Origin of the sequence: Microbacterium horticulturae, assembly GCF_029094505.1 — a bacterium.
Taxonomy (GTDB): Bacteria; Actinomycetota; Actinomycetes; order Actinomycetales; family Microbacteriaceae; genus Microbacterium; species Microbacterium horticulturae.
In genome coordinates this window covers 3,367,596-3,479,834 of record NZ_CP119108.1, presented here as the reverse complement: position 1 = coordinate 3,479,834, position 112,239 = coordinate 3,367,596, and the positions used below count along the sequence as shown (strand labels likewise).

Annotated in this window: 108 protein-coding genes (1 of these 108 cut by a window edge); 69 read left to right on the top strand and 39 right to left on the bottom strand. The window is 68.4% G+C overall.

Annotation, left to right across the window (positions count from 1 at the left end; all coding sequences use genetic code 11):
• Positions 1-33: 33 nt before the first annotated feature.
• From PU630_RS16505 to PU630_RS16495, 3 genes are all read left to right on the top strand, one after another.
• Positions 34-915 carry an NmrA family NAD(P)-binding protein gene (locus tag PU630_RS16505; protein WP_275278146.1) on the top strand — a complete coding sequence of 294 codons (882 nt, stop codon included), beginning with the start codon at positions 34-36 and terminating at the stop codon, positions 913-915.
• 178 nt (positions 916-1,093) lie between these two features.
• Positions 1,094-4,321, top strand: coding sequence for an ExeM/NucH family extracellular endonuclease (locus PU630_RS16500; protein WP_275278145.1), 3,228 nt, complete (start codon positions 1,094-1,096; stop codon positions 4,319-4,321).
• Positions 4,322-4,646: 325 nt separating this feature from the next.
• On the top strand, positions 4,647-4,940 hold the full coding sequence (locus PU630_RS16495) for a hypothetical protein (protein WP_275278144.1): 294 nt from the start codon (positions 4,647-4,649) through the stop codon (positions 4,938-4,940).
• A 74-nt stretch (positions 4,941-5,014) separates the two neighbouring features.
• Here PU630_RS16495 and PU630_RS16490 read toward each other — a convergent pair whose 3' ends face one another.
• Positions 5,015-5,368 carry a DUF2695 domain-containing protein gene (locus PU630_RS16490; protein ID WP_275278143.1) on the bottom strand — a complete coding sequence of 118 codons (354 nt, stop codon included), beginning with the start codon at positions 5,366-5,368 and terminating at the stop codon, positions 5,015-5,017.
• A 119-nt stretch (positions 5,369-5,487) separates the two neighbouring features.
• Positions 5,488-6,375, bottom strand: a complete 888-nt coding sequence (locus tag PU630_RS16485) for an NAD(P)/FAD-dependent oxidoreductase (protein WP_275278142.1) — start codon at positions 6,373-6,375, stop codon at positions 5,488-5,490.
• 70 nt (positions 6,376-6,445) lie between these two features.
• Here PU630_RS16485 and PU630_RS16480 point away from each other — a divergent pair, with 70 nt between their 5' ends.
• Complete coding sequence (locus PU630_RS16480; RefSeq protein ID WP_275278141.1) at positions 6,446-7,021, top strand: helix-turn-helix domain-containing protein; 576 nt, start codon at positions 6,446-6,448, stop codon at positions 7,019-7,021.
• Positions 7,022-7,077: 56 nt separating this feature from the next.
• On the opposite strand, the gene speB is transcribed toward PU630_RS16480, so the two are convergent.
• Genes speB through PU630_RS16460 form a run of 4 tightly spaced genes read right to left on the bottom strand, consistent with a single transcriptional unit; the run spans position 7,078 to position 12,629 of the window.
• The gene (gene speB, locus PU630_RS16475; protein WP_275278140.1) at positions 7,078-8,025 is read right to left on the bottom strand and encodes an agmatinase; all 948 of its coding nucleotides are present in this window, start codon (positions 8,023-8,025) and stop codon (positions 7,078-7,080) included.
• The gene (locus tag PU630_RS16470; RefSeq protein ID WP_275278139.1) at positions 8,018-9,622 is read right to left on the bottom strand and encodes a thiamine pyrophosphate-binding protein; all 1,605 of its coding nucleotides are present in this window, start codon (positions 9,620-9,622) and stop codon (positions 8,018-8,020) included. Before PU630_RS16470 ends, speB begins: the two co-directional genes overlap by 8 nt.
• A complete protein-coding gene (locus tag PU630_RS16465) occupies positions 9,619-11,289 on the bottom strand; it encodes an amidohydrolase (RefSeq protein WP_275278138.1) in 1,671 nt (556 codons plus the stop codon). The genes PU630_RS16470 and PU630_RS16465 overlap by 4 nt, the downstream gene beginning before the upstream one ends.
• Positions 11,289-12,629 (bottom strand): MFS transporter, encoded by a 1,341-nt coding sequence (locus PU630_RS16460; protein WP_275278137.1) that lies wholly within the window; start codon positions 12,627-12,629, stop codon positions 11,289-11,291. Before PU630_RS16460 ends, PU630_RS16465 begins: the two co-directional genes overlap by 1 nt.
• A 213-nt stretch (positions 12,630-12,842) precedes the next feature.
• Here PU630_RS16460 and PU630_RS16455 point away from each other — a divergent pair, with 213 nt between their 5' ends.
• Complete coding sequence (locus PU630_RS16455) at positions 12,843-13,736, top strand: Lrp/AsnC family transcriptional regulator (protein ID WP_275278136.1); 894 nt, start codon at positions 12,843-12,845, stop codon at positions 13,734-13,736.
• 52 nt (positions 13,737-13,788) lie between these two features.
• Here the strand turns inward: PU630_RS16455 and PU630_RS16450 are convergent, their stop codons facing one another.
• From PU630_RS16450 to PU630_RS16430, 5 genes are all read right to left on the bottom strand, one after another.
• Entirely contained in the window at positions 13,789-14,673 is an 885-nt protein-coding gene (locus PU630_RS16450) for a carbohydrate ABC transporter permease (protein ID WP_275278135.1), read from the bottom strand.
• Complete coding sequence (locus PU630_RS16445) at positions 14,670-15,662, bottom strand: carbohydrate ABC transporter permease (RefSeq protein ID WP_428981967.1); 993 nt, start codon at positions 15,660-15,662, stop codon at positions 14,670-14,672. The genes PU630_RS16450 and PU630_RS16445 overlap by 4 nt, the downstream gene beginning before the upstream one ends.
• Before the next feature lie 3 nt (positions 15,663-15,665).
• Positions 15,666-17,021, bottom strand: a complete 1,356-nt coding sequence (locus tag PU630_RS16440; RefSeq protein ID WP_275278134.1) for an extracellular solute-binding protein — start codon at positions 17,019-17,021, stop codon at positions 15,666-15,668.
• Between the two features lie 285 nt (positions 17,022-17,306).
• The gene (locus tag PU630_RS16435) at positions 17,307-19,178 is read right to left on the bottom strand and encodes a hypothetical protein (RefSeq protein ID WP_275278133.1); all 1,872 of its coding nucleotides are present in this window, start codon (positions 19,176-19,178) and stop codon (positions 17,307-17,309) included.
• Positions 19,179-19,440: 262 nt separating this feature from the next.
• Positions 19,441-19,812, bottom strand: coding sequence for a PH domain-containing protein (locus tag PU630_RS16430; RefSeq protein ID WP_275278132.1), 372 nt, complete (start codon positions 19,810-19,812; stop codon positions 19,441-19,443).
• Positions 19,813-20,446: 634 nt separating this feature from the next.
• Between PU630_RS16430 and PU630_RS16425 the strand changes: the two genes are divergently transcribed.
• Entirely contained in the window at positions 20,447-21,172 is a 726-nt protein-coding gene (locus PU630_RS16425; protein WP_275278131.1) for a nuclease-related domain-containing protein, read from the top strand.
• Here the strand turns inward: PU630_RS16425 and PU630_RS16420 are convergent.
• From PU630_RS16420 to PU630_RS16390, 7 genes are all read right to left on the bottom strand, one after another.
• Complete coding sequence (locus PU630_RS16420; protein ID WP_275278130.1) at positions 21,169-21,597, bottom strand: (deoxy)nucleoside triphosphate pyrophosphohydrolase; 429 nt, start codon at positions 21,595-21,597, stop codon at positions 21,169-21,171. The two genes, PU630_RS16425 and PU630_RS16420, sit on opposite strands and share 4 nt — an antisense overlap.
• Positions 21,581-22,240, bottom strand: coding sequence for a hypothetical protein (locus tag PU630_RS16415; RefSeq protein WP_275278129.1), 660 nt, complete (start codon positions 22,238-22,240; stop codon positions 21,581-21,583). Before PU630_RS16415 ends, PU630_RS16420 begins: the two co-directional genes overlap by 17 nt.
• A gap of 104 nt (positions 22,241-22,344) precedes the next feature.
• On the bottom strand, positions 22,345-22,680 hold the full coding sequence (locus tag PU630_RS16410; RefSeq protein ID WP_275278128.1) for a hypothetical protein: 336 nt from the start codon (positions 22,678-22,680) through the stop codon (positions 22,345-22,347).
• A gap of 3 nt (positions 22,681-22,683) precedes the next feature.
• Positions 22,684-23,136, bottom strand: coding sequence for a prevent-host-death protein (locus tag PU630_RS16405; RefSeq protein ID WP_275278127.1), 453 nt, complete (start codon positions 23,134-23,136; stop codon positions 22,684-22,686).
• A 215-nt stretch (positions 23,137-23,351) separates the two neighbouring features.
• Positions 23,352-23,564: a hypothetical protein gene (locus tag PU630_RS16400; RefSeq protein WP_275278126.1), complete on the bottom strand. Its 213-nt coding sequence runs from the start codon at positions 23,562-23,564 to the stop codon at positions 23,352-23,354.
• On the bottom strand, positions 23,565-23,744 hold the full coding sequence (locus PU630_RS16395; RefSeq protein WP_275278125.1) for a hypothetical protein: 180 nt from the start codon (positions 23,742-23,744) through the stop codon (positions 23,565-23,567).
• Positions 23,745-23,781: 37 nt separating this feature from the next.
• Entirely contained in the window at positions 23,782-24,753 is a 972-nt protein-coding gene (locus tag PU630_RS16390; protein ID WP_275278124.1) for a LacI family DNA-binding transcriptional regulator, read from the bottom strand.
• A gap of 157 nt (positions 24,754-24,910) precedes the next feature.
• Between PU630_RS16390 and PU630_RS16385 the strand changes: the two genes are divergently transcribed.
• From PU630_RS16385 to PU630_RS16360, 6 genes are all read left to right on the top strand, one after another.
• The gene (locus PU630_RS16385) at positions 24,911-26,419 is read left to right on the top strand and encodes a mannitol dehydrogenase family protein (protein ID WP_275278123.1); all 1,509 of its coding nucleotides are present in this window, start codon (positions 24,911-24,913) and stop codon (positions 26,417-26,419) included.
• 32 nt (positions 26,420-26,451) lie between these two features.
• Positions 26,452-27,456, top strand: coding sequence for an L-idonate 5-dehydrogenase (locus PU630_RS16380; protein WP_275280128.1), 1,005 nt, complete (start codon positions 26,452-26,454; stop codon positions 27,454-27,456).
• Positions 27,457-27,506: 50 nt separating this feature from the next.
• On the top strand, positions 27,507-28,904 hold the full coding sequence (locus PU630_RS16375; RefSeq protein WP_275278122.1) for an MFS transporter: 1,398 nt from the start codon (positions 27,507-27,509) through the stop codon (positions 28,902-28,904).
• A 64-nt stretch (positions 28,905-28,968) separates the two neighbouring features.
• Positions 28,969-30,210, top strand: coding sequence for a D-mannonate dehydratase ManD (manD, locus tag PU630_RS16370; RefSeq protein ID WP_275278121.1), 1,242 nt, complete (start codon positions 28,969-28,971; stop codon positions 30,208-30,210).
• Entirely contained in the window at positions 30,200-30,844 is a 645-nt protein-coding gene (locus tag PU630_RS16365; protein ID WP_275278120.1) for a bifunctional 4-hydroxy-2-oxoglutarate aldolase/2-dehydro-3-deoxy-phosphogluconate aldolase, read from the top strand. Before manD ends, PU630_RS16365 begins: the two co-directional genes overlap by 11 nt.
• Entirely contained in the window at positions 30,844-31,788 is a 945-nt protein-coding gene (locus PU630_RS16360; protein WP_275278119.1) for a sugar kinase, read from the top strand. Before PU630_RS16365 ends, PU630_RS16360 begins: the two co-directional genes overlap by 1 nt.
• A 12-nt stretch (positions 31,789-31,800) precedes the next feature.
• On the opposite strand, the gene PU630_RS16355 is transcribed toward PU630_RS16360, so the two are convergent.
• The 5 genes from PU630_RS16355 to PU630_RS16335 form a co-directional block, all read right to left on the bottom strand.
• Positions 31,801-32,619 carry a hypothetical protein gene (locus PU630_RS16355; RefSeq protein WP_275278118.1) on the bottom strand — a complete coding sequence of 273 codons (819 nt, stop codon included), beginning with the start codon at positions 32,617-32,619 and terminating at the stop codon, positions 31,801-31,803.
• Between the two features lie 106 nt (positions 32,620-32,725).
• A complete protein-coding gene (locus PU630_RS16350) occupies positions 32,726-32,938 on the bottom strand; it encodes a hypothetical protein (RefSeq protein WP_275278117.1) in 213 nt (70 codons plus the stop codon).
• 40 nt (positions 32,939-32,978) lie between these two features.
• The gene (locus PU630_RS16345; RefSeq protein ID WP_275278116.1) at positions 32,979-34,271 is read right to left on the bottom strand and encodes an MFS transporter; all 1,293 of its coding nucleotides are present in this window, start codon (positions 34,269-34,271) and stop codon (positions 32,979-32,981) included.
• Positions 34,264-35,283: a LysR family transcriptional regulator gene (locus tag PU630_RS16340; RefSeq protein WP_275278115.1), complete on the bottom strand. Its 1,020-nt coding sequence runs from the start codon at positions 35,281-35,283 to the stop codon at positions 34,264-34,266. The genes PU630_RS16345 and PU630_RS16340 overlap by 8 nt, the downstream gene beginning before the upstream one ends.
• Positions 35,284-35,381: 98 nt before the next feature.
• Positions 35,382-36,710, bottom strand: a complete 1,329-nt coding sequence (locus PU630_RS16335; RefSeq protein ID WP_275280127.1) for a CapA family protein — start codon at positions 36,708-36,710, stop codon at positions 35,382-35,384.
• 431 nt (positions 36,711-37,141) lie between these two features.
• Here PU630_RS16335 and PU630_RS16330 point away from each other — a divergent pair, with 431 nt between their 5' ends.
• The 6 genes from PU630_RS16330 to rraA are packed head-to-tail and all read left to right on the top strand — an operon-like array spanning position 37,142 to position 44,123.
• On the top strand, positions 37,142-38,212 hold the full coding sequence (locus PU630_RS16330; protein WP_275280126.1) for an ABC transporter substrate-binding protein: 1,071 nt from the start codon (positions 37,142-37,144) through the stop codon (positions 38,210-38,212).
• A gap of 33 nt (positions 38,213-38,245) precedes the next feature.
• Positions 38,246-40,000, top strand: a complete 1,755-nt coding sequence (locus tag PU630_RS16325) for an ABC transporter permease (RefSeq protein ID WP_275278114.1) — start codon at positions 38,246-38,248, stop codon at positions 39,998-40,000.
• The gene (locus PU630_RS16320) at positions 39,997-41,187 is read left to right on the top strand and encodes an ABC transporter ATP-binding protein (RefSeq protein ID WP_275278113.1); all 1,191 of its coding nucleotides are present in this window, start codon (positions 39,997-39,999) and stop codon (positions 41,185-41,187) included. Before PU630_RS16325 ends, PU630_RS16320 begins: the two co-directional genes overlap by 4 nt.
• A gap of 40 nt (positions 41,188-41,227) precedes the next feature.
• Positions 41,228-41,944 (top strand): SDR family NAD(P)-dependent oxidoreductase, encoded by a 717-nt coding sequence (locus PU630_RS16315; protein ID WP_275278112.1) that lies wholly within the window; start codon positions 41,228-41,230, stop codon positions 41,942-41,944.
• Between the two features lie 17 nt (positions 41,945-41,961).
• Entirely contained in the window at positions 41,962-43,641 is a 1,680-nt protein-coding gene (locus PU630_RS16310) for a thiamine pyrophosphate-binding protein (protein WP_275278111.1), read from the top strand.
• Positions 43,638-44,123: a ribonuclease E activity regulator RraA gene (gene rraA / locus PU630_RS16305; protein ID WP_275278110.1), complete on the top strand. Its 486-nt coding sequence runs from the start codon at positions 43,638-43,640 to the stop codon at positions 44,121-44,123. The genes PU630_RS16310 and rraA overlap by 4 nt, the downstream gene beginning before the upstream one ends.
• A 31-nt stretch (positions 44,124-44,154) precedes the next feature.
• On the opposite strand, the gene PU630_RS16300 is transcribed toward rraA, so the two are convergent.
• The 3 genes from PU630_RS16300 to PU630_RS16290 form a co-directional block, all read right to left on the bottom strand.
• Entirely contained in the window at positions 44,155-45,177 is a 1,023-nt protein-coding gene (locus PU630_RS16300) for an ADP-ribosylglycohydrolase family protein (RefSeq protein WP_275278109.1), read from the bottom strand.
• A 330-nt stretch (positions 45,178-45,507) separates the two neighbouring features.
• Positions 45,508-47,574, bottom strand: coding sequence for a heavy metal translocating P-type ATPase (locus tag PU630_RS16295; RefSeq protein ID WP_275278108.1), 2,067 nt, complete (start codon positions 47,572-47,574; stop codon positions 45,508-45,510).
• Positions 47,575-47,587: 13 nt separating this feature from the next.
• Complete coding sequence (locus tag PU630_RS16290) at positions 47,588-47,821, bottom strand: heavy-metal-associated domain-containing protein (RefSeq protein ID WP_275278107.1); 234 nt, start codon at positions 47,819-47,821, stop codon at positions 47,588-47,590.
• A 235-nt stretch (positions 47,822-48,056) separates the two neighbouring features.
• Here PU630_RS16290 and PU630_RS16285 point away from each other — a divergent pair, with 235 nt between their 5' ends.
• From PU630_RS16285 to PU630_RS16250, 8 genes are all read left to right on the top strand, one after another.
• Positions 48,057-48,824: a Crp/Fnr family transcriptional regulator gene (locus PU630_RS16285; RefSeq protein WP_275278106.1), complete on the top strand. Its 768-nt coding sequence runs from the start codon at positions 48,057-48,059 to the stop codon at positions 48,822-48,824.
• 75 nt (positions 48,825-48,899) lie between these two features.
• Positions 48,900-50,345 (top strand): threonine/serine exporter family protein, encoded by a 1,446-nt coding sequence (locus tag PU630_RS16280; protein WP_275278105.1) that lies wholly within the window; start codon positions 48,900-48,902, stop codon positions 50,343-50,345.
• Positions 50,346-50,571: 226 nt separating this feature from the next.
• Entirely contained in the window at positions 50,572-51,780 is a 1,209-nt protein-coding gene (locus PU630_RS16275; protein WP_275278104.1) for an ROK family transcriptional regulator, read from the top strand.
• Positions 51,777-52,721, top strand: a complete 945-nt coding sequence (locus PU630_RS16270) for a carbohydrate ABC transporter permease (protein ID WP_275278103.1) — start codon at positions 51,777-51,779, stop codon at positions 52,719-52,721. Before PU630_RS16275 ends, PU630_RS16270 begins: the two co-directional genes overlap by 4 nt.
• Positions 52,714-53,544, top strand: a complete 831-nt coding sequence (locus tag PU630_RS16265; RefSeq protein WP_275278102.1) for a carbohydrate ABC transporter permease — start codon at positions 52,714-52,716, stop codon at positions 53,542-53,544. The genes PU630_RS16270 and PU630_RS16265 overlap by 8 nt, the downstream gene beginning before the upstream one ends.
• Positions 53,545-53,584: 40 nt before the next feature.
• Complete coding sequence (locus tag PU630_RS16260) at positions 53,585-54,832, top strand: ABC transporter substrate-binding protein (RefSeq protein WP_275278101.1); 1,248 nt, start codon at positions 53,585-53,587, stop codon at positions 54,830-54,832.
• A gap of 63 nt (positions 54,833-54,895) precedes the next feature.
• On the top strand, positions 54,896-56,041 hold the full coding sequence (locus PU630_RS16255; RefSeq protein WP_275278100.1) for a glycoside hydrolase family 15 protein: 1,146 nt from the start codon (positions 54,896-54,898) through the stop codon (positions 56,039-56,041).
• Entirely contained in the window at positions 56,038-58,275 is a 2,238-nt protein-coding gene (locus PU630_RS16250; RefSeq protein ID WP_275278099.1) for a glycoside hydrolase family 31 protein, read from the top strand. The genes PU630_RS16255 and PU630_RS16250 overlap by 4 nt, the downstream gene beginning before the upstream one ends.
• A gap of 1 nt (position 58,276) precedes the next feature.
• On the opposite strand, the gene PU630_RS16245 is transcribed toward PU630_RS16250, so the two are convergent.
• The gene (locus PU630_RS16245; protein ID WP_275278098.1) at positions 58,277-58,738 is read right to left on the bottom strand and encodes a CinA family protein; all 462 of its coding nucleotides are present in this window, start codon (positions 58,736-58,738) and stop codon (positions 58,277-58,279) included.
• Positions 58,739-58,915: 177 nt separating this feature from the next.
• On the opposite strand from PU630_RS16245, the gene PU630_RS16240 reads away from it, so the two are divergent.
• From PU630_RS16240 to PU630_RS16220, 5 genes are all read left to right on the top strand, one after another.
• Positions 58,916-59,893: a nucleoside hydrolase gene (locus PU630_RS16240; protein ID WP_275278097.1), complete on the top strand. Its 978-nt coding sequence runs from the start codon at positions 58,916-58,918 to the stop codon at positions 59,891-59,893.
• Between the two features lie 349 nt (positions 59,894-60,242).
• Positions 60,243-61,421 carry a sugar ABC transporter substrate-binding protein gene (locus PU630_RS16235; protein WP_275278096.1) on the top strand — a complete coding sequence of 393 codons (1,179 nt, stop codon included), beginning with the start codon at positions 60,243-60,245 and terminating at the stop codon, positions 61,419-61,421.
• Between the two features lie 7 nt (positions 61,422-61,428).
• Positions 61,429-63,102, top strand: a complete 1,674-nt coding sequence (locus PU630_RS16230) for a sugar ABC transporter ATP-binding protein (RefSeq protein WP_275278095.1) — start codon at positions 61,429-61,431, stop codon at positions 63,100-63,102.
• 4 nt (positions 63,103-63,106) lie between these two features.
• The gene (locus PU630_RS16225; protein WP_275278094.1) at positions 63,107-64,159 is read left to right on the top strand and encodes an ABC transporter permease; all 1,053 of its coding nucleotides are present in this window, start codon (positions 63,107-63,109) and stop codon (positions 64,157-64,159) included.
• Positions 64,160-64,352: 193 nt separating this feature from the next.
• The gene (locus PU630_RS16220) at positions 64,353-64,766 is read left to right on the top strand and encodes a hypothetical protein (protein ID WP_275278093.1); all 414 of its coding nucleotides are present in this window, start codon (positions 64,353-64,355) and stop codon (positions 64,764-64,766) included.
• A gap of 84 nt (positions 64,767-64,850) precedes the next feature.
• Here the strand turns inward: PU630_RS16220 and PU630_RS16215 are convergent, their stop codons facing one another.
• Entirely contained in the window at positions 64,851-65,954 is a 1,104-nt protein-coding gene (locus tag PU630_RS16215) for an alcohol dehydrogenase catalytic domain-containing protein (protein ID WP_275278092.1), read from the bottom strand.
• 81 nt (positions 65,955-66,035) lie between these two features.
• On the opposite strand from PU630_RS16215, the gene PU630_RS16210 reads away from it, so the two are divergent.
• Positions 66,036-66,380: a DUF2200 domain-containing protein gene (locus tag PU630_RS16210; protein WP_275278091.1), complete on the top strand. Its 345-nt coding sequence runs from the start codon at positions 66,036-66,038 to the stop codon at positions 66,378-66,380.
• 8 nt (positions 66,381-66,388) lie between these two features.
• On the opposite strand, the gene PU630_RS16205 is transcribed toward PU630_RS16210, so the two are convergent.
• A complete protein-coding gene (locus PU630_RS16205) occupies positions 66,389-67,270 on the bottom strand; it encodes an SDR family oxidoreductase (protein WP_275278090.1) in 882 nt (293 codons plus the stop codon).
• A 90-nt stretch (positions 67,271-67,360) separates the two neighbouring features.
• On the opposite strand from PU630_RS16205, the gene PU630_RS16200 reads away from it, so the two are divergent.
• Positions 67,361-67,942, top strand: a complete 582-nt coding sequence (locus PU630_RS16200) for a TetR/AcrR family transcriptional regulator (protein ID WP_275278089.1) — start codon at positions 67,361-67,363, stop codon at positions 67,940-67,942.
• A 31-nt stretch (positions 67,943-67,973) separates the two neighbouring features.
• Here the strand turns inward: PU630_RS16200 and PU630_RS16195 are convergent, their stop codons facing one another.
• A complete protein-coding gene (locus tag PU630_RS16195; RefSeq protein ID WP_275278088.1) occupies positions 67,974-68,666 on the bottom strand; it encodes a YceI family protein in 693 nt (230 codons plus the stop codon).
• A 108-nt stretch (positions 68,667-68,774) separates the two neighbouring features.
• Here PU630_RS16195 and PU630_RS16190 point away from each other — a divergent pair, with 108 nt between their 5' ends.
• The 7 genes from PU630_RS16190 to PU630_RS16160 all read left to right on the top strand — a co-directional run bounded on the left by PU630_RS16190 (position 68,775) and on the right by PU630_RS16160 (position 75,420).
• Positions 68,775-69,560: a DeoR/GlpR family DNA-binding transcription regulator gene (locus PU630_RS16190; protein ID WP_275278087.1), complete on the top strand. Its 786-nt coding sequence runs from the start codon at positions 68,775-68,777 to the stop codon at positions 69,558-69,560.
• Entirely contained in the window at positions 69,557-70,495 is a 939-nt protein-coding gene (locus PU630_RS16185; RefSeq protein ID WP_275278086.1) for a 1-phosphofructokinase family hexose kinase, read from the top strand. Before PU630_RS16190 ends, PU630_RS16185 begins: the two co-directional genes overlap by 4 nt.
• Before the next feature lie 29 nt (positions 70,496-70,524).
• Positions 70,525-72,552, top strand: coding sequence for a PTS fructose transporter subunit IIABC (locus PU630_RS16180; protein ID WP_275278085.1), 2,028 nt, complete (start codon positions 70,525-70,527; stop codon positions 72,550-72,552).
• Between the two features lie 233 nt (positions 72,553-72,785).
• Entirely contained in the window at positions 72,786-73,352 is a 567-nt protein-coding gene (locus PU630_RS16175) for a hypothetical protein (RefSeq protein WP_275278084.1), read from the top strand.
• Positions 73,349-73,870, top strand: coding sequence for an RNA polymerase sigma factor (locus tag PU630_RS16170; RefSeq protein WP_275278083.1), 522 nt, complete (start codon positions 73,349-73,351; stop codon positions 73,868-73,870). Before PU630_RS16175 ends, PU630_RS16170 begins: the two co-directional genes overlap by 4 nt.
• Before the next feature lie 67 nt (positions 73,871-73,937).
• Entirely contained in the window at positions 73,938-74,330 is a 393-nt protein-coding gene (locus PU630_RS16165) for an OsmC family protein (RefSeq protein WP_275278082.1), read from the top strand.
• Positions 74,331-74,382: 52 nt separating this feature from the next.
• A complete protein-coding gene (locus tag PU630_RS16160; RefSeq protein ID WP_275278081.1) occupies positions 74,383-75,420 on the top strand; it encodes a pirin family protein in 1,038 nt (345 codons plus the stop codon).
• Here the strand turns inward: PU630_RS16160 and PU630_RS16155 are convergent.
• Positions 75,414-76,301, bottom strand: coding sequence for a MurR/RpiR family transcriptional regulator (locus PU630_RS16155; protein ID WP_275278080.1), 888 nt, complete (start codon positions 76,299-76,301; stop codon positions 75,414-75,416). The two genes, PU630_RS16160 and PU630_RS16155, sit on opposite strands and share 7 nt — an antisense overlap.
• 114 nt (positions 76,302-76,415) lie before the next feature.
• On the opposite strand from PU630_RS16155, the gene PU630_RS16150 reads away from it, so the two are divergent.
• From PU630_RS16150 to PU630_RS16125, 6 genes are read left to right on the top strand one after another with little or no spacing between them, the layout of a single operon-like run.
• Positions 76,416-77,591: a C45 family autoproteolytic acyltransferase/hydrolase gene (locus PU630_RS16150; RefSeq protein ID WP_275278079.1), complete on the top strand. Its 1,176-nt coding sequence runs from the start codon at positions 76,416-76,418 to the stop codon at positions 77,589-77,591.
• Between the two features lie 28 nt (positions 77,592-77,619).
• A complete protein-coding gene (locus PU630_RS16145; RefSeq protein ID WP_275278078.1) occupies positions 77,620-79,269 on the top strand; it encodes an ABC transporter substrate-binding protein in 1,650 nt (549 codons plus the stop codon).
• Positions 79,270-79,271: 2 nt separating this feature from the next.
• Positions 79,272-80,222: an ABC transporter permease gene (locus tag PU630_RS16140; protein WP_275278077.1), complete on the top strand. Its 951-nt coding sequence runs from the start codon at positions 79,272-79,274 to the stop codon at positions 80,220-80,222.
• Complete coding sequence (locus PU630_RS16135; protein ID WP_275278076.1) at positions 80,219-81,070, top strand: ABC transporter permease; 852 nt, start codon at positions 80,219-80,221, stop codon at positions 81,068-81,070. Before PU630_RS16140 ends, PU630_RS16135 begins: the two co-directional genes overlap by 4 nt.
• 4 nt (positions 81,071-81,074) lie before the next feature.
• Positions 81,075-81,866, top strand: coding sequence for an ABC transporter ATP-binding protein (locus PU630_RS16130; RefSeq protein WP_275278075.1), 792 nt, complete (start codon positions 81,075-81,077; stop codon positions 81,864-81,866).
• A complete protein-coding gene (locus PU630_RS16125; RefSeq protein WP_275278074.1) occupies positions 81,863-82,711 on the top strand; it encodes an ABC transporter ATP-binding protein in 849 nt (282 codons plus the stop codon). Before PU630_RS16130 ends, PU630_RS16125 begins: the two co-directional genes overlap by 4 nt.
• Before the next feature lie 110 nt (positions 82,712-82,821).
• On the opposite strand, the gene PU630_RS16120 is transcribed toward PU630_RS16125, so the two are convergent.
• Genes PU630_RS16120 through PU630_RS16105 form a run of 4 tightly spaced genes read right to left on the bottom strand, consistent with a single transcriptional unit; the run spans position 82,822 to position 86,155 of the window.
• The gene (locus PU630_RS16120) at positions 82,822-84,006 is read right to left on the bottom strand and encodes an FAD-dependent oxidoreductase (RefSeq protein WP_275278073.1); all 1,185 of its coding nucleotides are present in this window, start codon (positions 84,004-84,006) and stop codon (positions 82,822-82,824) included.
• 47 nt (positions 84,007-84,053) lie between these two features.
• Positions 84,054-84,452, bottom strand: a complete 399-nt coding sequence (locus PU630_RS16115; protein ID WP_275278072.1) for a phage holin family protein — start codon at positions 84,450-84,452, stop codon at positions 84,054-84,056.
• Between the two features lie 48 nt (positions 84,453-84,500).
• A complete protein-coding gene (locus tag PU630_RS16110; protein WP_275278071.1) occupies positions 84,501-85,109 on the bottom strand; it encodes a hypothetical protein in 609 nt (202 codons plus the stop codon).
• Positions 85,106-86,155: an OmpA family protein gene (locus PU630_RS16105; RefSeq protein ID WP_275278070.1), complete on the bottom strand. Its 1,050-nt coding sequence runs from the start codon at positions 86,153-86,155 to the stop codon at positions 85,106-85,108. Before PU630_RS16105 ends, PU630_RS16110 begins: the two co-directional genes overlap by 4 nt.
• Positions 86,156-86,302: 147 nt before the next feature.
• Here PU630_RS16105 and PU630_RS16100 point away from each other — a divergent pair, with 147 nt between their 5' ends.
• From PU630_RS16100 to efeB, 10 genes are all read left to right on the top strand, one after another.
• Entirely contained in the window at positions 86,303-87,409 is a 1,107-nt protein-coding gene (locus tag PU630_RS16100; protein ID WP_275278069.1) for a histidinol-phosphate transaminase, read from the top strand.
• A 4-nt stretch (positions 87,410-87,413) separates the two neighbouring features.
• Positions 87,414-88,562: a thiamine pyrophosphate-dependent dehydrogenase E1 component subunit alpha gene (locus PU630_RS16095; RefSeq protein WP_275278068.1), complete on the top strand. Its 1,149-nt coding sequence runs from the start codon at positions 87,414-87,416 to the stop codon at positions 88,560-88,562.
• Complete coding sequence (locus tag PU630_RS16090) at positions 88,559-89,560, top strand: alpha-ketoacid dehydrogenase subunit beta (RefSeq protein WP_275278067.1); 1,002 nt, start codon at positions 88,559-88,561, stop codon at positions 89,558-89,560. Before PU630_RS16095 ends, PU630_RS16090 begins: the two co-directional genes overlap by 4 nt.
• A 139-nt stretch (positions 89,561-89,699) precedes the next feature.
• Positions 89,700-91,067, top strand: a complete 1,368-nt coding sequence (locus tag PU630_RS16085) for a dihydrolipoamide acetyltransferase family protein (protein WP_275278066.1) — start codon at positions 89,700-89,702, stop codon at positions 91,065-91,067.
• Positions 91,068-91,370: 303 nt separating this feature from the next.
• Entirely contained in the window at positions 91,371-92,330 is a 960-nt protein-coding gene (locus tag PU630_RS16080) for a metal ABC transporter solute-binding protein, Zn/Mn family (protein ID WP_343075847.1), read from the top strand.
• 134 nt (positions 92,331-92,464) lie between these two features.
• Positions 92,465-93,286 (top strand): metal ABC transporter ATP-binding protein, encoded by an 822-nt coding sequence (locus PU630_RS16075; RefSeq protein WP_275278065.1) that lies wholly within the window; start codon positions 92,465-92,467, stop codon positions 93,284-93,286.
• The gene (locus tag PU630_RS16070; RefSeq protein WP_275278064.1) at positions 93,283-94,146 is read left to right on the top strand and encodes a metal ABC transporter permease; all 864 of its coding nucleotides are present in this window, start codon (positions 93,283-93,285) and stop codon (positions 94,144-94,146) included. The genes PU630_RS16075 and PU630_RS16070 overlap by 4 nt, the downstream gene beginning before the upstream one ends.
• Positions 94,147-94,253: 107 nt before the next feature.
• Positions 94,254-95,825 carry an iron uptake transporter permease EfeU gene (gene efeU, locus PU630_RS16065; protein ID WP_275278063.1) on the top strand — a complete coding sequence of 524 codons (1,572 nt, stop codon included), beginning with the start codon at positions 94,254-94,256 and terminating at the stop codon, positions 95,823-95,825.
• Positions 95,812-97,038 (top strand): iron uptake system protein EfeO, encoded by a 1,227-nt coding sequence (efeO, locus tag PU630_RS16060; protein WP_275278062.1) that lies wholly within the window; start codon positions 95,812-95,814, stop codon positions 97,036-97,038. The genes efeU and efeO overlap by 14 nt, the downstream gene beginning before the upstream one ends.
• On the top strand, positions 97,035-98,339 hold the full coding sequence (gene efeB, locus PU630_RS16055; RefSeq protein ID WP_275278061.1) for an iron uptake transporter deferrochelatase/peroxidase subunit: 1,305 nt from the start codon (positions 97,035-97,037) through the stop codon (positions 98,337-98,339). Before efeO ends, efeB begins: the two co-directional genes overlap by 4 nt.
• Positions 98,340-98,392: 53 nt before the next feature.
• Here efeB and PU630_RS16050 read toward each other — a convergent pair whose 3' ends face one another.
• A complete protein-coding gene (locus tag PU630_RS16050; RefSeq protein WP_275280124.1) occupies positions 98,393-99,862 on the bottom strand; it encodes a phytoene desaturase family protein in 1,470 nt (489 codons plus the stop codon).
• 2 nt (positions 99,863-99,864) lie between these two features.
• Positions 99,865-100,368, bottom strand: coding sequence for an SRPBCC family protein (locus PU630_RS16045; RefSeq protein ID WP_275278060.1), 504 nt, complete (start codon positions 100,366-100,368; stop codon positions 99,865-99,867).
• Between the two features lie 160 nt (positions 100,369-100,528).
• Here PU630_RS16045 and PU630_RS16040 point away from each other — a divergent pair, with 160 nt between their 5' ends.
• From PU630_RS16040 to PU630_RS16025, 4 genes are all read left to right on the top strand, one after another.
• The gene (locus PU630_RS16040; protein ID WP_275278059.1) at positions 100,529-100,966 is read left to right on the top strand and encodes a Fur family transcriptional regulator; all 438 of its coding nucleotides are present in this window, start codon (positions 100,529-100,531) and stop codon (positions 100,964-100,966) included.
• Between the two features lie 139 nt (positions 100,967-101,105).
• Entirely contained in the window at positions 101,106-101,999 is an 894-nt protein-coding gene (locus PU630_RS16035) for a permease (protein ID WP_428982013.1), read from the top strand.
• Positions 101,989-102,870 (top strand): TIGR03943 family putative permease subunit, encoded by an 882-nt coding sequence (locus PU630_RS16030; RefSeq protein WP_275278057.1) that lies wholly within the window; start codon positions 101,989-101,991, stop codon positions 102,868-102,870. Before PU630_RS16035 ends, PU630_RS16030 begins: the two co-directional genes overlap by 11 nt.
• Positions 102,860-104,338 carry a hypothetical protein gene (locus PU630_RS16025; protein ID WP_275278056.1) on the top strand — a complete coding sequence of 493 codons (1,479 nt, stop codon included), beginning with the start codon at positions 102,860-102,862 and terminating at the stop codon, positions 104,336-104,338. The genes PU630_RS16030 and PU630_RS16025 overlap by 11 nt, the downstream gene beginning before the upstream one ends.
• Positions 104,339-104,344: 6 nt before the next feature.
• On the opposite strand, the gene PU630_RS16020 is transcribed toward PU630_RS16025, so the two are convergent.
• Positions 104,345-105,064 (bottom strand): glutamine amidotransferase-related protein, encoded by a 720-nt coding sequence (locus tag PU630_RS16020; protein ID WP_275278055.1) that lies wholly within the window; start codon positions 105,062-105,064, stop codon positions 104,345-104,347.
• Between the two features lie 93 nt (positions 105,065-105,157).
• On the opposite strand from PU630_RS16020, the gene PU630_RS16015 reads away from it, so the two are divergent.
• From PU630_RS16015 to PU630_RS16005, 3 genes are all read left to right on the top strand, one after another.
• A complete protein-coding gene (locus tag PU630_RS16015; RefSeq protein ID WP_275280123.1) occupies positions 105,158-105,883 on the top strand; it encodes a DNA-3-methyladenine glycosylase in 726 nt (241 codons plus the stop codon).
• 133 nt (positions 105,884-106,016) lie between these two features.
• Entirely contained in the window at positions 106,017-106,325 is a 309-nt protein-coding gene (locus PU630_RS16010; RefSeq protein WP_275278054.1) for a transposase, read from the top strand.
• The gene (locus PU630_RS16005; RefSeq protein WP_275278053.1) at positions 106,322-107,167 is read left to right on the top strand and encodes an IS3 family transposase; all 846 of its coding nucleotides are present in this window, start codon (positions 106,322-106,324) and stop codon (positions 107,165-107,167) included. The genes PU630_RS16010 and PU630_RS16005 overlap by 4 nt, the downstream gene beginning before the upstream one ends.
• A 115-nt stretch (positions 107,168-107,282) precedes the next feature.
• On the opposite strand, the gene PU630_RS16000 is transcribed toward PU630_RS16005, so the two are convergent.
• Positions 107,283-108,119, bottom strand: coding sequence for a helix-turn-helix transcriptional regulator (locus tag PU630_RS16000; RefSeq protein ID WP_275278052.1), 837 nt, complete (start codon positions 108,117-108,119; stop codon positions 107,283-107,285).
• Positions 108,120-108,221: 102 nt separating this feature from the next.
• Between PU630_RS16000 and PU630_RS15995 the strand changes: the two genes are divergently transcribed.
• From PU630_RS15995 to PU630_RS15970, 6 genes are all read left to right on the top strand, one after another.
• Positions 108,222-108,983, top strand: a complete 762-nt coding sequence (locus tag PU630_RS15995) for an SDR family oxidoreductase (RefSeq protein WP_275278051.1) — start codon at positions 108,222-108,224, stop codon at positions 108,981-108,983.
• 464 nt (positions 108,984-109,447) lie between these two features.
• Positions 109,448-109,684 carry a 50S ribosomal protein L28 gene (gene rpmB, locus PU630_RS15990; protein ID WP_005051771.1) on the top strand — a complete coding sequence of 79 codons (237 nt, stop codon included), beginning with the start codon at positions 109,448-109,450 and terminating at the stop codon, positions 109,682-109,684.
• Entirely contained in the window at positions 109,684-109,854 is a 171-nt protein-coding gene (gene rpmG / locus PU630_RS15985; RefSeq protein WP_029145259.1) for a 50S ribosomal protein L33, read from the top strand. Before rpmB ends, rpmG begins: the two co-directional genes overlap by 1 nt.
• A 4-nt stretch (positions 109,855-109,858) precedes the next feature.
• A complete protein-coding gene (rpsN, locus tag PU630_RS15980; RefSeq protein ID WP_275278050.1) occupies positions 109,859-110,164 on the top strand; it encodes a 30S ribosomal protein S14 in 306 nt (101 codons plus the stop codon).
• A gap of 513 nt (positions 110,165-110,677) precedes the next feature.
• Positions 110,678-110,965, top strand: coding sequence for an HU family DNA-binding protein (locus PU630_RS15975; RefSeq protein ID WP_275278049.1), 288 nt, complete (start codon positions 110,678-110,680; stop codon positions 110,963-110,965).
• Positions 110,966-111,143: 178 nt separating this feature from the next.
• Positions 111,144-112,239, top strand: partial view of a bifunctional copper resistance protein CopD/cytochrome c oxidase assembly protein gene (locus tag PU630_RS15970; protein WP_428982012.1) — the 5' portion only. The gene runs 896 nt beyond the window's last position; the window shows 1,096 of its 1,992 coding nt (coding positions 1-1,096); the start codon lies at positions 111,144-111,146; the stop codon falls past the right edge of the window.

The following is a 112,239-nucleotide window of genomic DNA, read 5'->3' as shown; positions in this document are numbered from 1 at the left end:
GAAGCGGAATTCCGGTTCATCTTGAGGAGAAGCATGATCGTTGTCACCACACCCACGGGCCAGATCGGCAGCCGACTCGTCCGACTGCTGCTCGATCGCGGAGAAGAGGTGCGCGTCATCGTTCGCGATGCGTCGCGCCTTGCCGCCGGGGTTCGTCGGCAGGTCGAGGTCATCGAGGGCTCGCACAACGACCCCGAAGTGCTCGACCGTGCGCTCCACGGCGCCGACGCGCTGTTCTTCGTGGTGCCGCCGAACCCGAATGCCCCCAGCGCGCTGGAGCATTACCTCGACTTTGGTCGCGCCGGGGCGGCGGCCGTCGCCCGGCACGGAGTCGGCCATGTCGTCGGCGTCAGCACCGCGGGTCACGGGTGGAGCAAGCCCGCGGGCACGTTGTCGGCGGCGTTTGCGATGGATGCCGAGCTTGCGGCATCCGGCTCCGCCTATCGAGCGCTGTCAATGCCCTTCTATATGGACAACCTGCTGGGCCAGGTCGGCGCCATCCAGCACGGGGTGCTCTCGCTCACCTGCGCGCCCGAGCAGCCGCTCGCGTCGATCGCCACCCGCGACATCGCTGCTGCAGCCGCCGACCTGCTCGTCGACCTCTCATGGAAGGGTCAGGCCAACGTGCCCTTGTTCGGCCCTGACATCACCACACCCGACGAGATGGCCGAGATCATCGGCGACGAGGTGGGCCGACCGGTCGTGTATCAGCAGATGGCGATGACCGACCTCGCACAGATGATGCAGGCACAAGGGGCGAGCGAGCAGGCGGTGCGAGACGTCACCGAGATGTTCGCGGCGCAGGATGACGGCATCAACGATGAGGACTGGCCGAAGGCGCAGCTCGCTCCCACCGATTTCCGCACGTGGTGCCGTGAGGTTCTTGCGCCGGCGATGCGGGATGCCGCTGCCTGACGCCCCGTGCAGCCTCGGCGAACGCGGGTGAACACTGCGTGCACGCCCGGCGACGACTCCGCGCGAGGGGTGGTGTGTGTCCGAGGCCCGTGCCAAGGTGGGTGAATCGCGCGCTCATCGCCACGTCTCAGCGCGCCGCAGTGTCTCAAGACTGGTTCCTCACAAGGGAGTGTCGGGAATGAATCGCATCGCCACCGCCGCCGTCTGTCTGATCACGGCCGCCGCCACGACCCTCGCCCTGGCCGCCCCGGCCACGGCCGATACCGGCGGCACGAACGTCGTGATCAGTGAGGTCTACGGAGGTGGCGGCAACTCCGGAGCCACCTACACGAACGACTTCATCGAGCTGTACAACCCGACCGACGCGGCGATCAGTCTCGAGGGATGGAGCGTGCAGTACGCCTCGGCCACGGGCACGAGCTGGACGCCGACGAAGCTGAGCGGCAGCATCCCGAGCAAGGGTCACTACCTCGTGCAAGAGGCCAAAGGTGTGGGCGGCACCGACGCGTTGCCGGCGCCCGACGCGACCGGGACCCTGGCGATGTCAGGCACGCAGGGCAAGGTCGCACTGGTTTCGTCGAGCACAGCCCTGACGTGCGGCGCTACCTGCGCAGGCACCGACGCGGTGGTGGATTTCGTGGGCTTCGGTGGCGCGAACGACTTCGAGGGCGATGCTCCGGCGCCGGGCCTTTCGAACGCAACCGCCGATGCGCGAAGCAACGGCGTCGACAGTGACGAGAACGCCACCGATTTCACCAAGGGCGCACCCGCTCCGCAGAACAGCGGTGGCAGCATCCCGACCATCGCGATCACCGACCCCGGCACCCAGCACGCCACGGTTGACGAGGCTTTCTCGCTGACCCTCGAGCAGACGGGCGGAGCCGATCCGGTGACGTGGACGGCCGACGGCCTGCCGTCCGGTCTCACCATCGCCGCGGCCACGGGTGTGATCTCGGGCGCGCCGACGCAGGCGGGCAGCGCCCCGGTGACTGTGACGGTGACCGATGCGAACGACGCCAGCGCGAGGGCATCGTTCACCATCGACGTGGTCGGCCCCACGCCCACGGTGGAGATCGCCGACATCCAGGGGACCGACACCGACACCTCGCCCTACAACAAGCAGCCCGTCACCACCACGGGCGTCGTGACCGCGGCGTACCCGACCGGCGGTTTCAACGGCTTCTACCTGCAGACCGGCGGGACGGGCGGGACGAAGGACGCCACGCCCGGTGCTTCTGACGCGGTCTTCGTCTATGGCTCGCGGTCGGCGGCGCAGGTGCAGATCGGCGACAGCGTCACCGTGACAGGCGAAGTGCAGGAGTATGAGGGCACGACCGAGATCACCTCGCCGACCGTCACCGCGCTCGACGACGCGCTGCCTGCCGTCGCGCCCGCAGCGCTGCCGTGGGACCAGCTCGACACCGCGGCTGAGCGCGAGGCGCACGAGGGTGAGCTGCTCGCGCCGCAAGGCGACTACACCGTGTCTGACAACTACGACACCAACTACTACGGCTCATTCGTGCTCGCCGCCGGCACCACCCCGCTCGTTCAGCCCACCGATGCGGGCACCGCGGGCAGTGATGCGGCCAAGGCCGCGGCCGCCGACAACGCCCGCCGCGCCATCACGCTCGACGACGGCTCGACGTGGAACTACGCCGTGTACAGCACGCACACCGGCGACCCGGTGCCGTGGCTCACGACCGAGAACCACCCGAGCGTGGGGTCGGCCGTCACCTTCACGGGCGGGGTGATTCTCGAGTACCGGTTCGACACCTGGAACTTCCAGCCCACGCACCAGGTCACCGATGCGGGAACGGACGTCGCGACGTTCTCTGACCGACGCGCGCTCAACGAGCATCCGGCCGACGTGGGCAGCGGCATCCGGCTCGCGACTTTCAACGTCGAGAACTACTTCGCCCTCACCGGCGAAGACTACGTGGCGCAGGGACTGGGCACCTGCACCTGGTACACCGACCGCGAGGGCAACAGGATCGGCGACGACCGCTGCTCTGACGCAGACGGCAACTCCGGCCCGCGCGGCGCTGCGACCGCCGAGAGCTTCGCGCGCCAGCAGGCCAAGATCGTGACGGGCATCACCCGGCTCGACGCGAGCATCGTCTCGCTGGAAGAGATCGAGAACTCCGCCAAGTTCGGTCAGGATCGGGATGCCGCGCTGGCGGGCCTCGTTGACGCGTTGAACGCCGCCGCGGGATCGAGCGTTTGGGCGTACGTGCCTTCGCCCGACGCGTCGGCGCTGCCGGCACTCGCTCAGCAGGACGTGATTCGCACTGCGATCATCTACAAGCCGGCCGACGTCACCCCACTGGGCGCCTCGCAGGTGCTCGCCGACAAGTCGGAGGCGGGCCAGTCGTTCTCGATCGCGCGCGAGCCGCTGGCGCAAGCGTTCGCCAAGAAGGGGCTGGGCGCCGACGACTCGTTCGTGGTCATCGCGAACCACTTCAAGTCGAAGGGCGCCGACGCCGACGGACTCTTCAACGACTGCCCCAACGGCGGCGACGCCGAGAACACCGACCCGGCGTACGACCAGGGCGCGTTCAACTGCACGCGCGTGCACGAGGCGCAAGACCTCGCAGCGTTCGCCGATGAGGCGGCGGCGAAGGCGGGTACCGACAAGGTGTTCCTGCTCGGCGACTTCAACGCATACACGCATGAAGACCCGATGGAGGCGCTCTACGACGCCGGCTACACCGACCTGGGCAGCGCGTTCGACCCGACCGAGGCCACCTACTCCTACAACAGCCTGGCCGGCTCGCTCGACCACGTGCTGGCCAACGCGGCCGCTCTCAAGATGGTGACCGGCGCCGACGTGTGGCAGATCAACGCGCAGGAATCGGTCGCGTACGCGTACAGCCGCTACAACTACAACGTGCGGCAGCTGTTCGACGCGTCCGACCCGTTCGCGGCCTCCGACCATGACCCCGTCGTGGTCGGGCTGACCCTGCCCGGGCGCGCCGACTGGAGCGCATCGACCGTCTATGACAAGGGCGATCGCGTGATGTACGACGGGTCGGAGTGGCGGGCCCTGTGGCACACCAAGGGCCAGAAGCCCGGCGACCCGTGGGGTGCGTGGGAGCAGATCGTCACCGGGCCCGATGGAGCCGCCGTCTGGACGCCGTCGCGCATCTTCCACGCGGGCGACACCGTGACCTTTGATGGTCGCACGTGGGAGGCGCTCTACTACACGCGCAACCAAAAGCCGGGCGACGTCTGGGGTCCGTGGCAGGAGATGGCCACGGCCTCTGACGGCACCGCACTGTGGACGCCGTCGCGGGCCTTCCATGCCGGCGACGTCGTGGAGTACCAGGGGTCGAGGTTCGAGGCGCGCTGGTACACCCGCAACGAGGCCCCCGGCGCCCTCTGGGGCCCGTGGGTCAAGGTGGGTTGAGCCCACCCCCTCCCCGCGAGGTCGTACGCGTTTCCGCGAGGTCGCACCTGGTTTCGCGAGGTCGTACCTAGTCCCCAGTGCGAGGGCCGGAGGCTGGAGACGACGGCCGGTCGTGCGCGTTCGTCGGCTACGGACGTGCACACGGTAGGGGATTCGTGCCGACCCGCCGCGCGGCGGCATCCCGCCCCGGCATGTCGTGGAGAATCCCCGACGCTGTGCATGCGGATGGGATGGATGCCGCGGCCCGACGGGTTCCGCGGCGCGACCCGTCTTCGTGAGACCGCTCGGTCGGTGGATGCGAGCTCCCCGCGGCATCCTGGTACATGTGAAGATTCTGCGCAGCGGCACCTGGACCGACGCCGACGGCACCAGCCGCTCGGTCGACATCACCGGAATGCCCTACGACTACTGGTACGAGCTCGCGGCGCTGGAGGGCACGCTCGAGAAGGGGCAGATGCCCACGCTCTTCTTCGGCGCCGACCGGCTGCTCTACTACGTGCGTCTTGAGGGCGCAGGTACCAAGAAACCGAAGCCCGACTCCATCGCCTTTTCGACGCTCGCCGCGGCCGTCGAACACGCCGAGAAGATTGTCGCGGGGGTCATTCGCTGGGACGAATGAACTGGTTCGGCTCGGTCAGCGCACCTCCCGCGAATCGTGCAGCGGATGGTTGCACCATTCACTCTGCGGAGAACTCACCACCACCCGTCGCCGCGTCGGCGACGGTGCCAGAGACCGCACGGCTGGGTGGACCCTCGCCGCACGCCGGGGCACGGCGTGACAGTGTCGGACTTGGCGAGGTATACGTTCATGAGAATCTCGCAGTCGCAGCATCCACCTCCCTCGTGCATCCGCCGCTCAAGCCCGGTCGCCCGCGGCGCCACCGCGTCGCGATAGGCGCTCGCGAAGCGCAGGGTGCCGTCGCACTGCGCGTCGTGCAACACGCGGTCGAGGTAGCACGGGAGGCACTCGCGATCGTGCGGGGCGGTGAGAGCTGCGGCGAACTCGTGGACAATCGATTCTGCTTCAAAGAGGCTGTTCTGCTCCATGAACAGAGTATCGAACATACCTCCGACATCACCGGTCCCCTCATCCCGCGTCTGAGTCGGCCCGCGACACGGAGCGACGAGTGGATGCCGCGGCCCACCCCGCCCGCACAGCCTGCCGTCTATAGCAGCTCGCCCACCAGACCGTACCCGGCGGTGGCGCCGGCGGCCACGGAAGCCGCGACGCTGAGCATCGGGTTGACCACATTGCCCGCGGCCCAGAGCCCCGGAACGCTCGTTCGGCCCATCGCGTCGACGCCGACCCAGGTGCCTCCGAACGCTTCCACCCGTTCCGCGTCGAGGGCGACGAGCACCTCATCACGCGGCGTCACGCGCGGGGCGACGAAGATCGCGTCGAACTCGATGCGCTCCCCGTCGACGAATTCGGCCCCCGCGACACCGTCGTCGGTCGTGAGCACCCGGCCGAGGCGACGGTCGTCGAGCCCCACGCCGAGCTCCGACAGCTGCGAGGATTCGATGGGTGCGTGCCCATTCGAGAGCACCGTGACGCTGCCGCTCAATCGCCGCAGCATCCTGACCTGATGCAGTGAGTCCGCGGTCTCGGCGAGCACGGCGATACGCGAATCGCGCTGCTCCCACCCGTCGCAGAACGGGCAGTGGTGTACTCCGCGCCCCCAGCGTTCGGCGAGACCCGGCACATCGGGCAGCTCGTCGCGCGCACCGCTGGTCACGAGCAAGCGCCGGGCTCGCAGCATCCCACCACCTTCCGTCGTGATCGCGAAGACGTCGCCCTCGCGTGAGGCGGCGGATGCCGCACCCCGCTGCACCTCGACGTCGTATCGGGCCAGCTCTCGGCGCCCGTCGGCGAGCAAGTCGAGAGGTGAAGTGTGGTCGCGACCCAGCACTCCGTGCATGTGGCCGGCGAATCGATTGCGCGGTGCGTCGTTGTCGAGCACCAGCACCGAGAAGTGCAGACGCCCAAGTTGGAGGGCAGCGCTGAGTCCGGCACTGCCGCCGCCGAGAATGATCACGTCGTGAATATCCGTCATGACGGTACTCTGCGGCGCCGGCGTCGGTACAAGCAACTATCCTTGCTGAAACAGCAAAGGAGAGCGGGCCATGACGGCGATCGATGTGTCGGGAATGATCGATGCGGTCGGCGCGCGGCTGCGCGCTTTGCGCATGCGCCACGACTTCACGCTCACGGAGCTGTCAGAGCGCACCGGCATCTCGGTGAGCACTCTCTCGCGGCTCGAAGCGGGCGAGAGGCGCGCCAGTCTCGATCTGCTCTTGCCGATCGCGACGGTGTTCGACGTGGGTCTCGATGCGCTCGTCGGCGTTGAGACCAGCCGCGATCCGCGCGTGCACGGCACTCCGATCACCCGGCACGGACGCACCTGGGTCGCTCTGTCACGGCACGGTGACGGCCCGACTGCCTTCAAGGTGACGGTGCCGGCAGCGCCTGCGAAGCACCGTGTCGAGCAGCGCGTGCACGCCGGGTTCGACTGGTTCTTCGTGCTCTCGGGACGGGTGCGCCTCGCGCTCGGCGACGACGAGCACATCATCGAGGCGGGTGAGGCGGTCGAGTTCGACACGCTCATCCCGCACGGAACCGCCTCCGCCGGGTCCGGCCCCGCTGAGATCCTGCACCTCATGTCGCGCGACGGCGAGCGGGTGCACCTCCGCGACGTGTGAGGGGCGGATGTCGCGGCCTGACGCATCTCCGGCGCCGGCCCGCGGCATCCACTCCTCTATCGAGAAACCTGCGTGGCCAGCAGCGACATCAGCTCGTACATCACGTGGCTTGCGGCGATGCCGGTGACCTGCGCGTGGTCGTACGCCGGGGCGACCTCGACCACGTCCGCGCCCACGACGTTCAGGTCGCTCAGGGCCCGGAGCATCCGCAGCAGCTCACGGCTGGTCATCCCGCCGGCCTCGGGGGTGCCGGTCCCGGGCGCATGGGCCGGGTCGAGCACGTCGATGTCGATCGAGACGTACACCGGCTTGTCGCCGAGCCGACCCCGCATCCGGTCGATGGCCGCAGCGACCCCGGCCTCTTCGATGTACTCGCTCGAGACGATCGAGAAGCCGAGGCGCTCGTCGTCGAGCAGGTCCTGCTTCGAGTAGAGCGGTCCGCGCGTGCCGACATGGCAGCTCGCGGTGAGGTCGATGAGCCCCTCCTCCGACGCCCGCCGGAACGGTGTGCCGTGCGTCACGGGCGCGCCGAAGTAGGTGTCCCACGTGTCAAGATGTGCGTCGAAGTGAAGCACGGCGACCGGCCCGTGCCGCTTGGCGGCCGAGCGCAGGAGCGGCAACGCGATGGTGTGGTCGCCGCCGATTGTGATGACCCGCTGCGCCCGCTCGTGCAGGGCGTCCACGGCACGCTCGACCTCCTCGACGGCCTCGGTGATGTTGAACGGATTCACCGGGATGTCGCCGGCATCGACGATCTGCGCCAGCGCGAACGGCGATACGTCCTGCGCGGGGTTGTACGGACGCAGCAGCCGCGACGACTCGCGCACGTGCGATGGGCCGAAGCGCGCGCCCGGACGGTAGCTGACACCGCTGTCGAACGGCACACCGACGACCGCGATGTCGGCCGACGGCACGTCTTCGATGCGGGGCAGCCGGGCGAACGTCGCGATGCCCGCGTAGCGGGGGCTCGCCGACGCGTCGACCGGGCCGATCGGTTCACTCATGATGGATCTCCTCCTGTCGGATATGCACAAGCTGCACGCCCCCGGCCGCGACGGCGGCCTGAACGGCCCCGACGACATCGCCCGCGGCACTCACCGCTGTGCCGGTCGCGCCGAACGCGTTCGCGAGCGCCGGCCAGTCGGGCTGCACGAGATCGACACCGATGGGGTGGATGCCGCGGTCCACTTCGTTCTGCTTGATCTCGGCGTAGCCCCCGTTGTCAACACACACCACCGTGAGATCCAGCTGCTGCTCGACGGCGGTGATGAACTCGTTCAGACAGAACATGAGCGCTCCGTCTCCGATCACCGTGACGACCGGGCGCGACGGATCGGCGATGCGCGCGCCGATGGCCGCAGGCAGCCCGTAGCCGAGCGTCGCGTAGGTCGGGGTGTACAGCAGCGTGTGCGGCACGGCCGCCTGCAGCTGATTGGCAACGGCCATGTAGACGATCTGCGATGAGTCGCCCGCGACGATCGCATTGGCCGGCAGCGCGTCGACGATCCGCTCGCCGAGGGCCGTGGTGTCAGGCAGCGCGTCGGTGATCTCGGCGGCGATCTGTGCGCGCACCTCCGCGAGGGCGGGCGCGGGCCGTGCGTCGCGCGGCAGTGCCGCCACCAGTCGGCCGACCACGGCCGCGGAATCCCCCCGAATCGCCACAGCCGCGGCGAGGTTCTTCTGCAGCTGCTCGGATGCGACATCCACCCGGATCACATCCCCGTGCGGGTGGAGCGCGGACGCCCACAGCTCGGCCTCGCCCAGCTTGGAGCCGATGACGATGAGCAGATCGGATGACTCTGCCACAGCACGGGCGGACGCCAGGCGCAGATTCGATCCGAGCGAGAGCGGGTGGCGCTCATCGACGGTGCCCTTGCCGTTCAGCGTCGTGATCACCGGGGCTCCCAGCCGCGCCGCGAGCGCAGTGACTTCGTAGCTCGCGCCGGTCGCGCCGCCACCGGCGATGATCACGGGATGGTCGGCGGTCGCGGCCAGTGACGCCGCGTGTGCGATCAGCGCGGCGTCGCCGGCAGCGGGTTCGCCCGCGGGTCGCGCCTCCCGGTCGCTCTCCGGCACCTCGGCCGGGGCCTCGAGAACGTCGAGCGGGATCTCGATGTGCACCGGACGCGGGCGTCCCGTGCGGAACAGCTCGAACGCGTCGTGCACGGCCTGCACGGCCTCGGCGGCAGAAGCCACGCGGCGCGACCAGAGCGCCACAGCGCCGGCCATGGCCGTGGCATCCTTCGTCTCATGTAGTGTGCCGCGATCGGTGAACTCGTCGCCTGTCGCCGGTCCCGGCGACAGCACGATCATCGGGCGCGACTCGCAGTAGGCGGTGCCGACGGCACTCATGGCGTTCTGCAGCCCGGGCCCGGAGGTGGTGATGACGACACCGGGCAGTCCCGTCTGCTGTGCCCACCCGTCGGCCGCGTAGCCGGCGCCCTGCTCGTGGCGGGTCGTGACTGCCCGAATGCCGAGGGAGACCAGCGGTCGATACAGCTCGAGGTTGTGCGTGCCGGGAATGCCGAAGATCGTGGTGATGCCGTACGCGCGCAACGTCTGCAGCACGGCGCGTCCGGCGGTGTCGTCGAATTCGGTCATGATCCTTCGTACCGCCGTTCGCCGCCGACCCAGGTCTGCAGCACCCGGATGGCCGCGATCTCGTCGCCGGGCACCGTCACCGGGTCGTCGGAGAGCACGGCGAAGTCGGCGCACTTACCGACCGCGAGTGAGCCGAGGTCGCGCTCGCGCCCGAGTGAGACGGCACCCTCGTAGGTGTGCGCGCGAAGCGCTGCCTCGGCCGAGATGCGCAGCGAGGCCGGACCGAGCTTGTGCCCCCGGCGGGTCACGCGGGTCACCGCGGTCTGGATCGCCTCGAGCGGGATCGGTTCGGCGACAGGCGCGTCCGACGACAGCGTGATCGGCACGCCCGCCGCCGCGAATTCGCCAAGCGGGTTGAAGCGCTCGCCCGGGGTGCCGATGGCCTCTTCGACGCCCTCGCCCCAGTTGTAGTAGTGCTGGGTCTGGTTGACGGGGCGGATGCCGGCGGCCGCCATCCGCGTGATCTGCTCGGGTGTCGGCAACCCGCAGTGCTCGATGCGGTGTCGCGCGTCGTCGTCCGGCCGGTCGACCAACGCCTGCTCGATCGCCGACACCACCATCTCGATCGCGGTCGGCGACTGCGCGTGCGTGGCGGTCTGCAGTCCCGCGGCGTGCGCCTTGCGAATGAGCTCGGTGTACTCGGCGGGCTCGTGGTAGAGCTGCCCCGTGCGGCAGGGATCCCCGACGTACCCGTCGGGGAAGTACGCGGTCCACCCTCCGAGCGTGCCATCGGCGTAGAGCTTGATGCCGGCGAAGCTCAGGTACGCGTTGCCGAACTGGCCGACCAGGCCCATCTCAAGGGCCTCGTCGAGCAGGTGCGAGAGCAGGTACATCGACACGCGCAGCGGCAGCCCGTCCTTCTCAGCCAGCCGCAGGTACATGTCGAATTCGCGGCGGGTGACCTGACAGTCGCCGAGCGCCGTAACGCCGCCCGCGAGAAAGCGGCGGGTCGCGGCATCCAACTGTCGAAGATGCTCGGCCGGCTCGTCGGCGAGATGGAAATTCGGGCCGTGATGCCCGATCTTCACCCCGTGCACTCCGGTGAGGATGTTGCAGGCAGCATCCGACAGCTCGCCGGTCAGCTCGCCGTCGGTGTCGCGGAAGAACTCCCCGCCCTCGGGGTTGAGGGTGTCGCGGTCGACGCCGTTGATCTCGAGCGTGTGCGAGTTCACGACCCCGCCGTGCCCCGACGCGTTCATGAGGTACACCTCGCGATCGGTGGCCACCTCATCGAGTTCGAAGCGGGTGGGATGCCGCTTCTCGGCGAGGTTGCGCTGCTCGTAGCCGTACCCGCGCACGGGGCGATCGGCGGGCAGTTCGGCCGCAGCCGCCTTCAGGAGGGCGACGATCTCGGGGATCGACCCGGCCTTCTCGGGGCCGCAGTCGACCCAGGTCATCATCTGGCCGTACATGAGCGGATGGCTGTGCGGGTCGATGAAGCCGGGTACGACCACCGCGTCGCCGAGATCGACCTCTTCAGCGTCGAGCCGGCGAGCGGATGCGGCATCCCGGCACTCCTCGACGGTGCCGACGGTGAGGATCCGGCCCGCGTCGATGAGCATCGCGCTCGCCGTCGACACGGCATCGTCGACCGTGCGGATCAGCCGTGCCGTGATGATGCGCGGCGTCCGCTGGGCGGGGGTGTCGAAGGGGACCAGGGCGCGCATCAGCGGCGTCCTCGAACGGTGCGGGCGGTTGTCGTGTCGGTGCGGGGGATGAACGTGTCGGTCACCGGTGCCTCGTCGGAGTGCTGCGGGGCGAACTTCGTGCAGAAGATCGCGAGGATGGCCATCGCGGTGAACAGTGCGATCACCGACCAGATGCTGCCGGTCCAGGCGACCAGCTGGGTGGCGAACCACGGTGAGAACCCGGCCCAGATCGCGGCGCCGACACCGTACGCGAGCGCGACGGAGGTGTAGCGGGCCTGCGGACGGAACATCTGCGTGAGGATCGTCGCCAGCGGCGCGTAGGTGGCGCTCATTGTGACGCGGATCAGCGATGCGAACAAGAAGATGAGTGGCTCGATGCGCCCGGGCATCACCAGCAGGAACGGGGCGAACACGAGCACCGAGGTCACCAGGCCGAGGTACATGACGGTCTTTCGGCCCCACTTGTCGCCCAGCCATGCAACGGGCAGGGTGACCAGGAACTCCACGAAGGATGCGATGGTCATGGCATCCAGGATCACGCTCTCATTGAGCTTGATGGGCTCACCCACGGCGTATGCCGTCGCGAAGGTGGTGGCCAGGTAGTAGCCGCCGGTCGAGATGGGCAGCAGGCCGATGCCGAGCAGGATCGGCTTCCAGTTCACGCGCAGTGCGAAGGCCAGGGGCATCGACTGCTTACGGCCTTCGACCTTTTTCTCGAAGACCTCGGTTTCTTCTACCCGATACCGCACCCAGATACCGACAGCGATCAGCACGATCGACAGGAGGAACGGGATGCGCCACCCGCCGTTCATGATGAAGTCGTCGCCGAAGCGCGACATGATCGCGAAAATGCCCGAGGCCAGCAGTGCGCCCGCTGGGTTGCCCAGCTGGGTGAAGCCGCCGTAGAAGGTCTTATGCTTCTCGGGCGCGCTTTCGACGCTCATGAGCGCCGCTCCGCCCCACTCGCCGCCGACGGCCAGCCCCTGTACGGCACGCAGGGTGACCAGCAGGATCGGCGCCCAGATACCGATCGATCCGTAGGTGGGCAGCACGCCGACGAGCACTGTTGCCGTACCCATGGCGAGCAGGGTGATCACCAGTGAGAGGCGTCGGCCGAGCTTGTCGCCGATGTGCCCGAACAGGATGCCGCCGAAGGGGCGGACGATGAACGCGACCGCGAACGTGGCGAAGGCCGACGCGGTCTCGGCGACAGGGTCGGAGCTGGGGAAGAACAGTGGGCCGAGGACGAGTGCGGCGGCGGTCGCATAGACGTAGAAGTCGTACCACTCGATTGTGGTGCCGACGAACGCGGCGATGCCGGCTCGGCGTGCGCGGGTATGGACGGAAGGCGTGGACATGACCGCTCCTTTGCGGGGTGCTGGGTTGCGTTGGATGCTAGACCCGCATGCCGGGGCCGGTCCAGTGAACAACTCCAGCAGAGTAGCCTTCTAGCTGTTGTTCTGTACCGTCCTGCTCGCAGTCTGAGTACTCTGTGTTCTATAGACGTCGTTGCGCCGATGTTCTGTACGGTCGAGCGCGCATGTGCGGGAATCTCTCCCAAGGAGCGTGAGATGGACTTCGACACCGAGCTGATCCGGGCGTTGCAGGTGGACGGCCGGGCAAGCATCCAAGAGCTCGCCGCTGTCATGCGGCGGCCCCGGGCCGCGGTGTCGACGCGGCTCTCAGCGCTGTTGCGCGACGGCACTGTGCGCGTGGTCGCGGCAGTCGACCCCGGTTTTCTCGGGCAACATGTTCTCGCTCATGTTTCGATCCGTGCGGACGGCGAGGTGGAGGCTATCGCCGAGCGGCTGCGGGCGTTCGAGCAGACCGTGCTCGTCTCGGGCATCGGGGGCATCTACGACCTCATCGCCGAGGTGCGCGTCGGCTCGATGGCGCGGCTGCGGGCCATGACCGCGCTGATTCGTGACATCCCGGGTGTGGCCGAGGTCAATACGCTCATCTACGAGTCAGTCATCAAGGGGTTCTTCATGTCGCACTTTCGCGGTGAGATCACCCTCGATCACACCGACCGGGCGCTCATCGAAGAGCTCCAGCGCGATGGCCGTCGCAGCTACCGGGCGCTCGGCGAGCTCGTCCGCCTGTCTCCGTCGGCCGTGGCCACCCGCGTGCAGCGCCTGATCGATGCGGGGGTCATCCGGATCAGTGCTGTCGAGGCCCGTGGAGCCGCGCGCCGCCAGCTGTCCCTCGGCATTGGGCTGACCCTCTCTGACGACGAGGCGGCCGTCGCGGCTTTGGAAGCCTGGCCGTGCGTCGATTTCGCGGCCCGCACGGTGGGCAGGTTCGATGTGGTCGCGACCCTCGTCGAGCCGACCGCGGGTGACCTGTTCGCCGATCTGGAGCGCCTGCGCGCTCTGCCCGGCGTCGCCGCGACCGAGTCGTGGTTCCACCTGCGTGTGCTGAAGGAGGACTACGCGCGCAGCCTCACACGCATGGCCGTGACGTAGGGGAGCGGTTGCCCGCGCCCGCCCCGAAGCGCGCACACCGCCCCGCGCGCCCTCACCCCTTCATAGCCCCCGTCATAGCGAACGATCCGCCGATGCCCCGCGACACGAGCACGTACAGCACGATGACCGGCACCGAGTACAAGATCGAGAACGCGGCAAGCTGCCCGTACGCGATGGCTCCGTACTGTCCGAAGAACGAGTAGATGCTCACCGCGGCTGGTTGCTTGGCCGGGTCGAGTAGCAGGATGAACGGGACGAAGAAGTTGCCCCACGCCTGGATGAACACGAAGATGAACACCACGCTCAGCCCGGGGCGCATGAGCGGCACGACCACGCGTCCCAGCGCCGACATGGCCGAGGCCCCGTCGATCCAGGCGGCCTCCTCGAGGCTGATGGGCACCGAGTCCATGAAGTTCTTCGTCATCCAGATGGCCATCGGCAGCGATGTCGCGGCCATGAAGAAGATCACGCCGGCCATCGAGTCGAGCAGATTCACCTGCACGAACAGGCTGTAGACCGGCACCATGATCGCGGTGATCGGCAGGCACGTGCCGAACAGGATCGTGTACAAGTACGGCTTGTTGTACCGCGCCTGGTAGCGCGACAGCGGATATGCCGCCAGCACCGCGACCACCACGGTGACGACGGCGGCGCCGGTCGACAGCAGCAGGCTGTTCCACAGCGGCACGAGTGTCAGGTCGGGCTTCAGTACGGCGCTGAAGTTCGACAGCGTGAACGTCTTCGGCAGCTGCGTCTCGAAGCCCGCGTGCGCATCGACCGAGGCCAGCAGCACCCACGCGAGCGGCAGCAGAAAGCACAGTGCGACGATCGCGAGCACCCCGTTCGCGTAGACCTGCGAGACGATTCGGCGCGGCGAGGCGACACTCCGCGGGGCGCGGGGCGCGGCATCCACTCTCGACGGAACGGTCGTGGTCATGACGCCGCCTCCCGTTCGGGGGCGGGATGCCGCGGCCTGGGCCCCTCGGCGGGCTTCGGCGTGGGGCGTTCGCGCAGCAGCGCGACGTAGAAGATCGAGAACACGGCGCCGATGACGATCATCACGGCGGCGATCGCGGTGCCGTAGCCGATGTCGCCGAACTGGAACGCCTCGCGGTAGGCGAGCACCGGGAGGGTGCTGGAGTCGTCGCCCGGTCCGCCGGCGGTCATCACCCAGATGAGCGTGAAGGCGGCGAGCGTCTGCAGCGTGATGAGCATGAGGTTCGTCGACACCGAGGTGCGAATCATCGGCAGCGTCACCAGAAAGAACCGCTGGCTGCCGCTCGCCCCGTCGATCATTGCGGCCTCGGTGATCTCGGGCGGCACGTCGTTGAGCGCCGCCTGGTAGATCATCATCGAGAAGGCGGTGCCGCGCCAGATGTTGGCGAGGATGATCGCGAGCATCGGGTAGCTGTAGAGCCAGTTCGGCCCGGTCAGTCCGAGGCCGGCGAGGATCTGGTTGAGCGTGCCGTCCTTCGAGAAGTAGGCATAACAGATGAACCCGGCGACGATCTCGGGCAGCACCCACGCCGCGACCACCAGGGTGCTGGTGATGGCGCTGACCACGCGATTCGCGCGCAGCTGCAGCACGGCGATCCACATGCCCAGCACGTTCTGACCGACGATGGCCGAGGCGACCACGAACACCACGGTCAGCAGAAGCGACTTCGGGAACGTCGGGTCGGTGAACAGCCGCACGAAGTTGTCGAGCCCGACGAAGTCGGGCGACAGCGCGCCGGGGCCGGTCAGCGCCGCGTTCGTCAGTGAGCCGTAGAACGCCCAGATGACGGGTCCGGCGAGAAACGCGAGCAGCAGCAGCACGCTGGGCAGCAGCGGCAGCGCGCGCAACAGTGACCGCATGCGTCGGCGGCTGTCGCCGGGGCCGCGCCCGCGGCTGGTGAGGGCCGCGGGCGCGATCTCGGTGGTCACGTTCTACTTCGCGATCGTCTTGTCGGCTCCGACGATCTGCTTCACCGCGGCGTCGTAATCGGCCGCGGCCTGCTGCGGCGTCTTCTTGCCCGTGATCACGTCACCGGTGGCCTCTTGCGCGGCCGACGAGATCTTCGGATACACGCCGTTGGCCGGCCGGTAGTGGCTGAACTCGAGCACGTCCGAGACCTCCTTCATGAAGGGGTTCGCCTTCAGGTAGGAGGGGTCGGATGCCACATCCTTGCGGACCGCGATCTTCGCGTTCGTGGTGTCGTACCAGAGCGCGTTCTCGCGGTTCAGGGCCGTGGTCATGAACTCGAATGCGAGGTCGGCGTTCTTCGTCTTCGCGCTCATCGCCAGCGTCCAGCCGCCCGACATGCTCACGCCGCCGGGCGCCTGCCCGTTCTGGGTCGGGAACGGGGTCGCGCCGACCTTCTCGGCGTAGTCGGCCCACGGGTACGGTCCACCGTCCTCCCAGAACGACGGCGCGTACGAACCCTCGACGGTGCCGCCCACCTTGTCTTTCGGGAAGAGGTCGCCGACGACGGTCTTCCAGACGTTCGCGTCGAGCGCCTCGGCGGGAGTGACCGCGTACTTCTTCTCGTACAGCGTCTGCAGGAACTTCAGCGAGTCGACGAAGCCCTGCGATCCGACGATCCACTTGCCCGAATCGGCGTCGTAGAGGCCCTGGCCGTCGCCCGTTCCGTAGAGCAGCTCGTAGAAGCTCTGCATCACGGTGCCCTCGCCGGTTCCGGTGCCGGCGTACATCGTGAAGGGCACCACGTCGGGCTCGGCCGCCTTGATCTTGGCCGCGGCATCCAAAATGTCCTGCCAGGTCTTCGGCGCCCAGGGAACGGAGATTCCCGCGGCCTTGAGCACCGGCTTGCTGTACCAGATGACCCTGGTGTCGGCGCCGAGCGGAATCGCGTAGTGGCCGCCGTCGTCGCCCTGGCCGGCGGCCTTGGCGCTGTCGATGTACTGCGACCAGTCGCTCCACGAAGAGAGGTGATCGTCGAGCTTGTAGAGGTAGCCGGCTTCGATATCGCCCTTCACCCGGAACGTGTCTTCGTAGAACACGTCGGGCGCCGTCGATGCCGCGCGCAGCGAGAGCGCGAGCTTGGTGCTGTAGTCGGTGTCGTCGGCGGTGATCGGCTGCAGGTCGACCGTCACGTTCTTGTGCTTGGCCTCGAACTCTGTCTTCACCTTCTTCATGAGTGTGTCCATGACGGTGAACGAGTCGGACTTCTCGTAGGTGATCTTCAGCGTCTTGGCGCCATCGTTGCTCGAGCCGCCCCCCGAGCATGCGCCCAGCACCAGCGCCGCCGATGCGGCGACCATCGCGATCGAGGCGATGCGCATGCCGCGCCTTCCGCGGACCCGTCGTGCATTCTGTGCCCTCATCGTGCCCCCCTTATGTGGTGCGCAGGCGATCAGACCGTCGACGGTTTGTCGCGGGTCCGCGCCGGCGCGTAACCCTTGATGCGGCTCAGCATAGGGCGCGGAGCAGACATTGTGGGGGAGGGCGCGTGGAGGGGTGGATGCCGCGGGCCGTTGCGTGCGCTCGGCGCCGGGCACCGGCATCCACCCCCGACGCTGTGCACCGGAGTCGTCGCTCAGTCGCTCAGATGTCAGCGCGCCGGCGCGTCATTCGACGTCGACGTCGTCGTCCTCCGGGCCGTTCAGCATCATCATCGCGGTGGTCACACCGTGTGCGATCGTGAGGCGCAGCGCATCCGCGACGACCACTCGCCCGTTGACGAAGTCGAGCAGCCCGAGCTCACGCGCGGGCTGCAGAATCGCCCGTGCGTCGCTTCGCGAGGCGGACGGCGCGTCGGGCTCGTACGTACCGGTGACATCGATGCCGGCGACGACAAGCTGGATCGCGGCGTCGACGTCCTCGAGGTCGGTCGCTGAAGGCCGGTTCTCGACCGGGTAGAGCAGCAGCCGTGCCAAGAACAGCGCCGCGACCATCTCCGCCAGCTGCGGCGGAGGCGCGTCGGCCGATCTCCACTCGGCGGCGGCGTCGCCCGGCACCACGCGTGAGCGCTTGATCTCGATGAGCCCGGCGTTGCCCAGGGCTGACCACCAGGCGACCAGCGCGGGCACCTCGAGCATCGACGTGACGCGACGGACATCTGCCGCCGGATCATCGATGGGAAGCGCCGGCTCAGAGGCCGCATCGGACGAATGCGGCGAAGCGCTGCCCGCCACCGGCACGCCCAAGAGCTCGCCGAGATGCGCGATATCGGTGAGCTGCACTCCGCCGGACGGCGCGATCGGCCTGCTGCGGCCGATCCAGTCCAGCAGGTCACTGACCGCGGAGACGAGGCGCAGACGGACGAGCGCATCGAAGCGAACGTCGGCGTCGACGGCGGCTCCGGCATCCATCGCCGCCGCGACGATGCCGCCCATCCCGGCGTTCTCGAACCGCAGTTCCTGAATCGTGGCGAACAGGTCGTCCCACTCTTCGGTCTCCGCCGCGTCCATCTGGAACAGCGTGTACTCGCCGAGGGCGATGTAGACCTCTTCGGGCAGATCCCAGTCCGCGATCTCGTCGATGAACGCCACGACGCCGTCGACGTCGAGGGGGTCGTGGCCAGCCTGTCGGATGAGGGCGAACACCGTTCGTAGCATCCGGACGCCCTCGCCCGTGCTGGGGATGTCCGTCTCGGGCTGGACGTCGAGCCAATCGCCGAACGTGCGGATGACGGCGCGCTCCGCGCGTGACAACGTGGGCGGTTGCGGCCGGTCTGCGGCCTCGGTTGGTGATGAGGAGGATGGATGCTGCGGCATCCCGCTCTCGTCCGTTTCGGGCGCCGCGGCTGCAGGTTCGGGCGCCGCGGCGTCGGGTCCCAGAGCGTCGACGATGACCTCGTCGATCGATGCGTGGTGGCGCGCCGCACGGCCGGCGAGCACGGTCGCCACGAGCAGCATGACCCCGCCGAAGATCGCTTGCCCACCGTGGCGGATCGTGAGGCTGTGCAACGCGTCGAACGCGCGGCCCTTACGGGCGAGGGCGAGGATGTCGGTGGCTGCCGCGCGGGCCGGCTTCGTCCATTTGGGCACGCGGACGGTGCCCGCGTCGCCCGCGCCGAGCCAGGTGTCGAGCAAGCCGAGGCCGGTGCCGATCACGTCGGCGGCGGCCGGCAGGCCATCGTGTGCGTCGGGTCCGATCTCGCTCAGCGCGGCCTCGGCGGCTGTGGTGTCATCGGCGGCGAGGGCGCGGGTGAACCGGGCCAGCCGGCGCAGCGCGGCCTCGCGCTGCGTGCCCACCGGCGTGAACAGCGTCAGGTTGTGCTGCTCGACGGCGCGATCGAGCGCCGCCTGCAGCCCATCCGTGCCGAGGTCGTCGAGATCGATGCCGCTCGGGTCGTCGAGGTCGATGCCGTCCGCGGCCAAGAGCGGCTTGAGCTGCGCGAGCACCTCTGCGGCCGTGCCCGGGGCGTGCACGATGCCCATGCGTTCCATCTCGGCACGCACCTTGGGGTCGGCGAACGGGTCGTACGGCGAGGTCATGCCCACCAGCGTAGGCGAGGCCCGGCGCAGCAGCGTGGCCCGAGGCCTGGTGGGGCCGGGCATCGTTGACAACGTGCGTGGGCAGCTTCAGCCGAATCCAACCCACCCTGTGCACACCGTAGGGAATCGCGCGCGGCACACCGATGGGGGGCGGCGCCGCCCGGCGTGGCGGCGAGAATCCCCGACCGTGTGCACAGGGCGATGGCGCAGGGGCACCGGGTTGATGATGTCTTCCCGCGGCGGGCGGGGCGCGGCTAGTGGCTCAGTGCGCCTGCAGCACTGCCCACGCGATCAGGCTGTCGATACGGCGCACGTCCGCGCCCTTCGTGAGCTTGATCTTTATGTGTCCGGCCCGCGTCCAGAGCTCGATCTCGGAGTTCCAATCGAGCTTGCCCGCGTTCTCCGATGACCACATATTGATGGCGCTGTACGGCAGCGAGTAGATCTCGACCTTCTTGCCCGTGAGACCCTGTGCGTCGCGCACGATCAATCGTTTGGTGGTGAACGTGGCCGAGTCGCGAAACGTCTTGAAAGAGGCGATCGCCTCTTCGCCGGCAACGAGCAGCGGTTGAACGTCCTTCGGGACCGGAATCTCCTGTTGAAGAGTCCACGTCATCAATGCGGCGGCCTCCATGCTTCCCCTTTCGTCGAGTCGTCGTGAGCTAGATTGACATCGTCAGATGAGAATGCTCTCATGTGACGATAGCGAACCCGTTCAGTTTGTCGATCTGCGGACTGCACGACTCCTGAGCCATGTCCAGCCAAGGAAGGGATGCCTCTTTGCTCCGCACGACGATCGAGATTGATTACGCGGGCGTTTTCGCTGAGGCGATGGGCACCGCCGCCGGTGTCGTATGGACGACGCTCGTCCATAATCCTGCGCTCGCGGGGCTCATGCTGTTGATCTTGGTGGCCGGGGCCTATCTTCGGGTCGCCCCACGTCGGCGACGTTCGCGGTCGCGCCGGTGAACACACCAGCTGGAGGGGTGTCTGCGCGGAGGATCGTGCTCCGATACCCCGGGCGATGCAGAGTCTGCGGCGCAGTCTTGGCTGTGGGGCAGGCTGCTATCTGGGAATCGTCAGTCCGCACGGTTCGATGCGTCCGCTGCATCGTTCTCTCCGACTCCACCACCGCTGCGCAGACAGACGTCGCCACTCCCTCGAGAACGATCGATACAGCCGGGGCGACGGGTGCAACCAGCGGATTGAGTCTCCGGTTGCGGGCCCCTGCTTCTGCCGTCATTGCAGAGACGCTTCGATTACAGACGATGGTCCCCGGTCGATCGCGTGTGGCACGACTCTTCGGCATCTCGCCCCTTGGCCCAGAGAGTCGGCCATGGTACCTCGGGGCTCTCGGCGAACGTGAAGTGGCCCGCTTGCTTGATCAATTGGGGGCCGACTGGCATGCAATCCACTCGGTGCCCGTCGGCACCTCTGGGAGCGACATCGACCATGTTCTCGTCGGGCCCGGCGGCGTCTACACCGTCAACTCCAAGTTCCACGACGGAGCGCGAGTGTGGGTGGCCGGCCGCAGCCTGCTTGTCAACGGGCAGCGGAAGGATCATCTCCGAAACGCGGCGTTCGAGGCACGTCGCGCCTCCAAGCTGATCACTCGGGCCGCCGGAAGCCCCGTCCATGTCAGCGCGATCATAGCGATTGTCGGAGCTCGCAGCCTCACGATCCGTGCGCAGCCGGCTGAGGTGGCGGTTCTCTCGTCGGTGCGCATGGTGCGATGGTTGAAACAACGGCCCGCGGTACTCAATGAAGAGGAAGTGCGTCACATCGCCGGCACCGTGATGCGATCGTCTACCTGGGGAAGCCAAAGTGCCCCGGACGCCGATCTCTCCGCATTTGCAACCCTTCGGGATGCGGTTGTCGCGGCCAAGCGAAGACGAGTGCTGTGGGCAGTGGGTGTCGTGCTCAGCCCCTTCGTCGTGATGACGGTGACGTTCATTGGCAGTGTGCTCGTCCCTATGGGCGCGCACCTCAATTAGTCGGTGTCGTCGGCCACGTCGCTGAACGCGCGGCGGGTACTGGCGACGAGTTGCTCCACAATCGGCACATCCGCCGGCGCCCACTGCAACGTGCCGAGGTCGGTGCGCGGCATCCATCGCAGTTCCGAATGCTCGGTCGGGGTGAGTCGACCCTCGACGATGCCACAGAAGTAGACCGCGAGCGCGATGTGTCGAGAACCGTAGTCATGCTCGACGCGGCCGACCGGCGTGCCGACGGTGACGTCGACGCCGAGCTCTTCGCGGATCTCGCGCACGAGCGCCTCCTCGGGGCTCTCGCCGGGCTCGATCTTGCCGCCGGGGAATTCCCAGAGCCCCGCCTGCGAGCGTCCGGGTCCGCGCTGCGCGGCGAGCACGCGATCGCCGTCGACGATGGCGGCGCCGACCACTTCAAGCACGCGACTCATTGGGCGGCGAACTCCATCGTGATGCGTGCAGCATCCAACAGTTCCGCGTGACGAAGGTCGCAGACGGTGCACGATTCGGCGTACGCATGCAGCACACGCGCGCGGAAGATCGGCTGGTGCAGGCGCGTCTGCACGACGCGATCGGCATATCGGCGCTGCGCGTTCGTATAGGTCTCGGGTCACCCAGCACGGCGAGGCCTTCGTCGAGGGGGAAGCGAACGACACGCGCCACGGGGTCGTTCTCGGCGATACGGATGGGGTAGTGCGGCAGGTAGTAGCCCTCGCGCACGGCGCGGAAGTAGACGATGGGATGCTGATTCTCGAACGCCCGGATCAGCTTGACGCTGTCGCCGCCGTCGCTCGCGCGGTGGTGGTAGGTGATCCAGCCGTCGTCGCTTTCGTAGTCCTCGTATCGGTTCTTCTCCCATCCCGACATGATCGACAACGTCGAGGAGAAATCGGCAGGGTTCCGGATGCCGCGGCCGGTGTCGAGCAGCGGGATCCGCTCGCCGCGAAACTCGTACGAGAGCAGCTGTGCTCGAGGAATCTCATACCCGCCGCGCCCGATGAAGATGTCATCGAGCCAGCGGAAGACGTCTTCGCGGATCGCCGCTTCTTCGCCCGCACTGCGCATTCGTGCCACGGTTCGATCTTGACACTGCGCTCACCCGTTCGTTGATCGAGCGAAGCGCGTCGAAACGACACCGCCCGGCGTGCGCGGTGCTCTGCTTCACATGCCGGCCGGAGCTACTTGGTTTCGTTCGGATGATGGGTGTGCACCTGCTCGATGTTGACGACGCGATCTACGACGAAGTACCAGATTCTTGCACCGCCGGAGAGCTCATATTGCCAACGCTCGTGGGTCTCACCGCCGCGACGGATTGTGCCGAGTGCGCCCCGTAGTGGGTGTGCGGTGGGGGTGGAGGCAAGTGGGTGCTGAGTGAGGTAATCCCATGCGTCGGCGAGGGTATTTCGCTGCGTTGCTTTGAGATCGCGCCACCCGAGTTCGGCCTCGCGCGTTGCCAAGACGACCTGGTATTCGGTGCTCTTGACCGGGCGCTCCGCCCGCGTCATGCGTGACATCGGTCAGGGTCGCTCGACCTGGATAGGAATCTCGAGCCATGTCACGTCAACGGGCCCGAGACCTGCGGCGAGTGCGCGGGCGGTCGATCGCCACGATGTCATCTCGGCCGCCGCAAGATGAGCCTCCCCGGTGGCGAACGATGCGCGCGCGGCTTGTACAAGATCGCCCGCGCACTGCTGCCTGTCAGCCGGTGGCAGCGCCAGCATCCAATCGAATCGGTCAGCGAGCCGATCGGCAAGAGTTCCCTCGTCGCCCAATGTGGCCGCGATCAGTTGCGCGGCGAAGTCCAAGAGCGAATCGCGTGCATCGGCCTCGGCGCGCGTCATCAGTACAAGCGCCTCACCATCGCGCCGCGTGACTTCTACCGGTGCTTGCTCTGCCGCTTCGAAGACGGGAGCCGGTTGGCGCGATAGTTCAGACGATTGGAAAGACCGACGGGGGAGTGTCGCTGTCATGGTCTCAATGTATTCAGAAATAGTTCTGAAGTCAATGGACGCTGCGCTGTACCGTTCTGGATCGTCGCGCGCTCGCTGGTGACGAGCAGCGCGTGCGGTGCGATCGTACACGTATTGGTGCCGAGGCAGCGCCTCGCGCCGACCGCGGATCGGCCGTAACGACTTCATCCCGTCACCGAACCGCTCGCCGCCGGTCGTGGCGGCTCGGCGTTGCTTCAGCCATGCGGGCTCAGATCGATGCGCATCCACTCCACGTCGGCGTCGCGCTCGCCGATGTAACGCAGCAGGTCTTCCTGCCGCGGCTGCCCCATCACCAGCCGATGCGCGCCGACGGTGCGCTGCAGCCGCTCGAGCTGCGCCGACTCGCTGCTCAACGGCTGCGCCGGTACGTACCGCTCGATGACGGCGCCGGCGAGCCGCGTGAACACTCAGAAGGGAGTGATGTCGGACGCCCCATCCGCCCGCTTCGCGACGGCCGCGTCGAACATCGCGGCTTGAAGGCATGGTTTGACGATACCTAGATGATTTCGATTAGCGCCGCGGGAGAAGCGGTCAAGGCCGCCCAGCCTAGGTAACGACGAGGAGGTCGTGCATGCGGCGGCGGCCATGGATGCATTGTGTTGGGGCGGTTGGGGCGGGGCTCCGTCAGCCCCGGACGCGCGGCGGGGGAGCGGTCGACCCGCGCACGATGAGTTGCGAGTCGAGGGTCGTCACGGTCGGCGGCTCGGCGCCCGACAGTGCTTGCAGCAGAAGGTCGACGGCCAGGCTCCCGCATCGCTCGATCGGCATGCGGACGGTGGTGAGGCCGGGGTTCACTGCCGAAGACATCTCGATGTCGTCGATGCCGACGATGCTGACGTCGTCGGGGCAGGCGCGGCCCATCTCGGCCATTCCGGCCTCAAGCCCCAGCGCGACGAGGTCGTTGTATGCGACCACGGCGGTGGCACCACTGGCGACGGCCGTCGCCGATGCGGCGCGTCCTCCTTGAATCGACGCGGCCTGATGGCTGAGCCGTGTCAACCGCATGCCGAACTGCGCGCAGGCGGTCTCGACGGTCGCGGAGCGTCGGATGTCGGCCCACGACCCCTCGGGGCCGGCCGCATAGGCGAGGTGCTCGTGCCCGAGAGCCGCGAGGTATTCGACTGCCTGGCGTGGTCCGCGGTCGGTGTCCATGACGACGCAAGGCAGGCCGGGTACGTCGCGGTTCACCCCGATGCTCGCGGTGTCGCCGACCAGGAGGCGGACTTCGTCGTCGGGCAGCCTCGGTGAGCAGAGCAGCATGCCATCGAGCTCACTCGCGCGCTGGATCTGCTCCCGCTCGCGGTGTGGGTCTTCGTCGGTGTCGTACAGAACCGTGCGGTGCCTGCCGTGCCAGGCCTGCGCATGGATGGATTTGAGGAGCGTCGCGTAGACAGGGTTCGCGACGTCGGGGATCACGATGCCGATGGTGCGCGTGGCCGTCGGCGGCTGTGTCGCCTGGTACCCGACCTCATTCGCCGCGTGCAGAACGCGCTCGAGCGTGCCGGCGGCGAGCCGGCCCGGTTCGCCGAACGCCCGGGATGCCGTCGCGACAGAGACCCCGGCGCGGCGTGCCACCTCGGTGAGTGTCGCTGACATGGCCGGTCCGTTCGTTGGGGAAGACGCTTCCATCATTGCGTATCTTGGCGTCATGAAAGAGCTTGACAAGAGTTGTACAACACATTCATAATTCTTGCATGGCAGTCATCGGCGATGCGACATCCCCCGAACACGGCGTGTGCGAGAAGGTGCACGCATGAGTGCGCTGCAGCTCACCCGAGCGGCGGATCTGCCCATCGCCATGCCCGGTACAGCACCGCGCGCCGGCATTCTGCACCTGGGCCTCGGCAGCTTCCACCGTGCGCACCAGGCCGTGTACACCGCAGCCGCTGTTGCAGCAGGTGGGGGCGACTGGGGCATCGTCGGTGTCGCGTCGCGCTCGCGCTCGATCGTCGATGCAATGAACGACCAGGACATGCTGTACTCCGTGGCTACGATCTCGCCCGAGGGGATGTCACTGACGCTGCCCGGCGTGCACACCGACGCCTTCGTCGGTGCCGACGACCCCGAGCGCGTCGTCGCGGCGATCGCCGACCCGACCATCCGCGTCGTGACGCTCACCGTCACGGAGAATGGGTACAGCTTCTCACCGGTGACCGGGGGCCTCGATCTCGATGCGCCCGAGATCCGCGCCGATCTCCACGACCGCGGCGCGCACTCGACAATCGGACAGCTCGCGAGGGGCCTGCAGCAACGCGCGGCCCTAGGAGGCGCTCCGCTGACGATCCTCAGCTGCGACAACCTCACCGCGAACGGGCGCCACACGCGCCAGCTCGTGGAGCAGTTCCTTCACGCCCTGCCCTCCGCTCAGGCCGAAGGCGCGCTCGCACTGCTCGAAGGCGCGGTCACGTTCCCGTCGAGCATGGTCGATCGCATCGTGCCCGCCACGACGTCGCGACTGCGTGACGACGTGAGCGCACTGCTCGGCGTTCACGATGCGGTGCCGGTTCCGGCCGAACCGTTCTCGATGTGGGCGATTGAGGATGACTTCGCGGCCGGCCGTCCGGACTGGGATGCGGGCGGTGCCGTGTTCACCGCGCACGTCGACCAGTACGAGCAACTCAAGGTGCGGCTTCTCAACGGCACACACTCGTTGATCGCCTACGTTGGGGCATTGAGCGGCGAGCAGACGATCGCCGCCTCGGTGGCTGTGCCGCAGATCGAGCGTGCCGCCTGGACGATCCTTGATGACGAGTACGGCCCGTCTGTCGAGGTGCCGCCTGCCGTCGACATCGAGGAGTACAAGCGTCAGCTCTTTCTGCGCTGGGGCAACTCCGCCCTCGCCCATCGCACGAGCCAGGTCGGCACCGACGGATCGGTGAAGCTGCGCCAGCGCATCCCGGAACCGGCGCTTCTCGCACTGGAACAGGGCCGCATGTCCCACATGATCGCGCTTACGGTCGCCGCCTACCTCTCGTGCATCGCGCCGCTGCCGGGATTCGACCCCGGATCGATCGCGCAGGAGATGAAGGATGTCGCACGGCCGCGCCTGGCGGAGCTTGCGGAGCGTACGCATCATGGGGCGGGTCTCGCCGCAGCAGTGATCGGTGATCTGCAGCTCTTCGGCCCCCGGCTGGCCGAGCACCCGCTGTTCAGCTCGCGAGTAGGAGAACTCATCGATGTGATCGCGCGACACGGCGTGTCCGCCGCGGTCGAGGAGAGCATCGCGTCATCTCGCGGCGCCGGTGCGAGGGCGCTGTCATGACCGTCGGCGCACCCATGACGAGAGGAGCAATGATGAAGGCGCTCGCCATCCACGGCAAGGAAGACATCCGCTGGGAGGAGGAGGAGCTCCCCGAGCCCGGTCCGGGCGAGATTCGGCTGCGGGTCAAGTACGTGGGCATCTGCGGTTCGGATCTGCACTACTACTTCCACGGCGCAAACGGCGAATACGCCGTGCGCGAGCCGCTCACGCCTGGGCATGAGCTCTCGGCCGTCATCGACCTCGACCCGTCAGGACGCTGGGACGCGGGCACGCGTGTGACGGTGCATCCGGCTCGCTATGGCGCCCCTGTCCCGGGCCTGGAAGACCGGCCGCATCTGCTGCCCGGCGGCGACTACCTCGGCAGCGCCGCCACGATGCCGCATCGTCAGGGAGGGGCATCCGAGTACCTCATCGTCTCTGAGAGCATGGTTCGGACCCTTCCCGACGGCCTGCCGCTGCGGCGTGCAGCACTGGCGGAGCCTCTCGCCGTCGCCCTGCACGCCGTCTCACTTGCCGGCGGTGTTGCCGGAAAGCGCGTTCTCGTCATCGGAGCAGGCCCGATCGGGCTGCTTGTGGTCGCCGCAGCGCGGCACGCCGGCGCGACCTCGATCGCCGCCAGTGATGTGCGGCCCGAGCCTCTCGAGCGTGCGCAGCGCCTTGGTGCCGCGGAGACCGTGCTCGTGGGGCGCGACGATATCCCCGCGGAGTCGTATGACGTCGTCTTCGAGTGCTCCGCGGTCCCCGTGTCCGTGACCACGGCCGTGAGCGCTGTGCGCCGCGCGGGGACCATCGTGCAGGTCGGGATGCTGCCCGACGCGGAGATCTCTGTCAACCTCGCCCCATTGCTGGCGAAGGAAGTCACGGTCCGAGGAGCCTTTCGCTTCGCGCACGAGATCGACGAAGCCATTGCGCTTCTGGCCGAGTCCGATCTGCTGGACAGCGTGATCACGCATGTCCTTCCAGCTGATGAGGCCGTGACCGCGTTCGGCATCGCCCGAGACTCTGCAGCATCCGCGAAGGTCCTCCTCGCCCTCTGACCGCCACCTACGCACGACAAACCGCCACCGTCTCTACAAAGGAGTGACCGATGAGCACGGCAGAAACACCGAAGACGCAGACGACCACGCCGCCCACAGCGAGTCGATCCATGGGGGATCTGGTCCGCGCAGCCGTATCGGGCTGGCTCGGCACCGCCCTGGAGTTCATGGACTTCCAGCTCTATTCGCTCGCTGCGGCCCTTGTATTCAGCCAGCTGTTCTTCGCGGACGAAGACCCGGCCGTCGCCGTGGTGCTCTCGATGGCGACCTACGGTGTCGGATATGTCGCGCGACCGATCGGCGCCTTCGTGTTCGGGCGCCTCGGCGACCGCATCGGCCGGCGCAAGGTCCTCTTCTACACGATCCTTCTGATGGGGGTCGCGACGACTCTCATCGGCGTGCTCCCCACCTATGAGCAGGTCGGGTTCGTCGCACCGCTGCTGCTGGTCGTGCTGCGACTTCTGCAGGGCTTCGGGGCCGGCGCTGAGATCTCCGGCGCGGGCGTCATGCTCGCCGAGTACGCCCCGGCCGAGCGCCGCGGTGTCATCGCTTCGCTGGTCGCCCTCGGTACCAACTGCGGCACGCTGTTCGCGTCGTCGGTGTGGGCGATCCTCCTGGCGGTGATGCTCGAGAACGATGTGATCGCGTGGGGGTGGCGCATTCCGTTCATCGCCAGTGCGGTGATCGTGCTGTTCGCTCTGTGGGTGCGCTTCTCGCTGAAGGAGAGCCCCGTGTTCGAGGAACGCGCGGACGTCATCGACGGCAAGGCGCTCTCCCACGACGAGATGGTGGCCCACGCCACTGCGACCAACGACATCCGCACGCTGGAGTCGCTGGACCGTAAGCCCCTCAAGGCCGTGCTCGTGTCGTTCTTCCTCCGATTCGGGCAGGCCGGCAACTCCGGCCTCATCCAGACCTACCTGATCTCGTTCATTACCATCACCCTCGCCTTGGAGAAGGGGATCGGTCCGGACGTCGTCATCGTCTCGTCGCTGATCGGGTTCGCCACGATCCCTCTCGTCGGCTGGCTCGGCGACCGGTTCGGCCGCCGCCGCATGTACGTCATCATGACGTCGTTGTCGCTGGTGCTCATCATCCCGACGATGCTCGCCATCGATTCGAAGCAGATCGGCTGGGTGTTTGTCGGCTACATCGTGATCCACAACGTCTCGGTCCTCGGCCTGGCGTCGATGGAGAACATCAGCCTTCCCGAGATCTTCGGCGCCCGCAACCGGTACACCCTGACCGCTGTCGTCCGTGAGATCGCCGCGATAATCGCGACCGGCGTCGGCCCGATCGTCGCCGCGGCGTGGGTCGCAGCCGCGACAGGGTCGGTCATTCCGATCATGGTGCTTCTGGGCGTGTTCACCGCATCGGCGCTGGTCGCTGCGATCGTCGCACCGGAATGGTCCGGCCGAGATCTGACCGACCCTCGACCCGCGATGTGACGACCGTCCCTCTTCCGCTCATCTATCAGGGGGTGTGCCTCGGTGTGCCCCGGAAGGACCCGACATGACCATTGAACGCGCAGACGTCATCTGCACGAGCCCGGGCCGCAACTTCGTGACCTTGAAGATCGTCACGTCCGACGGAGTGGTGGGGTGGGGGGATGCCACGCTGAACGGCCGTGAGCTGGCCGTGGCGTCGTACCTCGCAGATCACGTCGCGTCGACGCTGATCGGAGGGGACGAAGACCGCATCGAAGACACCTGGCAGTACCTGTACCGCGGGCCCTACTGGCGGCGTGGACCGGTCACGATGGCGGCGATCGCGGCCGTCGACATGGCGCTGTGGGACATCAAGGCCAAGAAACTCGGTGTGCCGCTGTACCAGCTGCTGGGTGGCGCCAGTCGCGACGGGATCCGCGTCTATGGGCATGCATCGGGGGCCGACTATGCGGCTCTGAAAGACGCCGTCAGCGGCTACCTCGAGGAGGGCTACACGGCGGTCCGCGTGCAGGCCGGTGTGCCCGGATTGGGGCAGATCTATGGCGTCGCCGGCAACAAGCCGGGTACGCGATATGACTACGAGCCGGCCCACCGCGCACCCGACGGCTCGCCGGCGACCCGGCCGACCGAGGAGTCGTGGGACACGCCGGCGTACCTCGCCTTCATGCCTGAGATCTTCGGTCACCTGCGGGAGGACTTCGGCTCGGGACTGCGGATACTGCACGACGGGCATCATCGGATGTCGCCGATCGAGGCGGCGCGCTTCGCGAAGGACGTCGAGCCGCACCGCCTGTTCTGGCTGGAGGACTGCACGCCGGGAGAGGACCAGAGCGCGCTGCGCCTGGTGCGCAGCCACTCGACCACGCCGCTCGCCGTCGGCGAGGTGTTCAACTCGGTTTACGACTACCAGACGCTCATCACCGAGCGGCTGATCGACTATGTGCGATCGTCGGTCACTCACGCAGGCGGCATCACGGCGATGAAGAAGCTGCTGGACTTCGCCGCGATCTACGGCGTCAAGTCGGGCATGCACGGGCCGACCGATGTGTCGCCCGTCGGCATGGCCGCCGCCCTCCATCTAGATCTCGCGATCCACAACTTCGGCATCCAGGAGTACATGCCGCACAACGAGACCACGCTCGAGGTCTTCCAGACCTCATACACCTTCGACCGGGGATTCCTTCACCCCGGTGATGCTACCGGCTTGGGGGTCGAACTCGACGAGAAGAGCGCTGCGCACTTCGACTACACGAAGGCGTATCTGCCGGTGAACCGGCTCATGGACGGGACCGTGCATGACTGGTGAGCGTCTTGCACTCCCCGAACGCACCGGTGCTTCGTGTCTCATCGTCGTCGCGCGCGCCGGCGACGCCGCCGAGTACGACCGTGTGCTCGATGTGCTCATCGACGTCGGCATCAGAAGTGTCGAGCTGACACTGACGACACCGCGAACCATCGAGCGGCTGCCTGAACTGGTCGATCGCTATGACGGCGCCCTGGACCTCGGCGTGGGCACGGTCACCGACACGGAGCAGCTCCGTCGCGCCGTTCTGGCCGGTGCGCGGTACATCGTCACGCCCGTGAGCTCCACCGACCTCGTTCACGCCGCAGTCGAGTCGGGAACGCCGATCATCCCCGGTGGACTGACCCCCAGCGAGCTGTTCGCCTCGTGGTCGGCCGGAGCCTCAGCGGTGAAGGTCTTTCCCGCCACGCAGGTGGGCCCCGCATATGTGAAGGACCTGCGGGGTCCCTTTCCCGACATCGAGGTCGTCCCGTCCGGCGGGGTGGACCTGGCCGGTGCCGTTCGATGGTTGGATGCCGGTGCTGCTGCCATCAGCGTGGGCGGTCCTCTTCTCGGGGATGCCTTCTCGGGAGGAGATCTCGCCGCGCTGCGCGAGCGGGCCGTCGCCTTCGTCGACGTCGTCGCGGAGCACGCGTGATGCGCGTCGTCACTCTGGGGGAGACGATGGCGCTCGTGCGCACACGGGATGTCGGCTCGCTGCGACATGCCACCGATCTCGTGCTGGGCATCGGCGGTGCCGAGAGCAATGTCGCCATCGGGCTGCGACGGTTGGGCGTCGACGTGTCGTGGCTCGGACGCGTGGGCGACGACTCGCTGGGTGAGCGGGTGCTGCGTGAGGTCCGCGCGGAAGGCGTCGACGTGCGAGGCGTCGTCGACCCGCACGCTCCCACTGCGCTGATGGTGAAAGAACGCCCGACCCCGACGTCGACCTGGGTCGGCTATTATCGCGTCGCGGCGGCGGGTTCGCATCTGTCGCGCGACGACATTCCCCCGGGATGGATCGAACAGGCGCAGATCATGCACGTGACGGGAATCACTCCGCTGCTGTCGCCGTCTGCCCATGACGCCGTCGTCGCGGCGATCGATCGCGCGCATGCGGCGGGTGTGCGCGTCAGCTTCGACATCAACTACCGTTCTGCCCTGGGCGCTGCGGAACACGCAGGTCCGCTGCTGCGCACGCTGGCACAGAACGCCGACATGGTGTTCGGCGGTGGGGATGAGCTCGAGCTTCTGTACCCCGGCCTCGATCCGCTCGAGGCCGCACGAGAGCTCTGCAGCGGCGTGCCGCGCGAAGTGGTCTGGAAGCGCGGGGCGGACGGCGCATGCGCCGTGCGCCCCGGTGAGATCGTGGAGGTACAGGGCCTCGTCGTCGACGTCGTCGACACCGTCGGTGCCGGTGACGCGTTCGTCGCCGGCTACCTCAGCGCCGCGCTCGAGGGCCTCGACACCGAGGCCCGGCTGCGTCGGGGCAACATCTGCGGCGCGCTGGCCTGCACCGCCGCGGGGGACTGGGAGTCTTCGCCCACACGCCGCGATCTCGATCGATTCGGCGCGAGAGCAGCAGACCCCGTAGCGCGATGACCAGCGCCCCGCTCAGTGCGGCGCGCGCAGCTGCTCGACCGGGCGCAGAGCGGTGTCGGCGCGACATCCCAGCTCTCCGGGCTGAAGTAGCACGCGCGGCACGTTGAGCACCTCGACCTCGCCCGAGGGTCGGTGCACCGCGAGGAGGCAGTCGTCGGCATCCCCCATCGCGAAGCCGATCTGCTGGTCGCCGATCGCGACGGACGGGTCGAACGCGACCTCGCGCTCGCCGGTAGGCCGCGGCATCCGTTTCACGATGTCCGCCCGGATGGCATCGGCGGAGTCCTGTGCGGACGCGCGAGTGAGCACGTCGACGACGATCTCTTCGGCTCCGTCGGGAACGACGTAGACGGGGCGGGTGTCGACGGGAGGATCGATGGGATGCGCATCCGCCGGGCACTCGATGGGCCGGGCGACCGAGTTGTCGTCGTCCCAGTGCGCGTGCTCGTTTGTCACGACGCCCCAGAAGTCGAACTGCGACTCGAAGCACGCTACGTAGGGATCGGAGCCGTCGTAGCTCTCGAGCGTGACGCGCAGCTGCAGGGCACCGAGCGGATCGTTGTGCGTCGCGTCGGGGTAGCTCGTGTATCCGATCGGCTCGGGCGAGGTGCGATCGCCGAGATCGTCATCGGCCCAGCGGGCGTAGTCGTCGATCGTGTCGGTCGGCCCGCGGTACAGGTGCCGGGCGATCTCGGCGGCGTCGTGGCGGGCCCTGGTCGCTTGCTCTTCTGCGCGAGTTTGGCCGGGTGTGGCGCAGCCGGCGAGGGTTGCCGCGACGAGGAGCGGGGAGAGGAGCGCCGTGGTGCGGAGGGCCTTCTTCGGATCCGGCATCCCTCGAGTGTGCCCGATGCGGGCGTAAAATGGTGCGGTGACGGCCGATTCTTTGCTGGGACTGTGCTGGCGGAGATGCAGGGAAATCGCTACCGTCGACGCCGCTTCACAGGCCCGCGGCATCCATTCGTTTGATCAGCGACGGGCGGCGCCGGTACCGGTCGCGTAGCTCGGCGAGGTATTCGGTGGCGAACTCAGGGCGCTCGGCCATGCGCGCGGCCGCGACCAGAGCCTTCATGCGCCGCACCGCGCCGGGATACACGCGCGTGTTCGCCTCGATGAGGCGATCGTCGACCAGCTGCGCCGTGATCGGCAGCACCGCGACCGGGTCGCGATCGCCTTGCGCACGACCGGGAGTGTCACTGATCGCCGGGGTTGTCCGGTAGGACTCGTCGTCCTCGCTCCTGTCGCCTCAGGTAGGGAAGCAGGAGCGCCCCCGTCAGGATCGTGGGTACCCCTCCGGCAATCAGCCCCCATCGACTTCCGAAGTTCTCGGCAATCCAGCCGACAAGCGGTGCTCCTACGACGGTGCTGCCGATCCACGCCATGCCCCAGAGCGACATCACCCGGCCTCGCATGTCAGGTCTTGCCGACAGTTGCAGCACGCTCTTTGCGGTGGAGTTGAATGTGATTGTGCCGTACCCGACGAACAGCAGGAGCACGAGCGCGAGCAGTAGCGTCGGTGCGACTGCCGTGAGAAGGATCGCAGCACCCCAACCGATCGCCGAGATCGCCAGCGATGACGTGCGCGGCGCGATTGTCCTGCGCGCCGCAACGAAGCCGCCGACGATCCCACCGGCCGCTTCTGCCGCAGCCATCAGGCCGTAGGTGGCGGCCGTGCCGCCGAAGGCGTCCGTGGCGAAGAGGGGGAGCGTGGTCGGGAACTCGTAGGCGAGTGTCCCGGTGACCATCAGCATGATCAGGGGGAGTAGAAGTTCAGGCGTCGTGGCCACGTAGGCGAGACCCGTGCGGATTTGACCGCGCGCGCGCTCAACACGTGCGATCGGCTGCATATCGCTCGTGTTCAGCATGAGCAGGCTCACGATGACAGCGGCGAAGGATGCTGCATTGATCAAGAAGCACAGGGGCGCACCGACCGCCGCGACCAGTGCGCCGCCGATGACACCGCCCACGAGACGCGCAATGTTGATCGACACCGAACTCAGCACGACAGCGTTGTTCAACGTCTGTCGATCGACGAGGTCGGCGATCAGACTCTGCCGCGCCGGGTTGTCGAAGACATTCACCACACCGAGCAGGAGCGAGAGGATGCCGAGTATCGGCACTGTCGCGAGTTGCGTCCACGCCAGGGTGGCAAAGACAAGAGCGCCGATGCCGGACACGATCTGTGTCACGAGCAGGATCGCACGACGATTCGCGCGATCGACGACGAGCCCGCCCCACGGCCCCAGGATGATGAATGGCACCAATCGGGCCGCCGCGACGAGACCCACCTCCGTCCCTTGGCCGCCGAGTTGAAGTACCAGAAATGCCAGGGCGAGCGTTTGCATGAACGTGCCAATCACCGAGATCGACTGACCGATGAAGTACAGGCGGTAGTTGCGAACTGCTAATGAGGAGACCGCAGCCTTCGCGTGCGCGCGCCACCGTTCGGGCCATCCTTTCCCGCTGTGGCCCGCGCGCTCAGACACCGGCGACGTCGGGTGCAGACGTTGGGGCACCGCCGAAGGACCAACGCACCTCGGGATCAAGAGGCCCGGTCTTCTCGCGGCAATACTCCATCAACAGGTTCAGGAAGTCACGCGTAGCAGGAGATTGCGTGGCGCCGCGCTTGACCGCGATGGCCGTCGCGCGAGGGAGGGGCATCCCGGCGATGTCGATGACGGTGAGAATCCCGTCTCTCACCTCTTGGCCGATAGCGATACCGGGAAGCACGCAGAGCGCTGTTCCGCGCATCGCGACTTCCTTCATCACTTCCAGGCTCTTCGACTCGACACCGATATCCATTCGTACGCCGAGCTTCAGCGCCCAGCGCTCGACGAGTTGCCGTGAACGCATGCCCGACGAGTAGGTCGCGAACTCGTATCGAGTGAGCGCCTCTGCGCGTTGCTCGACGGGCACGTCCAGGAGGGGATGGTCGGCCGCAGCGACAAGGAAGAGTCGTTCGTTCATGAGAGCGATCGTCTCGAGCCGAGGATCGACCGGAACGCGGTAGAACGCCAGATCCGCTTGGCCGGATTCCATCGCCTCGACGGAGTCCGCGCGCGAACCGGATTGGACGACGTGTACGGAGCGGCCGGGGAATCGGGCCTTGTAGAGCGGCAGCACGCCGAGCATGAAGTACTGGATGCTGTCGGATGGTGCGGCGATGGCGAGCCCAGACCCCTGGCCGTCTCGCTCGGAGATGGCGAGATCGTCGAGAAGCCGGTCGAGTTCAGCGATCGCACGGTCACAGAACTCGATGAACGTGCGCCCCGCATCGGTCAGGCTGACGCCGACACCAGCATGCCGCTGAAAGATCGGCGTGCCGAGTACCTGCTCCACGTGCTGCACACGCTGTGAGACAGCGGGTTGCGTCAAACAGAGGATGCGGCTCGCCTCTCGAAACGATCCGGACTCCGCTATTGTCCGCGTCATCAGGAGCTGGTCGAACGTCAGCCCGCGCAGCAACTGCTGACGATGCGGCAGGTAGCTCTCCACCATCGCCGTCACCCGCCCTTCGGCATCGATGCGGCGGCGTGGACCGGCATCGACATCCTCGTCATGAGCCTACCCAGGCTCCGAGATGATCACGTGCGCCATCAGAGCCGGATGCGTCCGACCTCCCCATCTATGACAAGCTCGGTCCCCAGGTCCGCGGACAGTCGCTGATAGCGCTCGAGGATCGCTTGAGCGTTCTCGCCCGTGGCAATGTACGGCCGTCCGTCCGTCAGCGGAGCATCCCCGCTGCCGACCGGGCGGTGCAACGGCGCTTCGCGGCTCACCTCGCGGCCGAGTTCCACCGGTGTCATCTCGATTTCGGCGAGCTTGCCCCCACTGAAGACGAAGTTGAGCACCGCGGAGCTCCACCACGTGAGATTCCCGGCCGTGAGTCCCGGATGCAGAGGGTGCGCTGCCGGCGTCAGCGTCGTCAGACGGTCAACATCGTGGCCCCACGACTCGTACGCGTCGAAGGGCACACGGCGGACGAACTCGGACTGCGCGAAGAAGTTGCCGAGACCATAGACGATGGGCTTGCCGTTGTAGATCTCGATGCCGAGCGTCTTATGCCATCCGTGCCCGATGAAGACATCCGCACCGGCGTCGATCGCCGCGTGAGCGAACTCTCGGACGAACCCCGGTGCCGTATCACCTCGGCCGCCCTCTGAAACACTGAAGTGGTGGGCGACGAGAACCAGGTCTGCCATCGTCGCGGCCTCGGCGATCGACCGCAGATTCCCCTCCTTGTCCCGCGGATCGGCGGTCGTCTGCACCTCGAAATGATCTGACGGCGTGAACAGGTTGGAGCCCGTGGTCGACTGGTCGTTCGGCATGGCGAGACTGAATTCGCCGTCCTCAGCGTTGCGGAGCAAACCGCTACTGCCTTCGACGTTCATGTGGTGCTCGCGGAGGATCCCCAGTTGCGAACCGATTTCCTTCAGCTGACGTGCGGCCTCTTGGCCAATGACGTAGCGCGTCCGAGCCCGCAGGGCGTTCACACCGGGTCGGCCGGGGAGACTGGCCTTCGGATGGGTAGCCCATTCATGGGACTTGTTTCCCGTCGAGGTCGACACGAGGGCCACTCGCCCGTTCTTCGTTTCCAGGTAGGCCGGTTCCCGCGCCTCTTCCAGATCGCTTCCGGTGCCGGCGTGTTTGATGCCCGCCTCATCGCAGTGGCGGATCGAGGAAGCGATGCCCTTGACGCCGTAGTCGAAGCTGTGGTTGTTCGCGAGCGAGGCGATGTCGACGCCCGCCCAATGCAGATCATGTGCGACCTGCGGATCGGTCATGAAGTAGCTTCCGATCTGATCACTGCGCGCGGGAGCGTCGACTTCGCTGAAGTGGCCGAAGTTCGTCTCGATGTGCGCGTAGGTGAAATCGGAGTGCCGGAGCTTCTCGAGAACCTCGACGAATTCAGGCTCGTCGTGCATCGCGAACGGACGAGTGACCATGCATTCGCCAGCGATGGCGAACGACCACGTGCGGTTATCTGTCATTGATCAACCTAACTGTGTAGCTGGGCAGCGCCACGGGCGCCGAGCGTCGCGGTCGCGATCCGACCCGACGAATTCAGTCAACGAACCGTCATACACACTCGTCAAGACGGCGATTGTGATGGGGTGAAAACGAGCGCTAATCGCGTCGCTGCAGATGATTAGCTCCGCTTTTCACCGGTGCAAGAGATCTTGTTTGACACCTTCCGGAGCCGCCGGGTTGAGTGAAGTCACGGCGACGCCCCCGTCTGCCAAGGCCGACCGCACTCGGGCGTCCAATCCCCGAATCTCAATGAGGAGACAGCATGAACACTCGATATCGGAACTCGGTACTCGGTGCTTTCGCCGTCGTTGCCGCGACAACCGTGATGCTGACCGGTTGCAGCGGGAGCGGCGGCACGACGCCGTCGGCCAACGTGTCTGCAACAGCGACGGATGACATGGACGCGTTGGTGAAGGCGGCTCAGGCCGAGCGCACCCTCACCATCTACACAGCGGTCCAGAAGGAGCAGATGGCTCCGTGGGTGGCCGACTTCACCCAGAAGTACAAGGTCCAGGTGAAGATCCAGCGCCTCTCCAGCGCAGATCTCGGAACTGCCTTTGAGACGCAGGAGAAGGCGGGCAAGACGACTGCTGATGTCCTCGAGACGAGCAACTGGGGTCAGCAGGAAAGCTGGATCAAGAACGGTTGGCTCGCGAACTACACTCCGAAGTCTGCCGATCAATATCCCGCAGAGCGGGTCGAGCCGGGCTATCTGTACCCCCTTTATCAGTCCAACGGCGCGATCGCATGGAACACGAAGGTCGTGCCGGAGAACGTGCAGAAGGAACTGGCGGAGAACCCGTGGGATGCGCTTCTCGATCCCGCGCTCAAGGGAAAGATCGTCTTGATTGATCCCGCCAACGGCGGTTCCGGAATGGCGTACTACGCAAATCTCATCTACAACCTCGGCGATGAGTATGGCTGGGCATACCTCGAAAAGCTTGCGGCTCAGAAGCCGGCGATCGCGACGAGCATCGCATCCATCTCACAACAGATCGCCGCGGGCACCTACTACGCCACTGACTTCGGGGACGAGGCGATCTTCGGGCCTCTTACTGAAGAGGGTGCGCCGGTGCAGTATCAGGGCCTGTCCGACACCATGAATGTCACGCAGTTCATCCAATCGGTGCCGGCGGACGCCCCGCATCCTGCTGCCGCTCGCTTGTGGGCGGAGTGGTCGACATCGCTCGCCGGACAGACGTCGATGACAAAGGCCACCGGTGGATCCTCTTCCATCGAGGGGTGGAAGGACAACAACACCTACCGCGATGCGACGAGCTGGTACACGCCGCCCGAGACCGAGTACATCGACTGGCGCACTGACCCGCGCCTGCAGGGTGACCAGTTCAAGAAGTTCATGGCCAAGTGGGATGACACCTTCGGGGTCTCGCGGTAACGCGGTAGCTCGACGGGAAAGGAACAGACCGACATGGCATCCGCCTTCACAGTGGAAGACGCCCACCTCGACACCACTGCGCTTCGGACAAGCGGAGGGACCGGAGCGAAGCGAAGGGTCTCGGGCTTGTTCCTCCTGCCCGTGACCTGGGTCATCCTCGGGATCCTCGTCCTGGCGCCGGCGGGTTTCGTGGTGCTCTCCTCTGTGTTGGCGGATCCCACGAACCCCGCGGCGGGATTCAGTCTGCAAGCGATCAAAGAGGTCTTCGCAACGCCCTCGATGCTTGTCAAGCTGCTGCAGACGGTGGTGTTCGCCGTGGCCATCGCGGCGATCACCACCGTCATCGCGACGCTGCTGTCTTGGAGCACGACGAGACTTGCGATGCGTGGCGCGCGCATCCGAGAGACACTTATCGTCGCGTCGCTGTACCTCTCGCCGTTCATCGCGGCGGTCGCCTGGATCTGGCTCGGTACCCGCGGCACGGGACTCATCGATAAGTGGGAGCAGTCAGTCGGGATCCCGGGCTTTCTGCAACCGGACATCATGTCTGTCGGTGGGATGGTATTCATCCTGGTTACGCATTACGTGCCGTACGCATACATGTTCATCTCGTCGTCGATGGCAGGGCTCGACACCACCCTTGAGGAGGCGTCGCTGGTCAACGGCCGCGGCTACTTCGCGACGAGTCTGCGGGTCTCGTTCCCCATGCTGCGCCCGGCGATTCTGTCGGCCGGACTGTTCGTCGCGATCCTCGCGATGGGCGAGTTCACGGTACCTAGTCTGCTCGGCCAGACCGGTGCCTTCACACCGCTGTCGTCGACCATCTACAACGCGCTGAATGGCGCCGTACAGAACATCCCGCTCGCCGGCGCGATCAGCACCGAACTCTTGATCGTGTGCCTTGCCGGTCTGTATCTGTACCAGCGCAGCATTCGTGCCAGCTCACGGTACACCGCTGTCAGCGGAAAAGGCCGACGCAGTGACCGCATCCGCTTGAGCCGCGCCACCTCGGCGATCGTGTGGATCCTCACCCTGATTTACGGCGTGTTCGCGTTCCTCCTCCCGCTTGCGACGCTCGTGGTGATGTCTCTCGCGAAGTTCCTCGCGCCGTCGTTGGCCGACATGAAGTTCTCCGCCGAAAACCTATGGCAGACCCTCACCTCGTCTGAGACACTCTCGGCCCTGGGAAACTCGCTCATACTGGCGCTTGTCGTGCCGATCGTCTGCATCGCGCTGGGCATCCTCATCGTCTATCTCTCCGACCGTGCCCGACTCCCCACCTCACGTGCGATGACGTATGTCGCCACCGCGCCGATGGCTCTTCCTGGCCTCGTCATCGCGCTGGGAGTCCTGCTCCTGTACATTCGAACGCCGTTGTACCTCACCCTCGGCATCATCGTGATAGGGCTCGTCGCGATCTCGCTCACACATGCGGTGCGCGTGGTCTCCAACGGATTCGGTCAGATTGATGCCTCCCTCGAAGAAGCGTCTCAAGTCACCGGTGCATCGCGGCTCAGGACCGTGCTGCTCGTCCTCGTCCCGCTCATCAGGCCATCGCTGTATGCGGCCTTCAGCCTGCTGTTCGTGCTGACTCTGCGCGAACTGAATATTCCCGTCCTGCTCTACGCTCCCGACACGGAGACCCTCTCGGTAGTGGCATGGAACTTCTCCGAGAGTTCGATCACCGGAGCTGCCGCGATCGGGCTTCTGCAGGTCGTCGTGATGCTCATTGGCATGGGGCTGCTGCGGCTGATCATCATGCCCCCGATCCGAAGGAAGCTCGCATGACCGCTCTGAGCACCGTGTCCACGAACCTCCACCAGAACCTGGATCCACAGATGAATCTCCAGTCCTCATCCGACCAGCCCGTCGTCCTCGGCGTCGACAACATCGTCGCGGACTACAACGGTAAGACGGCCGTGGACGGCGTCGGCTTCACCATCCACGCGGGCGAATTCGTGACTCTCCTTGGTCCCAGCGGCTGTGGCAAAACCACAACTCTGCGTTGCGTGGCAGGTCTTCACCGAATCAGCAAGGGCGCGATTCACATCGACGGACGGCTCGTGGCCGATCAGCGCACCCATGTTCGGCCGGAGAAGCGTGGATTGAACATGGTGTTTCAGTCGTACGCCCTCTGGCCGCACATGACTGTCTTCCAGAACGTTGCGTACGGACTGCGTGCCCAGAGGGTCCCGAAAAGTGAGATCCGGGGGCGCGTTGAAGAAATGCTCGACCTCGTGGGGCTTGGGGGCTACGGACCCCGCGGAGTATCGGAATTGAGCGGCGGACAGCAGCAGCGTGTCGTCCTCGCACGCGGGCTGGCTACCCGGCCCCGGCTGCTCCTGCTCGACGAACCTCTCAGCAACCTCGACTCCGAGCTCAGGGCGCGTATGCGCGCTGAGATCCACAGCCTGCAACGGGAGCTCGGACTTACCGCTCTGTACGTCACGCACGATCGGACCGAAGCACTGGCCCTCTCCGACCGTGTGATCGTGATGCGGGCGGGAACGATCCAGCAGGAAGGCAGCCCAGGCGAGCTCTACGATGCTCCTGCAAACCGATTCGTCGCCGAGGCGCTGGGCCCCGTGAATGTCGTTCCTGCTGTTGTGATCTCCGCCGGCGCGACCCCGGCGGCGCGTCTCCAGCTTGAAGGGGCCCCCGTGGTTGCTATCGCATCGGGCGCTGATGATGTGCCGGCAGTGGGAACGGGCATCGAGGTTCTCATTCGACCCGAGTCGATAACGCTCGCTTCGGCAGGAGAGTCACACGAAGCTCGCTTCGACGTCGATGTGGCAGTCGTCGAGTTCCTCGGGAATCGCACAGAACTCGCGGGCGAAAGTGCAGGCGTCCGCGTAAAGGCCGATCTGGATCTTCGCGCGACAAATCTGCGTCCCGGTGACAGGACCGCGCTTCGTCTTCGACTCGATCAGCTGCTCGCACCCCTGGCGTGGCAGCCCGTTACCAGCAAGAAGTGAGAGACGAATGGACTATGGACTGAACGGACGTCGCGCTGTCGTGACGGGGGCCACTGCCGGCATTGGGAGAGCCATCGCCGGTGGCCTCGCAGCGGAAGGCGTGGCGGTAGCACTCGTCGCGCGGCGCGCGGATCTACTTGAGGAGTACGCTGCGGAGCTTCGTGCGGCCCATGGTGTGAAGATCGCCGTGATCGCGCAGGACCTGACCGCACAAGACGCACCAGAGATGATCTCGGCTCGTGCATTCGACGCACTCGGTGAAATCGACATCCTCATCAATGCGGCGGGAGGTCATAGACGCGAAGACGACCACGGCAGCGAGGATGCATGGAGCGCCGCTCTGCTTCTGAACTTCACGCAACAACGTCGCCTCGCGGAGCAGATGGTCGGAGGTATGTCGGAGCGCGGGTGGGGTCGCATCGTGAACATCACCGGCAAGTCTGAGCCCCCGCGAGTAAGCCCTGCGTTCGCTGCCAAAGCGGCGACCCATGCCTGGGCAAAGGGCCTCTCGCGAGATCTCGGCCCGCGTGGCATCACCGTCAACTGCATAGCACCTGGGCGAATCCTTACCGAACAGATGACCCGCAACTACTCCGAGGAGCAGAGGGCAGAGCACAGCAAGGAGATCCCGGTTGGCCGTTATGGTCGCCCGGATGAGCTGGCGTCACTCGCCGTCTACCTGTGCTCGAGCCAGGCCGACTACCTCACCGGCACCGTCGTCCCATTCGATGGCGGCCTGCGCCGATACCAGTTCTGAACTCCAGGAGCGGACGAATGACCACAACTGCTGACGCCATCGCGGGCGTACTTGTCGCACACGGGACAACTCATGTATTCGGGCTGATGGGTGACGGCAACATGCGCCTCATCGAGCCCATTGCGGCCCGCGGCATCCAGGTTGTCGAAGTGCGTCACGAGAGCAATGCCGTCGCGATGGCCGAAGGGTATTCCTGGTCGTCAGGACGCACCGGCGTTGCCACCGTCACCCACGGGCCGGGGCTTACCCACACCGCGACATCCCTGATTGTCGCTGCTCGCAATCGGTCCCCCGTCGTCCTGCTTGCGGGAGAGACCCCGTCTGGCTATACGGGAGCGCAAGAATTCGATCAGCAGGCGTTCGTGACGGCGTGCGAAGCAGAGTACCGGCTCGTCGGCCCGGACGACGACGGCGGGTTCGTCGTTGCCACGGCCCTTCGCGACGCGGCCAGATGGCGGAAGCCGATTGTGGTCGGCATCCCCGCGGATCTGCTTCACGCGCAGCCTGGTGCGTCCGAGGGCCTTCGCTCGAATCTTGAGGAACGACTGGCTACGGATGCCGACAGCGAAGCTGCAGCGGCAGGGCTGCTGGAGGTTCTTGCCAGTTCTGTCCGGCCCGTGCTTCTCGCCGGTCGGGGGGTGGTCGAGTCGGGCACGCGCGACCTCGTTGTGCGTGTTGCCGAGCAGTTCGGAGCCGTACTCGCGACGACGCTGCCGGCGAAGGGACTGTTCGACGGCCATCCGCAGAACCTGGGGATTGCAGGAGGACTTGCAGACCCCGAAGCGGAGCGTGTCTTCGTCTCGGCCGACGTTGTTGTCGGAATCGGCTCCACGATCGGTGCGTCCACGACACGAAGCGGTCGTCTTTTTCCGGAAGCTGAGACGTACCGCCTCGACCGCAGAGCGGATGCCCCGGTGAGGCCCACCGATGCTCACCTTGTTCTGGGAGAGGCGCGACGTGTGCTGACCGAATTGGCCGAACAGGCGGACGCCATAGGGGACCGTCGTCGACCCTGGTTTCGACCGATATCACCGTGGCCTTCCAACTGGGCGAGCGATTTCGAACAGTACGCCCCGAACATTCCGGAGGGCACGGTCGATCCCCGCAAGGCGGTGATCGAACTGGACGCCATCCTTCCGGACGACGCACTCATCGTCATCGCCAACGGTCACTCGTCGGGCTTCGCATCTGCGCTTCTGCGAGGAAGCGGGCCGCGAACCACGCTTCTCGCGCAAGGGTTCGGTTCGATCGGCCAGGGAATGACGACGGCCATCGGGGTGGCCTCGGGTGCCCCCGATCGACGCGTTGTCGTCTTCGAGGGGGATGCCGGGTTCATGATGCATGCTCAAGAGCTGGATACCGCCGTGCGCGCGGGCGTTCGATTGACTGCGGTGGTCTTCAATGACGAGGCGCTCGGCACCGAATACCACCGCCTCGCGGCTGACGACGGGCAGGCGGAACTCGCCGTCATCCGTGCCCCGGGAATCGCGGAGTTCGCAATCGCCGCTGGTGCGTATGCGGCGCGAGCGGCGTCGCTCGCCGACGTGGCGCCCGCGTTGAAGGCGGCGCTGGCTGAGAAGTTCGCCGTTGTCGAGCTGACCACGGCGCGCAGCGTGGAGAGCCGGCATCTGCGGTGGCGGCGTCTCCCGGCACCCGAACCAGTTCATACGCAACTGTCAAAGGGAGGTCGGTCATGACAACAGAGGAAGTTTTCCAGTCGACGGCCGATCTGGCTGACCACTACGGCGACGATGTACGCTCGTGCGACCTCCAGTTCCGGCGGTTCGGCCGTCGCTCGCGGTTCAGCGGCTCAATCACGACTGTCCGGAGCCGGGAAGACAACGTCCTGCTCCGCGAGGTGCTCGCTGAGCCTGCACACGGCCGCATTCTCGTCGTCGACGGTGGGGGATCGTTGCATCGGGCTCTCATGGGCGACGAGATGGCGAGACTCGCGATCGACAACGGCTGGGCGGGCATCGTCATCTGTGGTGCCGTACGGGACGCAGCCGTCCTCGACGAAATGGACATATCCATCAAGGCATTGGGCACGAACCCGCGCAAGAGCCTGAAGAATCGAACCGGCGAAGCGGGAGTGCCCATTGAGTTCGGCGGCGTGACATTCGTTGAGGGTGAAAGCCTTGTATCGGATGAGGACGGCATCGTCGTCATCGGGTCCTGACGCGCCGTCGGCCGGCGCCGGGCCCCTGGGGCTACGCGACCGCTCGGCGGGCGAGCCGCTCGAGCTCATCGGCGTCGATACCCGGCCAGCCGTGCAGCTGCGCGCGCCAGTTGGCCGGCACGGCCGCAGCACCGTAGACGGCGCCGGCCAAGGCGCCGGCGATCGCGGCCACGGTATCGGTGTCATTGCCGCCGCGGACGGCGCGCTGCACGGCATCCACCAGCGACGTCGCCCCGGCGACGGCGGCCAGCGCCCCCTGGAACGCCCGGACGACCCAGCCGTTCTCGTCGCTGAACGCGCGGGGGTGGATGCCGGGTGCCAGCGCCTCGTCGATCAGCTGCGCCCAGCGGGTTGCGGTTTCGGGCGGGAGCGCGTTGGGGCGTTTCGACTCGCTTCGCTCGCTCAACGGGCGGGGGTCGGGGCGTTTCGACTCGCCGCTTCGCGGCTCGCTCAACGACCGGAGGGCGGCGTGCATGTCGAGCTCGCCGGTGAGGATCGCGTGGCGGATCGCAAGGCACCACAGTGCACAGGCGACGACGTTGTCGTCTTCCCAATGGGTCAGCTGCGCGACGCGCCCGGCAGCGTCGGCGAGTTCGGCAGGGGTGCGGTTCAGATAGCCGAGGGCGACCGGGCCGGTGCGCATGAGCGATCCGTTGCCGCCGCTGCGCCCGAGGCGCTCGTGCGCGAGCCGGGCGGCGGTGGTGGCATGTTCGGCGCTCGCATCGGACGGAATCGACGAGAGGATGCCGCGGGTCTGGATCCCGACATCCATCGCTGACAGTGACCAACGCCGCCAGGACTGCACGATCTCGGCCAGAGTCGCGGGGTCTTCGAGCGTGTGCCCGTCGGCGAGCACCTGCAGGATCGGAATCGCCATGCTCGTGTCGTCGGTCCACTCGCCGACGCCGTGACCGAAGTGACCGACGCCGAACTCGGGGATCGTCGTGTCGGGCAGCGACGGGCCGAACTCATACTGCGAGCCGAGCGCGTCGCCGGCGGCCGAGGCGATCACCGCGCCGACGGCGCGGTCGAGCTGTGCGGAGGTCAGGGGCATGGGGTAAGTCTGGCAGGGGGTGGGCGGGCGGCGGGGTTCCCGGGTCAGGGCGATTCCACTCGCTTCGCTCGCTCAACGGGTGGGGTTCACTGGCCGCCCGTGGCGGGGCGAAAATTCGGCGCGGGTTGACGGGCGAAAATTCGGCGCGGGGAGGGGCTTCGTGATTCGTTCACCAGTTGATGTCTCAGGAACATCAAGCGGTGAGCGAATCGGACACCCCGCGCGCTCGGAAATTTCTGGTGCACCGGTGGGTCGCGCTGCGCTCACGTCTTGATAACTATGAGCGATCACGTGGCGAGCGAATCGGGAACCCCTGTGGACCATCCGATTTCAGCTCCGCCGAGCGACGTGGGGTGACTCGTCGGCTCTCTGCGCGCGCTCGACGATCGCGGACCGGGGCGGTTCGAGCCGCTGCAGGCGCGCAAGAGTCCGGAGTGCAGGTCGCCGCGCCGGGCCGCGGCTGCGGCCCACGGCATCCGCCCGCAACAGCCGCATCGCGTTGGCGATGACCGCCAGCACGGAGAGCTCGTGCACCAGCATCCCGACCGCCATCGTCACGCCGCCGAAGACAACGCCCGCCAGCAGCGCCGCGACGGTGATCATGGCGACCGCGACGTTCTCGCGCATGACCGCGACCGTGCGCCGGGCCAGTCCCAGGGCGCGCGGCAGTGCGAGCAGGTCATCGCGCATGAGGGCGACGTCGGCGGTCTCGATCGCGACGCCCGAGCCGGCCGCGCCCATGGCCACGCCGATGTGGGCGACGGCCAGGGCGGGCGCGTCGTTGACGCCGTCGCCGACCATGGCCACGGTGTGTCCGCCGCGCTGCAGCTCTCGCACCGCCTCAAGCTTCTGCTCGGGCATCAGGCCCGCGCGCACCTCGTCGACACCGACCTCGTCGGCCACCGCCGCTGCCACCCGCGGTGCATCACCGGTGAGCATCACGACGCGGCGCACGCCGGCGCGATGAAGGCGCTGGATCGCCTCGAGGGCCTCGGGCCGCACGTGATCGGCGACCGCAAGCACGGCGATCGGACGTCCGTCGACGGCGACCACCATCGGCGTGCGCCCGGCGGCGGCGAGCTCGTCGACGGTGTCGGCGACAGCCTCGATCAGGCGCGCGTGCGGTGCCGCGGCGGCAACGTCCACGCCTCGCGCCGCGCCCTCGCGCAACAGTGCGAGCGTGCCGACGGCGACCTGCCGTCCGTCGAGCGTCGCGATCACGCCGCGGCCCGGCACCGGTTCTGTGTGCGACGGCAAGCCCACGACCGCGACCCCGGCCGCCGCGGCCGCGTCGAGCACCGGGCGGGCGAGGGGATGCTCCGACCCGGCCTCGGCGCGTGCGGCCAGTGCGAGTACCTGCGTGCGGTCGTATGCGTGGTCGACGATGATGACGTCGGTCAGGTGCGGGCGCCCCTCGGTGAGCGTGCCCGTCTTGTCGATCGCGACGACGTCGACCTTCGCGGCTGTCTCGAGGTACTCGCCGCCCTTGATCAGGATGCCGTCCTTCGCGCCGCGCCCGATCCCTGCCACGATCGCGACGGGAATCGAGATGACCAGGGCCCCAGGGCATCCGATCACCAGCAGTGTCAACGCGAGCGTCAGATTCTGTGTGACCAGGCCCAGCACGAGCGCGAGCACGATGATACCGGGCGTGTACCAGGTTGAGAAGCGGTCCATGAAGGCCTGGGTCTTCGCCTTGGCGTCTTGCGCCTCTTCGACCCGGTGGATGATGCGCGCCAGTGTCGTGTCGGCCCCGACGCCGGTGGCCGTCACCTGCAGCACGCCGCCGGTCGCGACCGTGCCGGCGAACACGTGGTCGCCGGCCGCCTTCTCGATGGGGATCGACTCGCCCGTGATCGACGCCTCGTCGACCGCGCCGACACCGCGCGCGACGACGCCGTCGACCGGCACCTTCGCGCCGTTCTTCACCAGCACGAGCTCGCCGGGCTCCACGGCGGCGGCCGCGATCTCGTGCTGCACGCCGTCGCGCAGCACCACGGCCGTCTCGGGTGCGACGGCCACCAGCTCGGCCAGCGCCGAGCGGGTCTTGTTCAGCGTCGCCTGCTCGAGCGCGTGACCGATTGCGAACAGAAACGTGACCGCCGCGGCCTCCCACAGCTCGCCGAGCACCACGGCGCCGATCGCCGCGACCGACACGAGCAGGTCGATGCCCACGACTTTGGCCCGCAGCGCACGCAGCGCGGAGAGGATGATCGGGATGCCGGCGGTCGCCGCCGCCGCGAGCATGAACGCATCGCCCCACACCGTGAGGCCGAACAGCTTCGACAACCCGAACGAGAGGGCGATGAGCGCGCCCGCGACCGCGGGGACGCCCCACCGGCTGTGGAAGACCCGAAGGCTGCCAAGGCTGCGGCTGCTGCGAATCAGATGACGCACGGTGTCCCTCCGCTCAGAACGTCGAGACCAACGCCGAATAGCCGACCTTGCCGACCGCGGTGACGAGCTCGCTGGCGCTGATCACGGTGAGGTCGTGGTCGACCTCGATGCGGCCGGAGGCGAAGTGCACGGTCACGTGCTGGACCCCGGGCAGGCGCTTCAGCTGCTTCTCGATCTTGCCGACGCACGAGGGGCACGCGAAGCCCTGGCCGCGCAGTGTGGTGTGGGTGGTGGTGGCCGTGTTCATGGCGGTTCCCTTCTGCTGATGTTCTGAAAGTAGAAGGGATGCCACGCCCCGACCATGACGCACGTCAATCAACCGCAGATCGGGCGGCTGCGGCATCCACTCCCCACGACCGATCGGTGATGCGGCAACCCTCGCTGAGACAGGGGGAAGCAACCGCATTCTCGTCCGGGAGTTGCAGTCTCACGGGCATGGGCCGGACGCCCGGTGGCACGGTGCCTCGCGTACGCTCAAAGGCATGGGCAGCACGGCGCCGGAGGCCGGTGCGCGGCGACGGATTCCGCTGCGCGAGGTGCGGCTGCCGCACGTGTGCCCGCGGCCGGTGCGTCTGTGGGCGCTGCAGCGCGCGCCGTACTTCGCGGGTCTGGCCGACACTGAGCTCGCGCGCATCGACGACCGCATGCAGGTGACGTCTTGGCGCGAGGGCGAGAGCGTCTACCGCGCCGGCGACCCGGCCGGGCACCTGCACATCGTCGCCGAGGGACGTATCAAGCTCACGCAGACCACGGCGTCGGGCGCCGAGACCGTCGCCGACGTGCTCGGACCCGGTGAGCTCTTCGGCGCGATGGGAACGCTCGGCGAACCTGTGCACCGCCAGTCGGCGACAGCGCTCGTCGGCTCCTGCGTGCTGCAGATCGGGCAGGAGGCGTTCCGCGAGGTGCTGGCCGAGCATCCGGCCGTGGCGCTGTGCGTGCTCGACGACGTCGCCGCACGGCTTGCGCGGGCTCATGCCGACATCGGCGGGCAGAGCTCCGACACGGTCGCGCGGCGCGTGGCTACCGCGCTGCTGCGCCTGGCCGACAAGCTCGGCGAAGACCAGGGTTCAGGCGGGGTGCTCATCGAGGTACCGCTGACGCGCGCCGATCTCGCCGGGCTCGCCCGCTCGACCCCCGAGTCGGTGTCGCGCGTGATGAGCCGCTGGCACCGTGAGGGGGTCATCGACTCGGGTCGGCGCTGGACGGCGATCACCGACCGCGCCCGGCTGGAGGCCGAGGCCGCGGGGTGAGGGAGCCCGCGGGCCGCGGCATCCACCCGTCTCCTGCGCCCTTGCCGCAGAACGCGGCGCGCCTAGGCTGGAACCGTGACGCGCGAGATCGAATCGGAGGGCCGGCTGCGCATGTGGTGGGCAGCGCGGATGCGCGCGTTCACCGGCGAGATCGTGCGGACGGCCTTTCCGCCCACGCAGCGCGTCTCGATCCCGTGGAGCGCCGACGCGCTCTCGCAGAGACACGCGCGTGCGGTCATCGACCTGTGTCTGCGCAGCGGTGAGGCGATGCTGGCGACCGGCGCGACCACAGCCGACGTCGTGGCCACCGTGCTGCGCATCAGCGGGATCTACGGGCTGATGAACGTGCATGTCGACATCGCGTTCACGTCGATCACGATCTCGGTGCACCGCGGACTGGACGAGGACCCGATCTCGATCATGCGCGTCGTCAAGGTGCGCACCATCGACTACACGCGGCTGCAGGCGGTGTATCGGCTCATCGACGAGATCGTCACCACGGGCGGCGCCGTCGACGTCGACGACGCGCGCGACCGGCTGAGCACAATCCTGAACCAGCCGCATCCGTACCGGCGCTGGGTCGTCACTCTCGGCATGGCGGTGCTCGCCGGCGGAGTCGTCGTGATGTTCAACGCCAGCCTCGTGCTCGCGCTGGTGGCCGCAGCATCCGCCGTCGTCGCCGACCTTATCGGGCGGCGTCTGGCCAAGTGGGGGATCGCCGTCTTCTTCTCGCAGATCGCCTGCGCGGCGGCTATCACCGCGATCGCCGTGTTCATGTACTCGCTGCGGTCGATGGGGGTGGAGCTGCCGGGAGCGAACCATCCGACGGTCATCGTCATCTCGGGAATCATCATGCTGCTATCGGGCATCGGCCTGACCACCGCCGCGCGTGACGCCGTCGACGGGTACTACCTCACCGCGGCAGCGCGCACCATGGAAGTCGTCATGCTCACTCTGGGCCTTGCCATCGGCATCTGGGTGACGATCGGGGTCGCCTTCCGGCTCGGCGTGCCGGCGTCGGTGGGAACCTCGCTCGGCTCGGGCCGTGGATTGTGGGCCGGGATGCTGGGGGTCGCGCTCATCGGCATCGGCTTCGCGCTCACCTCTTATGTGCGGTTCGGCCTGGCGCCGCTCATGGCCGCCGACGCCGTCATCGTGTTTGCGGTGTATTACCTGCTGCGTCCGCTCATGCCGCAGCCGGGCCTGGCCGCCGGCATCGCCGGCGCGGTCGCCGGGATCATCGCCTACCTCGCATACCGGTGGATCAAGGTGCCCGAGGCCGCGATGGCGATGGCCGGGATCATCGGGCTCATCCCGGGTCTGGCCTTCTACCAGGGCCTCTACGCGCTGATCGGTGACGACTTCGAGCCGTCGGCCGCGGCGCCCGCGCTGCTGTCGGCGGCGGCGACCGGGCTCGGCCTTGCCGCCGGCACCGCCATCGGCGGATACATCGCGCGCCTGAGCTTCGGTCTCGACCGCTCGGCCCGCATCGCGCAGCGTCGGGGGCGGGTGCGGCGGTAGGGGCTCGCGAGGCTCGCTCACCCGCTGAGTGCCGTGAGTTGCCAGAAGCGGCGGGAAGAGCCGCCGTCAATCCAGCCACTTCTGCCAAGTCACGGGTTGTGATGTCTGCCCGAGGTCGCTCGGGTACGACGCCGCACGAAGCGCGCGGCCAGGCCACCAACGCACGTGCTTGACATACCCTCGCACTTCCTTCTACTCTTTCTTCACGACTTAACAAAGGAGTGAAATGGGTGCTGCGGGTCGATCACAGACGGACGTCAACCGCACGGCGATCCTCGCGCATCTCGGTGCGCACGGCCCCGCGTCGCGTGCCGAGCTCGCCCGCGCGCTCGACGTCTCGGCAGCCCTTATCACCCAGCTCACCCGTGACCTGCTCGCCGACGGACTGCTCGAAGAGCTCGACGAAGCCCGCAGCGGCGGCCGCCCCGCGCGCATGCTCGGGCTGGTCTCGCACGACATCACTGCGCTCGGAGTCAAGGTCGCGCCCGACCACCTCGCCTTCGTCGAAGTGGGCATCGACGGCGTTGTGCGACGCTCCGAGACACGTCCGTTCGACGCCGTCTCACCGCTTGCCGTGCCGCATCTCACTGATCTTGTTGCCGAATTCATCGCCGCCGGCGAATCCGACCGGCTCATCGGCGTCGGCGTCGGGCTGCCGGGTACCGTCGCTGAACAGGGGATCGGCGTTGTCGACTCCACCCAGCTGCGCTGGAACCAGGTGCCGCTCGGCGAGCAGATGCGTCGCGCCCTCGGGCTGCCGGTTGTCGTGGAGAACAACGTAAATGCGCTCACGGTCGCCGAACAGCTCTACGGGCAGGGCCGCGACTTCCGCAACGTGCTCGTCGTCACGGTCGGCAACGGCGTGGGCGCCGGCCTCGTCGCCGACGGTGTGATCGTCCGGGGCCGGGCCGGTGGCGCCGGCGACCTCGGCCACGTGCCCGTGCGCGAAGACGGTCCGCTGTGCCAGTGTGGCAACAGGGGATGCCTGGAAGCGATCATCGGGCAGGCGGCTCTCGTGAACGATGCCCGATCGATCCGACTGCTTGGCGAGGCGGAAGGCATCGACGAGCTGCATGGTTTGGCCGACGCCGGGAACGATGAGGCGTGTGAGATCTTCGCGCATGCCGGACAGCAGCTCGGTCGCTCACTCGCCGGTGCCGTGAACCTGTTCGCTCCTGACATCGTCGTGCTCTCCGGCGAGGGCGTCGAGGCGTGGAACCACTGGTCAGGGCCGTTCGAACGCGCTCTGCGCAGCGCGCTGGTGCCCGGAAAGCGTGGCACCACCGTCGCCGTCGAGCGTTGGCAGGACGACCGCTGGGCGCAGGGTGCCGCTGCGCTGGTGCTGGCAACCCCCTTCGATTCGCAGGGTGTCGCCGGTGAACAGGGCCGGCTCGTGCGCGAGCGGCTCGTCGCCTCGATCGAGGCGCGCCCATGAGCACCATGACGATGCAGCCCCCGATGGCTGCTCCGCCTGCGCCGCCCGCGACGGCGGGCCGGCGCCGCGTCCGCAAGACGAAGTACCTTCTCACGGTCGCGGTCTTCCTGCTGCCCAGCCTCATTCCGCTGCTCGCGTTCGTCATCGGCCCCATGCTGTCGGCGGCCTGGACGAGCCTGCACTCGTGGAACCTCATCGGCCCGATGAAATGGGTCGGACTCGACAACTACGCACACCTGGTGACTGACCCGGCGACCGGCCAGGCGTTCCTGCACACGATCTACTACATCGTCGGCTACCTGCCGCTGGTCTACGTCGGCGGACTCGCACTTGCGCTCGCGCTGAACGCCAAGCTGCGCGGCCGCTCCTTCATGCGGGGCATGTACTTCCTGCCCGTCGTCACCAGCTGGGTCGTCGTCGCCCTGGTGTGGCGCTGGCTGCTCAACCCCAGCACCGGCATCGTCAACACGGTGCTCGGCTGGTTCGGCATCGATGGTCCCGGCTGGTGGACCGACCCGGCGTGGTCGATGCCATCGATCATCCTCGCGTCGGCGTGGAAGGACCTGGGCTTCGTCATGGTCATCCTGCTGGCCGGTCTCCAAGCCATCAACAGCGACCTCTACGAAGCGGCATCCCTCGACGGCGCGGGCTGGTGGCGACGTCTGTTCAGCGTCACCCTCCCGATGCTGTCGCCGTCGACCTTCTTCGTCATCGTGCTCTCGCTCATCAACGGCTTCCAGGTCTTCGACCAGGTGTATGTCATGACCGGCGGCGGGCCCAACAACTCGAGTCAAGTCGTGGTGCAGCAGGTGTACGACCTCACGTTCCGCTACGGGCAGGCGGGCATGGCCTCGGCACTGTCCTGGCTGCTGTTCTTCGTGATCCTCATCGTCACGCTCATCCAGTTCTATGGGCAACGCAAGTGGGTGAACTATGACTGAGACCGCCCGGCGCAACGCCATCACGAAGACTCTGCTCTACATCGTGCTCATCGTCGGGGCGCTCATCATGGTGTTCCCGTTCGTATGGACGGTCGTGACATCCCTCACCCCCGGCGCCACCCTGACCACGGCACCGAAGCTGATTCCTGACAACCCGTCGCTCGCCCCATACTTCCAGCTGTTCAGCCGGGTGCCGTTCGCGCAGGTCATCCTCAACTCGATCATCATCGCCGTGATCAGCACGGTATTCCAGCTCATCACCAGCGCCATGGCGGCCTACGCCTTCGCCCGGATGCCCTTCCGCGGCCGCGGCGCGGTGTTCGTGCTGTACCTCGCGACGATGATGATCCCCTTCCAGGTGCTGATCGTGCCCCTGTTCGCCGAGATGAAGACGCTCGGCCTGATCAACACCTACTTCGGTGCGATCCTGCCGACGATCGCCTCGGCATTCGGGGTGTTCCTGCTGCGTCAGGCGATGAGCAGCGTGCCCTACGACCTCGACCAGGCCGCCACACTCGACGGTGCCGGGCACTTCCGGATCTTCTTCCAGATCATGCTTCCGCTGGTCCGTCCCGCCTTGGCCACGCTGACCGTGTTCGCCTTCCTGAACACGTGGAACAGCTTCCTGTGGCCGCTCATCATCTTGCGCGACCCCGCCATGCAGACGTTGCCGGTCGCGTTGTCCAGCCTGCAAGGACAGTACTCGACTCAGTGGGACGTGCTCATGGCCGGCTCGGTCATCAGCATCCTGCCGATGTTCGCCCTCTACGTCTTCGCCCAGAAGTACATCGTCCAGGGTGTGGCCGGCACCGGCCTGAAATGACCCTTCCACCCGAACGCCTCATCAAAGGAGATCCCGCACCATGAAAAAGACAATCGTCGCGACGACATCCGTCGCGCTGGTGGCAGCCCTCGGGCTCACCGGCTGCTCATCATCCGGTGGCGACGCCGGCGACAGTGGCCCCGTCACCATCACCTACTCCAACTTCATCTCGAACGGCGGCAACGAGGACAACCTTAAGAAGATCGTCGCCGCCTTCGAAGACGAGAACCCCAACATCACTGTGAAGGTCACCACCGCGCCCTACAGCGACTACTTCACACAGCTGCAGACCGACCTCGCCGCCGGTACGCAGGCCGACGTGTTCGACGTCGACGCCGGCAGCTTCGCCAACATCCAAGCGAATGGGGTGCTGGCCGCGCTCGACGGCGTCGACGCGTCGGCATACCGCACGTCGGTGCTCGACAGCTACAAGGTCGACGGCGCTCAGTACGCGCTGCCCACGTCGTTCTCGAACGTCGTCCTGTTCTACAACAAGGATCTCTTCGACAAGGCCGGCGTCGACTACCCCACCGCCGACTGGACCTGGGCCGACGAGAAGGCCGCAGCCGAGAAGCTCACCGACAAGAAGGCCGGCGTGTGGGGCGACTACCAGCCGGTCACCTACAACGAGTACTACAAGGCCGTTCAGCAGGCCGGTGGCTCGTTCCTCTCGTCCGATGGCAAGACGACGGCGTTCGACTCGGAGGCAGGGAAGGCCGCCGCAGAATGGATCGCCGGAAAGTCGGGCACGGTGATGCCGACCGCCGCCGACGGCGCTGGCACCGCCGACTTCGACACGAACCTGTTCAAGGACGGCAAGCTCGCCATGTGGCACACCGGAATCTGGATGATCAGCCTCGTCGGCGACCTGCCGTTCGGCTGGGACATCGCCGTTGAACCCGGTGACGCGCAGAAGGCCAGCGCGACGTTCTCGAACGCCGTCGTCGTCTCTGACGCCTCGAACCACAAGGAAGCCGCTCAGAAGTGGGCGGAGTACCTCAGCAGCTCGAAGGAGATGGTGGGTGTCCGCCTCGACGCCGGCTGGGAGCTGCCCGCCATCAGCGACGAGTCGCTGCTGCAGCCCTATCTGGAGCAGACGCCGCCCGCGAACCGCAAGGCCGTGTTCGACGCTCTCGAGAACATCGCCGTCGCACCGCAGCTCGGTTCGCAGTCGCAGCAGATCCAGGATGCCGTGACCAACGCCCTCGGCGAGATTGCAGCGGGACGCACCACGACCGAGAAGGCCATCCCCGCGCTGGCCGATCAGGTCGACGCACTCCTGCAGTAACCGCACCGGACCGGCCGTGCCCGCCGCCGACGGCGGGCACGGCCCCTCTACGAAAGACTCCTTGTGACCGATACCACTCTTCACCGCAGCGCGGCCGACATCGCTGCGCTCGCCGAGCGCAGCATCCACCTCATCACGTCTCTGCAGACGCCCGAAGGGGCATACCCGGCCAGTCCCACGTTCTCCGCCTACGTCGGCTACAGCTGGTTGCGCGACGGCTCGTTCATCGCGGATGCGGCCTCGGCGATGGGGGAGATCGACTCGGCGAGACGCTTCTACGACTGGTGTGCGGATGTCATCGAGCGGCGCGCCGATGCGATCCATGCGATCGTCGACGACGCGCGCGAGGGGCGCCCTGTGCCGGCGGTGCGGATGCTTCCGGCGCGGTTCACGTTTGCCGGCGGCGACGGCGCCGACGAGTGGTGGGACTTTCAGCTCGACGGCTACGGCACCTGGCTGTGGGCGCTCGTCGAGCACCTCGGACGGCACGGCCTCGATGGCACGCGGTACCGCGACGCCGTAACGCTGACCACCGAGTACCTGCTCGCCTCATGGCAGCGCCCCTGTTACGACTGGTGGGAGGAGCACTCCCAGCACGTGCACGTGTCGACGCTGGCTTGCATCGCGGCGGGACTGAGCGCGGTTGCCGACGAGAAGCTCGTGGACGCCGAGTTGACCGAACGTATCCAGAGCGAGGTGGCGGCGATGAAGAAGCTCGTCGCTGCCGACGGAATCGCGGACGGGCACCTCATCAAATGGCTCGGCAGCACTGCCGTCGACGGCAGCCTCGCCGCGGCCATCGCGCCGCTCGGTTTCGTAGACCCCGGCTCCGACCTTGCCCGCCGCACCGTCGCGGTGCTCGAAGCCCACCTCACCGTCGATGGCGGCGTGCACCGCTACCTCGGCGACACGTTCTTCGGCGGCGGCCAGTGGCCGTTGCTGTCATGCTTCCTCGGGCTCGCGCACCTCGCCGACGGTGACCGACAGCGGGCCGAGGAGTTATTCGGTTGGGCAGCGGAGACGGCCACCGACCAGTTCGATCTGCCGGAACAGACGGCCGGACACCTCATCGCCCCCGGGATGCGGCAGGAGTGGGTAGATCGCTGGGGGCCCGTGGCCACACCGCTGCTATGGAGCCACGCCATGTTCCTGCGGCTGGGCCTTGCCCTTGGCCGAATACCCGACGTGACGGAAGGACGCACCCGATGATCCGCCATCGCCCTTCGGGGTCCGGCCACCCGTACTCGATCGACACCGAGCAGCGCTCGCCCGTCGTGCCCCTTGCAGGCGAGAGCGTTGCTCTCGGGCTGCGCGCCGACGCCGGCGTCGAGTCGGCCGTGTGCGTGCTCGAGTGGCGGTCCGACGACGGCGGCGCCCCGGTCGTCGACGAGCACGACCTCGAGCGTGTCGCGACGACCTCGCGCGGCCGCGTTAGCGACGGCGGGCACCTTGCCTCGGCGGCGGCCCGCATGGCGCGTTCCGCGGGCGGTTGGCAGACCCGGGTCGACAACTTGCGTGCGGACGGCACCTACCGTTACCGGTTCGTCGCCACTCGCACCGATGGCCGCGTCGAGCGCACTCGGTGGTTCGACTTCCGCGCCGCGCAGTGGCAAGCCGCACCCGGCGCAGTCGCCGAACACGGCCGCGGTCGCGCGCTCGCGAACAGCACTGAAGTGCTGCACGATGGGCAGCGCGCGTGGCGAGTGCGCTTCGCGCTGCCATTGAGCGCCGGTGAGCGTGTCGCCGGGTTCGGCGAACGTCACGACGCCGTCGACCAGACCGGAACTGGCCTCGACGCCGTCGTCTTCGAGCAGTACAAGAGCCAGGGCGCCGAACGCAAGACGTATCTGCCGATGCCGTTCGCGCACGTGACCGGCGGCACCGGCTGGGGATTCCACATCGACACGTCGCGCCGTGTGTGGTTCGACGTCGGCGAGACCGATCCCGGTCGCATCGTCATCGAAGCCGAGACCGGGCCCGGCGGCGACCTCGCGCTGCGCCTGTTCGACGGCAGTCCGGTTGAGGTCCTGCGCGCGTTTCTCGACCGCGTCGGCCGAGCCACCGAGCTGCCGGCGTGGGTGTTCCGGCTGTGGGCCAGCGGCAACGAGTGGAACACGCAGGCTGAAGTAATGCGTCAGATGGACCTTCACGCGCAGCACGACGTGCCGGTCGGCTCTGTCGTCATCGAGGCCTGGAGCGACGAATCCACCTTTACCGCGTTTCGCGACGCGCGTTACGAGGTGGCCGAAGACGGCGCTCCGCACCGGCTCAGCGACTTCACCTTCCCCGAAGACGGTGCGTGGCCCGACCCGAAGGGGATGGCCGACGAACTGCACGATCGCGACATCCGGCTGCACCTGTGGCAGATCCCGCTACTGAAGATGCGTCCGCACCCGACCGGGCAATTGGCAGCGGATGCCGCAGCGGCCGTGCGCGACGACGTTCTGATCCGCGAACCCGACCTGCGGGGCGGAACGCGGCCGTACCGCAACCGCGGGTGGTGGTTCCCGCTCGCCCTCATGCCAGATCTCACCGACGAGCGCGCCGCCCAGTGGTGGACTCAGAAGCGCCGCTACCTCGTCGAGGAGCTGGGCGTGGACGGGTTCAAGACCGATGGCGGCGAGCACGCGTGGGGCGCCGAACTCGTCTATCTCGACGGGCGACGCGGTGACGAGAAGAACAACCTCTTCCCGGTCGGCTACGCAAAGGCGTACGGCGAGCTGCTCGCGTCGACCGGCAAGGCGCCGGTGACGTTCAGCCGGGCGGGCTTCACCGGCTCGCAGTCGCACGGAGCCTTCTGGGCCGGCGACGAGAACTCCACATGGGAGGCGTTCCGCTGGTCGATGAACGCGGGCCTGACCGCGGCATCCTGCGGAATCGTCTACTGGGGCTGGGACATCGCCGGGTTCTCCGGAGACATCCCATCGGCCGAACTCTACGTCCGGGCCGCGCAGGCGTCGACCTTCGTGCCGATCATGCAGTACCACTCCGAGTTCAACCACCACCGCACACCTTCGCGCGACCGCACGCCGTGGAACATCGCCGAGCGCACGGGTGACGAACGCGTGCTGCCGGTGTTCCGTCGGTTCACACAGTTGCGCGAGCGGCTCGTGCCGTACCTGTCTGCCGCCGCTGCGGACACGATCGCGACCGACCTGCCGCTCATGCGACCGCTGTTCTTCGAGTGGCCCGACGACCCGAACGTCTGGAGCGCGCAGACAGAATGGATGCTGGGATCTGGGCTGCTCGTGGCGCCAGTGCTCGAGGAATCGGGCGTGGCACGCGACGTCTACCTGCCGGCCGGCACGTGGACCGACGTCTGGACAGGGCAGCAGTTCGACGGCGGACAGACAGTCACCGTGCCCTCGCCATTCGACCGCATCCCCGTATTCACTCGCGATCGAGACCTGCTCGCGCTCTTTGAGGGGGTCGTCGAGGATTGAGCTAGCCGCCTTGCTCGACGAGGTCGGCCAGCAGGGCGACGGCCGCGGACACGGTGTCATCGAGCACCTGCTGCGGGCCGCCGTCCAGGCGCAGCAAGCGGTGGCCCGTGGTGTCAGCCGTCGCCCAGCCCAGGTAAACCGTGCCGGGGGCATGGCCGTCCTCCGGGTCAGGGCCGCCGACACCGGTCGTCGAGACGGCGATGTCGGCCGTCAGCAGGGAACGCGCGCCGCCGGCGAGCTGCTCCGCGCACTCGGGCGAGCACGGGTCCGTGCCGGGCTCGAGCCCGAGCAGGCCTTCCTTCACGTCCGTCAGGTAGGCGACGATGCTGCCGGCGAACCAGGTCGCGGCATCCTCACCCCTTCCGACTCTGCTTGCGAGCAGCCCGCTCGTGAGCGATTCGGCCAGGGCCACCCGGATGCCGCGACGCGACGCCGCGCTCGCCAGTCGTTCGATGTCGTCCACGCTGCTCCTCCCGCCGATCGCTCCATCATGGCGTGCTCGCGCCTCGTGCGGCGAGGCATTGACAACGCGCGGGTGCGATGACACGGAGCGCGGGGCCGGGCGGAACGGCTTGCAGGCGCTCGTCGATCTGCGGGACTTGCCGGTGCGGCTGCGGTGCGCGTGCGCGAGAATCGGGCGATGGAGAAGATCATCCTCGACTGCGATCCCGGGCATGACGACGCCATAGCGATCCTGCTGGCCGCGGGCAGCCCCGCCGTCGAGCTGCTCGCGATCACGACGGTCGCCGGCAATCAGACGCTCGAGAAGGTCACGCGCAACGCACTCGCGGTGTGCACGGTTGCGGGCATCCGCGTGCCGGTCTCGCGCGGCGCCGACCGGCCGCTCGTCGAGCCGCAGCGGGTGGCTGAAGACATCCACGGCGACTCCGGGCTTGACGGCCCGGTGCTTCCGCAGCCGGCGTTCGAGGTCGACCCGCGGCACGCGGTCGACCTCATCGCCGACACGATCCTGGCTCACGAGCCCGGCACCGTCACGCTCGTCGCGACCGGCCCCCTCACCAACGTCGCGCTCGCGATGCGGGTACATCCCGAGATCATCGACCGCGTCAAGCGCGTCGTCGTGATGGGCGGCGCCTACACGCGCGGCAACGCCACGCCCGCCGCCGAGTTCAACATCGCCGTGGACCCCGAGGCCGCCGAAGACGTGTTCCGCGGATCGTGGGACGTCACGATGGTCGGTCTCGATCTCACCCACCAGGCGCTCGCGACCGACGAGCTCAACGAACGCGTGCGCACGATCGGCGGCCCGGTGAGCCGGTTCGTGCTGGATGTCTGGGAGTTCTTCGGATCGACTTACCACGAGGTGTTCGGGTTCGCGCATCCCCCCATCCATGACGCGTGCTGCGTGGCGGCGGTGATCGATCCTGCGGTGTTCAACACGGCGAAGGCCGACGTGCACGTCGAGCTGCGCGGAACCTGGACCCGCGGCATGACCGTCGTCGACTTCGTCGATGTGCCGGCCATGCGCCACGGCACCGGCAGCGAGTATCGAGTGGATGTCGCGCTGCAGCTCGACCACGGGCGCTTCGCCGACCTGGTGGTCGAGGCGGTGGCTCAGCTCACGTCGGCGCCTTCGCCCGGACGCTCCTGGGGATGAGGACACGTCCTTATCCCCAGGAGCGTCACCGGGAGACCTCGACCCGGCCGTTCACGCCCACGGCACGAACTTGTGAGTATCATTCGAGGCCATCCAAAATTGTTGACGATCTGGTATGCGATCTCTAGCATGCGGAACAAAGACACATGCACGCGTTGCAACGACGCGACGATTGGATGGTCCCGCCGGGCTGGTTTCCCGAACAGCCCTGACGAGGTCGGCTGACCGCTACGTGCGCACAATGCGCAAAGTGTGCCTCTGAGTAATTCCCGCAATCATCGATTGGTCGGAGGATCAGATGCATGCAGTGAAGGCGCGCCCCACCCGAGGGCACGGAGTCAAGCGGGGGATGGTGATCGGCGTCACCGCACTGGCGTGCGCGCTGGCGCTCGCGGGGTGCAGCAGCTCGGGCGGCGGGTCGGGCGGGTCGGGTGGCTCGGGTGGCAACGCGGCCGGCACGCAGGTGTCGCAGGCGACGCTGACCAAGCTGAAGACCGCTGTCAGCGACGCCGAGAAGGTGCCGCAGTTCACGGCTCCAGGCGACAGCGTCGACGTCTCGGCGATCAAGGGCAAGACGATCTACGCCTTCCCGATCAACAACGAGATCGACACCTGCAACCACCAGGTCGCCACCTACAAGCAGCTCGGCGAGGAGTTCGGCGCGAAGGTCATCACGTTCAGCAACTCGGGTTCACCCGACCAATGGGCGACCGGCGTGAAGAACGCGATCGCGGCGCACGCGGACGTGCTCGCGATGTTCTGCGGCATCATCCCGGGGGCGATCGGTCCGCAGCTGACATCGGCGGCCAAGGCCGGCGTGAAGATCATCGACGGCAACTACAACGAGACCAACGACTACTCCGGTCTCGACGCGGTGACCGGGGTCGAGACGGCCGAAGGCATGAAGACGAGTGTGGATGCCGCGGTGGTGGCCCTTGCCGGCAAGCCGCTGCACGCGCTCATGGTCACCAGCAGTTCGGTGATCCAGGGGCCGGCGGCCACGGCCGCGGTCAAGAGCGAGGTCAAGGCCGACTGCGGTGATGTCTGCACGGTCGACAAGACGATCGACATCCCGGTGCAGAACTGGACCAGCGACACCACGAACCAGGTGTCGTCGGCGCTGCTGGCCGACCCGAAGATCAATGCCGTGTTCGTCGCGTTCGACGGCATGGCGACCTTCGCGGTCACCGGCGTGCAACAGGCCAAGCGCGACGACGTCAAGGTCTACGCCTGGGGCGCGAGCGCGACGACGATCCAGACGATGGTCGGCCATGACGACGGCATCTTGCAGGCCGACGTCGGGCCGAGCGTGGCTTGGGACGCCTACGCCGAGATGGACCAGACCATCCGTCTGCTGGCAGGCGAGCCCGCGGCCAGTCCCGACAAGGAGCTCGTGCCCAACCGATTCTGGGTGCCGGCCACCGCGAAGGGGTTCCTGACCTCGAGCGGCGGGTACAACGAGGAGGGATACGGCGGCAAGGCCTATCAGAACGCCTATCGCACGCTCTGGAACGCCCCGACGCTCTGACGGCGACATGAATCCGGTGGGAGGGGATGCCGGCGCTCCGGTGCCGGCCTTGCAGGCGCGGCATCTCGCCAAGCGGTTCGGCGGGCAGCTGGCGCTGGCCGGCGTCGACCTGACGATCGAGCAGGGCGAGGTGCTCGCCCTGCTCGGCGAGAACGGGTCGGGCAAGTCGACACTGGTCAAGATCCTCTCCGGGTTCCACGCGCCCGAGCCCGGCGGCCGGCTGCGAGTGGCCGGGCGTGAGGTGCCGCTGCCGGTGCCGCACGACCACTACCGCGATTTCGGGCTCAGCTTCGTCTACCAGGACCTGGGCCTGGGCATCGGGCTGAGCGTCGTCGAGAACCTGTTCGTCGGGCGACGGGTCGGCTCTGGCCGTGGCATCCTCGCCCCGATCGGCTGGTCCCGCGAACGCCGCGCCGCGCAGCGGGTGTTCGACCGGTACCACGTCGACCTCGACCCGCGGGCGACGGTCGGCGACCTGCGGCCGACCGCGCAGGCGCTGCTGGCCATCGTGCGCGCGGCCGAGGACCTGCGCCTGTTCCGCGAGCGCGCCGGCGTCAATGCCGCCGACGGCACCGGCGAAGCAGCCCACGGCGTTCTCGTGCTCGACGAGCCGACGGTGTTCCTGCCCGAAGACGAGAAGGTCTTCCTCTTCGACCTCGTGCGTCAGGTCGCGAGGGGCGGCACGGCCGTGCTGTTCGTCTCACATGACCTGCCGGCGATCCGCGAGCTGGCCGACCGCGCGGTCATCCTGCGCGACGGCGCGGTCATCGGCGACGTCGTCGTCGCCGACACGAGTGACGAGAGCCTCGTCGAGCTCATCTCGGGACACCACGTGTCGGCCACGATCGAGCGTGCGGCCTCGCGGGCGGTCGAGGCGGTGCGCACCCCCGGCGCGGAGGGGCGGGATGCCGCGGCCTCCGGCGCCGGCGCGGGCCCGCTGTTCGACGCCGCCGATGTGGTCGGCGGCCAGTTGCGGGCCGCTACGTTCACCGTCGACGCCGGCGAGATCGTCGGCGTCGCGGGGTTGCTCGGCTCGGGCGCCGAAGACCTGCCGTACGCGCTGTTCGGCGCGCTCGCGGGCGCGAGCGGTGTGATCCGCGTCGGCGGTGCTCGGCACGACCTGGCCCGGTTCAGCCCCCGCGCGGCACGCGCCGCGGGTCTCGCGCTGGTGCCGGCCGACCGCGCGCAGCAGGGGATAGCGCCCGCACTCACGGTCGGCGAGAACATGCTGTCGCTGGTGCTCGGGCAGTATGTGCGCGGGGGCTTCCTCGATCGGCGTGCGCTGCGGCGCACCGCCGACGAGCGTGCGCGCGCGTTCGGCGTGCGGCCGCCCGACGGCACCGCTCTCGTCTCGTCGCTCTCCGGCGGCAACCAGCAGCGCGTCGTGCTGGCGCGGTGGCTCGAAGACCCGCCGCTGGTGCTGATCCTCCACGAGCCAACCCAGGGCGTCGACGTCGGCACCCGCGCCGAGCTCGGCGGTATGTTGCGACAACTGGCCGCCACCGGCATCGCGATCATCTGGGTGAGCACCGACTTCGACGAGCTCGCCGACGTGTCGCAGCGGGTGCTCGTCTGCTCCGATGGGGCGATCGCTGCGCAGATCACGGCGCCGATCACCCGCGACCGCATCACCGCCGCCGTCTACGCGGCCGGGGCGCGCACGTCCGAACGGGAGGGGTGAAGCCATGGCCGAACCGAAGCTGAGCACGCCGACACAGACGCAGCGCACGCGCATCACGCGACGCCGGGGAATCCTCGCCGGCCGATCAGGCAACATCCTCGAGAGCGCGATGCTGCCGGTCGCGTTCGTGCTGCTGATCATCGCGTTCACGATCGCCACCCCCAGCTTCTTCACCGCTGCGAACTTCTCCAGCGTGCTCGGGTCGCAGGCGGTGCTGTTCGTGTTGGCGCTCGCACTGCTCATTCCCCTCACCAACGGCGACATCGATCTGTCGATCGGCAGCCTGTCAGGCCTCGTGTCGATGGTCGTCGCGGTGCTCAACACGAAGGCCGGCGTCAATATCTGGCTGTGCTGCCTGATCGGTCTGGCCGTGGGGCTCGCCGGCGGTGCGATCAACGCGTTCCTCATCATCCGTTTCAACGCCAACTCGTTCATCCTGACGCTGGCCACCGGCACCGTGTTCGTGGGACTCATCGAGTGGATCTCGGGCGAGCAGACCATCACGGGCGTCTCGAGCGACCTCGTGCAGATCGTGTTCTACAACGACCTGTTCGGCATCCCCTGGGAGTTCTACATCGGCATCGTGATCATGCTCATCGTCTGGTACGTGCTGACGTTCACGCCGTTCGGGCAGCGCGCGCTGTTCGTCGGCCAGTCACGGCAGGTCGCACGGCTCAGCGGCTTTCCGGTCGCACGAGCACGGGCCTATGGGTTCGTCATCGCCGGGTTCATGGCCGCGATCTCGGGGCTGCTGTTCGTCGGCACGCAGGCGTCGGCGAGCCCGGGCGACGGCAACAGCCTGCTGCTGCCGGCGTACGCCGCCGCGTTCCTCGGCCTCACGACGATCCAGCCGGGGCGGTTCAACGCCATCGGCACCGGCATCGCCGTGTACTTCCTGGCGTTCGGCGTCTCAGGGTTTCAGCTGCTGGGCGCGCAGATCTACATCCAGCAGATCTTCTACGGCGTCATTCTCGCCATCGCGATCCTGCTCTCCCGCGTGCTCAGCAGGCGCCGGTACGGCGGAGGCACCGACGAGAGCTTCATCGAGACGGAGTGAGCGGGCCAGCGCGGCATGTCGCGCGACGGCAGCACCGGCGATGCGGGCATCGCCGGTGAGGAGAGGAGCGGACTCGGTCGGGCGGCGGTGTCCCCGGGGGCAACACTCGCGCGCAAGGGGGTTCGGCACTCGCGCGGCCTGGCGTATCGTGCCAACAGCAGCCCTCGACGGGGCGCTCGATCAAGGAGGACACATGCGACTGCGCGACGTTCCGACGAGACTGGTCACGGGTGCGTACATCCTGCACTCCGGCATCACGAAACTGAAGGCTGGAACCGAACAAGCAGAGGGTCTGCACGGGGCGGCCGCGGGGGCGTTTCCGATGCTCCGGAACATCCCCGCGCCGAAATTCGTGCGCATGCTCGCGATTGCGGAGATCAGCGTCGGGTCTCTGCTGCTGGTGCCGTTCATCCCGACGTGGCTGGCCGGTGCCGTCCTGACCGGATTCTCGTCGGGGCTGGTGGGCATGTACCTGCGCACGCCCGAGCTGCGCAAACCCAACAGCATCTGGCCGAGTCAGGCCGGCACTGCCATCAGCAAGGACTCCTGGATGCTGGGGATCGGGATCGGGATGCTCGTCGGGGCCACGGAAGACAGCGGCGACTGAGAGTAGCGCGGCCGCGTGGCGTGGCGGGGCACAGTGCCGCCGCGCGGCGCGGACGTGGACACCGCGGGCCGCGGCATCCACTTCTCAGAACGTCATGATCTGCCGCACCGCCTCGCCGGCGGCGAGCCGGTCCATCGCGGCGTTGATATCGTCGAGCGCGATGCGGTCGGAGATGAGCGCCTCCACGGGCAGCTTCCCCTCACGCCACAGCTGCGCGTAGCGCGGGATGTCGCGCGAGGGCACCGCCGAGCCCAGGTACGAGCCGACGATCGACCGGGCCTCGGCCGTGATCGTCAGCGGAGTGATGGTGCTCGTCGCTGTGGGTGCCGGCAGGCCGACGGTGACCGTGCGTCCGCCGGGAGCGGTCAGTGCGAACGCGGTCTCGAACGCGCGCGGATGCCCCGCAGCCTCGATGACGAGCGGGGCGCGGATGCCGCGCGCCACGGCATCGCCGGGAGTGAGGGCGTCATCGGCCCCCAACTCGCGGGCGCGGTCGAGCTTGGCCTGCAGCGCGTCGACGCCGATCACCCGGCCGTTGCCGAGCGATACCGCCGTGATGAGTGCGGCCATGCCGACGCCGCCGAGTCCGACGACGATGACGTCCTGCCCCGGTTGCACGTCACCGGCATTGATCACCGCGCCGCCGCCGGTGAGCACCGCACAGCCGAGCACGGCGGCCACGTCGGGCGCGACATCCCGCCCCACCACGACCGCCGAGCGGTGATCGACCACGGTGTGCGTCGCGAAGCCGGAGACGCCCAGATGATGGTGCACGAGCTCGCCGTCACGATGCAGGCGCGAGCCGCCGGCCATCAGCACGCCGGCGTTGTTGGCGCGCGTGCCGGCCTCGCACGGCAGGCGCCCGTCGGTGGCGCACGCCGCGCACTGCCCGCATCGCGGGAGGAACGACATCACGACCCGGTCGCCGACCGCGAAGCCCGGGGTGTCGCCGCCGGTCTTCTCGATCGTGCCGGCCGCCTCGTGTCCCAGCAGCATCGGCACCGGACGCGGTCGGTTGCCGTCGACCACCGACAGATCGGAGTGGCACACGCCCGCCGCCTCGATGCGCACGAGCAGTTCGCCCGGCTGCGGCGCATCGAGGTCGAGCGCGCCGACCGTGATCGGCCGCGACTGCGCGAACGGACGGTCACGCCCGATCTCTTCGAGGACGGCACCCGTGATGTTCATGAGTCTCCTTCGGCTCCGGCATCCCCTCTCAGCGTCGTGGAGCGGAGTGGATGCTGTCAATCGGCGCGTTAGTCTGGGCGCGTGCACCGGATCTTCGACACCACGGTCGCCTCGGTCTACCCCCTCTATCTTGCGAAGGTCGAGCGCAAGGGGCGGAGCAAGGCCGAGCTCGACGAGGTCTTCGCCTGGCTCACCGGCTTCGACGGCCCTGCGCTGCAGGACCGCCTCGATGACGGCGCGACGTTCGCGCAGTTCTTCGCCGACGCACAGCTGAACGCGAACGCGGGGCTCATCACCGGTGTGGTCTGCGGGGTGCGCGTCGAAGACATCGACGACCCGCTCATGCAGAAGATCCGCTACCTCGACAAGCTCGTCGACGAGCTCGCGCGCGGCAAGGCGATGGAGAAGATCCTGCGCCGGGCGTGATCGCGGGCTCAGCGCTGGATCTTCTCCAGGTCTTCCCGCAGCCCGGGATGGGTCGGCTCCCAGCCGAGCAGTGCGCGCGTGCGGGCGCTCGAGGACGGCTGATCGACGATGAAGATGGGCCCGAGCGTGCCGAATGCCTCGGCCGGACGCGATTCGACGGGCAGCCCGAGCCGCCGCCCGATCACGCCGACGATGTCGCGCACGGCGTCGCCCTCGTCTGCGACGGCGTGCAGCGCGGTACCGCCGGGCGCCTTCTCGAGCGCCAGACGGAAGAGCACCGCGGCGTCGAGCGCATGCACGGCCGGCCAGCGCTGTGAGCCGTCGCCCGGGTAGGCGGCCGCACCGGTTTGCCGGGCGAGCTGGGTGAGAATCCCGGCGAAACCGCCGTCGCCCTGGTTGTGCACCGTGCGCGGCAGCCGGACGGCCGAGGTGCGCACCCCGCGATTCACGAGCGCCAGGGTGCGCTCGACCGAAATGGAGCGCCCGCCGACCGGGCCGTCCGTGGGCAGCGGGTCGTCCTCCGTCGATGGGCGGCCGGATGCCACAGGGGTGCCCGACACGGTGACCAGCGGCTTTCCCGTGCCGATGAGGGCGGCACCGAGCGCTTCGAGAGCGGCCGACTCGTCGACGACGTTCTGCTGGAGTGCCTCGGGAGAGCTGAAGTCGTTGCCGAAGGCGAGGTGGATGACGCCGTCGGCGCGCTCCGCCTGCTCGCGCAGCACCTCGAGGTCGACGAGCCCACCCCGCACGACATCGGCGCCGGCCGCTTCAGCCTTCTGAGCCGAGACGGTCGAGCGGGCGAGGGCGGTGACGGTGTGGCCGGCAGTGAGCAGCTCGGCGGTGACGGTCGAGCCGATGAGACCGGTTGCTCCGGTGACGAAAACACGCATGGGGATGGTTCCCTCCGAAAGTGATGCGACTAATGTCTCATCAGGCTAGCACCGTGATGGGACATGTGTCGCATCACGTAGGATGAAGGCATGGCGAGATGGAAGCCCGATGCGCGTGGACGGCTCACCGTCGCGGCCCTCGAACTGTTCACCGAGCAGGGGTACGACGAGACGACCGTCGCCCAGATCGCCGAGCGCGCGGGCCTGACCCGCAGTACCTTCTTCCGTCACTTCAGTGACAAGCGCGAGATCCTCACGGCGGGGCAGGAGCTGCTCAGCCGTCTGCTGGCCGAGGGCGTCGCCGCCGCGCCGGCGGACGCCACGCCGCTGGACGCCGTCGCGGCAGGCCTTGACCGCGCCTGCGGCGCGATGACCGATTTCAACCGCGAGCTTGGCCCGCGACTGCACGCGGCCATCGAAGCCAACGAAGAGCTCCGCGCCCGCAACGCCATGAAGAGCGTCGGCATGGCCGCGGCGATCGCCGATGCGCTGCGTCGGCGGGGGGTCTCCGAACTGTCCGCTCAGGTGTCGGCAGAACTCGGTGTGCTCGCCTTCGGCATCGGCTATCGGCGCTGGTCCGACGTCTCCCGAGCAGATGATCCCGGCGAACTCATCACGCACACCCGCGCCGCGTTCGCCGAGCTGCGCTCAGCGACGTCCGCGCTGGGGTGAACTGAGCGTGCGTGCGGGCCGCGGCATCCCGTCACTTCTCGGTCAGCACCAGGGAGAACTCGACGAAGCCGTGGTCTTCGACCTTCACGAACCCGAGGTTCGGCGCCTGCACGCCGTAGTCGGCGAACGTGATCGGAATGCTTCCGGCCACCTGCGCCGTCTCTCCGTCGAACAGAAGGTCCATCGGCACCGACACGGTCCGCGTCTGGCCATGCAGCGTCAGCTCGCCGGTGGCGGTGACGGTCTGCTTGACCCCCACTTGCGGGGAGGATGCCGCGGCCACCGGCTTGGTCAGCGTGAACGTCGCCGTCGGGTAGCGGAACGTCTGCAACGCCGTATTGCGAAAATACGAGTCACGACTGCCCTGGTCGGTGGCGATGGAGTCGACGTCGACCGTGAATGACGCGGCCGTGACCGCGGCGTCGTCGATCGTCACGGTGCCGGTGACCTTCTCGGTGCGGCCGTCGACGGTGACGTCGGTGCCGTTGAGCACCTCGTCCACGCGGTAACCGGCGTATGAGCCGTCGGACACGGTCCAGGCGCCCTGCACCTCGGCCGGCTCGACGGTCGCCCCGGCCGTGGCGCCGGTGGCGACGGTCGGGGTCGGATCGGGCGCACCCACGATGACGTCGCGGTAGAAGACAGGACCGGCGAGCGCGACGACGGCACCCACGACCACCACGGCCCCGGCGGTGATCAGCGCGATCGCGGTGCGCCTCTTCATCCCGCAAAGGTAGGGAGATCGGCTGAGAAAGTCATTTGATCGTCTCCAGAATTCCCTTTGCTTCTGTTGGAATGTGTTGTATTGTGTGGGAAAAGCAAGGAGGCGCAGATGTACGCGACGGAGCGTCACGAACTGATCGGTCAGGTGCTGACCGCCGAGGGACGCGTGGGGGTCCACGACCTGGCGGCGCGATTCGACGTCACCACCGAGACCGTGCGTCGCGACCTCGACGTCCTCGAGCGTGCCGGCAGACTGCGCCGGGTGCACGGCGGGGCCGTTCCCATCGAGCGCGGCAGCACGGTCGAGACGACGATCACCGAGCGTATCCGCCGTCACGCGCGCGAGAAGTCGGCGATCGCGGCGCGGGCGCTCGAGGCGATCGACGAGGGCTTCCGCGGCTCGCTCTTCCTCGACGCGGGCAGCACGACCGCCGCCATCGCCGAACAGCTGGCGGCGCGCCTGTTGACCGTGCACGCCACGGCCGCCGTCGTCACTCACTCGCTGACCCTGGCGCCCGCGCTCGCCGCCGTCAACGAGGTCACGCTGACCGTCGTCGGCGGACGCGTGCGACGCGACACCGCCGCCGCGGTGGGGGCCAGCACCGTCCGTGCCATCGAGGCGCTGCGCCCCGACATCGTCTTCGTCGGCGCCAACGGCGTCTCGTCGTCGTTCGGGCTGAGCACTCCCGACCCCGAAGAGGCTGCGGTCAAAGAGGCCATCGTGCACGCGGCGCGCCGTGTGATCGTCGTCGCCGACGCCGGCAAGTTCGAGGCCGAATCGCTCGTGCGGTTCGCCGCCCTCGATGACATCGACGTGCTCGTCACCGACACCGCGCCCACTGGCGACCTCGCCGTGGCTCTCGAGTCCGCCGACGTGGAGGTGTGGGTCGCATGATCGTCACCGTCACCGTGAACCCGTCACTCGACCGCACGATCGTGCTCGGCGGGCCACTGCAGCCGGGCGCCGTGCAGGCTGCGGCATCCACTCGCGAAGATGCCGGCGGCAAGGGCATCAACGTCGCGCGCGTGCTCGATGCCGCCGGAGCCGATGCGCTCGCCGTGCTGCCGCTGGCCGCCGACGATCCGTTCGCCGTCGTGCTGCGCGCCGGAGCCGTGCCCGCCTGCACCGTTCCCGTCGACGGACACTGCCGCGCGAACGTCACCATCACCGATCCGGCCGGCGTCACCACGAAGCTCAACCTGCCGGGCGCGACACCGACCGTCGACGAGCTCGCAGGCCTCGAAGAAGCGGTGGTCGCCGCCGCCGAGGGCGCGCGCTGGGTCGTGCTGGCCGGATCGCTGCCGCCCGGCGTGCCCGACGACTTCTACGCGCACGTGATCGACGCGGTCCGCACGCGCTGGGGGGCGGCGGCGCCGCGGATGGCGGTGGATGCCTCGGGCCCGGCCCTCGCCGCCGTCGTCGAGCACGCGCATCCCGACCTCATAAAGCCCAACGACGACGAACTCGCCGAGCTGACCGGCCAGGTGCTGGACGGAGACCTCACCGAGGCCGCCGCCCGCATCGGGCGGGCGCTCGTGCCGAACAAGGTCGCATCGGCCCTGGTCACCCTCGGCGGACGGGGCGCCGTGCTGGTCACGGCCGACGGCGCGTACGCCGCCGTGCCCCCGCCGACCCGGGTGCGCAGCACCGTGGGCGCGGGCGACAGCTCGCTGGCCGGTTTCCTCCTTGCAGAGTCGCGGGGCGCGGACCCTGCGGCCTGCCTGGTGTCGGCCATTCGGCACGGGGCGGCCGCAGCATCCCTTCCCGGAACCATGGCGCCCCGCCCGGGCGACCTTCCCACCGCCGACATCCCGGTCGCGCACCTCTAGAACCTCACCCCTGACCGACGGAGGTCATCATGTCAGACACCATCACCCCCGAGCTCGTCAGTCTCGACGCGCCGCTCGGCGCCGACAAGGCCGCCGTCATCCGGTCGCTCGCGCAGCGCGTGGTCGACCAGGGCCGTGCAACCGACGCCGAGGCGCTCTTCGCCGACGCGTGGAAGCGTGAGCAGCAGGACGAGACGGGCCTTCCCGGTGGCATCGCGATCCCGCACGCGAAGAGCCCCGCGGTCACCGAGCCGTCGCTTGTGTTCGCACGCCTGGCGCCCGGCGTCGACTTCGGCGCTGACGACGGCCCCGCCGACCTCGTCTTCCTCATCGCGGCGCCCGCCGACGCCGCCGAGGCGCACCTCGCGGTGCTCTCCAAGCTCGCGCGCAGCCTCATGCAAGACGAGTTCACCTCCGGCCTGCGGGCCGCTGCGACCGCTGATGAGGTCGTGCACATCGTGCGCGTCGCGATCGGCGAAGCAGAGGAGGAGGGGGATGCCGCAGCCGCCGCCGCGGCGCCCGCCTCTGCCGCGCCCGCCGCGGAATCCGGCCCCCGTATCGTGGCCGTGACGGCCTGCGCGACGGGCATCGCCCACACGTTCATGGCCGCCGACGCTCTCACCGCCGCGGGAAAGAAGACCGGAGTGGACCTCGTCGTCGAGCCGCAGGGCTCGAGCGGATACAAGGCGGTCCCGGCCGATGTCATCGACGCCGCCGACGCGGTGATCTTCGCAGTCGACGTCGACGTGCGCGAGCCGCAGCGGTTCGCCGGCAAGCCCGTCGTGCGCGCGTCGGTCAAAGCCGGCATCGAGCGGCCCGAAGAGCTCATCCACGAGGCGGTGGCCGCGGCATCCGACCCCCACACTGAACGCGTCACCGGCGCCGCGGCCGCGCCGACCGCCGACGCGCCGAAGGAATCGGGCGGAGCCCGCATCAAGCGCATTCTGCTGACCGGTGTCAGCTACATGATCCCGTTCGTCGCCGGCGGCGGCCTGCTCATGGCGATCGGCTTCCTGCTTGCGGGGTACGGCATCGCGCTGGCCCACGGCGACTCGGGCGTCAACAACGCGGTCTACACGCTGCAGAACTACGCCCTCTGGAACCTGCCGCCCGACGGCCTGATCTACTATCTCGGCGCGATAGCGTTCGAGATCGGAAACATCAGCATGAGCTTCCTGGTGCCCGCGCTGGCCGGATACATCGCGTTCGCGATCGCCGACCGACCCGGCATCGCGCCTGGCTTCGTCGCCGGTTCGGTGGCGGTGTTCATGAACGCAGGGTTCATCGGGGGCCTGGTGGGCGGCCTCATCGCCGGCTACGCGGCGTACCTCATCGGCAAGCCGGTGGTGCCGCGCTGGCTGCGCGGGCTGATGCCGGTCGTGATCATCCCGCTGCTGGCCTCGGCCATAGCCTCGGGTCTGATGCTGCTGATCCTGGGCGCGCCGATCGCGTGGCTCATGACGCAGATGACCTCGTTCCTCAACGGGCTGACCGGCGCCGGCGCGATCGGGCTGGGAATCATCCTCGGCCTCATGATGTGCTTCGATCTGGGCGGCCCGGTCAACAAGACCGCGTACGCGTTCGCCGTCGCGGGGCTCGCCGCGCAGACGCCGGCGGCGTTCCACATCATGGCCGCCGTCATGTGCGCCGGCATGGTGCCGCCGCTGGGCATGGCCCTGGCCTCGACCGTGCTCTACCGGCGCGGATTCACCACGGTCGAGCGTGAGAACGGTGCGGCCGCCTGGCTGCTCGGACTGTCGTTCATCTCCGAGGGCGCGATCCCGTTCGCCGCCGCCGACCCGCTGCGCGTGATCCCCGCCAACCTTGTCGGGGGAGCGGTCACAGGAGCCCTCTGCATGGCGTTCGATGTGGCATCCCGCGCCCCGCACGGCGGCATCTTCGTGTTCTTCGCGATCGACCCGATCTGGGGCTTCATCGTGGCACTGCTCGCCGGCACCATCGTCACCGCGCTGCTCCTGGTCGCGCTGAAGAAGTTCGTCGGCCGCCCCGTGGCGGTCGAGGAGCCCGCCACGGCGGCCGTTCCCGTCGCCGCCTGAGGGTCATGGGGCGCCCCGCGCCCCGCAGAATGGTCGTGATCCCACGCCACCGGCCATGCCGGCGAGGGATCGCGGCCACTCTGCCGCGTCCGGTACGAAGGAGTGGTCGTGTTTCCGCGTCGAGAGAGCGAGCAGCACGGATCTGCGTCCACTCGGTGCCGCCCCGGCATGTCGATGCAACGTTCGACCGACATCCGGGCATGACCGGTGTGAGGATGACCGGGAGGAACAACATGGACGCACTGGACGAGTTGCTCGACGCATCGGCGGCTGAGCTGCCCGAGCCGATCGCACGCGAAGCACAGCGACTGGCGACCGCTGTCGCCCCGCGCCGCCGCGTTGGCCGCCGTTGGCTGGTGCTGGGCATCGGCCTCGGTGCTGTGGCGTTGACGGCAGGCTCGGGCGTGGCGATCACGATGGCACACTGGGGCGGCGTCTCGATGCCGCTCGACAACGTCCGCAACGAGGTGCCGATCCCGGTCGCGTGGACGACTGACGACGGCCACACCGACTCGTGCCGCGCCTGGATCGAGCTGCGCAATCCGCACGACGGTGACGGCGCAACGCTGGATGCCGCCATCCACGCGCACGACTGGGACGGCCTGGGTCAGCGTCTGTACGACACGACGACGGCCGCGCCCGGCAGCGCCGACGACGCCGACGGCGAGACCCGCGTCGGCAACGGACTCGGACCCGTAGTGCGCCGGTTCGCGACCGGGGTCTTCCCCGGCATCGGCTGGTTCGACGCACCGGCGGGGGAACGGGCCGTCGATGCCTGGGGCTTCCGGTGTGACCGATGACCCGCGACGCCGAACGCGCACGCGTCGAGGCGGCTGTCCGCGCTCACGCTCCTGCCCTCACGGCATACTTCGTCCGCCGCATCACGCGGATCGACGATGTGGCGGACCTTGTCGCCGAGACCCTGCTCGCGGTGTGGAAGCGCGCCTCGGCGCTGCCGGTGCCCGACGACGAAGCCCGCGCCTGGATGTTCGGCATCGCCCACAACGTACTGCGCCACCACTATCGGGGAATCGCGCGACGGCGCGCGGTCGCCGACCGCTTGCGGGACGAACTCATGACGCACCCCCGCGCGGCGTACGCGCCGGGCACCGAGTTCGACGAACTGTACGCGGCCCTGGCTGAGATCGCGCCGCTCGATCGCGACATCATCGGACTCGTCCACTGGGAGGGCTTCACTCTGCTCGAGACGAGCCGCATCCTGCGAATGAAGGAGGGCACCGTACGCAGCCGATACCACCGAGCGCGGGCAGCATTGCGTGAGCGGCTGAGCGTGGGGGAAGACCTGTCCGTTCGTTGAAGGACCGCCGATCGTTGCCGCTGGAGACCCCCTGGCACGCCGGGGTGTGTCGCGGGACAATGACGATATGGCCGGGTTCGAGGCCGTCGCCGCGGCCGGATCGTTCCGCGACGACCAGCCGGATACCGTTGTGTTCCCGCATCGCTGGAGCGCGGAGGGTGTCAGCGTGCGCACCGACTTCACGGGCGCGCATCTGCTGCATCTGGCCGTCGCCGGATGCGTGCTCAATGACGTGTATCGCGAGGCCGCCGGACTCGGACTGACGATCGACGGGGTGCGGATCACCGCCGATGGCGGTTTCGACACGGAGGAGTGGGTCTCGACGGGCATCGAGTACCGGATCGAGGTCGACGCGCCCGCCTCGCGTGCCGACATCGAGGCCCTCATCGCCCAGGTCGACGCGGTCGCCGAGATTCCGCAGGTGCTGCGCGCAGGGTCGCAGGTCGACCGCGCGCGGTGAGCACGCGCCGCGCGGGGTGGCGGAGTGCGGCATCCCGAACCAGGATGAGGGAATGAGCAACACCGAGGCCGACCCGCAAGAGGTCGTCTGCACCGACGGCGGACTGCCCGGCCCGCGCGCGGAGTGCGCCGACGGCGTGCCGGTCGAGATCATCGAGGCGCGCGATGTGCCGCTGGGCGGCCCGCGCGCCATGACCGTGCGGCGCACGCTGCCGCAGCGGCAGCGCTCGATGATCGGCGCCTGGTGCTTCGCGGACCACTACGGTCCCGACGACGTCTCGGTCACCGGTGGGATGGATGTCGCGCCCCACCCGCACACCGGGCTGCAGACCGTCAGCTGGCTGTTCGAGGGCGCGATCGACCACATCGACTCGGGCGGCAACGTCGGCCGTGTGCTGCCGGGGCAGCTGAACCTCATGACCGCCGGGCGCGGCATCTGCCACTCCGAAGTGTCGACCGCCGAGACGACGGTGCTGCACGGCGTGCAGCTGTGGCTCGCGCTGCCCGACGCGGTGCGCGAGCACCTGCCGCGCCGCTTTCAGCACTACGAGCCCGAACCGGTGGCGTTCGAGGGTGGCTCGGCGCTCGTCTTCTTGGGGTCGCTGCTGGGGTCCGTGTCACCGGTCGACGTGCACTCGCCGCTTGTCGCCGCCGAGCTGCGTCTCGACCCGGGCGCCGCGCTGGAGCTGCCGGTCGACCCGCTGTTCGAGCACGGGCTGCTGGTGGATGCCGGAGGCCTGAGCCTCGAGGGCGTGCCGGTGCCTCGCGCCACGATCGGCTACACCGGCATCGGCTCCGAGCGGCTGCGGTTGCGCAACGATGGGGCGTCGCCGGCGCGGGCGGTGCTCATAGGCGGTGCGCCGTTCGGTGAGGACATCATCATGTGGTGGAACTTCGTCGGCCGTGACTCCGACGAGATCGCTCGCTACCGCAAGGAGTGGCAGGAAGAGGGCGAGCGCTTCGGTGAGGTGATCGGCTATGTCGGCCACGATCCCGACGGGCTGGCGCGGCTGCCCGCTCCCGCGCTGCCGGGGGTTCGGCTGCATCCACGGCAGAACCGGCCGCCGCACGTGCAGGAAGGCCGTCAGTAGCCCAGCCGTGCGCGCAGGTCGTTGAGCACCTGCGACGAGCGCAGCGCGGTATCCGGGCCGACGGCGGACACGGCCTGCACGATGACGTCGCTCACGAGAATGCCGGCGATGCCCTCAGCCGTCAGCCCGGTCGGCGTATGCGGGGCGGTGAGCACAGCGCTGACGCGCGAGGCGAGCAGCTCGTGCAGTTCGTCGGTCACCAGCAGCGTCTTCGCGCCGACGAGCTGCGCCTGATCGAGGAGAGCCTCGATGTCTCGCGTGACGCGCCCCGGAGCAAAGACGACCAGCAGATCACGGACGCCCAGACTCATGGCTTCGTCGGCCAGGCGGAAGCCGTCGGTGGTGAGTCGACGCGTCGAGACGCCGATACGCCTCAACCGCAGTGCGAGGTGCTCGGCGGCGACACCCGAGGCGCCCAAACCGTAGCAGAACACCGTGTCGGCGTGAACGATCAGGTTCACCGCGACCTGGTAGTCGCTGTCGTCGTTCGCGTGCGACGCAAGCTCGATCAGCTCGTCGGCCTCGGCCCAGATCTCCTGCTGGATCTGCGCGAGATCCTGACCGAGATGCTCGAGACGCTGCCGCAGCCGGATGTCGGGTGCCACGGTCGAGCTGAAGGGGGCTGCGACCTCCTGCTTGAGCTCTGAAAGTCCGGAGTAGCCGAGCGTCTGAAGCGTGCGCACAACGGAGGCGTTCGACGTGTTGCTCTGTTCCCCGAGCCCGGCCGCGCTTGCATAGAGCAGCCGTTCCGCAGACATCGTCGTCAGTACGCGGCATACCGCACGCTCGGACTTCGACAGCTCGCTCCAGCGCTCAGAGATGAGTTCGCGAAGCCGCCCGAGAGCCGGGTTCTCTGTATCGCTTGTTACAAATGGTTCCATTGGTGTATCGTCTAGTCCCAATCAGGAAGATCCTGTAACGAATGTTTCATTCATCCTTCTCCGCCGAGAGGCGAAGCGCAAGCAGATGTGGTGAAACGACGACGAGGAGGTCTCATGGGCGACACGGGTCGGATCCGTCTGCTCGAAGTGAGCGGCAGCCCGCGCGAGCGTGGCCGCCAGTACGGTGAAGGCGCGCGCGACCTCATCGCGACCGCGATCGACTACTACACGGCGGCTCTCACTGAGCAGACCGGGATGGACTGGGCCGAGATCCTCGCCTCGGTCGTCCAGTGGCTGCCCATCTCTGAGCAGCTCGCCCCGCACCTCGTCGAAGAGATGCGGGGCATCGCCGAGGGAGCGGGGGTCGACTTCGCCGAGGTGCTCACGCTCAACGTGCGCGGCGAGTTCGTCTACGACAATCGACCCGCGACGCAGCCGCAGAGCGTCGGTGCTGATGCAGAGGAGCGCGACGCCGTCGACGGCTGCACCTCGTTCTTCCTGACGGGTGCCGCCAGCGGTACGGGTCACACCCTCGTCGGGCAGAACTGGGACTGGCGAACCCTCACCGCCGACACCACGCTGGTGGTCCGGATCGTTCAGGACCCGCTGCCGACGGTCATCATGCAGGTCGAAGCTGGACAGGTCGGCCGCCATGGCGCGAACTCGGCCGGCATCGCGTTGAATGCGAATGGGTTGGGCGGCAGCTTCGGCAACGAGATCGGGCTGCCCCAGACGCTCATCCGACGACTCGTACTCGACCGCCCCGACCTGGCGTCGGCCCTGAACACGCTTGTGAAGACCCGCCCGCACATCGCAAGCAACGCGCTACTGGCGCACAGGAGCGGCTTCGGCATCGACCTCGAGACGACACCACAGGGTGTGGACTGGATCTACCCCGATCCCGACGGTGTCATCGCCCACACGAATCATTTCCAGGCCTCGGTTCCTCCCCAGCTCGCCGGCCGCTACCGGCCGGTGTCGGCGGACTCGCTGCTGCGGCTGCCGCGCGTGCGTGCGGGGCTCGCCGCAGTAGCCGGCGCACGCGACGACGATGAGTCGGCCGCGCTGGTGAAGGCAGCCATGTCGGATCACCTGGGATACCCAGAGGGCGTCTGCACGCATCCCGATCCGGAAGCCCCCGCGCTCCGGCAATGGTCGACGCTGCTGTCGAGCTGCGTCGACCTCGACAGCGGCGTCTACCGCATCGCGGCGGGCTTTCCCTGCGAGACCGAGTACGACGCACTGCCCTGGAACCTTTACGACGGGCCCGAGGGCCACCGGAACCACTGACGAACAACGCCGACCAGGAGGTATTTCAATGGAGAGATCACAACACCGTCGCCTGTCCCGCGTCATCACGGGCGCCCTCGCGGTCGGTGCCCTCGCGCTGACGGGGTGCGCCGCCGGCGATAAGGAGTCGAACGACGCGGCCGCGCTGGATGCGCCCTTCGCCGCTCAGACGCAGAAGGCTGCCGGCCCAGTGGCATCGGTGACGTGGATGCTGGGGGCCGAGCCCACCACTATGGACGCCGACATCGACGCCACCACCGCCGACGACACCGTGCTCGCGAACATTTGCGATCGGCTCATGCAGGTGCAGCCGGACCTCACGCTCGGCCAGGGCATCGCGTCGGATGCGAAGTGGGTGGATGACACACACGTCGTCTTCACGATCCGTCAGGATGCCGTCTTCCATGACGGCACACCGGTCACCACCGCCGATGTGCTGTGGAGCATGAAGCGGCACGCCGCGGAAGGCGCTGCCGAGTCCGATGAGTATGCGAACGTCGTCTCGATGAAGCAGACCGCCGATGACCAGATCACCGTCACCACGACGCAGCCCGACGCGATCTTCCTTCAGGCGATGGCCGGAGACGGCGGGATCGTCTGGAATCCCCGGGTCATCAAGGCCGAAGGCTCCGACTTCGGCGGTCCCGGCTCTGACTCGGCCTGCAGCGGTCCGTACCAGATCACTTCGTGGCAGCCGGGCGCACAGTTGACCATCGAGAAGGTCGCTGACTATTGGAACTCCGGGGTCACGGCGCGCGCCGACAAGGTCGTCTTCCACTGGGGTGAGGAGTCCGCCACGGTCAACAACCTCACCACCGGAAGTGCTCAGGGTGCGTATCTCGAGAACGCCGGCGCGGCCGTGGCGCTCGAGGGCAGCAGCACGGTGTCGGTCTATCAGGGGCCGTCGACGAACGCGTGGGTTCTGGAGACGACCGACAGGGGCGCCCTGACCGACGCACGCCTGCGTCAGGCACTCTCGCTCGCGCTGAATCGCGAGGGAATCGCGAAGGCTGCATTCGGCGGGCTCGCGCAGCCGTGGAAGACTCCTGTCGGCTCGGGAGCCTGGGGCTACGAGGTCGATGCTTTCCAGCAGGCGTACGACAAGCTCACCGGTGCTCCTGCGAAACCCGACGATGCCGACCTCGCGAAGGCGAAGAAGCTGGTCGAAGAGGCGGGCGCTCCGAGCGAGCCGCTCGTGGTGGCCTCGAACGGGTCATCGACGCACAATGTGATCGCCAACGCGCTCGTAGCCGCGGCGAAGTCGATCGGGCTGGAGGCTGAGATCAAGGTGGTGCCACAGGCCCAGTACGGCGACTTCTACTCCGACGCCGAGCTGCGCGGCCAGGCAGATCTCTGGCCCGACGAGTACTACATCTCCAAGAACGACCCGTTGGGCTTCTACAAGAACGGCAAGTCCGATGCGAGCGTGAACTTCGGCGTCTTCAATGATCCCAAGTACGACGCGCTGGTCGCGAAGGGCTACGCCGCCACCGACGATGCGGAGCGTGCGAAGATCACGATCGAACTGCAGCAGGAGTGGGTCGACGAGGCGGTCTGGATCCCCGTGGTCGCCACGCCGTCCACGCTGATCATGTCGAATGACGTCACCGGTGTCCCGTCGTCGGCCGCCTATATCTACTACCCGTGGGCAGCCGACCTGGGCAGCGCGAAGGGCTGACCATGTCTCACGCGATCCGGAAGCTCGGCGGGATGCTCCTCACTCTCGTCGTCGCCTCCTTCGTCATCTTCGCGGCCATGTTCGCCGCGCCCGGCGACCCGGTCACATTCCTGATCGGCAATCCCGAGAACATGACGCCGGAGCGGATCGCGAGCGTTCGGGCCCAGTACCACCTGGACGAGCCGATGCTCGTGCAGTACTGGCACTGGGCCACCGGAGCTCTCACCGGTGACTTCGGGCAGTCGTTCCACTACCACCAGCCCGTCGCCGACATCCTCGCCACGCGTGTGCCGATCACCTTGTCGCTCGTCGGATACGCCGCTGTGCTCCTGGCTGTGTTCGGTATCGGTCTCGGCGTCCTCGCGGCCGTGCGCCGCGGTCGTGCCGCAGACACGCTCGTCGTGGGCGGCACGACGCTGGCAGCCAGCGTTCCGTCGTTCGTCGTCGGCATCGCCCTGGTGGCCCTGTTCGCGGTTCAGGTGCGGTGGTTCCCCGTATCGGGTGCGGGCAGCGGCTTCGGCGGCAGACTGTATTCGCTGACGCTTCCGGCGGTGACTCTGGCGGTGGGGGCTCTCGCGATCGTGAGCCGGGTGACACGACAATCGATGATCGAGCAGTTCTCGTCCGAGCATGTCGAAGCGGCGCGTGCCACCGGCCTTGCGGAGCGCTTCATCGTGCGCGACCACGTGTTGCGTGGATCGTGGGGCCCCATCATCACGATGGTCGCGCTCGTGATCGCCAGCATGATCGCCGGCACAGTGGCCGTGGAGACCGTCTTCGGCATCTCAGGCGTGGGTTCGCTGCTGGTCGATGCTATCAACACGCACGATTTCCCGGTCGTGCAGGCCGTGCTGCTGTTCATGGTGGTGGCGTACATGATCGTGACCACGATCGTCGACCTGTTGCTGCCCGTGCTCGATCCGCGCATCGGCAGGAAGGCGGTCACAGCATGACCGTTCTCGTGGCACCACGTTTGGCGGCCAGACGCCGCCGCACGGGGTCGAAGATCGGCTACATCGTTTCGCTGTGTTTTCTCGGGTTCGTGATCGTCGCAGCCGTGTTTGGACGTCTGTTCTCACCGTTCGACGCCGATGAGATCGACTTCACTGCCATCTGGGCCGGTCCCGGCGGGGGACACCTGCTGGGCACCGACCAGCTGGGGCGCGACCTGTTCTCACGACTGCTCATCGGCACCGGCGAGACGCTGGTCGGGCCGGTGGCGCTGCTGCTGCTGGCCACTATCCTCGGCGTGGCCATCGGTATCGTTGCCGCCTGGCACGGCGGGTGGCTCGATACCCTGCTGGCACGAATCACAGACGTCATGTTCGCCTTTCCGGGCCTGCTGTTCGTCGTCCTGGTCATCGCCGTCTTCGGCAAAGGACCGGTGACGGCGGTGGTCGCTCTCGCCCTGGCCTACGCGCCGGTCATCGCCAAGTACACTCGCAGCCTTGCGCTGAGCGAGATGGCCCGGCCGTATGTGGACGGGTATCGCGTGCAGGGGTTCGGCGGGCTCGCCATTTGTGTGCGCGCCGTCATCCCCAACCTGCTTCCTGCGCTCGTCGGCTACCTCGTGGTGCTGTTCGGCGAGGCCCTGATGAGCCTGGCCACCCTGAGCTTCCTGGGCTTCGGCGCACAGCCGCCGAGCTCGGAGTGGGGCCTGATGGTGCAGGAGGGGCAGGCCGGCATCGTGCAGGGGCACTTCCTGCCGACGCTCGTGCCGGGCGCCGCGATCGCGCTCGTGGTGATCGCGGTGAACATCGTCGGTGTGCGTGTCGCCGACCGACTGCTGGCGAAGGGATGAACCGATGCTCCTCGACATCCACGATCTGCGTCTGAGCTTCGTCTCGGATGCAGAACCCGCGCCCATCCTGCATGGCATCGACGTACAGGTCGACACCGGTGAGCTCGTCGGACTGGTGGGTGAGTCCGGTTCGGGCAAGTCGACGACGGTGCGCGCAGCGCTGCGTCTCTACGGCGACGAAGCAGCGATCGAAGGCAGCATCCGCGTCGACGGCACGGAGATGGTGGGGGCGGATGCCGCGACCCTGCGCCGCGTGCGCTCCGACGTCGTCTCGCTCGTGCAGCAGGATCCGCGTGGTGCGCTCAACCCTGTCCGGCGAATCGGCGACGCGCTCACCGAACGCCTGGTCCGCGTGCACGGCATGCGGCGGAAGGACGCCGAGCGCCGCATCCTGGACCTGCTGGGCGAGGTCGGCCTGACCCATCCGGCCCGGCGAATGCGCCAGTACCCGCATGAGTTGTCGGGCGGCATGCTGCAGCGCGTCGTGATTGCCGGAGCATTGAGCACCGAGCCGAGGCTCATCCTCGCCGACGAGGCCACGAGCGCCCTCGACGTGACGACGCAGGCGGAGATCATCGCGATCTTCCAACGGCAGATCCGCGAGCGCGGGCTCGGGATGCTCTTCATCACCCACGACCTGCACCTCGCCGGCGCAGTGTGCGATCGAGTCCACGTGCTGCGGTCCGGCGAGATCGTCGAGACGCTGAACGGTTCCGAGCTGTTCGCTGGGGCCCGGCATCCATATACGTGCGCCCTCATCGAGGCGGCGCCGACGCTGGAACGGAGCGCATCATGAGCCTCGTCGAAGTCGAGAAGCTGCATCGGGTGTTCCGGCTTGGGCGGGGCGCCGACGATGTGACCGCGGTGAACGCGGTGGACTTCACGATCGAGGCGGGAGAAGCCCTGGGCCTGGTCGGAGAGTCAGGGTCGGGCAAGAGCACCATCGCTCGCATCCTCGTGGGTCTTGAGCGCGCCGACGCCGGTGCGGTGCGCATCGACGGCGTCAATCGACTCGAGCGCGCCCACGGACGGCGCGAACGGCTTGCCCGCGCGCGGGCGGTGCAGATGGTCTTCCAAGACCCGAATGGTTCGCTGGACCGTCGCCTCACAGTCGCCGAGTCTCTGCAACGCGTGCTGAGACTTCACGGCCGAGCCGCGAGCCGTTCGGCGGCACACGCCGAGGCGTTGACTCTGCTCGACCGCGTGCGATTGTCCGACCGCCACGCCGATGCCAAGCCGCACGAGCTCTCCGGCGGACAGCGCCAGCGTGTGGCAATCGCACGTGCGCTCGCGGCCGGTCCCAAGCTCGTGGTGCTCGACGAAGCGGTGTCGGCTCTGGATGTCTCCGTGCAGGCACAGGTGCTCGATCTCCTGCGCGAGATCCAGCGAGACTCAGGGGTGGGGTACTTGTTCGTCAGCCACGACCTCGCCGTGGTGCAGGAGCTCTGCCAACGGGTGCTCGTGCTCTTCCGCGGCACGGTCGTCGAACGCGGCCAGACGCAACGGGTGCTCGACGCGCCGGAGCACCCGTACACACGGCTGCTGATGGCGTCGATGCCCGGGCCCGGCTGGGATCCCGAGCGTGTCGTGCAAGCGCGGCTGACCTTCACGCAGCGCATGTCAGTCGTCGCCGACGGCTGAGGGCGCCCGCGCCCCGGAGCAGATGCTGTCCTTATCCCCAGGAGCGTCGCGCCACCGGTGTCGGGATGCGGCCGCCCCGGCTCACGACGTCCCTGACGGCGGGCTCGGCCCTACGCGGCCGCCGCGGCACGCTCCTGCGTGACGCGGAGAGCTGCCATCGCGGCTTTGCGCCCGGCGCGGGTCGCGCCCAGCGTCGATGCCGACGCCCCATAGCCGGCCAGGAACAACCCCGGCAGTTTCACGACGGTCACGCCGTCGTCGGCCATGACGACGCCGCCGCTGCGCTCGCGGGTGCCCAGTCCGCGCAGGTGCGGGATGTGCGCGCGGAACCCCGTGGCCCACAGGACTGTGTCGATCGGCGTGTCCCAGCCATCGTCCACCGCGCGGCCCGGCAGCGGCGCGGTCGCACCCACGAGCGCATCCGCCTCGCCTTGGTCCGGCTTGCCAGCACCGTCCGGGCCCGGGCCGTCGAGCACCACCCCGCGCTCGGTGAAGCGCACGATCGGTCCGCGGCTGACGAGCAGGCCCGCGGTGATATCGGGCGCGTACAGCTCATTCAGCGGCAGCCCGGTCGCGGCTGACACCGAGAGCGGCGCCAGCCCCTGCCGGGTGCGTGCCGCCACCGACTTCTCGACGCTCAGGCCCCATTCCGCGTCGAACGCGCGGCGCGTCCACTGCGGTGCGCGCCGCGTCGACCACACCGGCTCAGCACCGTGTGCGTACAGCTCCTGCACGGCCTGCACGGCTGAGGTCCCGCCGCCGACGATGAGCACCCGCTGTCCGCGGAACTCCTCTGCCGAGCGGTAGTCGTGCGTGTGCAGCTGTCGGCCGGCGAACCGCTCGATGCCCGGGTAGTGCGGCAGGTATGGGCTGTCCCACGTGCCGGTCGCGCTGATGATGGATGCCGCGGCCAGCGGCCCGCGGCCGGTGTGCACCGTGAACCCGCTCTCATCGTGCGTGAGCGAGGTCACGGAGACCGGGCGTAGCACCGGCAGCGCGAAGCGCCGCTCGTAGTCGCCGAAGTAGCGGGGCACGACCCGGTTGGCCGGCTCGGTCGGGTCGCGCGTCTCCAGCGGCGCACCCGGGAGGGGGTGGATGGCGTGCGCGCGATCGAGAGTCAGCGAATCCCAGCGATGGCGCCACGCGCCACCCGGCCCCTCATTCGCGTCCACGACGACGAACTCGCGCCACGGCTCGAGGCCGCGCGCGGCGAGGTAATACGCCGCCGACAGGCCCGCCTGGCCGGCGCCGATCACCGCGACCCGCAGCATCCGCCCATCGCACACGTCCGTCATGCTCGAGACAGCGCCCGAGCCCGTTGGTTTATTCCGGTGAATGGATCTCAGCGCTTGCGCTGCGGGCGCAGGATGATCCCGAAGAACCAGTTGATGAGCGAGATCACGACGGCAGCGAGCACGCCCCACCAGAAGTCCTCCACGCGCAGGCCCCAGTTCCACCAGTGCGTGAGCCATGCGGTGATCCACAGCAGCAGGCCGTTGATCACGATCGAGATCAGCCCGAGCGTGAGGATGTACAGCGGGAACGCCACGATCTTGATCACGGTGCCGATGATCGAGTTCACGATCGCGAAGATCGCGGCGACGATCAGCAGTGTGAGGATCTGTGGGAGTGGTTCGTTCCAGCCCACCTTGATGGGCAGAACCGAGACGGTGAGCGCCGGGATCAGGGTGACGACCCAGATCGCGAACGCGTTGACGATCACGCGGATGATGAATCGCATTCGCACAGTCTGACATGACGCCCCGACGTTGTCGCGGGCACCGCCGGGCTACCCGCGGTCGATCGGCACCGCCGTCATCTTCGGCAGCCCCGGGAACACGACGTCGGCCGTCGCCAGGTCGGCCGGCAGGGGCGGCATCATCATCGAGATCAGGATGCCCGTGCCGTCGGTGCCCCCGGCGACGTCGTCGCAGAGGCATCCCGTCGTCTGGCCGCCCGTGTCACGCGCATTGGCATACGTGTACGGCAGATAGCGCTTCTCGGTCGCCGTGTCGACGAGCGCGACGTTGCGGGTGTCGAGGAAGGGAGCCACCGCGAACTGGAAGGAGCCGAGGTCGGCGACGTCTCCCGACGCCGACGCGAGGCGCACCTCGAGCAGCGTCGAATCGGGCAGCGCCTGCAGGGCCACGACGTCGATCGTCACGGGCAGCTCATCGCCGCCCGAGACCTCGATGCGTCCGGTCGCCTGTGCGATCGACGCCGTCGGGAACAGCGCGCCGTTGATCGTCTTCGCGACCTGGTCGGCGGTCTGCGCGGTGGCAGTCGGCGTCGGCGATGGCGGCTCGGGTGTCGCCGTTCCCGTGCACGCCGACAGCGCGGCGCTGAGAATGATCGCCCCGGCCAACGCGACGGGGACGAGGCCGCGTCGGCGGCTCACTGCTCCGCTCCCGTCTCGAACGAGACCGTCACCCGGCGGTTCTGCTGCCGTCCCTCGGCGGTGCCGTTGTCGGCAACGGGGTCGTTCTCGCCGTGGCCGGCAGTCGTGAAGGTCACGTCGGGGTTCGTGACCAGGGGCTTGAGCGCCTTCAGTACGGAGGCCGCTCGCGCTTCGGACAGGGCCTGATTGTGCGCGTCGGTCCCGACGTCGTCGGTGTAGCCGTCGATCGTGACGGTGCCCTGGCCCTTCGCGTTCATCTCGTCGGCCACCGCGCTGAGGGCGTCTGTCGCCTTGGCGTTCAGGTCTGAGTGGTCCGTGGCGAACAGCACGTCTGATGCCAGTGCGACCGTCGTGCGCGTCGGGCTCACCGAGGTCGCGGCCGTCGGCTCCGCGGTGTTCGTCGTCAGGGGACGGGTCGCCTGCTTCACGTCACCCGCCGCAATAGTCTCCTCGGTCGGCAGCTCGGGCCATTCACCGAGCGGCACCGGAGCGGCGGCCGTCGTGCCGGCCGGCACGGTATCGGTCACCGGCAGCCCGGTGAAGAAGGCACGGTGGCCGAACCGGACGGTGGCCTGCGTGATATCGGCCGGCAGCTCGGGGAACACCGCGTAACCGACGGTCGGTGTGCCGCTCGCATCGGTCGGCTGCAGATCGGCGGTGTCGCTGCACAGGCAATGGCCGCCCGCCATCAGCGGCTGGTAGAGCACGCCGTCCTTTGCGTCGACGATGTCGATCTTCGCCGCGGCCATCGCCGGGAACGGATCCTTCAACGAGGGCGTATCCATCGCGAACACCTCGGCGTCCCCGGTCTTGTTCGGGGCCAGCGCGTAGTAGACCACGGTCCCGTGCGCGATTCGCGCGACCGCCAGCATCCCGACCCGGATCTCCTTCGCATCGAGTGCGACCACGCGATATGACGTCGTGCCCAGAAGCGGCACGGGCTGCGCACCGGGGTCGGGTGACGAAGTGGCGGCGAGCGCCGGTGTCGCCGTGGCGAGAGCGGCGGCCGTTGCCAGTGCGATGCCGAGATATCTGCGCGCGGTCATGGTCCTCCGATGGTGCCCGTCGGCAGGCACAAGCACGCCCCACTATAGGAACGCGCTGTGGATGCCGCGGCGGGGCGCGCCTGCGAACGCCGAGCTCGCAGCATCCCGGCACCACGGCGTTCGAGGCCGCGCTCGTAGACTCGGAGGGTGACCGAAGACGCTCCTGTCCGCATCCGTCCCGAGATCGCGGCGCTGCCCCCGTACAAGCAGGGCAAGCAGGCCGGCCCCGAGGCGTTCAAACTCTCCAGCAATGAGAATCCGTACGAGCCGCTGCCCGCGGTCGTCGAGGCGCTGCGGCGCACGGTCGGGGTGAACCGATACCCGGATGCCACGGCAGCCCGCCTGCGGCAGGCGCTGGCCGTACGGTTCGGGGTGACGCCCGACGAGGTGCACATCGGCGCCGGCAGCGTGTCGATCCTCTCGCAGCTCATGCTCGCGGCCGCCGGCCCCGGTGACGAGATCGTCTACGCCTGGCGCTCGTTCGAGGCGTACCCCGGTCTCGTGCTCATCGCGGGCGCGACCCCGATCGAGGTGCCGCTGGGGCCGGGCGCCCGCCACGACCTCGACGCGATGGCAGCGGCGGTCACCGATCGCACCCGTGCCGTCATCGTCTGCACCCCGAACAACCCGACCGGGCCGGTCGTGACCCAGGCCGAGTTCGACGCGTTCCTGGCCAAGCTCCCGCCCGACCTGCTCGTCATCCTCGACGAGGCGTACGCCGAGTTCGTCACCGAGCCCGATGCGGTCGACGGGCTGCGCAGGCTCGGCATCGCCGACCACCCCAACGTCGTCGTGCTCCGCACCTTCTCGAAGGCATACGGTCTGGCGGGCCTGCGCGTCGGCTACGCAATCGGCCATCGGCGCATCCTCGACGCCGCGCGCTCGACGGCCGTGCCGCTGTCGGTGACCGCGCAATCCGAAGAGGCGGCGCTGACCAGTCTGCAGGCCGAAGACGAGCTGCTCGAACGTGTGCACACGATCGCCGCGCGACGCGACCGGCTCGCGGCGGCCCTGCGCACGCAGGGGTGGGATATTCCCGACGCCCAGGGCAACTTCGTGTGGCTGGCCACCGGAGGGCAGACGATGGATGCCGCGGCCCGGTTCGAAGACGGCGGCTGCATCGTCCGCCCGTTCGCCGGCGACGGGATCCGCATCTCGGTGGGCGAGGAGGAAGCTGTCGAAAAGGTACTGCAGATTGCGGCATCCGTTGTCGAAGATCTTCCAGAAGGGCACGCGGGCCGCGCGTTAGCGTAGAACGGTGACGCCGACCGACGACACCGTGGCGTGCGACGAGCCGGACCTGGTCCGGATCCTCGACGCGGACGGCACCTTCGCCCCCAGCCCGGCCGCCGAGCCCTACCTCGACCTCGTCGAGAAGCTCGCCGACACCGATCTCGAGCAGTTCTACCGCGACATGGTCGTGGTGCGCGCGTTCGACCAGCAGGCGACCACCCTGCAGCGTCAGGGGCAGCTCGCCCTGTGGCCGCCGAGCTTCGGGCAGGAGGCCGCGCAGGTCGGCTCGGCCCGTGCCGCCCGTGCGCAGGACCACCTGTTCCCCTCGTACCGCGAGCACGTCGTGTGCACGATCCGTGGTGTGGATCCGATCGACATCATCCGGCTCATGCGCGGCATGACGCACGGCGGGTGGAATCCGTACGATCCCAAGAACGGCAACACGCACATCTACACGCTCGTGCTCGGCTCGCACACCCTGCATGCCACGGGGCTGGGCATGGGCCTGGTCTTCGACGGCAGGTGCGGCACCGGAGACGTCGACCGCGATGAAGCGGTGATCGCGTACTACGGCGACGGCGCCTCCAGTCAGGGCGATGTCCACGAGGCCCTGGTGTTCGCGGCGAGCTACCAGACCCCCGAGGTGTTCTTCCTGCAGAACAACCAGTGGGCGATCTCGGTGCCGGTCTCGACCCAGGCGCGCGTGCCGCTGGCCCAGCGCGGGGCGGGCTACGGCATCCCGTCCCTCCGCGTCGACGGCAACGATGTGCTCGCCAGCTTCGCCGTGACCCGTCACGCGCTCGACGAGGCGCGCGCGGGTGACGGCCCCCGTGCGATCGAAGCGGTCACGTACCGGATGGGCGCGCACACCACGAGCGACGATCCGACGAAGTACCGCACCTCCGACGAAGAGGCCTCGTGGGCACGGCGCGATCCGATCATCCGCATGCAGGCGTACCTGCGCGGGCGGGGCGCGTCCGACGCGTTCTTCGCGGGGGTGGATGCCGAAGCAGCCGACGGCGCGGCGGACGTGCGTGAGCGCACCCGGGCGCTCGGAGCCATCCCCGTGAGCACGATGTTCGACCACGTGTACTCCGAACCCCACCCCCTCGTCGAGCGCGAGCAGGCGTGGCTGGCCGAGTACGAGGCATCCTTCGAGGAGGGCGCGCGATGAGTGGCGAGAACGCCCGGCCGGACGTCGAGAACCTCCCCTTCGCGAAGGCCCTGAACGCCGGCCTGCGCCGCGCGATGGCCGAGAACGACCACGTGCTGCTGATGGGCGAGGACATCGGCCGCCTCGGCGGCGTGTTCCGCGTCACCGAGGGGCTGCAAGCCGAGTTCGGCGAGCGCCGCGTGCTCGACACGCCGCTGGCCGAGTCGGGCATCGTCGGCACCGCGATCGGTCTGGCGATGGCCGGATTCCGGCCGGTCGTCGAGATCCAGTTCGACGGGTTCGTGTTCCCGGCGTTCGACCAGATCACCACGCAGCTGGCCAAGATCACCAACCGGCACGAGGGCGCGCTGCGGATGCCGGTCGTGATCCGCATCCCGTACGGCGGGCACATCGGCGCGGTCGAGCATCACCAGGAGAGTCCCGAGACCTACTTCGCGCACACGCCGGGCCTGCGGGTCGTCTCCCCCTCGACCCCGAATGACGCCTACTGGATGATCCAGGAGGCCATCGCCAGCGACGACCCCGTGATCTTCCTCGAGCCGAAGGCGAAGTACTGGCTCAAGGGCGAGGTCGACACGACAGCCCCGGCCCTGCCGCTGCACGCCTCGCGCATCGTGCGCCGCGGTACCGACGTGACGCTCGTCGGGCACGGCGCCATGGTGACGACGCTGTTGCAGTCCGCGGCACTCGCCGAGGGCGAGGGCATCTCGTGCGAGGTCGTCGACCTGCGCTCGCTGTCACCGGTCGACTACGGTCCGCTGCTGGATTCGATCCGCCGCACCGGCCGCATGGTCTACGCGCAGGAGGCCCCGGGCTTCCTGTCCCTGGGCGGAGAGGTCGCCGCCACCGTGATGCAGGAGGCCTTCTACGCTCTGGAAGCCCCGGTGCTGCGCGTGTCGGGCTTCGATGTGCCCTTCCCGCCCGCCAAGCTCGAGGGCGTGTTCCTCCCCGACCCCGACCGCATCCTCGAGGCCGTCGACCGCGTCCTCGCCTACTGACGTCGGCACACCGTGCGCAGCATCCCGCCCCCGCAATCCGTGAGAGTACATCTGACGGACGAGGGAGCGGGTATCACCCACACTCTCGTCCATCAGATGTACTCTCACCGTCATAGCGCGGGGTGATGAAGGGAATGACATGAGCCCCCAGACCTTCCTCCTACCCGACGTGGGCGAGGGCCTCACCGAGGCCGAGATCGTCAGCTGGCACGTCGCGCCCGGCGACGACGTCGCCGACGGCGACGTGCTCGTCGAGATCGAGACCGCCAAGTCGCTCGTCGAGCTGCCGTCGCCGTTCAGCGGGACGGTCGGCGAGATCCTCGTGCCCGAGGGCAAGACCGTGGAGGTCGGCACCCCGATCATCACGATCGCGACGGGTGTGGCATCCACCCCCGACGTCACCGTCGGTCAGAGTGAGCACGGCGAGCCCGAACCGGCCCCCGAGTCGGAAGGGTCGGTGCTCGTCGGCTACGGCACCGGCGGCCCGGTCACCTCGCGCCGCCGCAAGCCGGCGCAGGCGCCGGTGCGTGCCTCGGTCGGCGTCGCCGCCAAACCGCCCATCCGCAAGCTCGCCCGTGACCTCGGCGTCGAGCTGTCGGCCGTCACGCCCACCGGGACCGCCGGCGAGGTGACCCGCGACGACGTGCTGCGACATGCCTCGCAGGCGAGCGTGTTCCGCAACATCGCGACGCCGGAGTGGCCCGAGGTGCGGGAGGAGCGGATTCCGGTCGCGCCCGACGTGGCGGCATCCGCCGTCGCTCCCGTGCAGGCGACCGCCCCGTCGCGACTCGCGGCCGAAGACGAGCACCGGGTCGAGACGATCCCGGTCAAGGGCGTGCGCAAGGCCACCGCGAACGCGATGGTCGGCTCGGCGTACAGTGCACCGCACGTGTCGGTGTGGACCGACGTCGACGCCACGCGCACGATGGAGCTCGTCAAGCGGCTCAAGGCCTCGCCCGACTTCGCCGACGTCAAGGTGTCGCCGCTGCTGATCATGGCGCGCGCGGTCATCTGGGCCGTGCGCCGCACGCCGATGGTCAACGCCGCGTGGGTGGATGCCGAAGACGGCGCCGAGATCCGGGTGCGGCACTACGTCAACCTGGGCATCGCGGCAGCGACTCCGCGCGGACTGCTCGTGCCGAACATCAAAGACGCGCAGGGCATGTCCATGCGCGAGCTCGCCAGGGCGCTCGAGAAGCTCACGCTGACCGCGCGCGACGGCAAGACGACCCCGGCCGACCAGCACGGCGGCACGATCACGATCACCAACATCGGCGTGTTCGGGATGGATGCCGGAACGCCGATCATCAACCCCGGCGAGGCCGGCATCGTCGCGATGGGCACGATCCGGCAGAAGCCGTGGGTGGTTGACGGCGAGGTGCGGCCGCGCTACGTCACCACGGTGGCGGGCTCGTTCGACCACCGGGTCGTGGACGGCGACGGCATGAGCCGCTTCATCGCCGACGTGGCGTCGATCCTCGAGGAGCCGGCTCTGCTGCTGGACTGAGGTCCGTTGCTTCGACATGCTCAGGTGCGCCTTTTCGGCGTGCAGACGGCCGCATTGCGCGATCGAGCATGTTGACGATACGGCCGGGCGGCGCCCCAAGTGCGCCCCGGCGCTCCGGTGCCGGCAACGTGACGTCGACGGCGCCCGTGTGCAGCTCGCAGGCAATTCTGCGCTCGAGGACGCGGGGGAGCGGGCTCCGGGGCGTCGCTCGGGCCGGGGCGGGGTGGATGCCGCGGCCCGCAGCAACTGGGGACAGCGTCGCCCGAGTTGATAATGATTCTCATTACGGGTTAGGGTGGATCCGTGATCAAGACCCGCTATCTCGCCGCTGCTCTCCTTGCCGCCACCGCTACCGTGCTCGCCGGATGTTCCGGCACGGCCGACGGCGATACTGCCGACGCCGACGGCGCGGTGCAGGTCGTCGCCTCGACCAATGTCTACGGCTCGATCGCCGAGGCCGTGGGAGGCGACCGCGTCGACGTGACGTCGATCATCGACAACGCGGCGCAGGACCCGCACGAGTTCGAGGCCAGCGCGCGCGACCAGCTGCGTGTGAAGAAGGCCGGACTCATCATCGAGAACGGCGGCGGCTTCGACCCGTTCATGGACGGTCTCGTGCAGGCGTCGGGCACCGACGCGACCGTGATCACCGCGGCGGAGCTGTCGCCTGAGTTCCCCGCCGACGGCAATCTCGAGACGCACCATGACGACGCGGATCACGACCACGATCACCTCGAGGGGTTCAACGAGCACGTCTTCTACGACCCGGCCGTGATGGCGACGCTCGCCGAGAAGATCGCCACCACGCTCGGCGATCTCGACCCCGCGGGTGCCGGCGCCTTTACGGCCAACGCGAAGGCGTTCGCCGACGGCATCCAGCCCATCACCGATGCTCTTGCGAAACTGAAGGCCGCGCACGAGGGCACGGGCGTGTTCGTCACCGAGCCCCTGCCGCTCTATCTCACCGACGCCGCGGGGCTCGACAACAAGACGCCGTCAGCGTTCAGTGAGGCCGTGGAGGAGGGGCAGGATGTCGCACCCTCGACCCTTCTGGATGCTCTGAAGATCATCTCGTCGAAGCAGGTCGCCGTCGTGATCGTCAATGCGCAGGCCGGCGGTGCCGAGACCGAGCGGGTTCAGCAGGAGGCGGGGGATGCCGGAATCCCGGTGCTTGAGTTCTCCGAACTGCTGCCCGAGGGAAAGACCTACCTGACCTGGATGGCCGACAACGTCACGCAACTGGGCGACGCGCTCGGCCGCTGAGGCGCCCAGATCGGCCTCGCCGCTGCGCCCGGCAAGTTCGCGACGAGGCTGTGCTCCTGCCCTATCGGCGCCGCAGCCGCGAGCCCCGAGCCCGGGTGTGGGCGCCTGAGAATCGTTATCACTAAGGTGGACTGGTGGAATCCGAACAGACTGCTGCGCCCCTCGTCATCGAGGACGCCGCTCTGCGGCGCGGTGCGCGCACCCTCTGGGAAGGCCTCGACCTCGTCGTCGAGCCGGGCGAGCTCATCGCCGTTCTCGGGCCCTCGGGGTCGGGTAAGACCACGATGCTGCGGGCGATCCTGGGGCTCGACCGGCTGAGCGCTGGGCGCATCACGGTTCTCGGCGAGACGGTGCACCGCGCCGGCAACCGGCGCGTGGGGTACATCCCGCAGCAGCGTCCGCTGCCGCGTGACACCTCGATGCGGGCGCGCGATCTCGTGCAGCTCGGGGTCGACGGGCACCGCTTCGGGCTGCCCTTTCCTCGGCGCGGAGAACGCGCGGGCGTCGACGCGCTGCTGTCCGACGCCGAGGCGTCGGAGTTCGCAGACCGACCGGTCGGTCTGCTGTCAGGCGGCGAGCAGCAGCGCCTGCGCGTCGCTCAGGCGCTCGCCGACGACCCCAAGCTGCTCCTGGCCGACGAGCCGCTGACCAGCCTCGACCTGGCGAATCAGGAGGCGGTCGTCCGCATGATCGACCGGCATCGGCGCACCCATCGTGCCGGCGTGCTGCTGGTCACGCACGACATCAACCCCGTGCTCGAGAAGGTCGACCGCATCCTCTACTTGGCGAAAGGGCGGTTCTCGCTCGGCCGTCCGCGCGACGTGCTGCGCGCCGATGTGCTCAGCGACCTGTACGGGGCCGACGTGTTCGTCCGCCACGCGGGCGGACGCCTCGTGGTCGTCGGGGCGCCCGACGCCGAAGAGACCCATCACCACCACGAGGACGAGCACGCATGAACTGGGCGGACATCTGGAACGCCATGTTCGGCGGCGCAGCCGACTACGGCGAGATCCTCGCCCTGGTGCAGAACTCGGTGTGGGCGGGCGCGGTGCTGGGCCTCGTCGGGGGCCTTATCGGCGTGTTCGTGATGCAGCGCGACATGGCTTTTGCCGTGCACGGCATCAGCGAGCTCTCCTTCGCCGGTGCCGCCGCGGCCCTTCTGGTGGGGGTGGATGCCGTCACCGGTTCGATCGTCGGATCGCTCATCGCCGCAGCGGTCATCGGCCTGCTCGGAGCTCGCGCGCGGGAGCGCAACTCGATCATCGGTGTGCTCATGCCGTTCGGGCTGGGCCTCGGCATCCTCTTCCTGTCGCTCTATCAGGGACGCAGTGCCAACCGGTTCAGTCTGCTCACCGGGCAGATCGTCACCGTACAGAACGCGCAACTGGGCTGGCTCATTCTCATCAGCGCGGTTGTGCTGGTGGGGTTGCTGCTGATGTGGCGTCCGCTGCGGTTCGATTCGCTCGACCCGCAGGCCGCCGCGGCACGCGGTGTTCCCGTGCGCTGGATCTCGCTGGGATTCATGCTGCTGCTCGGGCTCGTCGTCGCTGTCGCCGTGCACATCATCGGGGCGCTGCTCGTGCTCGCGCTCGTCGTCACGCCGGCCGCCGCTGCCATGCGTGTGTCGGCCGGACCCGTCGCGGTGCCGGTGCTGGCTGCGGTGTTCGGATTCGTCTCGGCGGTCGGAGGCATTCTGCTCGCCGTCATGGGCGAACTGCCGGTCAGCCCGTACATCACGACGATCTCGTTCGTGATCTACCTGGTCTGCCGCGGGATCGGCGCCGGTCGCGACCGCGTGACCCGGTCCGCCGCGTAGCGGGGCGGCGAGCTCCGCGACCAAACCGCGATCGCTGGACGCCGAGCCAGGAGTAAGGTTAGCCTTACCGTCATCCCCGTCCCTCACCGGAAGTCCGGATCCCGCTCGTGCTCGCAACCTTCGTCATCGGCCTGCGTGAAGGCCTCGAGGCCGTTCTGGTCGTCAGCATCGTCGCCGCGTTCCTCAAGCGCAACGGCATCTCGCGCCGGCCCATGTGGCTCGGAGTATTCGCCGCGGTGCTCATCTGCGTCGGCGTCGGCGTGGGACTGCAGGCGTTCGAGCAGGCGTTGCCGCAGGCCCAGCAGGAAGGGCTCGAAGCTGTCATCGGCGTCGTGGCGGTCATCTTCGTCACCGCGATGATCGCCTGGATGGCCAAGAACGCCCGCGGCCTCAAGCGCGAGATCGAGGCCGAGGCCACCGAGGCACTCGGCCGCGGCACCGCCTGGGCGCTGGCGGGCATGGCGTTCCTTGCCATCATCAAGGAGGGCTTCGAGACCGCGGTCTTCCTGCTCGCGACGCTGCAGGCGTCGACGAGCGTCGTCGCCGCCGGCATCGGCGCCCTCGCCGGCATCGCCGTTGCCTGCCTCGTCGGCTACGGCCTCTACACCGGGGGCGTGAAGCTCAACCTCGGCAAGTTCTTCCGCATCTCGAGCATCTTCCTCATCTTCGTCGCGGCGGGGCTCGTGCTCACCGCGCTGCGCCGCGCGCACGAAGCCGGCTGGATCACCATCGGCCAGCAGCACACCGTCGACCTGTCGTGGCTCGCGCCCATCGGATCGATCCGCTCGGCGCTCATCACCGGGGTTCTCGGCATCCCGTCCGATCCGCGCGTCATCGAGGTGCTCGGCTGGTTCGCGTACCTCGTGCCGATGCTGCTCATAGCGTTCTGGCCGCAGGCGTGGCGCCCATCCGCTGCGAAGCTGCCCGTCGTCAAGTTCTCGATCGCCGGAGCCCTGGGACTTGCCGCCGTCGTGCTCGCCGTCGCCGTGCCGGCGGGCACCGCACCACTGCCGACGAGCGCAGGGCTGACCCCCGCGGGCACCGTCGAGATCTCCGGCATCGACAACCCGACCCTCCGGGTGACCGGGGGCGCGGCATCCACCCCCGTCACGTTCCACGACGGAACGCCGACCGAACGGGGCGGCGCCCGCGTCACGGAGTGGACCCAGAAGGGGGATGCCGCGGCCGCCGCCCGCCCGGCGAGCCTCACCCTCGACGACCTGACCGAGCTGTTCGGACGCGTGCCGGTGGGAATCGACGCACTGCAGAACCCCGGACCGTTCGATGCCGCCTGGACCGCGGCATCCACCACCACCGTGTGGACCGCCCACGAAGGCCTCGTCGACGCGAAGAGCGTCGTGCACGAGACACTCACCCTGACCGGCGGGGGTCTTGCGATCTCGCGCACCTTGACCTTGGACACGACGACGTGGTCGGTTCCTCAGGCGACGGCGACCGCGCGTGCGAACGCTGTCGCCGCCGGCGACACCCTCGCCGGCGAGCTCACCCTGTGGCGGGCGTGGCTGCCGCTGGCGCTCGGCGTCGCCGCCGTTCTGCTGGCACTGAGCGCCTGGCGCGACACGCGCGCCCTGCGCCGCGCTGCCGCGCAGGAGCCGAACCAGCCCGTCGCGACCGCGTCGGAGTCCGATCGAAGGAGCACGTCGTATGCCGTCCACTGACCGCCGCTTGCGGCTCGTCACTCTGACCGCCGTTCTGGGCGCAGCCTCGGCGCTGACCCTTGCCGGCTGTTCCGGCAGCTCGTCCGCCGCCGACCCGTCGTCGAGCGGTGCGCCGTCGACCGTCAACGTGACGCTGTCGGCCGGTTCCGACGGTGACGAGTGCACGGCCGACACGACGACGGCCAAGGCCGGGCCGGTCACCTTCTCGGTCAAGAACGAGTCGGCCACCGGCATCATCGAGTTCGAGCTGCTGCAGGACCAGCGCATCGTCGGCGAGAAGGAGAACCTCGCCCCGGGCCTGGCGCCGGTCTCGTTCACCGTGACCCTCGACGGCGGCACGTACCAGCTCTACTGCCCCGGCGCGACGACGGAGCTCACCGACTTCACTGTCACCGGCAAGGCGGCCAAGGCCGCCACCGGCGACACCGCCGAGCTGCTCGCCGACGGCGCCACCGGCTACGCCGGCTACGTCACCGATCGCATCGCCGACCTACTCGACGGCGCCAAGCAGCTGCAGGCCGCGATCGACGCGGGCGATCTCGACAAGGCGAAGACCGTCTACGCGGGCACGCGCCAGTTCTACGAGAAGATCGAGTCCGATGTGTCGGGCTTCATCAAGCCCGGCGCCGACCCGACCGACAACGCCGGCAATCTCGACTACCTCATCGATATGCGCGCGTCGAACCTCGACCCCGAGGTCGGCTGGCACGGCTTCCACGCCATCGAGCGCGACCTGTGGAAGAACGGCAAGATCACCGACGACACCAAGAAGCTCGCCGCCGAGCTGACCGAGAATGTCACGTCGCTCAGCGAGCTGTCGAAAGACCTGACCTTCAAGCCCGAAGACCTCGCCAACGGCGCGGCCGGCCTTCTCGAAGAGGTGCAGTCGAACAAGATCAGCGGTGAAGAAGAGGCCTACAGCCACATCGACCTCGTCGATCTCGCGTCGAACGTCGAGGGTGCCCGCCAGGCGTTCGCCTACCTCGAGCCCGGCCTGAAGAAGCTCAACGCCGACCTGACCGACCAGATCACGGCGCAGTTCACCCACGTCGACACGGTGCTCGCCAAGTACCGCGACGCTAACGCGCTCGGCGGCTACGTCACCTACGACGATGCGACCAAGAAGGCCGCGGCCAACGAGATCTCGCAGGCCGTGCAGGCCCTGCAGGATCCTCTCTCGCAGATCGCGCAGAAGGTGGCCGCGGCGTCATGACCGACGTCCGCGACGGTGCTGCGGCCGACGGTGCGGCCGGGTCCGCACCCGGCCGGGGTGTCTCGCGGCGCGCCCTGCTCGGCGGCGGAATCGCCGCAGGCCTGGGCATGGTCGCCGGGGTCGGCGGGGTGCTCGGCGCGCAGGGCATCTCCGCCGCGCGCGCGAGCGACGAGACCGTCGACCTGCTGCAGAGCCATCCGTTCTATGTGACGGATAAGGGGATGCCGCAGCCCGGCATCACCACGGCACCGCAGTGCTACTGCGTGTTCATGACCTTCGACCTGGCCGCGGGCTCCGTCGCCCGCAGCCTGCAGGTGCTGCTGGCCCGCTGGTCGGCGGCGATCGCGCAGCTGCAGGCGGGCAAGACCGTGGGTGCTGTCGCGCCGTCGCGAGGCGTCGGTGCCGGACAGGACACCGGCGAGGCCCTCGATCTGGGTCCGGCATCCCTCACCGTCACCGTCGGTCTCGGACCCGGCGTCTTCGGCGACCGGTTCGGGCTCGCCGGCCGCCGTCCGGCCAAGCTCGCCGAGCTGCCCACCCTGCCCAGCGACCGGCTCGACCCGGCCCTGACGGGTGGCGACCTGTCGCTGCAGGCATGCGCCGACGACCCGCAGGTGGCGTATCACGCTATCCGCGATCTGGCCCGCATCGCCCGCGGCACCGCGACCGTGCGCTGGACGGTGCTCGGCTTCGGGCGTGCGTCGGCCGGTCCGCACCAGACGACGCCGCGCAATCTGTTCGGGTTCAAGGACGGCACGCGCAACGTGTCGACCGATGCGGACTTCGACAAGTGGGTGTGGGCGGGTTCCGACGACCAGGCGTGGATGGCCGGCGGCACCTACCAGATCGCCCGCAAGATCCAGATGAACATCGAAATCTGGGACGCCGACGACGTCGCCGACCAGCAGAAGATCTTCGGCCGCATGAAGGTCGACGGCGCACCCCTGTCGGGTGGCACCGAGCACACCACGCCCGATTTCGCGGTGCGGGATGCCGCAGGCCAGACGAAGATCGACCTGCGGTCTCACATCGCGCTCGCTGCGCACGAGAACAACGACGGCGTGAAGATCCTCCGGCGCCCGTACAACTACACCGACGGGCTCAACCAGTACGGACAGCTCGACGCCGGGCTCTTGTTCCTCACATACATGAACGACCCCGAGCACTTCGTGCGGCTGCAACGCCGGCTCGGGGCGTCCGACCTCCTCAACGAGTACATCGGGCATGTGGGTTCCGCGGTCTTCGCGGTGCCACCGGCGCCCGCCACAGGCTCATACATCGGAGAGGCGCTGTTCGCGTAGGCGCCGCTGCCGCCCGCGTTTCGCCGGGTTGCACGCGCACCGCCCGCCCTCGGTCAGACGCCGACCGGCGACAGATCCGGCAGCGTCCGCGTGCCGAACTCATGCCGCAGCGCACTCAGCGCGGCGAGCCATCCGGGCATCCCGGTCACACCCGGTCCCGGCGAGGCGGATGCCGAGGCGAGATACACACCCGAAATCGGCATGCGCCACGGGTCGGGGCTGAGCACGGGGCGGCGGAAGAGCTGCCGCAGGTCGGGTGCCCCCGCGGCGATGTCCCCGCCCGGGTAGTTCGGGTTGTGCTCCTCGACCTCGTGCGCGCTGCGCGAGCTGGTTGCGACGATCGTGTCGCGGAAGCCCGGGGCGAACCGCTCGATCTGCCCGATCACGGCCTCCAGCCGATCGACATCGCTGCCTGCGGGCACGTGCGTATAGGTCCAGAGGGTGTGCATCCCCGCCGGCGCGCGACTGGGGTCGAACAGCGACGGTTGCGAGACCAGGACGTACGGATGCTCGGGATGGCTGCCCCGCTGCACCTGATTCTCGGCATCCGCCATCTCGGCACGCGTGCCGCCGACGTGCACCGTACCGGCGAGGTGCAGGTCGGGGTTCGTCCAGGGTACGGGAGCGTTCAGGGCGAAGTCGACCTTCGCCACGCCGTCGCCGTAGCGGAACGCCGCCAGCGACCGCCGGTACCGATCGGGCATAGAAGCCCCGGCCAGGCGGATCAGCGCCTTCGGCGTCACATCCAGCAGTCTGACGGTCGACGGCGGCAGCTCGGCGAGCGACGAGACCTCGTGCTCGAGCACGAGCTCTCCACCGTGCGCACGCAGGTCGTCGACCATGGCATCCGAGATCGCCTGACTGCCTCCGACGGGGATCGGCCAGCCGCGCGCATGCGCGAAGGCGGTGAGAGCGAGTCCGGCGCCGGCGCCGGCGATGCTCGGCTGCGCCAGGATCGTGTGTGCGGCGACCCCGGTGAGCAGGGCTGGCGCGCGGTCCTCGCGGAAACGGATGCCCCACGCCGGCGTGCCCTGCTCGAGCGCGCGGAGCCCGAACGCGACGGCGGTGAGCGGGTTGCGGGGGATGCGCAGCAGCGACGACCCCGTGAAGTCTGCGACCTCGGCCGATCGCTCGGCCAGCGGCCGCATCAACCGGTCGTACGCGGGTCCGTCCGCACCCAGCCCGGCGCGGGTGCGCGCGAGATCCCGGTACGCGAGCGCGGCCCGCCCACCGTCGAGCGGCTGCGCGAACGACACTTCCGGTGTGACGAACTCGACCCGGTCCGCCAGCCCGAACTCCCGGAAGAACCGCGACTCGAATGCCATGGGGTGCACCGCGGAGCACACGTCATGATGGAACCCCGGCAGCGTCAGATCGCGCGTGCTGGCGCCGCCGCCGGCCTGGTTCGCGCGCTCGTACACGCGCACACGCAGACCTGCTCGCGCGAGCGTCACGGCAGCGGCGAGACCGTTGGGCCCGGCGCCCACGACGATCGCGTCCAGGCCGACGTCACCATGATGCATGCTCACGATGCGGGCAACTCCGATTCGTCGGCGGGGATCGCGGAGGGCATCACCGGCTCACCGGTACGCCGTGCAGCGCGTCCCTCGGCGAGGAAGGCGAGCCGGCGCAGCGTTTCGGCGTTGCGCCATCGCAGCAGGATGTCCATGGCCGGGCGCGGCACCAATCTCACGGGTCCCGCGATCGCCTCCTCCTGTATGCGCACGATCGTTTGGGATCCGCGGGGTTTGACGTGCAGCGTGACACGAGCCTCGCCGAGCGGCCAGCCCGTCGCGGCCATCACCATGGCCCGCGGAGGCGCGAATTCCTCCGCCACGGTCTCGTCGTCGATGAGCATCGGCCACACCCCGAAGGAGTGGTGCAGGCGCGCGCCGGTCCGCGGCCAGCCCTCGTCGACGTCGCGCATTCGGGACGCCCCGACCACCCACGACGGATACAGCCAGCCGTCGGCCAGCACGTCGAACACGTCCTCCGGTGTGCAGTGCATCACCTTCGCATTGCGGGACATCTCGTGTCTCCTCCGCTGCTCTTCGCCGACCTCGATCGCCCTCACCATAACTACCGCGCTCTCTGCTCGACAGCGGGTTGCGCGCTCGTGCGCGGTGTGCACGTGTCGCGCATCGGTAGCTCCCAGGCCTTCCTCCGGCAGCCCGTCCTAGACTCGAACCATGGCCCAGCGGAACACCTGGCAGCGCGAACGCGTTCGCGAGGCGCTCACCGACGCGCAGGGATTCGTCAGCGCGCAGACTCTGCACGCGACCCTGCGTGACGACAACACCGGCATCGGGCTCGCGACCGTGTACCGGGCGCTTTCTGACATGGCCTCGGCCGGTGACGCCGACTCGCTGCAGAGCCCCGAGGGCGAGAGCCTGTACCGTGCCTGCTCGACGCACGGCCATCACCACCACCTGATCTGCCGTTCGTGCGGGCGCACCGTCGAGATCGCCGCGACCGACGTCGAAGACTGGGCCCGCGCCACCGCGGCCCGCCACGGCTTCACCCAAGCCGAGCACGTGGTCGACATCTTCGGCTTGTGTCCGGTGTGCACCGCCAAGCGGCAGGCCGGGCAGTCCGGGCACGTCGACGTCGAGGCGAGCGCAGACTGACGTGACGCGGGCGCCGGCGCACGAACCGCCGACGGCTCGGCTGTCGGTGTCTGCAGCGACCCGTCGCACGGTCGCGATCGGCCTCGGAGTGGGTCTGGTCGCGGTGCTGTTCGCGCTCAACGCGCTCGTGCCCGGCCTGATGCCCGATCTGCCGACCCGCGCGCAGGACGGCCTGACCCTCGCGATCAGCGTGCTCATCGAGTCGCTGCCGTTCGTCGCGCTCGGCGTCGCGCTGTCGATCGTCGTGCAGGTGTGGATCCCACCCGGGGCGATCGAGCGATGGATGCCGCGCCGTGCCTGGGCGCGGCGGGCGGTGCTCTCGCTGCTGGGCATGCTGATCCCGGTGTGCGAGTGCGGAAACGTGCCGTTCGCCCGCGGCCTCATGATGCGCGGCTTCAGCGTGCCCGAGACGCTCACGTTCTTGGTGGCCGCGCCCATCATCAACCCGATCGTCATCATCACGACGCACCAGGCGTTCGGGTTCTCCGACGGGATCCTCATCGCCCGCCTGCTTGGCGGGTACGCGATCGCCAACCTCATCGGTTGGCTCTACAGCCGGCATCCCGACCCCGATGCCCTCGTCACCGACCGCTTCCGCGACGCGTGCGAGGCCGTGACCCACGAGCCCGGCGACCGGTGGCGGCGCAGCCTCGCGCAGTTCCTGGTCGAACTGCGCGCCGTGATGCCCGCGCTCGTGATCGGGTCGGCTGTCGCGGGAGCCGTGCAGGTACTCGTGCCGCGCGACGCCCTGTTGGCGATCGGCTCGAACCCCGTCTTCTCGATCGTGGCCATGGTGCTGCTGGCCATGATCGTGTCGATCTGCTCGAACGTCGACTCGTTCTTCGCGCTCTCGTTCGCCTCGACGTTCACACCCGGGTCGATCGTCGCGTTCCTGCTGGTGGGTCCGCTCGTCGACGTGAAGATGCTCGCGCTGCTGCGCACGACGTTCACCACCAAAGTGCTGGTCGGCATGGTGATCACCGTGCTGCTGGCGGCCTTCGCCATCGCCGCGGGGGTGAACCTTGTCGCGTAGAAGAGCACTGTGGAACCGCTGGCTCGGCGTCGGGCTCGCCTCGTGCCTGGCCGTGGTGACGCTGGGGCTGGCGATCACCGGGCGCCTCGCGCTCTACATCAACCCGTCGTCGAACTGGTTCGCGATCCCGATGGCCGTGCTGCTCCTGGTCGGGGCGGGCCTGAGCTTCCTGCTGCCGCTGGGCGCCGAGGAGGACCACGGCCACGACCACGGCCCGACCCCCACCCCTGGCGAAGCCCGCCAAATTCATATGAATTTGTCCAACGAACACCAAACCGCCGGCAGTTTGATGTCCACGCGACAGATTCATATGAATTCGCCGGCCCAGAGCGCGCATGTACACCACGGCGCTCCTCGCTCGGGGCCCTGGCGGGTGGGGCCCGCACTCGCCGCGGCCGGCGGCGCCGCGGCATCCCTCGTCGCCGTGTCGGTCCTGCTGCTGCCGCCGGCGTCGCTCTCCGCCGAGATCGCGCAGACGCGCGACGTCGGAGCGGCTCCGCTGTTCGCGGGGGCGGATGCCGTGAACCTCGCCGTCCACGGTGACACGACGACCTTCGGGGTCGGCGACTGGGCGAGCGTGTTCGCATCGGCGACGAACCCCGACGCGTTCGAGGGAGACGCGGTGACCCTCACCGGGTTCGTGACGCCCGGCGACGACGGCGCCTTCGACCTCACGCGCCTTGTCATCACGCACTGCGTCATCGACGCGCAGCCGGCGAGCGTGCCGATCACCACCGGCGCGAAGGCCCCCGCGACCGGCCGATGGGTCAGCGTCACGGGCACTGTGCGGTCCGCGGCATCCGGCACCCTCCAGATCGACGCGACCAAGGTCACCCCCATCGCCGAGCCCGAGGACCCGTATGAGTACTGAGTCGGGTCTTCACGAGCCGGCCACCCGGCGCGCGGCATCCCGCCGCCGGCGCAGTCGCGCGTTCCTCGGCGGCTTCGCGGCGGTCATCGGCGTGCTCGCCGTGCTCGGCCTTGCCGGCGCCGCCGTCGGCAGCGCGCAGGGCCCGCGCGCAACCGCGGTGCAGGTGGATCCGGATGCCGCAGCCACAGCCTCGGGCGCGCGGCTGATCGTCACGATGAACCAATCGCTGCACACGATCACCGCTGGTCAGGTCACCGTCGAGCCGGCGGCGGAGTTCACCGTCGACACCGCGGGCCGCACCATGGGCGTGCGATTCACGCTGCCGCTGCACGATGCCACCGACTACACGGTGACGTTCCACGACGTCGCGGGCCTGGGCGGCGGACGCACCACGACCGTCACCGAGACGTTCACCACCTCGCATGCCGACATGTACCTGCTGCAGCGTGGCTCTGCCGAAGACCGCATCGTGCGCACCCGGCTCGACGGATCCGACCCGCAGGCGGTGCTGCGCGCCGACCACATCGAAGACTTCCGGGCCACGAGCAGTCACCTCGTCGCCGCGACCCTCGACGCACACGGCAAGACCGCACTCGTGGTCACCGATCTCGACGGACGCCACCGGCGCCAGCTGCCGCTGCCCGGCAATGGCACCGTCACCCGGCTGCAGAGCGCCGACCGCGGCGAGCTGATCGGCTACACGTACTCCGACGCGAACCTCGGCGACGAGGGCGCGCGCGAGAGCCGGCTCTACACCGCGTCGCTCAAAGACAGCGCCGCCGACACGAAGCCCGCCGCCGTCACCGTCAGCGGCGACGACCCGCGCGTCGCCGACTGGCGCTTCGTGCCCGACAGCGACAGCATCCTCGTCCTGTCGTATGACGGACGGATGCTGCTGGCCGGCCCCTCCGGCGACGACGCCGCCGACCTCGGCACCGGCAATGTCATCGACGGCATCGCCCGCGGCTCGTCGGTGGCGTACGTCGAGCGCGCTGACGGCATGGTCACCGTGGACCTCACAGACGGCACCATCGCGCCGCTGGTGAACTCCACCCGCGACGGCTCCAAGGTTCCCGGTCACCGCGGGGTGGTCACCCCGCTGCCGGGCCAGGCCGGTGGCTCGGTGCAGCCGTACACCGTGCTCGACGTCGCCGGCGGATCGGGCGCCGACAGCGGGGCGCCCGAGGGCACGACCATCTATCGCGTGGCCGCTGACGGCACCGCGACCCCGGTCTTCGAGATGCCGGTCGACGACGCGATCCAGCAGACGTGCGTGTCGCCGAGCGGCCAGTACGCCGCCATCACGGTGGCGCCCGACAGCGTGCACAACGACTACGACGACTACCTGCTGCCCATGCCGCAGAAGGTCGTCACCCACATCGTGTCGCTCGACGACGGCACCGAGGTGCACACGGTCAGCGGCTTCGACGCGTCGTGGTGCCAGGTGCCCCCGACGCTCGCGCAGTGACGCGGCTCACCCCCACGTGCGCACGAACGAGCGCAGCATCCGCGCCGGCTCGATGATGGGCGTCGCCAGCACCCGACCCGCGATCTCGTCGTAGTCGCCCACCGAGAAGTACCCGCCGTCGCGGTAGAACGACATCCGCTCGGTGAACGGCAGCGGCGTCGACTCGGGATGGAACTGGGTGGCATACAGTCGGTCGCCCACGCGATACGCCTGCACCGGGCAGGCGAGGTTCGTGGCCAGCAGCACGGCGCCCGGCGGCACGGTGCCCGACCCCTCCTTGTGCGCCGAGAGGGCGACGAACTCGTCCTCCATCGCGGCGGTGATCGGGTCGTTGACGCCCGCCGGGGTCAACCAGACCGGCGTCGGGCCGGTCGGCTCAGGAAACTCGCGCGACACCTCGCCACCCAGCATCCTGGTCACGACTCCGATGCCGTAGCAGGTGAACAGCGCGGAGGTGCGGGATGCCGCGGCCGCCGCCGCGACCTGCTCCAGGTCTGCCTCCACCCGGAGTTGGAGGTCGGACTTGTCGTCGTCGGTGACGTTGAACGGGCTGCCGCCGATGAGAAACCCCGACCACCGCTCGAAGGCATCGGCGGGGAGGGGCTCGCGGGTCAGGTCATGGAACTGCAGCGCGCCCTCGTCGAGCCCGGTCTCGCTGAGGAACGACGCGTACTCGGCGCGCGCGGCCGCGCGCTGCGGTCGTACGCAGAGGGTCACCAGCGGCATGGCGCGATTCTAGGCCGCGCGCGCTCGCCGTGGGGTGGAGGGATGCCGCAGCACCGGGCGTATCGTGGAGACGGGCGCCGTGCCCGCCGTGCCATGACAGATCAGCTCTCCGAACCAGCGCCCGCTCGTGCGGCGTCGTTCCACGCCGCGACGCGCGACGAGCTTCAGCCGCTGCCTCTCGAGGTCGCCCCGCGGCTGCTGGGCGGCATCCTCACCGTCGCCCTCGGCGACGAGACGGTCGCGCTGCGCATCACCGAGGTCGAGGCGTACCACGGCAAGGGCACCGGTCCGGTGCCCGATCCCGGGTCACACGCGCGGATGGGATACACCAAGCGCAACGCCACGATGTGGGGCGAGCCCGGGCATCTCTACGTGTACCTGAGCCACGGCATCCACTCCTGTGTCAACGTCGTCTGCGGGGCCGAAGGCGAGGCCGGGGGAATCCTGCTGCGCGCTGGCGAGGTGGTCGACGGTCTCGAGCTCGCGCGGGTGCGTCGCCCTGCCGCGCGCACCGATCGCGAACTCGCCCGCGGGCCGGGACGTCTCGGCGACGCCATGGGCCTGCAACACGCGCTGCACGACGGGATCGACGTGGTCGACGGGATGCCGCGTGGCGGCGCCGTCGCCAGCCTGCTGCTGCGCGATGAGCCCCTCGATCCGGTTGCGGCAGGCCCGCGCGTGGGTATCGCCGGGGTGGCCGGCACCGACGCGTTCCCGTGGCGCTTCTGGATTGCCGGCGACCGCACCGTGTCGCCGTTCCGGTGGGGTCGGGGAGCGGCCGAGGCCGCGGCATCCGCCCGCCTGCATCCGGCCTCCTGAGCGAGGTGGCCGCATGTGGGTGGATGCCGCGGCCCCCGTACACGCCGTCGGGGATTGGGGACGAAACGCCGCGCGAAACGCTGGGGTGACCCGGGTTTGCCGGACAGTCTTCCGAAGATTGGAGACTGTGAGTGTGAAAGAGCGTAAGAAGCGGCCTACGCCGGAGCAGAGGGCTGCAGCGGTCGCGTTCTACCGGGAGTCGGGGTTATCGGCGCAGAAAGCGGCTGAGGAGCTGAAGATGGTGCCTCGCACGCTGGAAGCGTGGATCGCGAAAGCGAAGCGTGCGGAGATCGATCCGGACGGGACGATGTCCCCGGAACGTGTGACGGAGCTGTTGCGGTTGCAGCGGGAGAACGCCTCGCTGCGGCGTGAGGTCGAGTTCCTAAAAAAAGCGGGTGCCCTCCTCCGGGAACGCGATCACGGACCGAACGGTACGCGGTGATCACCCGGTTGAGGGAGCACTTCCCTGTCGCGTACCTGTGCCAGCGACTGGAGGTGTCGCGGTCGGCGTATTACGAGTGGATGAGTGGATCGGCGGCCCGGCAGGCACGCACCGAACTGGTCTTGCAGATCGATGACGCGTTCACCAGCACGGGCTGCATGGACGGGTATCGGAAGGTGACGGCGACCTTGGCCCGGCGGGGCATCGTCCGCGACCGGAAGACGATCGCCCGGTATATGCGGGTTCACGGCATGGTCGGGTTCATCGCGCAACGCCAGTTCCAGCGGGCAAAGCAACGCCAAGCGCGTCCCGCGGATCCGCCGGATCTGGTGGGGCGTGAGTTCACTTCCGACGAGCCGGGCGAGATCCTCGTCTCCGACATCACCTACATCCCCACCGGGCAGGGATGGCTGTATATGGCGACGGTCATCGACGTGGCCACCCGGATGGTCCTCGGCTACGCGTGCGCACGCACTCAGACAGCAAAGCTGGTCATCCAGGCACTGAGTCGGGCCCGGGCGACCGGGATCGTCGCGCCCGACGCGATCTTCCACTCCGACCACGGCATCCAATACCGTTCCCGGGCGTTCGCCCGGGCGTGCGGGCACCGAATCCGCCGATCGATGGGTGCCCACTACCAGTGCTGGGACAACGCGGTTGCCGAATCGTTCTTCTCGAAGCTGAAGAGCGAGCACCTGGACCGTGTCACGTTCCTGAACCGCCAAGACGCCGCCGCGGCCGTGGACGAGTACGTCGCCCGATACAACAACGAACGACTCCACGAGAGCCTCGACTACCACACCCCCGCCGAACACCTCGAGCAACTACAGCACGTGGCATGATCAAAACAACGGACCCTGTCCAGCAAAAGCGGGTCACCCCACGCGCGGATGACGGCGTGTCGGGGCGGAACGCCGACGCTGTGCACGGCAAATCGAGTCGCCGTGCTGCGCGCCCTCAGCCGAACCGCTGGGTGCCCAGCACCGACAGCAGCTCGAGCTTCTGCGCAGCCACGGTGTGCGGCGCGGCGGTGAGCACGAGGAGAGCCTGCGCCTGGTCCTCGGTGAACAGCACCTGGCAGTCCAGCTCGATCGGCCCCAGCTCGGGGTGCACGAGCGTCTTGTGATCTTCGAACCGCTTGGCGACCTCGTGCCGCTCCCACAACCCGGCGAACTCGTCGCTGGCCGCCTGCAGCGCGCGTACGAGCTCGCCGGCACGCGACCGCGGCCCCATCGCCCCGTACGCGACGCGCAGGTTCGCGACCAGCGCGCGTGACTGGCGGGCTCGGTCATCCTCGGGGTACACCTCGCGCGAGGCAGGCTCGGTGAACCAGCGGAAGACGTCGCTGCGGGCAAGCCCTGTGCGCGCCGAGACGTCGCCGAACAGCGCCTGTGCCATCCGGTTGGCGACGAGCTGCTCGCCGAGGTTCGACAGCACCATCGCCGGGGTGTCGTCGAGCCGGTCGAGTACTCGCAGCAGCGCCGGCGCGACGTGGGGGAGCGACCCCAGCCGGTCGGGCGCGGTGTGCCCGGCGACTCGGAACAGGTAGTCGCGCTCGTCGTCGGTCAGCCGCAGCGCGCGGGCGAGCGCCGCGAGCATCTGCTCACTCGGCTGCGGTCCCCGGCTCTGCTCGAGCCGCGTGTAATAGTCGACCGACATGCCCGTCAGCTGCGCCACCTCTTCGCGGCGCAGGCCGGGCGCGCGCCGCCGCGCGCCGTCGGGCAGTCCGACGTCGCCGGGCTGCAGCGCCTCGCGGCGCGTGCGGAGAAAAGCGGCGAGGCCGGTACGGTCCATGCCCTCCATTCTGGGGCGTCGCCACCGCGGCAACCAGGGATCGCGAATCCCCCGATCGACGGGTCTCTTACACGGCGGGGGGATGCCGCAGATGGTGGAGACATGGACACCAGAGGAAACACCGTCTTCATCCCCGGCGCGACCAGTGGCATCGGCCTGGCCCTCGCGCTCCGTCTGCAGGCCGCGGGGAACACCGTCGTCATCGGCGGGCGCCGCACCGACGTGCTCGCACAGCTGCGCGCCGAGCACCGCTTCGACACCGTCCGCATCGACACCGCCGACCCCGAGAGCATCCGTCAGGCCGCGGACGAGGTCATCGCCGCGCATCCCGACCTGAACGTGCTGATAGCCATGGCCGGCATCATGCGGATCGAGGACTGGCGCAACGCCGACTTCGTCGCCGACGCCGAGCAGATGGTCGCGACGAATCTGCTGGGGCCGATCCGACTGATCGCGGCGTTCACCGCGCAGCTGCAGGCCCGGCCCGACGCGGCGATCATCACCGTCTCCAGCGGCCTGGCCCACACACCGCTTGCGGTCACCCCGACGTACAACGCCACGAAGGCCGCGATCCACCAGCTGTCGGAGTCGATCCGCCTGCAGCTGTCAGACACGAGCGTGCGGGTGATCGAGCTCGTCCCGCCAGCCGTGGCGACCGAGCTGCTGCCCGGTCAGAGCGAGAGCCCGTTCGCGATGCCGCTCGACGACTTCGCCGACGAGACGCTGGCACTGCTGCGCGACCAGCCCGACGCGCACGAGATCCTCGTCGAGAACGTGAAGTTCCTGCGCTTCGGCGAGGTGCGCGGTGACTACGCGCAGACCGTCGTCACGCTGAACCGGCTCGACCCGCACGCGGCGGCCTGAGCCGCGGCATCCATCCCGAATCTCCCGGTCAGACCGCAGGAAGTGACTTCCTCTCGGAAGTGGGCTATGGTCACTCGGAATACCCGCCAGCTGTGAAATGGGAAGCGAGTATCGACCATGGCAGACAAGAACACCGCCAAGAAGACGCCGCAGGCCACGCTGAAGGAGAAGCGTGCCCTCAAGAGGGAGAAGGCCGCGGAAGGCACGGTCAAGGCGCGCAAGCGCTGATCGTCCCGGCGGGGATGCGCGAGCCGGTCGATGGGACGGCGGCCGCCGCATCCCCGCTTTCACGTCAAGGCGACACGCCCCGCCATGCTAGACTTGCTCTTTGTCTGCGCGCACTCCAGCACGCAGTTCGCTCCCTCTTCATGATCGCCGGTCGCAAGACCGGGTCGTGTCGTGGGTGCAGACAAGGGATCTTGGGTGACGCCGTCCGGCGTCACGGTACAGAAGGAGACATCACCATGGCTGCAGTGTGCCAGGTGACCGGAGCGGTTCCCGGCTTCGGTCACAACATCTCGCACTCGCACCGCCGGACGAAGCGCCGCTTCGACCCGAACGTGCAGAAGAAGACCTACTACGTGCCGTCGCTCGGTCGTAAGATCACGCTCAATGTGTCCGCCAAGGGCATCAAGGTGATCGACGCGCGCGGCATCGAGTCGGTCGTGAAGGACCTGATCGCGAAGGGTGTGAAGCTCTGATGGCCAAGAAGGCACAGGACGTCCGTCCGATCATCAAGCTGCGTTCGACCGCGGGCACGGGGTACACCTACGTGACGCGCAAGAACCGCCGCAACAACCCCGACCGCATCGTGCTGAAGAAGTACGACCCGGTGGTGCGCAAGCACGTCGAATTCCGAGAGGAGCGCTGATCTCATGGCCAAGAAGAGCAAGATCGCGCGTAACAACCAGCGTGCCGAGGTCGTCGCCCGCTACGCCGAGAAGCGCGCCGAGCTGAAGAAGCAGCTCATCGACCCGAACGCGACCGACGAGCAGCGCGAGGCCGCTCGCGTCGGCCTGCAGAAGCTGCCGCGCAACGCGTCGCCGGTTCGTCTGCGCAACCGCGACGTCATCGACGGTCGCCCGCGCGGCAACCTGTCGAAGTTCGGCATCTCGCGTGTCCGCTTCCGCGACATGGCGCACCGTGGCGAACTGCCCGGCGTGACCAAGTCGAGCTGGTGAAACCAGCTCGCGTCCGAACGGCACAGTCGAGCTGGTAGCAACCGCTTCCACGAAGGCCGGAGCCCCTCAGGGGTTCCGGCCTTCGTCATGTCCGCGGCATCCGCGTCCGCGACATCCCCGTCCGCGGCATCCGCGCCCGCGGCATCCACCCTTCCTCCTCGACCTCCGCTCCGTGAGAGAACAACGGGCGGACGAGAGAGAGGGAAACAACCGCATCCTCGTCCACCAGCTGTTCTCTCACCGATTCGGGATGGGGCGCGATCGGCGTTCGGGCCGATCAGCCGGAGATTCGGGATGCCTCGGCCCAATGCGTCCCATGCGTCACTTCTGTCACACCCGTCACACGCTTTCGCCCGACACGCCGGGCGAAAATGGCCGGGACGCCCCGAAATCCGCATGATTCCGCGGATTCTTGGTACATTCGGACCCGGTCGAACAGACCAGCCGGGGGCACAACGTCTTCCGGTTCCGTAGATAAAGGCGGCGGGTCCGCCGTCTGGAGGACACACCCACATGGCTGACAAGTCCATCACCAAGACCGAGCTCGTCGCGAGCATCGCGAGCGCCACCGGCCAGAGCCAGGCCACCGTCTCGGGCGTCCTGGACTCGCTCTTCGCCACGGTCTCCGAGGCCGTCGCCAAGGGCAGCAAGGTCTCGATCCCCGGCTGGATCGCCTTCGAGCAGGTCGCTACCGCTGCCCGCACCGGCCGCAACCCGCAGACCGGCGCCGAGATCAAGATCCCGGCCGGCAAGCGCGTGAAGGTCACCGCCGGCTCGAAGCTGAAGGCAGCCGTCAAGTAAGACGGACGTCAAGAGAGGGGGATGCCGCGAGCTGCGGCATCCCCCTCTCCCCTTGTCTGCGCGCTCGAGCGAGCTTCGCCCCTCCACCGACGCTTAGGCTTGAGGGGTGATCCCCGTTGCTTCTCCGCGCCGGACCGACGCGCCGCGCGGAGCCTCTGCGGGCGAGGGCTCGGCGCGCGTGCTGCGGGCGGCCGGACCCGCGCTCCTCGTCGTGGCCGCGTTCGTCGCGGCGCTGTGGGCGCTCGCCTATGGCGGAGGGGCCGCGACCCTGCCGCTGGGCGACCCGGGGCCGGTCGTGCGCTGGGGACTGCCGCTGGTCACGATGATCGTGAACCTGACGGCCGCGGGCATGTGCGGCACGCTCGTGACCGCTCTGTTCGGCCTGAAGGTCGGCGAGAAGCCGTTCGAGCTGGCGCTGGCCGTGGCATCCCTTTCCGCCGGTGTCTTCACGGTGGCCTCGGCGACCACCGGATTCTTGACCTTCGTGCTCACTTTCAACCCGACGGTCGGGCTCGACAACACGTTCGGCTCGCAGCTGGGCACCTGGTTGACCACGACCGAGGCAGGCATCACCTGGCTCATCACGACGCTCGCCGGCGCGGTGCTGACGATCCTCACGTACGTGGTCCGTGGCTGGACGGCGACGCTGCTCGTTGCGATTCTCGCTCTCGCGTCGCTGGTGCCGATGGGCACGCAGGGGCACTCGGGCGATCTGGCGTCGCACAACATCGCGGTGACGGCGATGATCCTGCACATGATCGGCGCCGCCGTCTGGGTCGGCGGACTCGTGCTGCTGATCGTCGTGCGTCCGCTGCTCGACAAGGATCAGATGGCCGACCTGCTCGGCCGCTACTCCACGATCGCTATCATCGCGTTCGTCGTCGTGGCCGTCTCTGGCGTCGCCCGGGCGATCGTCGGCCTGGGCGGGCTGGACGGCCTGTTCACCTCGGGATACGGCCAGCTCGTGCTCGTCAAAACCGCAGCGCTCGTGCTGCTCGGCCTGCTGGGAGCCGTGTACCGCACGCGGCTGATCTCGCGGGTGCGGCGGGATGCGGCATCCCGCCGTCGATTCTGGAGCTTCGTGGTCGTCGAGCTCGCGATCATGGGCCTGGCCAGCGGTGTCGCGGTCGCGCTCGCGCGCACGCCTCCGCCGGCGGGCGCCCAAGTACCGCTGTCGGAGACACCGGCCGAGATCCTCACCGGGGCGCCGCTGCCGCCCGAGCTGACCCTCGCGCGCTGGTTCACCCAGTGGGAGATCGACCTGCTCTGGGCGC

Excerpts from the sequence above, each read along its gene's own strand:
- PU630_RS16505 (WP_275278146.1), top strand. The coding sequence starts at position 34 with ATGATCGTTGTCACCACACCCACGGGCCAGATCGGCAGCCGACTCGTC.
- PU630_RS16500 (WP_275278145.1), top strand. The coding sequence starts at position 1,094 with ATGAATCGCATCGCCACCGCCGCCGTCTGTCTGATCACGGCCGCCGCC.
- PU630_RS16490 (WP_275278143.1), bottom strand. The coding sequence starts at position 5,368 with ATGGAGCAGAACAGCCTCTTTGAAGCAGAATCGATTGTCCACGAGTTC.
- PU630_RS16485 (WP_275278142.1), bottom strand. The coding sequence starts at position 6,375 with ATGACGGATATTCACGACGTGATCATTCTCGGCGGCGGCAGTGCCGGA.
- PU630_RS16480 (WP_275278141.1), top strand. The coding sequence starts at position 6,446 with ATGACGGCGATCGATGTGTCGGGAATGATCGATGCGGTCGGCGCGCGG.
- speB (WP_275278140.1), bottom strand. The coding sequence starts at position 8,025 with ATGAGTGAACCGATCGGCCCGGTCGACGCGTCGGCGAGCCCCCGCTAC.
- PU630_RS16470 (WP_275278139.1), bottom strand. The coding sequence starts at position 9,622 with ATGACCGAATTCGACGACACCGCCGGACGCGCCGTGCTGCAGACGTTG.
- PU630_RS16465 (WP_275278138.1), bottom strand. The coding sequence starts at position 11,289 with ATGCGCGCCCTGGTCCCCTTCGACACCCCCGCCCAGCGGACGCCGCGC.
- PU630_RS16460 (WP_275278137.1), bottom strand. The coding sequence starts at position 12,629 with ATGTCCACGCCTTCCGTCCATACCCGCGCACGCCGAGCCGGCATCGCC.
- PU630_RS16455 (WP_275278136.1), top strand. The coding sequence starts at position 12,843 with ATGGACTTCGACACCGAGCTGATCCGGGCGTTGCAGGTGGACGGCCGG.
- PU630_RS16450 (WP_275278135.1), bottom strand. The coding sequence starts at position 14,673 with ATGACCACGACCGTTCCGTCGAGAGTGGATGCCGCGCCCCGCGCCCCG.
- PU630_RS16440 (WP_275278134.1), bottom strand. The coding sequence starts at position 17,021 with ATGCGCATCGCCTCGATCGCGATGGTCGCCGCATCGGCGGCGCTGGTG.
- PU630_RS16435 (WP_275278133.1), bottom strand. The coding sequence starts at position 19,178 with ATGACCTCGCCGTACGACCCGTTCGCCGACCCCAAGGTGCGTGCCGAG.
- PU630_RS16430 (WP_275278132.1), bottom strand. The coding sequence starts at position 19,812 with ATGGAGGCCGCCGCATTGATGACGTGGACTCTTCAACAGGAGATTCCG.
- PU630_RS16425 (WP_275278131.1), top strand. The coding sequence starts at position 20,447 with ATGGTCCCCGGTCGATCGCGTGTGGCACGACTCTTCGGCATCTCGCCC.
- PU630_RS16420 (WP_275278130.1), bottom strand. The coding sequence starts at position 21,597 with ATGAGTCGCGTGCTTGAAGTGGTCGGCGCCGCCATCGTCGACGGCGAT.
- PU630_RS16410 (WP_275278128.1), bottom strand. The coding sequence starts at position 22,680 with ATGTCACGCATGACGCGGGCGGAGCGCCCGGTCAAGAGCACCGAATAC.
- PU630_RS16405 (WP_275278127.1), bottom strand. The coding sequence starts at position 23,136 with ATGACAGCGACACTCCCCCGTCGGTCTTTCCAATCGTCTGAACTATCG.
- PU630_RS16395 (WP_275278125.1), bottom strand. The coding sequence starts at position 23,744 with ATGGCCGCCGCCGCATGCACGACCTCCTCGTCGTTACCTAGGCTGGGC.
- PU630_RS16390 (WP_275278124.1), bottom strand. The coding sequence starts at position 24,753 with ATGTCAGCGACACTCACCGAGGTGGCACGCCGCGCCGGGGTCTCTGTC.
- PU630_RS16385 (WP_275278123.1), top strand. The coding sequence starts at position 24,911 with ATGAGTGCGCTGCAGCTCACCCGAGCGGCGGATCTGCCCATCGCCATG.
- PU630_RS16380 (WP_275280128.1), top strand. The coding sequence starts at position 26,452 with ATGAAGGCGCTCGCCATCCACGGCAAGGAAGACATCCGCTGGGAGGAG.
- PU630_RS16375 (WP_275278122.1), top strand. The coding sequence starts at position 27,507 with ATGAGCACGGCAGAAACACCGAAGACGCAGACGACCACGCCGCCCACA.
- manD (WP_275278121.1), top strand. The coding sequence starts at position 28,969 with ATGACCATTGAACGCGCAGACGTCATCTGCACGAGCCCGGGCCGCAAC.
- PU630_RS16365 (WP_275278120.1), top strand. The coding sequence starts at position 30,200 with ATGACTGGTGAGCGTCTTGCACTCCCCGAACGCACCGGTGCTTCGTGT.
- PU630_RS16360 (WP_275278119.1), top strand. The coding sequence starts at position 30,844 with ATGCGCGTCGTCACTCTGGGGGAGACGATGGCGCTCGTGCGCACACGG.
- PU630_RS16355 (WP_275278118.1), bottom strand. The coding sequence starts at position 32,619 with ATGCCGGATCCGAAGAAGGCCCTCCGCACCACGGCGCTCCTCTCCCCG.
- PU630_RS16340 (WP_275278115.1), bottom strand. The coding sequence starts at position 35,283 with ATGGTGGAGAGCTACCTGCCGCATCGTCAGCAGTTGCTGCGCGGGCTG.
- PU630_RS16335 (WP_275280127.1), bottom strand. The coding sequence starts at position 36,710 with ATGCACGACGAGCCTGAATTCGTCGAGGTTCTCGAGAAGCTCCGGCAC.
- PU630_RS16330 (WP_275280126.1), top strand. The coding sequence starts at position 37,142 with ATGCTGACCGGTTGCAGCGGGAGCGGCGGCACGACGCCGTCGGCCAAC.
- PU630_RS16325 (WP_275278114.1), top strand. The coding sequence starts at position 38,246 with ATGGCATCCGCCTTCACAGTGGAAGACGCCCACCTCGACACCACTGCG.
- PU630_RS16320 (WP_275278113.1), top strand. The coding sequence starts at position 39,997 with ATGACCGCTCTGAGCACCGTGTCCACGAACCTCCACCAGAACCTGGAT.
- PU630_RS16310 (WP_275278111.1), top strand. The coding sequence starts at position 41,962 with ATGACCACAACTGCTGACGCCATCGCGGGCGTACTTGTCGCACACGGG.
- rraA (WP_275278110.1), top strand. The coding sequence starts at position 43,638 with ATGACAACAGAGGAAGTTTTCCAGTCGACGGCCGATCTGGCTGACCAC.
- PU630_RS16300 (WP_275278109.1), bottom strand. The coding sequence starts at position 45,177 with ATGCCCCTGACCTCCGCACAGCTCGACCGCGCCGTCGGCGCGGTGATC.
- PU630_RS16290 (WP_275278107.1), bottom strand. The coding sequence starts at position 47,821 with ATGAACACGGCCACCACCACCCACACCACACTGCGCGGCCAGGGCTTC.
- PU630_RS16285 (WP_275278106.1), top strand. The coding sequence starts at position 48,057 with ATGGGCAGCACGGCGCCGGAGGCCGGTGCGCGGCGACGGATTCCGCTG.
- PU630_RS16275 (WP_275278104.1), top strand. The coding sequence starts at position 50,572 with ATGGGTGCTGCGGGTCGATCACAGACGGACGTCAACCGCACGGCGATC.
- PU630_RS16270 (WP_275278103.1), top strand. The coding sequence starts at position 51,777 with ATGAGCACCATGACGATGCAGCCCCCGATGGCTGCTCCGCCTGCGCCG.
- PU630_RS16265 (WP_275278102.1), top strand. The coding sequence starts at position 52,714 with ATGACTGAGACCGCCCGGCGCAACGCCATCACGAAGACTCTGCTCTAC.
- PU630_RS16260 (WP_275278101.1), top strand. The coding sequence starts at position 53,585 with ATGAAAAAGACAATCGTCGCGACGACATCCGTCGCGCTGGTGGCAGCC.
- PU630_RS16250 (WP_275278099.1), top strand. The coding sequence starts at position 56,038 with ATGATCCGCCATCGCCCTTCGGGGTCCGGCCACCCGTACTCGATCGAC.
- PU630_RS16240 (WP_275278097.1), top strand. The coding sequence starts at position 58,916 with ATGGAGAAGATCATCCTCGACTGCGATCCCGGGCATGACGACGCCATA.
- PU630_RS16235 (WP_275278096.1), top strand. The coding sequence starts at position 60,243 with ATGGTGATCGGCGTCACCGCACTGGCGTGCGCGCTGGCGCTCGCGGGG.
- PU630_RS16230 (WP_275278095.1), top strand. The coding sequence starts at position 61,429 with ATGAATCCGGTGGGAGGGGATGCCGGCGCTCCGGTGCCGGCCTTGCAG.
- PU630_RS16225 (WP_275278094.1), top strand. The coding sequence starts at position 63,107 with ATGGCCGAACCGAAGCTGAGCACGCCGACACAGACGCAGCGCACGCGC.
- PU630_RS16220 (WP_275278093.1), top strand. The coding sequence starts at position 64,353 with ATGCGACTGCGCGACGTTCCGACGAGACTGGTCACGGGTGCGTACATC.
- PU630_RS16215 (WP_275278092.1), bottom strand. The coding sequence starts at position 65,954 with ATGAACATCACGGGTGCCGTCCTCGAAGAGATCGGGCGTGACCGTCCG.
- PU630_RS16205 (WP_275278090.1), bottom strand. The coding sequence starts at position 67,270 with ATGCGTGTTTTCGTCACCGGAGCAACCGGTCTCATCGGCTCGACCGTC.
- PU630_RS16200 (WP_275278089.1), top strand. The coding sequence starts at position 67,361 with ATGGCGAGATGGAAGCCCGATGCGCGTGGACGGCTCACCGTCGCGGCC.
- PU630_RS16195 (WP_275278088.1), bottom strand. The coding sequence starts at position 68,666 with ATGAAGAGGCGCACCGCGATCGCGCTGATCACCGCCGGGGCCGTGGTG.
- PU630_RS16190 (WP_275278087.1), top strand. The coding sequence starts at position 68,775 with ATGTACGCGACGGAGCGTCACGAACTGATCGGTCAGGTGCTGACCGCC.
- PU630_RS16185 (WP_275278086.1), top strand. The coding sequence starts at position 69,557 with ATGATCGTCACCGTCACCGTGAACCCGTCACTCGACCGCACGATCGTG.
- PU630_RS16180 (WP_275278085.1), top strand. The coding sequence starts at position 70,525 with ATGTCAGACACCATCACCCCCGAGCTCGTCAGTCTCGACGCGCCGCTC.
- PU630_RS16175 (WP_275278084.1), top strand. The coding sequence starts at position 72,786 with ATGGACGCACTGGACGAGTTGCTCGACGCATCGGCGGCTGAGCTGCCC.
- PU630_RS16170 (WP_275278083.1), top strand. The coding sequence starts at position 73,349 with ATGACCCGCGACGCCGAACGCGCACGCGTCGAGGCGGCTGTCCGCGCT.
- PU630_RS16165 (WP_275278082.1), top strand. The coding sequence starts at position 73,938 with ATGGCCGGGTTCGAGGCCGTCGCCGCGGCCGGATCGTTCCGCGACGAC.
- PU630_RS16160 (WP_275278081.1), top strand. The coding sequence starts at position 74,383 with ATGAGCAACACCGAGGCCGACCCGCAAGAGGTCGTCTGCACCGACGGC.
- PU630_RS16155 (WP_275278080.1), bottom strand. The coding sequence starts at position 76,301 with ATGGAACCATTTGTAACAAGCGATACAGAGAACCCGGCTCTCGGGCGG.
- PU630_RS16150 (WP_275278079.1), top strand. The coding sequence starts at position 76,416 with ATGGGCGACACGGGTCGGATCCGTCTGCTCGAAGTGAGCGGCAGCCCG.
- PU630_RS16145 (WP_275278078.1), top strand. The coding sequence starts at position 77,620 with ATGGAGAGATCACAACACCGTCGCCTGTCCCGCGTCATCACGGGCGCC.
- PU630_RS16140 (WP_275278077.1), top strand. The coding sequence starts at position 79,272 with ATGTCTCACGCGATCCGGAAGCTCGGCGGGATGCTCCTCACTCTCGTC.
- PU630_RS16135 (WP_275278076.1), top strand. The coding sequence starts at position 80,219 with ATGACCGTTCTCGTGGCACCACGTTTGGCGGCCAGACGCCGCCGCACG.
- PU630_RS16130 (WP_275278075.1), top strand. The coding sequence starts at position 81,075 with ATGCTCCTCGACATCCACGATCTGCGTCTGAGCTTCGTCTCGGATGCA.
- PU630_RS16125 (WP_275278074.1), top strand. The coding sequence starts at position 81,863 with ATGAGCCTCGTCGAAGTCGAGAAGCTGCATCGGGTGTTCCGGCTTGGG.
- PU630_RS16120 (WP_275278073.1), bottom strand. The coding sequence starts at position 84,006 with ATGACGGACGTGTGCGATGGGCGGATGCTGCGGGTCGCGGTGATCGGC.
- PU630_RS16115 (WP_275278072.1), bottom strand. The coding sequence starts at position 84,452 with ATGCGATTCATCATCCGCGTGATCGTCAACGCGTTCGCGATCTGGGTC.
- PU630_RS16105 (WP_275278070.1), bottom strand. The coding sequence starts at position 86,155 with ATGACCGCGCGCAGATATCTCGGCATCGCACTGGCAACGGCCGCCGCT.
- PU630_RS16090 (WP_275278067.1), top strand. The coding sequence starts at position 88,559 with ATGAGTGGCGAGAACGCCCGGCCGGACGTCGAGAACCTCCCCTTCGCG.
- PU630_RS16085 (WP_275278066.1), top strand. The coding sequence starts at position 89,700 with ATGAGCCCCCAGACCTTCCTCCTACCCGACGTGGGCGAGGGCCTCACC.
- PU630_RS16070 (WP_275278064.1), top strand. The coding sequence starts at position 93,283 with ATGAACTGGGCGGACATCTGGAACGCCATGTTCGGCGGCGCAGCCGAC.
- efeO (WP_275278062.1), top strand. The coding sequence starts at position 95,812 with ATGCCGTCCACTGACCGCCGCTTGCGGCTCGTCACTCTGACCGCCGTT.
- efeB (WP_275278061.1), top strand. The coding sequence starts at position 97,035 with ATGACCGACGTCCGCGACGGTGCTGCGGCCGACGGTGCGGCCGGGTCC.
- PU630_RS16050 (WP_275280124.1), bottom strand. The coding sequence starts at position 99,862 with ATGCATCATGGTGACGTCGGCCTGGACGCGATCGTCGTGGGCGCCGGG.
- PU630_RS16045 (WP_275278060.1), bottom strand. The coding sequence starts at position 100,368 with ATGTCCCGCAATGCGAAGGTGATGCACTGCACACCGGAGGACGTGTTC.
- PU630_RS16040 (WP_275278059.1), top strand. The coding sequence starts at position 100,529 with ATGGCCCAGCGGAACACCTGGCAGCGCGAACGCGTTCGCGAGGCGCTC.
- PU630_RS16035 (WP_428982013.1), top strand. The coding sequence starts at position 101,106 with ATGCCCGATCTGCCGACCCGCGCGCAGGACGGCCTGACCCTCGCGATC.
- PU630_RS16025 (WP_275278056.1), top strand. The coding sequence starts at position 102,860 with ATGAGTACTGAGTCGGGTCTTCACGAGCCGGCCACCCGGCGCGCGGCA.
- PU630_RS16020 (WP_275278055.1), bottom strand. The coding sequence starts at position 105,064 with ATGCCGCTGGTGACCCTCTGCGTACGACCGCAGCGCGCGGCCGCGCGC.
- PU630_RS16015 (WP_275280123.1), top strand. The coding sequence starts at position 105,158 with ATGACAGATCAGCTCTCCGAACCAGCGCCCGCTCGTGCGGCGTCGTTC.
- PU630_RS16000 (WP_275278052.1), bottom strand. The coding sequence starts at position 108,119 with ATGGACCGTACCGGCCTCGCCGCTTTTCTCCGCACGCGCCGCGAGGCG.
- PU630_RS15995 (WP_275278051.1), top strand. The coding sequence starts at position 108,222 with ATGGACACCAGAGGAAACACCGTCTTCATCCCCGGCGCGACCAGTGGC.
- rpmB (WP_005051771.1), top strand. The coding sequence starts at position 109,448 with ATGGCTGCAGTGTGCCAGGTGACCGGAGCGGTTCCCGGCTTCGGTCAC.
- rpmG (WP_029145259.1), top strand. The coding sequence starts at position 109,684 with ATGGCCAAGAAGGCACAGGACGTCCGTCCGATCATCAAGCTGCGTTCG.
- rpsN (WP_275278050.1), top strand. The coding sequence starts at position 109,859 with ATGGCCAAGAAGAGCAAGATCGCGCGTAACAACCAGCGTGCCGAGGTC.
- PU630_RS15975 (WP_275278049.1), top strand. The coding sequence starts at position 110,678 with ATGGCTGACAAGTCCATCACCAAGACCGAGCTCGTCGCGAGCATCGCG.